105 protein-coding genes, 2 tRNA genes and 1 pseudogene (1 of these 108 only partly in view) are annotated in these 113,142 nt (G+C 70.2%); 36 read left to right on the forward strand and 72 right to left on the reverse strand.

The window, feature by feature from the left end:
• Nucleotides 1–596 precede the first annotated feature (596 nt).
• Nucleotides 597–2,342, forward strand: coding sequence for a biotin carboxylase N-terminal domain-containing protein (locus tag AB0E94_RS18160; protein ID WP_360327416.1), 1,746 nt, complete (start codon nt 597–599; stop codon nt 2,340–2,342).
• An 18-nt stretch (nt 2,343–2,360) separates the two neighbouring features.
• On the opposite strand, the gene AB0E94_RS18165 is transcribed toward AB0E94_RS18160, so the two are convergent.
• The 3 genes from AB0E94_RS18165 to AB0E94_RS18175 are packed head-to-tail and all read right to left on the reverse strand — an operon-like array spanning nt 2,361 to nt 5,731.
• Nucleotides 2,361–3,227, reverse strand: coding sequence for a transglutaminase family protein (locus AB0E94_RS18165; protein WP_360327418.1), 867 nt, complete (start codon nt 3,225–3,227; stop codon nt 2,361–2,363).
• Nucleotides 3,224–4,162 (reverse strand): alpha-E domain-containing protein, encoded by a 939-nt coding sequence (locus AB0E94_RS18170; protein ID WP_360327420.1) that lies wholly within the window; start codon nt 4,160–4,162, stop codon nt 3,224–3,226. The genes AB0E94_RS18165 and AB0E94_RS18170 overlap by 4 nt, the downstream gene beginning before the upstream one ends.
• Before the next feature lie 12 nt (nt 4,163–4,174).
• Nucleotides 4,175–5,731 carry a circularly permuted type 2 ATP-grasp protein gene (locus AB0E94_RS18175; protein WP_360327422.1) on the reverse strand — a complete coding sequence of 519 codons (1,557 nt, stop codon included), beginning with the start codon at nt 5,729–5,731 and terminating at the stop codon, nt 4,175–4,177.
• Between the two features lie 335 nt (nt 5,732–6,066).
• Here AB0E94_RS18175 and AB0E94_RS18180 point away from each other — a divergent pair, with 335 nt between their 5' ends.
• Complete coding sequence (locus AB0E94_RS18180) at nt 6,067–6,750, forward strand: DedA family protein (RefSeq protein WP_360327424.1); 684 nt, start codon at nt 6,067–6,069, stop codon at nt 6,748–6,750.
• Here the strand turns inward: AB0E94_RS18180 and AB0E94_RS18185 are convergent.
• Nucleotides 6,677–8,077, reverse strand: coding sequence for an NAD(P)H-quinone dehydrogenase (locus AB0E94_RS18185; protein WP_360327426.1), 1,401 nt, complete (start codon nt 8,075–8,077; stop codon nt 6,677–6,679). The genes AB0E94_RS18180 and AB0E94_RS18185 overlap by 74 nt on opposite strands.
• A gap of 87 nt (nt 8,078–8,164) precedes the next feature.
• On the opposite strand from AB0E94_RS18185, the gene AB0E94_RS18190 reads away from it, so the two are divergent.
• Nucleotides 8,165–8,626 (forward strand): gamma-glutamylcyclotransferase, encoded by a 462-nt coding sequence (locus tag AB0E94_RS18190; RefSeq protein ID WP_360327428.1) that lies wholly within the window; start codon nt 8,165–8,167, stop codon nt 8,624–8,626.
• On the opposite strand, the gene AB0E94_RS18195 is transcribed toward AB0E94_RS18190, so the two are convergent.
• Nucleotides 8,623–9,594 carry a GNAT family N-acetyltransferase gene (locus tag AB0E94_RS18195; RefSeq protein ID WP_360327430.1) on the reverse strand — a complete coding sequence of 324 codons (972 nt, stop codon included), beginning with the start codon at nt 9,592–9,594 and terminating at the stop codon, nt 8,623–8,625. The two genes, AB0E94_RS18190 and AB0E94_RS18195, sit on opposite strands and share 4 nt — an antisense overlap.
• A 217-nt stretch (nt 9,595–9,811) precedes the next feature.
• Between AB0E94_RS18195 and metG (AB0E94_RS18200) the strand changes: the two genes are divergently transcribed.
• Nucleotides 9,812–11,344, forward strand: coding sequence for a methionine--tRNA ligase (metG, locus tag AB0E94_RS18200; protein WP_360327432.1), 1,533 nt, complete (start codon nt 9,812–9,814; stop codon nt 11,342–11,344).
• Here metG (AB0E94_RS18200) and AB0E94_RS18205 read toward each other — a convergent pair.
• The 3 genes from AB0E94_RS18205 to AB0E94_RS18215 form a co-directional block, all read right to left on the reverse strand.
• The gene (locus AB0E94_RS18205) at nt 11,301–12,038 is read right to left on the reverse strand and encodes a hypothetical protein (RefSeq protein WP_360327434.1); all 738 of its coding nucleotides are present in this window, start codon (nt 12,036–12,038) and stop codon (nt 11,301–11,303) included. The two genes, metG (AB0E94_RS18200) and AB0E94_RS18205, sit on opposite strands and share 44 nt — an antisense overlap.
• 73 nt (nt 12,039–12,111) lie before the next feature.
• A complete protein-coding gene (locus AB0E94_RS18210; RefSeq protein WP_360327436.1) occupies nt 12,112–13,080 on the reverse strand; it encodes a hypothetical protein in 969 nt (322 codons plus the stop codon).
• 1 nt (nt 13,081) lies between these two features.
• Entirely contained in the window at nt 13,082–13,714 is a 633-nt protein-coding gene (locus tag AB0E94_RS18215; RefSeq protein ID WP_360327438.1) for an MBL fold metallo-hydrolase, read from the reverse strand.
• Between the two features lie 185 nt (nt 13,715–13,899).
• On the opposite strand from AB0E94_RS18215, the gene AB0E94_RS18220 reads away from it, so the two are divergent.
• The gene (locus AB0E94_RS18220; protein WP_360327440.1) at nt 13,900–14,763 is read left to right on the forward strand and encodes a DUF4349 domain-containing protein; all 864 of its coding nucleotides are present in this window, start codon (nt 13,900–13,902) and stop codon (nt 14,761–14,763) included.
• A gap of 205 nt (nt 14,764–14,968) precedes the next feature.
• Here the strand turns inward: AB0E94_RS18220 and AB0E94_RS18225 are convergent, their stop codons facing one another.
• Nucleotides 14,969–16,225 carry an amidohydrolase gene (locus AB0E94_RS18225; protein WP_360327442.1) on the reverse strand — a complete coding sequence of 419 codons (1,257 nt, stop codon included), beginning with the start codon at nt 16,223–16,225 and terminating at the stop codon, nt 14,969–14,971.
• Nucleotides 16,226–16,441: 216 nt separating this feature from the next.
• Nucleotides 16,442–16,645 (reverse strand): annotated as a pseudogene (locus AB0E94_RS18230) (methylmalonyl-CoA mutase family protein); the annotation flags it as partial.
• A gap of 242 nt (nt 16,646–16,887) precedes the next feature.
• Here AB0E94_RS18230 and AB0E94_RS18235 point away from each other — a divergent pair.
• Nucleotides 16,888–18,825 (forward strand): protein kinase, encoded by a 1,938-nt coding sequence (locus AB0E94_RS18235; protein ID WP_360327444.1) that lies wholly within the window; start codon nt 16,888–16,890, stop codon nt 18,823–18,825.
• 23 nt (nt 18,826–18,848) lie between these two features.
• Nucleotides 18,849–20,498, forward strand: coding sequence for a phospho-sugar mutase (locus AB0E94_RS18240; protein WP_360327446.1), 1,650 nt, complete (start codon nt 18,849–18,851; stop codon nt 20,496–20,498).
• A 41-nt stretch (nt 20,499–20,539) separates the two neighbouring features.
• On the opposite strand, the gene AB0E94_RS18245 is transcribed toward AB0E94_RS18240, so the two are convergent.
• The 3 genes from AB0E94_RS18245 to AB0E94_RS18255 are packed head-to-tail and all read right to left on the reverse strand — an operon-like array spanning nt 20,540 to nt 26,701.
• A complete protein-coding gene (locus AB0E94_RS18245) occupies nt 20,540–21,226 on the reverse strand; it encodes a GPP34 family phosphoprotein (protein ID WP_360327448.1) in 687 nt (228 codons plus the stop codon).
• Nucleotides 21,227–21,243: 17 nt separating this feature from the next.
• On the reverse strand, nt 21,244–24,579 hold the full coding sequence (locus AB0E94_RS18250; RefSeq protein ID WP_360327450.1) for a CDP-glycerol glycerophosphotransferase family protein: 3,336 nt from the start codon (nt 24,577–24,579) through the stop codon (nt 21,244–21,246).
• Nucleotides 24,572–26,701 (reverse strand): CDP-glycerol glycerophosphotransferase family protein, encoded by a 2,130-nt coding sequence (locus AB0E94_RS18255; protein WP_360327452.1) that lies wholly within the window; start codon nt 26,699–26,701, stop codon nt 24,572–24,574. The genes AB0E94_RS18250 and AB0E94_RS18255 overlap by 8 nt, the downstream gene beginning before the upstream one ends.
• Nucleotides 26,702–26,949: 248 nt before the next feature.
• Between AB0E94_RS18255 and AB0E94_RS18260 the strand changes: the two genes are divergently transcribed.
• A complete protein-coding gene (locus AB0E94_RS18260) occupies nt 26,950–27,438 on the forward strand; it encodes an 8-oxo-dGTP diphosphatase (protein WP_360327454.1) in 489 nt (162 codons plus the stop codon).
• 467 nt (nt 27,439–27,905) lie between these two features.
• Here AB0E94_RS18260 and upp read toward each other — a convergent pair whose 3' ends face one another.
• Nucleotides 27,906–28,538: a uracil phosphoribosyltransferase gene (upp, locus tag AB0E94_RS18265; protein ID WP_360327456.1), complete on the reverse strand. Its 633-nt coding sequence runs from the start codon at nt 28,536–28,538 to the stop codon at nt 27,906–27,908.
• Between the two features lie 60 nt (nt 28,539–28,598).
• Between upp and deoC the strand changes: the two genes are divergently transcribed.
• The 6 genes from deoC to AB0E94_RS18295 all read left to right on the forward strand — a co-directional run bounded on the left by deoC (nt 28,599) and on the right by AB0E94_RS18295 (nt 35,912).
• Nucleotides 28,599–29,528 carry a deoxyribose-phosphate aldolase gene (gene deoC / locus AB0E94_RS18270; RefSeq protein WP_360327458.1) on the forward strand — a complete coding sequence of 310 codons (930 nt, stop codon included), beginning with the start codon at nt 28,599–28,601 and terminating at the stop codon, nt 29,526–29,528.
• 5 nt (nt 29,529–29,533) lie between these two features.
• Nucleotides 29,534–30,958, forward strand: a complete 1,425-nt coding sequence (locus AB0E94_RS18275; protein ID WP_360327460.1) for an aldehyde dehydrogenase family protein — start codon at nt 29,534–29,536, stop codon at nt 30,956–30,958.
• Nucleotides 30,959–30,971: 13 nt separating this feature from the next.
• Nucleotides 30,972–31,787, forward strand: a complete 816-nt coding sequence (locus AB0E94_RS18280) for an aldehyde dehydrogenase family protein (RefSeq protein ID WP_360327462.1) — start codon at nt 30,972–30,974, stop codon at nt 31,785–31,787.
• A gap of 93 nt (nt 31,788–31,880) precedes the next feature.
• Nucleotides 31,881–32,738 carry a DNA primase gene (locus tag AB0E94_RS18285; RefSeq protein WP_360327464.1) on the forward strand — a complete coding sequence of 286 codons (858 nt, stop codon included), beginning with the start codon at nt 31,881–31,883 and terminating at the stop codon, nt 32,736–32,738.
• Between the two features lie 64 nt (nt 32,739–32,802).
• Complete coding sequence (locus tag AB0E94_RS18290) at nt 32,803–35,163, forward strand: transposase (RefSeq protein WP_360327466.1); 2,361 nt, start codon at nt 32,803–32,805, stop codon at nt 35,161–35,163.
• Nucleotides 35,163–35,912 carry an HAD family hydrolase gene (locus AB0E94_RS18295; RefSeq protein ID WP_360327772.1) on the forward strand — a complete coding sequence of 250 codons (750 nt, stop codon included), beginning with the start codon at nt 35,163–35,165 and terminating at the stop codon, nt 35,910–35,912. Before AB0E94_RS18290 ends, AB0E94_RS18295 begins: the two co-directional genes overlap by 1 nt.
• 137 nt (nt 35,913–36,049) lie before the next feature.
• On the opposite strand, the gene AB0E94_RS18300 is transcribed toward AB0E94_RS18295, so the two are convergent.
• The 5 genes from AB0E94_RS18300 to AB0E94_RS18320 form a co-directional block, all read right to left on the reverse strand.
• A complete protein-coding gene (locus AB0E94_RS18300) occupies nt 36,050–36,637 on the reverse strand; it encodes an ATP/GTP-binding protein (RefSeq protein ID WP_043533378.1) in 588 nt (195 codons plus the stop codon).
• 1 nt (nt 36,638) lies between these two features.
• Nucleotides 36,639–37,019 carry a DUF742 domain-containing protein gene (locus AB0E94_RS18305; RefSeq protein WP_317797319.1) on the reverse strand — a complete coding sequence of 127 codons (381 nt, stop codon included), beginning with the start codon at nt 37,017–37,019 and terminating at the stop codon, nt 36,639–36,641.
• Between the two features lie 131 nt (nt 37,020–37,150).
• A complete protein-coding gene (locus tag AB0E94_RS18310) occupies nt 37,151–37,555 on the reverse strand; it encodes a roadblock/LC7 domain-containing protein (protein ID WP_067706828.1) in 405 nt (134 codons plus the stop codon).
• Nucleotides 37,552–40,995: a nitrate- and nitrite sensing domain-containing protein gene (locus tag AB0E94_RS18315; protein WP_360327469.1), complete on the reverse strand. Its 3,444-nt coding sequence runs from the start codon at nt 40,993–40,995 to the stop codon at nt 37,552–37,554. The genes AB0E94_RS18310 and AB0E94_RS18315 overlap by 4 nt, the downstream gene beginning before the upstream one ends.
• 454 nt (nt 40,996–41,449) lie before the next feature.
• Entirely contained in the window at nt 41,450–42,571 is a 1,122-nt protein-coding gene (locus AB0E94_RS18320) for an adenosine deaminase (protein ID WP_360327471.1), read from the reverse strand.
• A 26-nt stretch (nt 42,572–42,597) separates the two neighbouring features.
• On the opposite strand from AB0E94_RS18320, the gene AB0E94_RS18325 reads away from it, so the two are divergent.
• On the forward strand, nt 42,598–43,401 hold the full coding sequence (locus AB0E94_RS18325) for a putative RNA methyltransferase (protein ID WP_360327473.1): 804 nt from the start codon (nt 42,598–42,600) through the stop codon (nt 43,399–43,401).
• On the opposite strand, the gene AB0E94_RS18330 is transcribed toward AB0E94_RS18325, so the two are convergent.
• The 12 genes from AB0E94_RS18330 to trpS all read right to left on the reverse strand — a co-directional run bounded on the left by AB0E94_RS18330 (nt 43,398) and on the right by trpS (nt 54,731).
• Nucleotides 43,398–44,078 (reverse strand): DUF4272 domain-containing protein, encoded by a 681-nt coding sequence (locus AB0E94_RS18330; RefSeq protein ID WP_360327475.1) that lies wholly within the window; start codon nt 44,076–44,078, stop codon nt 43,398–43,400. The genes AB0E94_RS18325 and AB0E94_RS18330 overlap by 4 nt on opposite strands.
• A gap of 6 nt (nt 44,079–44,084) precedes the next feature.
• Entirely contained in the window at nt 44,085–45,362 is a 1,278-nt protein-coding gene (locus tag AB0E94_RS18335) for a thymidine phosphorylase (protein WP_360327477.1), read from the reverse strand.
• Complete coding sequence (locus AB0E94_RS18340) at nt 45,359–46,075, reverse strand: cytidine deaminase (protein ID WP_360327479.1); 717 nt, start codon at nt 46,073–46,075, stop codon at nt 45,359–45,361. The genes AB0E94_RS18335 and AB0E94_RS18340 overlap by 4 nt, the downstream gene beginning before the upstream one ends.
• A gap of 115 nt (nt 46,076–46,190) precedes the next feature.
• A complete protein-coding gene (locus AB0E94_RS18345) occupies nt 46,191–47,459 on the reverse strand; it encodes an ABC transporter permease (RefSeq protein WP_360327481.1) in 1,269 nt (422 codons plus the stop codon).
• Between the two features lie 4 nt (nt 47,460–47,463).
• The gene (locus tag AB0E94_RS18350; RefSeq protein ID WP_360327483.1) at nt 47,464–48,663 is read right to left on the reverse strand and encodes an ABC transporter permease; all 1,200 of its coding nucleotides are present in this window, start codon (nt 48,661–48,663) and stop codon (nt 47,464–47,466) included.
• Nucleotides 48,660–50,141, reverse strand: coding sequence for an ABC transporter ATP-binding protein (locus AB0E94_RS18355; RefSeq protein WP_360327485.1), 1,482 nt, complete (start codon nt 50,139–50,141; stop codon nt 48,660–48,662). Before AB0E94_RS18355 ends, AB0E94_RS18350 begins: the two co-directional genes overlap by 4 nt.
• A 159-nt stretch (nt 50,142–50,300) precedes the next feature.
• Nucleotides 50,301–51,398 (reverse strand): BMP family ABC transporter substrate-binding protein, encoded by a 1,098-nt coding sequence (locus AB0E94_RS18360; RefSeq protein ID WP_360327487.1) that lies wholly within the window; start codon nt 51,396–51,398, stop codon nt 50,301–50,303.
• A 200-nt stretch (nt 51,399–51,598) separates the two neighbouring features.
• Complete coding sequence (locus tag AB0E94_RS18365) at nt 51,599–51,826, reverse strand: hypothetical protein (protein WP_360327489.1); 228 nt, start codon at nt 51,824–51,826, stop codon at nt 51,599–51,601.
• Between the two features lie 21 nt (nt 51,827–51,847).
• On the reverse strand, nt 51,848–52,219 hold the full coding sequence (locus AB0E94_RS18370) for a hypothetical protein (protein WP_360327491.1): 372 nt from the start codon (nt 52,217–52,219) through the stop codon (nt 51,848–51,850).
• Between the two features lie 7 nt (nt 52,220–52,226).
• Nucleotides 52,227–53,147, reverse strand: a complete 921-nt coding sequence (locus AB0E94_RS18375; protein WP_360327493.1) for a YihY/virulence factor BrkB family protein — start codon at nt 53,145–53,147, stop codon at nt 52,227–52,229.
• Nucleotides 53,148–53,168: 21 nt separating this feature from the next.
• Nucleotides 53,169–53,699 carry a 2'-5' RNA ligase family protein gene (locus tag AB0E94_RS18380; RefSeq protein WP_360327495.1) on the reverse strand — a complete coding sequence of 177 codons (531 nt, stop codon included), beginning with the start codon at nt 53,697–53,699 and terminating at the stop codon, nt 53,169–53,171.
• 6 nt (nt 53,700–53,705) lie between these two features.
• Nucleotides 53,706–54,731: a tryptophan--tRNA ligase gene (gene trpS, locus AB0E94_RS18385; protein WP_360327497.1), complete on the reverse strand. Its 1,026-nt coding sequence runs from the start codon at nt 54,729–54,731 to the stop codon at nt 53,706–53,708.
• Between the two features lie 133 nt (nt 54,732–54,864).
• Here trpS and galE point away from each other — a divergent pair, with 133 nt between their 5' ends.
• The 3 genes from galE to AB0E94_RS18400 all read left to right on the forward strand — a co-directional run bounded on the left by galE (nt 54,865) and on the right by AB0E94_RS18400 (nt 57,884).
• A complete protein-coding gene (gene galE, locus AB0E94_RS18390; protein ID WP_360327499.1) occupies nt 54,865–55,839 on the forward strand; it encodes a UDP-glucose 4-epimerase GalE in 975 nt (324 codons plus the stop codon).
• Nucleotides 55,836–56,969: a galactokinase gene (galK, locus tag AB0E94_RS18395; protein ID WP_360327501.1), complete on the forward strand. Its 1,134-nt coding sequence runs from the start codon at nt 55,836–55,838 to the stop codon at nt 56,967–56,969. Before galE ends, galK begins: the two co-directional genes overlap by 4 nt.
• 111 nt (nt 56,970–57,080) lie before the next feature.
• Nucleotides 57,081–57,884: an ATP-binding protein gene (locus AB0E94_RS18400; RefSeq protein WP_360327503.1), complete on the forward strand. Its 804-nt coding sequence runs from the start codon at nt 57,081–57,083 to the stop codon at nt 57,882–57,884.
• Here the strand turns inward: AB0E94_RS18400 and cysN are convergent.
• From cysN to AB0E94_RS18450, 10 genes are all read right to left on the reverse strand, one after another.
• Complete coding sequence (gene cysN, locus AB0E94_RS18405) at nt 57,868–59,166, reverse strand: sulfate adenylyltransferase subunit CysN (RefSeq protein WP_360327505.1); 1,299 nt, start codon at nt 59,164–59,166, stop codon at nt 57,868–57,870. The two genes, AB0E94_RS18400 and cysN, sit on opposite strands and share 17 nt — an antisense overlap.
• Entirely contained in the window at nt 59,166–60,077 is a 912-nt protein-coding gene (gene cysD, locus AB0E94_RS18410) for a sulfate adenylyltransferase subunit CysD (RefSeq protein WP_360327507.1), read from the reverse strand. The genes cysN and cysD overlap by 1 nt, the downstream gene beginning before the upstream one ends.
• 55 nt (nt 60,078–60,132) lie before the next feature.
• Nucleotides 60,133–61,005, reverse strand: coding sequence for a 3'(2'),5'-bisphosphate nucleotidase CysQ (locus AB0E94_RS18415; protein WP_360327509.1), 873 nt, complete (start codon nt 61,003–61,005; stop codon nt 60,133–60,135).
• Nucleotides 61,006–61,033: 28 nt separating this feature from the next.
• The gene (locus tag AB0E94_RS18420) at nt 61,034–62,749 is read right to left on the reverse strand and encodes a sugar transferase (RefSeq protein ID WP_360327511.1); all 1,716 of its coding nucleotides are present in this window, start codon (nt 62,747–62,749) and stop codon (nt 61,034–61,036) included.
• A gap of 99 nt (nt 62,750–62,848) precedes the next feature.
• Nucleotides 62,849–63,436, reverse strand: a complete 588-nt coding sequence (gene pth, locus AB0E94_RS18425; protein ID WP_360327513.1) for an aminoacyl-tRNA hydrolase — start codon at nt 63,434–63,436, stop codon at nt 62,849–62,851.
• An 85-nt stretch (nt 63,437–63,521) separates the two neighbouring features.
• The gene (locus AB0E94_RS18430) at nt 63,522–64,127 is read right to left on the reverse strand and encodes a 50S ribosomal protein L25/general stress protein Ctc (protein ID WP_360327515.1); all 606 of its coding nucleotides are present in this window, start codon (nt 64,125–64,127) and stop codon (nt 63,522–63,524) included.
• A 357-nt stretch (nt 64,128–64,484) separates the two neighbouring features.
• Entirely contained in the window at nt 64,485–65,465 is a 981-nt protein-coding gene (locus tag AB0E94_RS18435; RefSeq protein ID WP_317790071.1) for a ribose-phosphate diphosphokinase, read from the reverse strand.
• Nucleotides 65,466–65,576: 111 nt separating this feature from the next.
• Nucleotides 65,577–67,016 (reverse strand): bifunctional UDP-N-acetylglucosamine diphosphorylase/glucosamine-1-phosphate N-acetyltransferase GlmU, encoded by a 1,440-nt coding sequence (gene glmU, locus AB0E94_RS18440; RefSeq protein WP_360327518.1) that lies wholly within the window; start codon nt 67,014–67,016, stop codon nt 65,577–65,579.
• 84 nt (nt 67,017–67,100) lie between these two features.
• A tRNA-Gln gene (locus AB0E94_RS18445) sits at nt 67,101–67,172 on the reverse strand.
• A gap of 17 nt (nt 67,173–67,189) precedes the next feature.
• Nucleotides 67,190–68,080, reverse strand: a complete 891-nt coding sequence (locus AB0E94_RS18450) for a helix-turn-helix domain-containing protein (RefSeq protein ID WP_360327520.1) — start codon at nt 68,078–68,080, stop codon at nt 67,190–67,192.
• Between the two features lie 128 nt (nt 68,081–68,208).
• Between AB0E94_RS18450 and AB0E94_RS18455 the strand changes: the two genes are divergently transcribed.
• Nucleotides 68,209–68,811 carry a TetR/AcrR family transcriptional regulator gene (locus AB0E94_RS18455; protein ID WP_317797318.1) on the forward strand — a complete coding sequence of 201 codons (603 nt, stop codon included), beginning with the start codon at nt 68,209–68,211 and terminating at the stop codon, nt 68,809–68,811.
• A 35-nt stretch (nt 68,812–68,846) separates the two neighbouring features.
• Here the strand turns inward: AB0E94_RS18455 and AB0E94_RS18460 are convergent, their stop codons facing one another.
• The 5 genes from AB0E94_RS18460 to rsmA form a co-directional block, all read right to left on the reverse strand.
• The gene (locus tag AB0E94_RS18460) at nt 68,847–69,308 is read right to left on the reverse strand and encodes a DUF4383 domain-containing protein (RefSeq protein ID WP_360327522.1); all 462 of its coding nucleotides are present in this window, start codon (nt 69,306–69,308) and stop codon (nt 68,847–68,849) included.
• Between the two features lie 78 nt (nt 69,309–69,386).
• A complete protein-coding gene (locus AB0E94_RS18465) occupies nt 69,387–71,186 on the reverse strand; it encodes an ABC-F family ATP-binding cassette domain-containing protein (RefSeq protein ID WP_360327524.1) in 1,800 nt (599 codons plus the stop codon).
• Nucleotides 71,187–71,193: 7 nt separating this feature from the next.
• Nucleotides 71,194–72,147, reverse strand: coding sequence for a 4-(cytidine 5'-diphospho)-2-C-methyl-D-erythritol kinase (locus tag AB0E94_RS18470; protein ID WP_360327526.1), 954 nt, complete (start codon nt 72,145–72,147; stop codon nt 71,194–71,196).
• Nucleotides 72,144–72,719 carry a Uma2 family endonuclease gene (locus AB0E94_RS18475; protein ID WP_360327528.1) on the reverse strand — a complete coding sequence of 192 codons (576 nt, stop codon included), beginning with the start codon at nt 72,717–72,719 and terminating at the stop codon, nt 72,144–72,146. Before AB0E94_RS18475 ends, AB0E94_RS18470 begins: the two co-directional genes overlap by 4 nt.
• On the reverse strand, nt 72,716–73,603 hold the full coding sequence (rsmA, locus tag AB0E94_RS18480; RefSeq protein WP_360327530.1) for a 16S rRNA (adenine(1518)-N(6)/adenine(1519)-N(6))-dimethyltransferase RsmA: 888 nt from the start codon (nt 73,601–73,603) through the stop codon (nt 72,716–72,718). Before rsmA ends, AB0E94_RS18475 begins: the two co-directional genes overlap by 4 nt.
• A 58-nt stretch (nt 73,604–73,661) precedes the next feature.
• Between rsmA and AB0E94_RS18485 the strand changes: the two genes are divergently transcribed.
• Nucleotides 73,662–74,084 (forward strand): hypothetical protein, encoded by a 423-nt coding sequence (locus AB0E94_RS18485; RefSeq protein WP_360327532.1) that lies wholly within the window; start codon nt 73,662–73,664, stop codon nt 74,082–74,084.
• Between the two features lie 164 nt (nt 74,085–74,248).
• On the opposite strand, the gene AB0E94_RS18490 is transcribed toward AB0E94_RS18485, so the two are convergent.
• Entirely contained in the window at nt 74,249–75,145 is an 897-nt protein-coding gene (locus tag AB0E94_RS18490; protein ID WP_360327534.1) for a TatD family hydrolase, read from the reverse strand.
• A 79-nt stretch (nt 75,146–75,224) separates the two neighbouring features.
• On the opposite strand from AB0E94_RS18490, the gene AB0E94_RS18495 reads away from it, so the two are divergent.
• Nucleotides 75,225–76,259 carry a hypothetical protein gene (locus AB0E94_RS18495; RefSeq protein ID WP_360327536.1) on the forward strand — a complete coding sequence of 345 codons (1,035 nt, stop codon included), beginning with the start codon at nt 75,225–75,227 and terminating at the stop codon, nt 76,257–76,259.
• A 49-nt stretch (nt 76,260–76,308) separates the two neighbouring features.
• Here the strand turns inward: AB0E94_RS18495 and AB0E94_RS18500 are convergent, their stop codons facing one another.
• Nucleotides 76,309–77,577: a PKD domain-containing protein gene (locus AB0E94_RS18500; protein ID WP_360327538.1), complete on the reverse strand. Its 1,269-nt coding sequence runs from the start codon at nt 77,575–77,577 to the stop codon at nt 76,309–76,311.
• A gap of 142 nt (nt 77,578–77,719) precedes the next feature.
• A complete protein-coding gene (gene metG, locus AB0E94_RS18505) occupies nt 77,720–79,525 on the reverse strand; it encodes a methionine--tRNA ligase (RefSeq protein ID WP_360327540.1) in 1,806 nt (601 codons plus the stop codon).
• 120 nt (nt 79,526–79,645) lie between these two features.
• On the opposite strand from metG (AB0E94_RS18505), the gene AB0E94_RS18510 reads away from it, so the two are divergent.
• Nucleotides 79,646–80,476 carry a hypothetical protein gene (locus AB0E94_RS18510; protein WP_360327542.1) on the forward strand — a complete coding sequence of 277 codons (831 nt, stop codon included), beginning with the start codon at nt 79,646–79,648 and terminating at the stop codon, nt 80,474–80,476.
• Here AB0E94_RS18510 and rsmI read toward each other — a convergent pair.
• Nucleotides 80,470–81,324: a 16S rRNA (cytidine(1402)-2'-O)-methyltransferase gene (rsmI, locus tag AB0E94_RS18515; protein WP_360327545.1), complete on the reverse strand. Its 855-nt coding sequence runs from the start codon at nt 81,322–81,324 to the stop codon at nt 80,470–80,472. The genes AB0E94_RS18510 and rsmI overlap by 7 nt on opposite strands.
• Before the next feature lie 75 nt (nt 81,325–81,399).
• Here rsmI and AB0E94_RS18520 point away from each other — a divergent pair, with 75 nt between their 5' ends.
• The 3 genes from AB0E94_RS18520 to AB0E94_RS18530 all read left to right on the forward strand — a co-directional run bounded on the left by AB0E94_RS18520 (nt 81,400) and on the right by AB0E94_RS18530 (nt 86,310).
• Nucleotides 81,400–82,983: a phospholipid carrier-dependent glycosyltransferase gene (locus tag AB0E94_RS18520; protein ID WP_360327547.1), complete on the forward strand. Its 1,584-nt coding sequence runs from the start codon at nt 81,400–81,402 to the stop codon at nt 82,981–82,983.
• Between the two features lie 442 nt (nt 82,984–83,425).
• Nucleotides 83,426–83,998: a hypothetical protein gene (locus AB0E94_RS18525; RefSeq protein ID WP_360327549.1), complete on the forward strand. Its 573-nt coding sequence runs from the start codon at nt 83,426–83,428 to the stop codon at nt 83,996–83,998.
• On the forward strand, nt 83,995–86,310 hold the full coding sequence (locus AB0E94_RS18530) for a bifunctional polysaccharide deacetylase/glycosyltransferase family 2 protein (protein WP_360327551.1): 2,316 nt from the start codon (nt 83,995–83,997) through the stop codon (nt 86,308–86,310). The genes AB0E94_RS18525 and AB0E94_RS18530 overlap by 4 nt, the downstream gene beginning before the upstream one ends.
• Here the strand turns inward: AB0E94_RS18530 and AB0E94_RS18535 are convergent.
• Nucleotides 86,239–87,483: a HAMP domain-containing sensor histidine kinase gene (locus tag AB0E94_RS18535; protein ID WP_360327553.1), complete on the reverse strand. Its 1,245-nt coding sequence runs from the start codon at nt 87,481–87,483 to the stop codon at nt 86,239–86,241. The genes AB0E94_RS18530 and AB0E94_RS18535 overlap by 72 nt on opposite strands.
• 117 nt (nt 87,484–87,600) lie before the next feature.
• Here AB0E94_RS18535 and AB0E94_RS18540 point away from each other — a divergent pair, with 117 nt between their 5' ends.
• Together AB0E94_RS18540 and AB0E94_RS18545 are read left to right on the forward strand one after the other, a co-directional pair.
• Entirely contained in the window at nt 87,601–88,104 is a 504-nt protein-coding gene (locus AB0E94_RS18540) for a DUF2199 domain-containing protein (RefSeq protein ID WP_360327555.1), read from the forward strand.
• 9 nt (nt 88,105–88,113) lie between these two features.
• Nucleotides 88,114–88,569, forward strand: a complete 456-nt coding sequence (locus tag AB0E94_RS18545) for a GNAT family N-acetyltransferase (protein ID WP_360327557.1) — start codon at nt 88,114–88,116, stop codon at nt 88,567–88,569.
• On the opposite strand, the gene AB0E94_RS18550 is transcribed toward AB0E94_RS18545, so the two are convergent.
• The 11 genes from AB0E94_RS18550 to AB0E94_RS18600 form a co-directional block, all read right to left on the reverse strand.
• On the reverse strand, nt 88,566–88,688 hold the full coding sequence (locus tag AB0E94_RS18550) for a hypothetical protein (RefSeq protein ID WP_360327559.1): 123 nt from the start codon (nt 88,686–88,688) through the stop codon (nt 88,566–88,568). The genes AB0E94_RS18545 and AB0E94_RS18550 overlap by 4 nt on opposite strands.
• Nucleotides 88,681–88,944: a helix-turn-helix domain-containing protein gene (locus tag AB0E94_RS18555; protein ID WP_360327561.1), complete on the reverse strand. Its 264-nt coding sequence runs from the start codon at nt 88,942–88,944 to the stop codon at nt 88,681–88,683. The genes AB0E94_RS18550 and AB0E94_RS18555 overlap by 8 nt, the downstream gene beginning before the upstream one ends.
• Before the next feature lie 84 nt (nt 88,945–89,028).
• Nucleotides 89,029–89,472, reverse strand: a complete 444-nt coding sequence (locus AB0E94_RS18560) for a hypothetical protein (RefSeq protein ID WP_360327563.1) — start codon at nt 89,470–89,472, stop codon at nt 89,029–89,031.
• A gap of 97 nt (nt 89,473–89,569) precedes the next feature.
• Nucleotides 89,570–90,406, reverse strand: a complete 837-nt coding sequence (locus tag AB0E94_RS18565; RefSeq protein ID WP_360327565.1) for a hypothetical protein — start codon at nt 90,404–90,406, stop codon at nt 89,570–89,572.
• Nucleotides 90,384–91,427 carry a type IV toxin-antitoxin system AbiEi family antitoxin gene (locus AB0E94_RS18570; RefSeq protein WP_360327567.1) on the reverse strand — a complete coding sequence of 348 codons (1,044 nt, stop codon included), beginning with the start codon at nt 91,425–91,427 and terminating at the stop codon, nt 90,384–90,386. Before AB0E94_RS18570 ends, AB0E94_RS18565 begins: the two co-directional genes overlap by 23 nt.
• A gap of 99 nt (nt 91,428–91,526) precedes the next feature.
• Nucleotides 91,527–91,600 (reverse strand) — tRNA-Ala (locus AB0E94_RS18575).
• 197 nt (nt 91,601–91,797) lie between these two features.
• On the reverse strand, nt 91,798–92,556 hold the full coding sequence (locus AB0E94_RS18580; RefSeq protein ID WP_360327568.1) for a hypothetical protein: 759 nt from the start codon (nt 92,554–92,556) through the stop codon (nt 91,798–91,800).
• A gap of 112 nt (nt 92,557–92,668) precedes the next feature.
• Nucleotides 92,669–93,307: a GNAT family protein gene (locus AB0E94_RS18585; protein ID WP_360327570.1), complete on the reverse strand. Its 639-nt coding sequence runs from the start codon at nt 93,305–93,307 to the stop codon at nt 92,669–92,671.
• Nucleotides 93,308–94,621 carry a gephyrin-like molybdotransferase Glp gene (gene glp, locus AB0E94_RS18590; RefSeq protein ID WP_360327572.1) on the reverse strand — a complete coding sequence of 438 codons (1,314 nt, stop codon included), beginning with the start codon at nt 94,619–94,621 and terminating at the stop codon, nt 93,308–93,310. It abuts the gene before it with no gap.
• Complete coding sequence (locus AB0E94_RS18595) at nt 94,618–95,526, reverse strand: UTP--glucose-1-phosphate uridylyltransferase (protein WP_360327574.1); 909 nt, start codon at nt 95,524–95,526, stop codon at nt 94,618–94,620. Before AB0E94_RS18595 ends, glp begins: the two co-directional genes overlap by 4 nt.
• 41 nt (nt 95,527–95,567) lie before the next feature.
• Nucleotides 95,568–97,568, reverse strand: a complete 2,001-nt coding sequence (locus tag AB0E94_RS18600; RefSeq protein WP_360327576.1) for a diguanylate cyclase — start codon at nt 97,566–97,568, stop codon at nt 95,568–95,570.
• A gap of 81 nt (nt 97,569–97,649) precedes the next feature.
• Between AB0E94_RS18600 and AB0E94_RS18605 the strand changes: the two genes are divergently transcribed.
• From AB0E94_RS18605 to AB0E94_RS18615, 3 genes are all read left to right on the forward strand, one after another.
• The gene (locus tag AB0E94_RS18605; RefSeq protein WP_360327578.1) at nt 97,650–98,549 is read left to right on the forward strand and encodes a 5-formyltetrahydrofolate cyclo-ligase; all 900 of its coding nucleotides are present in this window, start codon (nt 97,650–97,652) and stop codon (nt 98,547–98,549) included.
• A 202-nt stretch (nt 98,550–98,751) separates the two neighbouring features.
• Nucleotides 98,752–99,108: an FmdB family zinc ribbon protein gene (locus AB0E94_RS18610; RefSeq protein WP_360327580.1), complete on the forward strand. Its 357-nt coding sequence runs from the start codon at nt 98,752–98,754 to the stop codon at nt 99,106–99,108.
• A 1,032-nt stretch (nt 99,109–100,140) separates the two neighbouring features.
• The gene (locus tag AB0E94_RS18615; protein ID WP_360327776.1) at nt 100,141–100,647 is read left to right on the forward strand and encodes a hypothetical protein; all 507 of its coding nucleotides are present in this window, start codon (nt 100,141–100,143) and stop codon (nt 100,645–100,647) included.
• A 78-nt stretch (nt 100,648–100,725) separates the two neighbouring features.
• On the opposite strand, the gene AB0E94_RS18620 is transcribed toward AB0E94_RS18615, so the two are convergent.
• Nucleotides 100,726–100,905, reverse strand: coding sequence for a hypothetical protein (locus AB0E94_RS18620; protein WP_317790038.1), 180 nt, complete (start codon nt 100,903–100,905; stop codon nt 100,726–100,728).
• A 64-nt stretch (nt 100,906–100,969) separates the two neighbouring features.
• On the opposite strand from AB0E94_RS18620, the gene AB0E94_RS18625 reads away from it, so the two are divergent.
• Entirely contained in the window at nt 100,970–101,296 is a 327-nt protein-coding gene (locus tag AB0E94_RS18625) for a translation initiation factor 2 (RefSeq protein WP_360327582.1), read from the forward strand.
• Nucleotides 101,297–101,517: 221 nt separating this feature from the next.
• Here the strand turns inward: AB0E94_RS18625 and AB0E94_RS18630 are convergent, their stop codons facing one another.
• Entirely contained in the window at nt 101,518–101,973 is a 456-nt protein-coding gene (locus AB0E94_RS18630) for a DUF2231 domain-containing protein (RefSeq protein ID WP_360327584.1), read from the reverse strand.
• Between the two features lie 209 nt (nt 101,974–102,182).
• Here AB0E94_RS18630 and AB0E94_RS18635 point away from each other — a divergent pair, with 209 nt between their 5' ends.
• The gene (locus tag AB0E94_RS18635) at nt 102,183–102,617 is read left to right on the forward strand and encodes a Fur family transcriptional regulator (protein ID WP_360327586.1); all 435 of its coding nucleotides are present in this window, start codon (nt 102,183–102,185) and stop codon (nt 102,615–102,617) included.
• Nucleotides 102,618–102,775: 158 nt separating this feature from the next.
• Here AB0E94_RS18635 and AB0E94_RS18640 read toward each other — a convergent pair whose 3' ends face one another.
• The 7 genes from AB0E94_RS18640 to AB0E94_RS18670 form a co-directional block, all read right to left on the reverse strand.
• Nucleotides 102,776–103,600 carry a PD-(D/E)XK nuclease family protein gene (locus AB0E94_RS18640; RefSeq protein WP_360327779.1) on the reverse strand — a complete coding sequence of 275 codons (825 nt, stop codon included), beginning with the start codon at nt 103,598–103,600 and terminating at the stop codon, nt 102,776–102,778.
• A gap of 109 nt (nt 103,601–103,709) precedes the next feature.
• Entirely contained in the window at nt 103,710–104,327 is a 618-nt protein-coding gene (locus AB0E94_RS18645; protein WP_360327588.1) for a MarC family protein, read from the reverse strand.
• A gap of 141 nt (nt 104,328–104,468) precedes the next feature.
• Nucleotides 104,469–105,350, reverse strand: a complete 882-nt coding sequence (locus tag AB0E94_RS18650) for a PHP domain-containing protein (protein WP_360327590.1) — start codon at nt 105,348–105,350, stop codon at nt 104,469–104,471.
• Between the two features lie 44 nt (nt 105,351–105,394).
• On the reverse strand, nt 105,395–106,207 hold the full coding sequence (locus AB0E94_RS18655) for a PH domain-containing protein (protein ID WP_360327592.1): 813 nt from the start codon (nt 106,205–106,207) through the stop codon (nt 105,395–105,397).
• A 9-nt stretch (nt 106,208–106,216) separates the two neighbouring features.
• The gene (locus AB0E94_RS18660) at nt 106,217–106,375 is read right to left on the reverse strand and encodes a hypothetical protein (protein ID WP_170167336.1); all 159 of its coding nucleotides are present in this window, start codon (nt 106,373–106,375) and stop codon (nt 106,217–106,219) included.
• A 131-nt stretch (nt 106,376–106,506) separates the two neighbouring features.
• A complete protein-coding gene (locus AB0E94_RS18665) occupies nt 106,507–107,181 on the reverse strand; it encodes a DUF6758 family protein (RefSeq protein ID WP_360327594.1) in 675 nt (224 codons plus the stop codon).
• 66 nt (nt 107,182–107,247) lie between these two features.
• Nucleotides 107,248–107,880, reverse strand: a complete 633-nt coding sequence (locus AB0E94_RS18670; protein WP_360327596.1) for an RNA methyltransferase — start codon at nt 107,878–107,880, stop codon at nt 107,248–107,250.
• A gap of 506 nt (nt 107,881–108,386) precedes the next feature.
• On the opposite strand from AB0E94_RS18670, the gene trxA reads away from it, so the two are divergent.
• The 4 genes from trxA to AB0E94_RS18690 all read left to right on the forward strand — a co-directional run bounded on the left by trxA (nt 108,387) and on the right by AB0E94_RS18690 (nt 112,181).
• Entirely contained in the window at nt 108,387–108,848 is a 462-nt protein-coding gene (gene trxA, locus AB0E94_RS18675; protein WP_360327598.1) for a thioredoxin, read from the forward strand.
• Between the two features lie 126 nt (nt 108,849–108,974).
• Complete coding sequence (locus AB0E94_RS18680) at nt 108,975–110,897, forward strand: intein-containing Rv2578c family radical SAM protein (protein WP_360327600.1); 1,923 nt, start codon at nt 108,975–108,977, stop codon at nt 110,895–110,897.
• 216 nt (nt 110,898–111,113) lie between these two features.
• Nucleotides 111,114–111,551 carry a CoA-binding protein gene (locus AB0E94_RS18685; protein ID WP_360327602.1) on the forward strand — a complete coding sequence of 146 codons (438 nt, stop codon included), beginning with the start codon at nt 111,114–111,116 and terminating at the stop codon, nt 111,549–111,551.
• A 54-nt stretch (nt 111,552–111,605) separates the two neighbouring features.
• Entirely contained in the window at nt 111,606–112,181 is a 576-nt protein-coding gene (locus AB0E94_RS18690; RefSeq protein WP_360327604.1) for a DUF4190 domain-containing protein, read from the forward strand.
• A gap of 45 nt (nt 112,182–112,226) precedes the next feature.
• Here AB0E94_RS18690 and AB0E94_RS18695 read toward each other — a convergent pair whose 3' ends face one another.
• A protein-coding gene (locus AB0E94_RS18695) for an SDR family NAD(P)-dependent oxidoreductase (protein WP_360327606.1) crosses the window boundary here: on the reverse strand, nt 112,227–113,142 show its 3' portion. Its footprint extends 23 nt past the window's final position; only the last 916 of its 939 coding nucleotides appear in the window; the start codon falls outside the window, past its right edge; the stop codon is at nt 112,227–112,229.

Genomic DNA, 113,142 nt, shown 5'->3' on the forward strand with positions numbered 1-113,142 from the left:
CGCCCTCATCGCCCTCGCCAAACTCCACCTCGGCGGCTACAACATCGACCTACCAGGCCGCACCTAACCCACACATCCACCCGGAGAGCCGGAAATACGTGCAAGATCCGCGAGGAAGCAAGGCGGCACAACGGCACAGCGAGCGGCACAGCGGCAGGATGGCATGGCAGGAACCGGGCGGAACAGCGGAGTGTGGACGCAGAACCGCCGGCGCACTACGAACGCGAAGCCGTCAAGGAGATAGCCCCCGCCAGCGACGCAAACACCCGACCATCGACGAAGACACGAACGCGTAGGCGCTGGCGGCTGCGCGAACACGCGACCGCTGGTAGCTGGGCGCGCCCTTGGCCGCGGCGGCGGGACGCCGGGCGCGGCCCCGTGGAGCGATGCCCAGCCTGCGCGGCGGAGCAAGGCCCAGCGCGCGCGGCGAAGCAAGGACGAGCGCGCGGCGGAGTGAGATGATGCACGTCGCTGGGCGGCTGAAATCGGTGAATTGGGATTAACTTACCGGGTGCCGGGGTGTCGCCGGGGAACGAACCGGAATCGGGCGGATTCATCGGTCCGGAACGACCTGAGTAACCGTTAGGCTCATAGCCGTGCGGAAGATACTGATCGCCAACCGTGGCGAGATCGCCCTCCGGGTCATCCGGGCCTGCAAGGACGCCGGCCTCACGAGCGTCGCCGTCTATGCCGACAGTGACCGGGACGCGCCACACGCGCGCCTGGCCGACGAGGCCTACGCGCTGGACGGTGAGACCGCCGCCGACACGTATCTGCGCATCGACAAGCTGCTCGACGTGGCGAAGCGGAGCCAGGCCGACGCCGTGCATCCGGGCTACGGCTTCCTGTCCGAGAACGCCGAGTTCGCGCAGGCCGTACAGGATGAGGGTCTGACCTGGATCGGGCCGACGCCGCAGGCGATCCGCGACCTGGGCGACAAGGTGACCGCCCGGCACATCGCGCAGCGTGCCGGCGCGCCGCTGGTGCCGGGGACGCCGGATCCGGTCGGGGACGCGTCCGAGATCGTGGCGTTCGCCGAGGAGCACGGGCTGCCGGTGGCGATCAAGGCGGCGTTCGGTGGCGGCGGCCGCGGGCTGAAGGTGGCGCGCACGATCGAGGAGATCCCGGCGCTGTTCGAGAGCGCGACCCGGGAGGCGGTGGCCGCGTTCGGGCGGGGCGAGTGTTTCGTGGAACGCTACCTGGACCGGCCCCGGCATGTGGAGGCTCAGGTTCTGGCCGACACGCACGGCACGGTCGTGGTGGTCGGCACCCGGGACTGTTCGTTGCAGCGCCGCCACCAGAAACTGGTCGAGGAGGCCCCGGCGCCGTTCCTGAGCGACGACCAGCGCAAGAGGATCCACGAGAGCGCGAAGGCGATCTGCCGTGAGGCCGGATATCACGGCGCCGGCACGGTCGAGTATCTGGTGGGTCAGGACGGGACGACCTCGTTCCTGGAGGTCAACACGCGTCTCCAGGTCGAGCACCCGGTCAGTGAGGAGACCGCCGGCATCGATCTGGTGCGGGAGCAGTTCCGGATCGCGGCCGGGGAGCGGCTGCGGTTCACCGAGGATCCGGCGCCGCGCGGGCACGCCATCGAGTTCCGGATCAACGGGGAGGACGCCGGGCGTGGCTTCCTGCCGGCGCCGGGCACGGTGAGCCGGCTGGAGTGGCCGTCCGGCCCGGGGGTGCGGGTCGATTCGGGCGTCGCCGAGAAGGATGTGATCGGCGGCAACTTCGACTCGATGCTCGCGAAGATCATCGTGACCGGGTCGACGCGGGCCGAGGCCCTGGAACGGGCCCGGCGGGTGCTGGACGAGACGGTGATCGAGGGCATCGCCACGGTCCTGCCGTTCCACCGGGCGGTGATCCGCGACGAGGCGTTCACCAGCGAGCCCTTCAGCGTGCACACCCGCTGGATCGAGACCGAATGGGTCAACGAGGTGCCGCCGTTCGCCGCGCCGGCGACGCCGGACGGCGAGAAAGAGGAACGCGAGACCGTCGTGGTCGAGGTCGGCGGGCGGCGCATCGAGGTGCGTCTTCCTAAAAACCTGGGCAGCGGTACGGCTACCGGCCCCGTGGCGAGGCGAACGCCGTCTCGGGCCGGAGGCAAGGCGCAGGCCAAGGTGGCGACCGGCGCGCTGACCGCCCCGATGCAGGGCACGATCGTGAAGGTCGCCGTGCAGAACGGTGACGAGGTGGCCGAGGGCGACACGATCGTGGTGATCGAGGCGATGAAGATGGAGCAGCCGTTGCAGGCCGCGAAGGCGGGCACGGTGGCCGGCCTGTCGGTGGAGGCGGGTGCCACGGTGACCGCCGGCACGGTGATCTGCGAGATCAACTAGCCGCGGGGAGGCCGAGGATCAGCGCAGGCGGGTGATCGTCACCTCGACGCCCTGTCCGGTGCTCTGCGGACCCGAATAGATGCCTTTGAGCGGCGGCACGTCGTCGTACTCCCGGCCCCGGCCGACGATGACGTGCCGTTCGCCGACGGGCACCCCGTTGGTCGGGTCGTAGGAGGTCCACCGTCCGGCCCACCACTCGACCCAGGCGTGGCTCTGCCCGACGACGCTCTCCCCGATGGCGGCGCCGGCTTTCGGGTGGAGGTATCCGGACACGTACCGGGCGGGCAGGCCCATCCGCCGGAGCATCCCGACGGTCAGGTGGCTGATGTCCTGGCAGACCCCGGACCGCTGGGCCCAGGCGTGCAGGGCGTCACTCTGCACCCCGGTCGACCCGGGCACGTAGGCCACTTCGGCCCGCACGAACTCGCAGACCGCCATGGCCGCCTCCTGCGGGGTCCCGTGCCGTCCGCGCAGGTCGGCCACGACCGAGTCGAGTTCGTCGTCGAGCCCGGTCCGCGGGGTCGGCAGGACCAGCTCGTACCACCGGTCGGCGTGCCGGGCCACGTCGTCCCAGCCGGCGCTCTCCGCGGCCGGGATCCGGTCGCCGGGCGGCAGGGTCTCCACGGTGGACGAGGCGGTGACGGTCAGCGACTCGTGGGCGGCGTGCACGTCGAAGGCGGTGACCACGGTGCCCCAGTAGTCCTCGTACTTGTAGGTGCGCGCGGGCGGCCACACGTCGACCTTGGCGTCCAGGACGGCCTGCCGCGCCTCGTTCCGGGGCCACATCCGGGCCTCGTTGTACGACGACGAGACGGGTCCCGCGTACTCGAAACCGGTCTTGTGTTTGATCTTGAGTCGCCAGCTGTCGACGGTAGGTGAACTCATGCCAGGGCTCCCGAGGTCCAGAGAACAGCCGACGTCTGCCGGAAGTAGCGGCGCGACACCGCCTCGTTGACCTGGGAGCAGGTGCGTTCCAGGCTGGCCAGCACCGGCCCCAGGTCGTTGATCAGCTCGTCGGCGCCGCGGAATTCGAGCCCGGTCCGGGCCCGTCCGACGATGCGCTGCGCGTCGGTGGCGACTCCGGCCCGGCCGGGGTCGGGTTCGAGGTCGCTCAGGCAGCTCTCGGCCGCCGACAGCGCCGCGAAGACAGACCTCGGGAAGAGCCTGTCGAGCAGCAGGAACTCGGCGGCGTGCCGGTCGTCGAGCGCCCCGCGGTAGGTGCGCAGGAAGGTCTCCCAGGCCCCGCTGGACCGCAGCAGCGTCAGCCAGGACGGGATGCTGCCACCGGCCAGCTCGTGGGTGCGCAGCAGCCGGGCGGTCATGTCGACCCGTTCCACGTTGCGGCCGAGGACCAGGAACATCCAGCCCTCGTCGCGGCTCATGGTGGCGTCGGTGAGCCCGGCCATCACCGCGCATCGATCCCGCACCCAGCGGAAGAACGCGTGGACACCCTGCTGCTCGACGGTCCGGCGGACACTGGGCAGTCCGTGGAAGGTGGCGTTCAGGCACTCCCACATCTCCGAGGAGATGATCTCCCGGCAGCCGCGGGCGTTCTCCCGGGCGGCGGCCAGGGCACCCACCACCGAGCTGGGGTTCCGTTGATCAAGACCAAGAAGATCAACTACCTGACCCGAGGTGTACGGCCCATCGGCGACCGCCATGCCCATGACCCCGAGCAGGGACCGGACGGCGGTCTCCTCGTTGGTCCACGGGTCGGCGAGGATCCGCTGGAGGTGCACGTCGAGGATGCGGGCGGTGTCCTCGGCCCGCTCGACGTACCGCCCGATCCAGTAGAGGGACTCCGCGATCCGGCTCAGCATGCCCGTACCCCCTTATTGCTGTTGTTGTTGCTGTTCGGCCAGGTCGGCGCCGCCGGGGCCGGGATCGGGCCGGCCGGCCGCGGCGAGCGGCGCCGGGTCGGCGGGCAGATGCGGCACCTCGAACGGGATGGTGTCGTCGGGCGAGGCCAGCACCCAGGTGTCCTTGGAGCCGCCGCCCTGACTGGAGTTGACGACGAGCGCGCCCTCGGGCAGCGCCACCCGGGTCAGGCCGCCGGGCAGCACCCAGATCTTCTCGCCGTCGTTGACCGCGAACGGCCGCAGGTCGACGTGCCGCCCGCGGAGCCGGTCACCGACCAGGGTCGGCACCATGGAGAGTTTCACCTCGCGCTGGGCGATCCACCCGCGCGGGTTGGCGAGCATCTTCTCCCGGACCGCGTCGAGCTCGTGGTTCATCGCCTGCGAGCCGATCACGATGCCCGCGCCGCCGGCCCCGTCGACGGGTTTGAGGACGAGCTCGGCGATGTGGTCGAGGACGTGCTCCATGACGCCCGGCTCGTCGAGGCGGTACGTGTCGACGTTCGGGATCAGCGGTTCCTCGTTCAGGTAGTACCGGATCAGGTCGGGCACGTACGTGTAGAGGAGCTTGTCGTCTGCGACGCCGTTGCCCACCGCGTTGGCGATCGTGACCCGGCCGGCGCGGGCCGCGTTGAGCAGCCCGGCCACCCCGATCACCGAGTCGGCCCGGAAGTGCACCGGGTCCAGGAAGTCGTCGTCGATGCGCCGGTAGATGACGTCGACCCGCTGCTCGCCGGCCGTGGTGCGCATCGCCACCCCGTTGCCGACGCAGATCAGGTCACGGCCCTCGACCAGCTCGACGCCCATCTCCCGGGCGATCAGCGAGTGCTCGAAGTAGGCCGAGTTGAAGACGCCGGGGCTGAGCACCACCACGGTGGGGTCGCTGATCCCGGCCGGGGCGGCCGCCCGCAGAGCCCGCAGCAGCATCGCCGGGTACGACTCGACGGGCAGGATCCGGCTGGCCGCGAACACCTCGGGCAGCACCTGGGCCATCGCCCGCCGGTTCTCCATCACGTAGCTGACCCCGGACGGGATCCGCACGTTGTCCTCGAGCACCCGGAAGGTGCCCTGCTCGTCGCGGATCAGGTCGACTCCGGCGACGTGGACCCGGACCCCGTTGGGTGGGTTGATGCCGGCCGCCGCCCGCAGGAAGTGGGCCGAGGTCGCGATGATGCGCCGCGGCACCACACCGTCGGCGAGCACCTGCCCGGCGCCGTAGACGTCGGCCAGGAACGCCTCGAGCGCCCGGATCCGCTGGGCCACGCCGAGCTCGACCGAACGCCACTCCTGCGCCGCGATGATCCGCGGCACGATGTCCAGTGGGAACGGCCGCTCCACGCCCTTCAGCGCGAACGTGATGCCCTGGTCCAGGAAGGCCCGGGCCAGTACCTCGGCGCGTACACCCAGTTCCGCGCTCGACAGTGGCTGCAACGTCGCGTGCAGCGCCTCGTAGCTCTCCCGGGGCACGCCCAGCTCGGCGAACATCTCGTCCCAGCCGGGGCCGAGGCGGTACTCCTCGAAAAGATCCGCCATGGCTGGAATCTAGGGGCGGTTCATTGCGTGGGCGTTTCGGCCGTCACAAGTTCGTCTCCTGCGCCGTCGCCCCCACGATGATCAGGGGCGGGCCGCCGATACGGGACCTACCGACGGCCCGCGGCTGCGCGCCGACGCTGCGACGCGGGCAGCTCAACCGTACGCCCGACACCCGCGACGCAGGTAAAGCGGGAGCGTGCGCAGGCGCCGGGCCGTAGCGTGTCCCGCATCACCGCAGAAAGTGCCGGGCCGGGCGCATGCTGTGAGCACAGCGCTCTCTCAGCAGCTCTCACGGAGAATGCCGGGAGTCCCGAAGCCGCGAGGTGGCCGCACCGATGACCGAACTGCTGACCCTGTTGGCGACGCCGGCGTGGGCTTATCTCGCGCTGTTCGCGTTCCTCGCGGTCGACGCATTGGTCCCGGTGGTGCCGACCCAGGCCATCATGATCACATCCGGGGCGCTGACCGTGTACGGGAATCTGGACCTGGCCCTGGTGATAGCGGTCGGCGCGGTCGGCATGTTCACCGGTGACGGCGTCGCCTTCGTGCTGGGCCGCTCGACGGGTTCCCGGCTGAGCGCGCTGGCGGCCCGGTTCGCCCCGCGCACCGACGAGCCCGGGTCCCGGACCAGGCGGGCGGCCGAGCGGTTCACCCGCGGCCTGCGCCGGCCGGGCCCGCTCGTGGTGCTGCTGTGCCGGTTCGTGCCGGGCGGCCGGATGGCCTCCGGATACAACGCGGGCCGCACCGGCTACCCGATCCGGAGTTTCGTCGGGTATGACGGGGCGGCCGCGCTGACCTGGGCCGCCTACGGCGGACTGGTCGGGCACCTCGGGGGCACCGCGATCACCCAGTCCGCCTGGCGGCTGTTCGCCCTGGCCGCCGTCGCCGCGGTGGTCTTCGGCACGGCCGGCTGGGCGCTGGCCCTCTTCGGGGGCCAGGGGGACGCTATTGGATCTCGTGCAGCATCAGCTGACGGGCCGCCTCCGCGATCGACCCGGAGAGCGACGGGTAGATCGTGATGGTGTGCGCCAGCTGATCGACGGTCAGGTTGTTCTCGATCGCCATGGTGATCGGCAGGATCAGCTCGCTCGCCTTCGGCGCCACCACGACACCGCCGACGATCTGGCCGGTCGCCGGCCGGCAGAACAGTTTCACGAACCCGTCCTGCAGCCCGGACATCTTGGCCCGCGCGTTGCCGGTCAGCGGCAGCATCACCTGGCGCGCCGGGAAACGGCCCGAGTCGACCTCGTTCTGCGACACGCCGACGGTGGCCAGCTCCGGGTCGGTGAAGACGTTCGCCGACACGGTCCGCAGCCGCAGCGGGGCGACCGCCTCGCCCATCGCGTGCCAGATGGCGATCCGGCCCTGCATGGCCGCGACGCTGGCGAGCGGCAGGACACCCGTGCAGTCGCCGGCCGCGTAGATCCCGGGGACGTTGGTACGCGACACCCGGTCCACGGTCACGTAGCCGCCGTCCGAGATGTCCACCCCGTACTCCCGCAGGCCCAGCTCGGACGTGTTGGGGATGGCCCCGACCGCCATCAGCACGTGTGAGCCCTCGACGATGCGGCCGTCGGAGAGCGTGACGCGCACTCCGTCGCCGGTGTTCTCCACCGCGTCGCCCCGGGACTGGCTGAGGATCGTCATCCCCCGCTCGCGGAACACCCGCTCGATCGCCATCGCGGCGTCGGCGTCCTCGTGCGGCATGACCCGCTCGCGGCTGGAGATGAGCGTCACCTTCACGCCCATCGCCAGGTAGGCGCTGGCGAACTCGGCGCCGGTCACCCCGGAGCCGATCACCACCAGGTGGCTGGGCAGCTCCTCGAGGTCCCACACCTGGCGCCAGTCGAGGATCCGCTCCCCGTCCGGCCGGGCCGTCGCCAGCACCCGCGGGGTGGCGCCGGTGGCCAGCAGCACGGTGCTCGCCTCGACCGCGTAGGTCTCCCCGCCCTCCGGGGTGATCAGCACCTGATGGGTGTGCCCGAGCCGGTCCTCGCCGAGCCGGGCCCGGCCGTGGACCACGTCCACCCCGGCCTTGACCAGCTTGGTCTGGATGTCACCGGACTGGGCGAGGGCGAGTTTCTTGACCCGATTGTTGACCGCTTTCGCGTCGACGCTGACCCCGGACAGACCGGAGGACCGGATCCCGAACCGCTCCTCGTGGCGATAACCGGTCATCACCTCGGAACTCGCGATGAAGGTCTTGGACGGCACGCAGTCGGTGAGCACACACGCTCCGCCCGGCCCCTCCGCTTCGACGAGCGTGACGTCCGCCCCGAGCTGCGCGGCGACCAGAGCCGCCTCATATCCGCCCGGTCCGCCACCGATGATCACGATCCGACTCACGACAAACCGACCTCCAAAAACCATTAGGTGTGCCGACACGCACTCCTCATATTCTCACCACCGCTCGCTACGACTATCGTCGTCGCCGTGCGTCACTACGCCGCGTATGGCTCGAACCTGGATCCCGCCCGCATGCGGGCCTACTGTCCGCACTCGCCGATGGTCGGCGTGGGGTGGGTCGAAGGCTGGCGCCTCACCTTCGCCGGTGAGGGCGAAATAGGCTGGGAGGGGGCGGTAACCACGATCGTCGAGTCACCCGGCGACCGGGTCTTCGTCTCGGTCTACGACGTCCACCCGTGGGACGCGTCACAGCTCGACGAGGTCGAGGGGGTGACGGCTGGTGCGTACCAGAAAGTAACCGTGCGTGTATCGACGCTCGACGGTGACGTACCGGCATGGGTCTACGTCTTCACCGGTTACGAGGGCGGCCTGCCGACCGCGTGGTACCTGTCGGAGATCGCGAACGCGGCCGAGAAGGCCGGCGCGCCCGACGACTACGTCGCCGATCTGCGCGGCCGGCCCACCGGAACGGCTTCGCCGGAGCCCTAGGCGGTCCCGGCCGCGGCCTCGACCGTGGTGCGGTAGATGTTGGCCCGGTACAGCGCGTCCATGCCGACCTTGAAATACAGGCTCGCGGCATCGGTCGGGTTGGCCAGGTCGACACCGAGGCCGGCCTTCGGCCGTCCGTTCGCGGCGTAGGTCGCGAAGGCGCGGCGCAGCAGGGCCTCACCGATACCCCGTTTGCGGTACGCCCGGAGCGTCGCCAGGTGCTTCACCCAGCCCTCGTCGGTGTCCTCCCCGCCGTCGCTGGACTGGAGGGCGCCGACGATCCGGCCATCCGCCTCGGCGACGAACCACTCGTCGAACGGCACGCCGGGCTTGGTGACCTGGTCGAGCCAGCCGTCGAACGGGATCGCCAGGTGGTCGGAGTCGACGAAGGCGTCCTCGATGACCGCGTGGAAGGCCCGCATCTCGGCCTCGTCGTCGTGCCGGACCGGGCGCACCGTGACGCCGGCCGGCGGCTCGGGCGCGACCGGGGAGAACCCGGCCAGGGACATCTGCATCCGGGCGAACTGCTTGAGGAACACGAAACCGGTGCCGGTCAGCGCCTCGATCAGCTCGGTCTCGCCGGGGATCGCGCCGGCCCGGACCTCGTAGACCCGGTGCCCGAGCTCGGCGGCCCGCTCGGTCATCCGGACCATCAGCCGGTCGAGCAGCGGTTGCAGAGCGGGCAGGCCGCTGCCGGGCCAGAAGTAGACGTTGGCCATGTCCCGGTCCCGGCCGGTGGAGTTGCCCGGGAACGACCATCCGACGATCTTGCCGGAGTCGTCCAGGGCCAGCAGGCAGTCCCGGGTCATGTCGGTGTTCGGCGTGGTGAGGTCCTCGCGCACCTCGTCGGCGGTGTAGTCGGGCTCCCCGACCGCGGCGATGTCGCTGGCGTGCACCAGTTCGAGGATCGCGGGCACATCGTCGAAGGTGGGCCGGCGGGTGGTCCAGCCCTGCGGGAGTTCCGTCATGTGGGAATCGGACCACGGCCCGTGGCGCGCTGCCAACCGAGTTTCGCGAGCCGCGCCGGGCACCTACCATGGCGGCATGCAGTCGCGCCGTGAGTCGATGATGCGCCCCTTCCCGGGGCTCCTCGCCGTGCGCTGATCCACTTCACACGAGCCGGCCCCGTCCCGTCGGGGCGGCTCGTCGTCTTCCCCGTCCGGGACCGGGCGGAAAGAGACGATCATGAGCAACTTCTACGTGACCACCGCCATTCCGTACGTCAACGCCGCCCCGCACCTCGGGCACGCGCTGGAGCTGGTGCAGGCCGACGTGCTGGCCCGGCACGCCCGGTCGCGCGGGCGCCGGACGCGGTTCCTGACCGGCACCGACGACAACGCCCTGAAGAACGTCACCGCCGCCCGCGCCGCCGGGGTCGAGGTGCGCGCCTTCGTGGACACGAACGCGGCCCGGTTCGCCGCGCTCCGTGAGCCGCTGTCACTCTCCTTCGACGACTTCATCCGGACCAGCGCCGACGTCCGGCACACCACCGGGGTGGCCCGGCTGTGGCGGGAGTGCGCCGCCGCCGGCGACTTCTACCGGCACACCTACCAGGGCCTCTACTGTCCCGGCTGTGAGCAGTTCTGGGCGCCCGCCGAACTGGCCGGCGGGCTCTGCCCGGAGCATCTGACCGCCCCGGAGCCGGTCGCCGAGGAGAACTGGTTCTTCCGGCTGTCCCGGTACCGCGAACCGATCCTGGAACTGCTCGAATCCGGTCGGCTGCGGATCGAGCCGGCCGCCCGCCGCAACGAGGTGCTCGCCTTCGTCCGGGCCGGGCTCACCGACTTCAGCGTCTCCCGGCCGGCGGCGCGCGCCGGTGGCTGGGGCATCCCGGTGCCCGGCGATCCGGACCAGGTCGTCTATGTCTGGTGGGACGCGCTCACCAACTACGTCACGGCGCTCGGGTACGGCAGCGACGACCCCGCCTACCGGAGCTGGTGGGAGGGTCCGGGCGAGCGGGCGCACGTGATCGGCAAGGGCATCGTCCGGTTCCACGCCGTCTACTGGCCGGCCCTGCTGCTCTCCGCCGGGCTGCCGCTGCCCACCTCGATCCTGGTCCACGACTACCTCTCGGCGGACGGCGCGAAGCTGTCCAAGAGCGCCGGCAACACGATCGACCCGTTCGAGCTGGCCGCCCGGTACGGCGCCGACGCCGTGCGCTGGTGGCTGCTGCGCGAACCGGCCCGGGTCGGTGACACCGACTTCACCGTCGACCGGCTGGTCCGCCGTTCCGACGTCGACCTGGCCAACGGGCTCGGCAACCTGGTCAACCGCACCCTCGCGCTGGCCTGGAAGCACCGGGCCGGTCGGGTGCCGGAGGGCGTGCCCACCGGCGCTCTCGGCGCGGCGTGCGACAGACTGCCCGCTCTGGTCGACCGGGCGCTGCACGACTTCGACTTCCGGGCCGCCACCGAGGCGATCTGGGCGGTGGTCGACGAGGGCAACCGTTTCGTCGAGGCCGAACGGCCGTGGGACCCGGCCGCCGCCGACCGCCTCGACGCGGTGCTGGGCGCCCTGATCACGGCCTGCCGGCTGGTAGCCACCGAACTGGCCCCGTTCCTGCCGGACGGCGCCGCCCGCCTGCACGCCCGTCTCCTGACCGGCGACCGGGTCGCCCGCCCGTCACCGGCCTTCCCGAGACTCGGTGCCGACGGCCTGGCCGGTGCCGACCGGCTCAGCGGGCCAGGCGGTGGCCCAGGGACTCCAGCAGGCCGGTGAACTCGATGCGCTCGGACTGGTCGAGGGCCGCGTAGGCCTGCCCGGCCAGGGAGTCGGCCACCGCTTCGGACCACATCAGCCGGCGGATCAGCGGGCCCGCCGGCGGATAGGGCCCCTGCCAGCCGAGCGCCACCGCGCCGGTCTCCCCCTCGGGGCCGGCGATGATCGCCTCCAGCGGGGTGAGGCCACTGGCCCGGACCGCGAGGACGTGCACGCCCAGGCGGTGCTCGTGCAGTTGGTGCAGCAGCATCGCGGCCCGCGCCCCGGGCGTGCCGTCCGGGGCCGGCATGGCCCGCCACGCCGCATACAGCGGCAGGCCCGCGGTGTCCACATGGTCGGTGATCTGGCCGGCCAGGTCGATCAGCCGGGTCAGCCGGGGAAACCCGCCGAGCTGGTCGGCGCCCCACTTGCACAGCTCACCCAGGTGCCACCGGGCGACCTCGCTCGGGGCCGACGCCTTGACCGCCGCCTCCCACCCGTCGGTGACCGCCTCCGGCGCTATGAACGCCAGCACCGCGGCCACCGTCTCGGAGCGGACCTCACCGAGCGCACCGGCCCGCGCCGACACGTGATACGCCCACCCGGACAGCCCCAGCAGCCGAGCACCCTGAAGGGTCCGGGGCGATTCCGAGAAGGCCCGGAGGATCGCGGCGAGTCCCGTGCGAGCGTGGGCGGCGGCCTGTTCGGGGGTCACCTGCCCGATTCTGCTCCCCTTGACCGTCTAAAGAAAATCTCCGTCGATCGTCCGAAGAGAACGCTCCCGCAAGCTATGTCGCGTTCAGCTCGTCGAGGGCCGCCTGCACGTCCCCGACCCGGCGGCGGGCGGCTGCGGACTCACGTTCGGCGGAGCGGCGGGCCAGTTTGCGGCGGGCCACGTCGGCGACCGCCTCGGTACGCCGTCGTTCCAGCTCGGCGAGCTCGGCGTCGAGGTCCTCGACCAGGTGGCCGGCCTCCCGTTCGGCGTCCTCGGCCCGTACCAGCCGCCCGTCGGCCCGTCGTTCGTCGGCCCGCGCGGTGTTGAGCTCGCGTTCGAGTTCCCGTCGCCGCCGCTCACTCTCCCGGCGTCGCTGCTCCTCTTCGCGGCGGCGCTGTTCGGCGGCGGCCCGCTCACGCGCCGACAGCGCGGACGGCTCCGCGGACGCGGACGGCGTCGCCGATTCGTCGGGACCGGCCTCGAAGCCGGCCTCCAGATCGGCCGCCGAGCCGGTCCCGGAGTCGGATTCGGTGTCCGTGACCAGCCGCAACCTCGGCCGCGGCACCTCACCGAAACCCGCGTACGAGACCGCCCGGATCAACCGCCCGGATCGCACCTGCACGGCGATCTCCGGATCGGCCAGCGCCGCCGTGAACGTCGTCTCCACATCACCGAGCGGCAGCTTCCCGGCCGCGGTGCCGGACTCCTCGACGGCCAGCCGCCGGGCCGCCGCGACCAGCGACGAGACGAACACCCGCCGCTGCGTCGACAGCTCCCGCAGCTCGTCGCCACGCAACTCCCGCTGGGCGGCCCGCAGCGCGGTGGACAGCTCGACCAGTTCCTCGATCAGCTCCGGCCGGCGCAGCGCCACCAGGTTGACCATCCAGGCCGCCACCGTCGGTTTCTTCAGCGCGGCGAGCCGCTTGGCGGCGTCCCGGTCGCCGGCCTTCCGGGCGTCCTCGATCGCGGCCGCGCGGGCCGTCACGAACCCGTCCGGCGTCGCCTCGTAGAGCCGCCGGACCACGACGTCGATGGCGAGCACGTCAGTCCAGCTGGGTGCCCGGCGCCACCTGCCGGAACTTCGTCTCGGAGAAGGTTTCCAGGTGCTTGCCGTAGACGGCCGCCCCACGCTCGTTGACCAGCCCGTCATGCAGGGCGAAGGCGCGGCCGGGCCGGACCGTGCGGACGAACTCGAGCGACTCGGCGATCGTCGCCCACGGCGCGTTCAGCGGTACGAACAGGGTCTCCACCTCGATGTCCGGCGCCACGAACGAGTCACCGGGGTGGTAGAGGTTGCCGGCCCCGTCGTCGACGGCGAACCCGAGGTTGGCGAAGACCGGCACGTACGGATGGATGATCGCGTGTTTGCCGCCGAAGGCCCGGACCCGGTAGCCGGCCGCCTCGAACTCCTGCCCGGCGGTGACCGCCGTGGTGGCCGCCGCGACGCCGTCGAGCAGTGGCAGCACCGCCTCGTGCGCGAAGATCCGCAGCTCCGGCCGCCGTTCGACGGCCGCGGTGACCGCCGCGACGTCGAGGTGGTCGAAGTGCTCGTGGGTGATGAGCACCGCATCGGCCCCGTCCAATGCGGACGCTTCGGAGAATTCACCTGGATCGACGACCAGAACTCCGGCGCCTTCGATGCGCAGGCAGGAATGCGTGAACTTCGTGACCCGCACGGGACCCCTCCGCTACTGAGTTGTAACCCCTCACCCCGCAGTCTGCCGGAACCGGGATGTGTGTGCCGCACGTCCCACGGTCAGTGAAGACTCAGATCGGAGCTGCCATGCGGAAACGGGGAATCATCGCGGCGTTGCTGGCGACGGGCGTTCTGCTCGCGGGTTGTAGCGCTGATTCATCTGATATGAGCCAGGAAACCGCGGCCCAGCCGGCCATGGGCGGGGCCGAGGGTGGCGCGCCGATGGCCGACAAGGCCGCCGAGCAGGCCGGCGGCGGCGCCGCGCCGAACCAGGGTAAAGACACCACAGCGCAGGCTCCTGACCTGCGGATTGATCAGCGATCGATCATCTATACCGGGTCGATCACGATCCGGGTGGACAACGTCACCGACAACGCCGCCAAGGTCACCGGGATCGCGGCGGGCGCCGGCGGATTCGTCGGCGGCGACGAGCGGCACAGCGGCGACGGGTCGTCCACAGCGACGATCAAACTGCGTATCCCGGCCGACAAGTTCTCCACGGTGATCGACCAGATCGCCGGCATCGGCAACGAGGAGAACCGCGGCATCAACACCGAGGACGTCACCGAGGCGATCGTCGATCTGGACGCCCGGATCGAGGTGCAGAAGGCCCGGGTGGAGAGCGGCAAGCGGCTCCTCGCCGAGGCCAAGTCCCTGGACGACCTGGTGATGCTGGAACGTGAGGTGGCCACCCGGGAGTCCGACCTGGCCTCGCTGGAGGCGAAGAAACGCCGGCTCAGCGATCTCACGTCGCTCTCCACGATCACGGTGATCCTGCTCGGCCCGAACGCGACCGTGAGCGACGACGGCGACGATCCGGCCGGTTTCCTGGGTGGGCTCGCCAACGGCTGGAACGCGCTGGTGGCGTCACTCGGTGTGCTGCTCACCGTGCTCGGCGCGCTGCTGCCGTGGGTCATCGCCTTCGGCGTCCCGGCGTGGGCGATCCTCCAGCTGGTGCGGCGCTACCGGCGGCGCGACAACCTCCCGGTGGTCACCCCGGCTGCCGAGGCTCCCACTTCGACCCCTTGATGTCGTACGGAAGAAAAAGCTCCAACCGCACCCTGATCGCTCTGCGGTGACCACCGCGAGGTCGTCCCGGCGCAAGGCCGCAACGCGGCCGCCGGGCCGGTCAGGTGCGACCACGGCCCCGTGCCTCCGCGCCGCCGTTTCCGCGAGGGCGTAGGCACGGGGCGGCCCCGCAAAACGCCGCCGGAGCGAAGCGGAGCCAGCGAGCTCAGAAGGCGCCGGTGGAGAGCGCGGCAAGGGCGGTGTGGGTCATCACCCGGACGCCGTAGCCGATGCAGCTCTCGTCCACGTCGAAGTCGCCCTGGTGCAGGTCGTGCCGGACGTCCGAGCCGGGCCGGCCGGTGCCGAGCCGGATCATCGCGCCCGGCACGTGCTCCAGGTAGAACGAGAAGTCCTCGCCGCCCATGCTGAGCTCGGCCTCGACCACCCGGTCCGGGCCGAGCGCCGCGCCGGCCGCGCCCGCGATGACCGCCGACGCCATCCGGTCGTTGATCACCGGCGGCACCCCGCGGATGTAGTCGACGTCGACCTCGGCGCCGGTCGGCGCGACCACCTCGCGGATCAGCCGGGTGATCAGCTCGGGCGCGTCCCGCCAGGCCTCCCGGCTGAGCACCCGGACGGTGCCGCGGACCTCGCCCGCGCCGGGGATCGCGTTGAACGCCTGGCCGGCGTGCACCGCGCCCCAGACCAGGGACAGCCCGGCGCGCGGGTCCATCCGGCGACTGAGCAGCGCCGGGACGTCGACGATGATCCGGCCGAGCGCGTGCACCAGGTCGGCGGTGAGGTGCGGCCGGGCGGTGTGCCCGCCGGGACCGGTGAGCTTGACCTCGACCGCGTCGGCGGCCGCGGTGAACGGGCCGGAGCGGACCCCGACCAGCCCGGCCGGCAGCTGCGGGTAGCAGTGCAGCGCGTAGATCGCGTCGACGTCCTTGAGGCCGCCGGCCGCGATCACCTCGGGCGCGCCGGACGGCATCGCCTCCTCGGCCGGCTGGAAGATCAGCCGGATCCGGCCCGGCAGCAGGCCCTGCTCGTTGAGCTGGGCGAGCGCCATACCGAGGCCGAGCACGATGGTGGTGTGCACGTCGTGGCCGCAGGCGTGCGCCTGCCCGTCGACGGTGCTGCGGTAGGGCACGTCCTTGAGGTCCTGCAACGGCAGCGAGTCGATGTCGGCCCGGAACGCGATGGTGCGCGGCCCCTCGCCGATGTCACAGATGACCCCGTTGCCGCGCGGCATCATCCGCGGGGAGAGACCGGCGACGACCAGCTCACGGGCGATCAAGGCGGCCGTTTCGAACTCGGAGTGTGACGGTTCGGGATGGGCGTGAATGTGCCGGCGAATCGCTACGAGCTCGGCGCCCCTCGATGCGAGCCAGCGGTCCAGCCGGCCGGGGAGCGGGTCGGTGCCGGGCAGTTGCCCGGGCCACGACGTATCGGCGCCTTCCGGCGCCTCCAGAGCAGTAGTCACGTCGGCTTCCGTATCACTCTCGAAAATTCGTCGGTTTACGCAACGCGCGACAGCCTAGTCCGGATTGTGGTAACGCTGTGTAACGGTCGCGTAAAGAGGTGCTCACGCCCCGGCCGAGGTAGGGCGGGCTCCCGGGAGATCGTCCCGGCCCGCCAACCCCTCAACGGGTAGTGGATCGCGGAGGTGACGCGACACACTACGAGTACGTCGACCAGCTCAGAACCGTTCGACGGGGCGGTGCACGCCCCATACCCCGCGGAGGGTGTGACACACCTCCCCCACCGTGGCACGGAGGCGCAAGGCCTCTTTCATCAACGGTAGGACGTTCACACTTCCGGCGGCGGCCTTCGCCAGATCTTTCAATGCGTCCTGGACAGCCGGGTCGTCCCGGTCCTCCCGAAGTCGGGCGAGACGGGCCACACACCGGCTTGACGGGAAACCCTGATCCTGCATTCACAAGTCGAGTCCAAGACTCGTCAAGGCGTCCGATCGTGAGGAATTTGCCACCCTGCGTCCCCCGGTGGTCAACCCTCGGCCACCCGGCCACTACGGAGGGTCGAAGTGTCGTGAACAGTGACGTCGTGACTTTCATTCGAGGGGTGGCGGCAGGCAAGATAGCGGGGTTGGTCGACGGCCCCTATACCCCCTCGGTGGCATCCTCAGTGACTCAATCTCCGACGTGGAGCGGCGGCAACGCGGCTCCCCCCAGCGGACGCGCCGCCCCGGGCACGCTCATCGGCGGGCGGTACACGCTGCGCGCCGCGGTGGGTCACGGCGGCATGGGAACGGTGTGGCGGGCGGCGGACACGCTTCTGCGCCGCGACGTGGCCATCAAGGAGGTCATCCTGCCGCCCGGCCTCGCGCCGAGCGACCGGGACGCGATGTATGAGCGGACCATGCGCGAGGCCCGGGCCGCGGCCGCGCTCCAGCACCCGGCCGTGGTGCAGGTCTACGACGTCGTGCACGAGAACGGCCGGCCGTGGATCGTGATGGAGCTGCTGGACGCGCGCAGCCTCGCCGACATGGTGATCGAGGACGGCCCGGTCTCCCCGCGCGTGGTGGCGAAGATCGGCATCGCGCTGCTCGGCGCCCTGGAGGTGGCTCACGCCCACGGGGTGCTGCACCGCGACGTGAAACCGGCGAACGTGCTGATCTGCGGTGACGGGCGCTGTGTGCTGACCGACTTCGGCGTCGCCCGGATGCCCACCGACGTGCAGCTGACCACGCCCGGCATGGTGCTCGGCTCGCCGCACTTCATCTCGCCGGAGCGGGCCATGGGCCACGACTTCGGTCCGCCGAGCGACCTGTTCTCGCTGGGGGTCACGCTCTACACGGCGATCGAGGGCCGTCCGCCGTTCGACAAGGGCGACCCGATCGAGACCATGCACTCGGTCGTCGAGGACCCGCCCGCCCCGGTGGTCCGGGCCGGTTCGCTGACCCCGGTGCTGATGGGCCTGCTGGAGAAGAACCCGGCCCAGCGGATGGACGTGCAGACCGCCCGCACCATCCTGCGGCAGCAGCTGGCCGGCCCGCTGGCCAGCAAGAACCCGCCGCACATGATGACCGACCCGTACTCGGTGGTCCCGTCGCCGCGGCCGGTCAGCCCGGCGCCGGCCGAGACCCAGCAGATCCCGCCGCAGCCGTCCGGTCAGATCGGCGGCCGCGCGATGCTGGCTCCCAACGAGTCGCTCACCGACCACCTGGCCAAGCTGGAACAACAGAATTCGGGTGGCCGCCGGCGCGCCCCTGAGCCGCCCGTTCCGGCCGGTCCGGGCGCGAGCCTGCCGACCGGCGCCATGCCGGCCCACAAGCTGCCCAACAACAACGGCCGCCCCGGCGGGGACACGACCAGTGTCATCCCGCCGCAGGGCCCGTGGGGTCAGCAGCCCGGTGGCGCCCGCCCGGGAACCGTGGTGATGAGTCCGGCCGCCAAACGCCGCGCCACCATCGACAAGGTGGTCGGCACCGCGAAGGAGACCACCGAGAAGGCCGTCACCACGTTCAAGTCGTGGCCGCGCAACAAGCAGCTGATCTCCGGTGGTGCGGCCGCCGCCGTGGTCCTGGTCCTGGTGCTGGTCTTCGCGATGAGCGGGTCGGGCGATCCCGCGCCGACCACGCCGGTGGCCGGCCCGCAGCCGAGCAACGCAGCCGCCGCCGACTTCGAGACCCAGCCGTACAAGGGCAACGCCGCGGTCAGCGTGGACGTGCCGGCCGGCTGGACCCGCGCGGCCGGTGGCGTCTACGTGGAGTACATCGATCCCGAGGACAAGAGCACCAAGGTCCGGATCCTGGTGGAGCCGGGCAAGGTCACCCCGATCAAGTTCGTCACCTCGACCGCTCCGACCGGGCTGAAGAAGGGCAAGACCTGCCCCGACCCGTTCGAGTCGCTCGCCACACAAGAGGTGACGATCGCCGGTAACGCGGGCGCCGAGTTCGAGTACACGTGTGGTGAGGGCGCCGACATGCGCCACGGCATCTGGCGGATGACCACGGTCGGCGGCAAGATGTACAGCTTCTACCTGACCACGACGGATGCGAAGTTCGCCGAGTACCGGAAGTACTACGACGTCATGGCGGAGACGTTCCAGCTCAACCTGTGACGGCACTGTGCTATCAATCCCTGATGGCACCAGAAGTTGATGTTGACCTGATCGCCCGGGCCGAGGCCTGGCTCGCCGACGATCCCGATCCGGCCGGCCGGGCCGAGTTACGCGCGGTCCTGGACGGTTTACCGGGCACCGCGGTGGAGCTCTCCGACCGGTTCTCCGGCCCGCTCACCTTCGGCACCGCGGGGCTGCGGGGCCGGCTCCGCGCCGGGCCGAACGGGATGAACCTCGCGGTGGTCACCCGCGCGGCGGCCGGTCTGGTCGGCTGGCTGGCCGCACAGAGCGGCGAGGGCCCGCTGGTGATCGGCTACGACGCCCGGCACGGCTCGCGGGAGTTCGCCGAACGGACCGCCCGGGTCGCGACCGGCGCCGGGCGGGCGGCGCTGCTGCTGCCCGGCCCGCTGCCGACACCCGTGCTGGCCTACGCGGTGCGCGCGCTCGACGCGGTGGCCGGCGTGATGGTCACCGCCAGTCACAACCCGCCGCAGGACAACGGCTACAAGGTCTATCTGGGCGCGAGCCTGGGCGGGCCGGCCGGGTCCGGGGCGCAGATCGTGCCGCCGGCCGACGCCGGCATCGAGGCGGCCATCCGGGCGGTCCGCAGCGCCGCGTCGGTCCCGCTTGGCGATCCGGGCACGGTTCTCGGCGAGGAGATCCTCCGGGGGTACGTCCGGAGCGCCGCCGCGGTCCTGTCCGAGGCCGGCCCGCGTGACCTGACCATCGCGTACACCCCGATGCACGGGGTCGGCGCGTCCACCGCGGCCGCCGCGTTCGCCGCCGCCGGTTTCCCGGCCCCCGCGATCGTCGCCGAGCAGGCCGAGCCCGATCCGGCGTTCCCGACCGTGGCGTTCCCCAACCCGGAGGAGCCGGGCGCCATGGACCTGCTGCTGGCGCTGGCCGCCCGGACCGGAGCGGATCTGGCGATCGCCAACGACCCGGACGCCGACCGCTGTGCCGTAGCGATCCCGGCCGGCGCCGGCTGGCGGCCGCTGCGCGGTGACGAGCTGGGCGCGCTGCTGGCCGACCACCTGATCCGCCGCGGCGTCCCCGGCCTGTACGCGACCACGATCGTCTCGTCGTCGCTGGTCGGCCGTCTGTGCGCGGCCCGGGGCGTACCGTATGCGGAGACGCTGACCGGCTTCAAGTGGATCGTGCGGGCCGCCGACGACCTGGCGTTCGGCTACGAGGAGGCGCTCGGCTACTGTGTCGCCCCGGCCCTGGTCCGCGACAAGGACGGCATCACCGCCGCGCTGACCGTGGCTGAGCTGGCCGCCGCGCTGAAGACCGAGGGCCGCACCCTGGCCGACCGGCTGGACGAGCTGGCCGCCGAGTTCGGACTGCACGCCACCGACCAGCTGTCGGTGCGGGTGGACGACCTCGCCGAGATCGGGCGGGCGATGGGCCGGGCCCGGCAGAGCCCGCCGGCCACCCTGCTCGGCGCCGACGTGACCGAGGTGGTGGACCTGCTTCCGGAGAACGACGTGCTGACGTTCCGCACCGCCACGGCCCGGGTGGTGATCCGCCCGTCGGGGACGGAGCCGAAGCTCAAGGCGTACCTGGAAGTGGTCGAACCGGTCGCCGAAGGCGGCCATGCGGCAGCCCGCGACCGTGCGGCGACCGCTCTCGCCGCCCTGCGCACCGAGATCGCGGCAACGCTCGGCGTGTAGTGATGCCGTCCCGGGGCTCGCTGAAGCCCCGGGAGACGGCGTCAGATCGGCTTGGGCGCCCCGAGTGCGGCCTGGATGGCCCGGCCCAGGGTGGCCACCACCAGAGCGACGCTGGGCCGCACGATGGAGTCCTCCAGGGTCACGTCACCGACGAAGCCGGCGTTGCTGGCGATCTCGGCGAGACGCTCGTGCGCCCGGTCGGCCTCGTCGGCCGGCAGTTTCAGCGCCGGTTCCATCCGCGCCGCGACGAGCAGGGTGGCCAGCGCGGCCGTCCGCTCGTCGGGCAGGGTGTTGCCGATCAGCGCGGCGGCCAGCCGGCTGCGGATCTCGGCCTCATACGCCGGATCGGTGGTCGGGTAACGGTGCACGTGGATGACGCCCAGCTGGGTCTCGTCCACGTCCTGCACCACACCCCGGGCGCACAGGTCCTCCAGCACCCGCGTACGCAGCCGGTGCCGGAGCCGCTGGAGCCACTGGGCGGGCGTGTGCGGCTCCTCCGTCGTGATCTTCTCCAGGACTGCGTCAGCCACCGGGTCGCCGAGCGGCGTGGCGTCCACGACCTTCAGGTATCCGTCGGCCGCGTAGGCAACACGATTCGCCAGAGCGAGATCGATCAGGACGGCCGCGGCCATACCGAGATCGAGGCCGATCCGGGATCCGGTCGCTTTACCGCTCTGGTCGTCGTACGCGAGGAGAAGCAGTTCCTCGGCGAGGGGGATGGACGTCATGTCCGAACGATAGTTGCTCAACGCCCGGCCGCCATCATCCAGTCGACGAGCTTTGCCGCCGCGCCGCCCTCTCCGCCCGCACCGTGTGTCGCCGCGAAGGCCTCCGCCCGGTGCCGGTATTCGGCGACGATCGCCGGAATGTCCTGAAGCGCGGCCGCCACCTCGGCGGACTCCCGCAGCAGCGGACCAGGGGCCTCCCGCTCCAGGTCCACGTTGAGGCCCGGGGAGCTCTCGAACTCCTCCAGGTCCGGCACGTAGAGCAGAGCCGGCCGGCCGGTGCTCGCGTAGTCGGCGAGCAGGGCCGAGTAGTCGGTGACCAGCATGTCGGTCGCGAGCAGCAGTTCACTCACCTGGGGGTACGCCGTCACGTCGAGCACACCGTCGACCTGGCCCATCACGTCGTCCGGAACGCCCGGATGGCGGCGCACCAGCAGCCGGTGGTCCGGCGGCAGCGCGGTGGCGACACCCAGCAGGTCGAGCAGCCGGCCCGGATCGCTGGCCCCGCGCCGGCGCAGGTCCGACGGCCGGCGGGTCGGGGCGTACAGGACCAGGCTGGTCTTCTCCGGCAGTCCGAGCAGCTGGAGCACGTGCGCCTTGGCGGCGTCCCGGTCGATCGCGGAGAGCAGGTCGTTGGCCGGGCGGCCGTACTCCAGCACCGTCCCCTCGAAGCCGAACTCCTCGCGCAGCACCGGGGTGGCGGTCAGGCTCGGTGAGGCCACCGCGGTCCACGACGCCGCGTCCGAGCGCAGCTGGTCGATCAGGGTCTGCCCGAGCGGGTGGGCGCTGGCCAGGGCGCCGGAACGGGCCACCGGCCAGCCACCGGCCAGCCGCAGCACCACCTGACCGGCGGCCGGCTTGAACCAGAGCGGCAGGTTGTCGTTGGTGACCACCCAGCGGCTGGTGGCCAGCGCCGAGTACCACTCCTCGGAGCCGAGCGAGACCGCCTCGACACCGTCCGGCAGCGGCTGGCCCCGGTCGACGGTCCAGAGCACCGGGGGTGCGTCCGGCCGGGACCGCAGCTCGGCGAGCAGGGCGGCCGGGTCGTCGAAGAACCGGCGTCCGGGCGCGGCGTCGAGCAGCACCACCTCACGCAGCTCCGTCCGGCCGGAAGCCGGGAAGTACCGCTTGAGCAGCCGGTTGTGCTCCTCCGGACCGGTCTCCGGAACGATCAGGTCGAGCACCGCGCGGTCGTTCGGCCCGCCACGCATGCGGCCCTGAACGCCGTGCTTGTCCGGCCCGTCGAGCGGCAGCGCGGCCAGCACCGCGGCGTCGAAGGGCAGCGGTGTGGTCGTGTCGTGGCGGTTGCCGGGCGCCCGGAACGTCAGGTCCCAGGTGCCGGCGACCAGCGGCAGCCGGCCGGCCAGGGTCGGCACGCCGGCCGGGTCGACGGCCACCTCCCAGCGCCCGTCCACCACCTTCAGCGGCAGGCCCAGGTCCTTGCGGCGGCCACGCAGGCGCAGCAGCAGCCGGCCCTCGGCGGGCACCGGGCTGTCGCCGCTGAGCACCATCACGCCGTCCGGCCGCCAGGTGATGTCGGTGACCACCGGCCCCTGCGGGCGGGTCGCGATCGAGACGGCCCGGTTGCTCTCGGCGACCGTGGTGAAGACCTCGTCGCTGCCGTACGGCGTACGCATCGCCTGGTAGTCGTCCCCGGCCATCAGGCGGACCGTCTCACCGGTGACCAGCTCCAGCAGGAACCGCTGCCCGTAGTGGCCCTCCGCGTGGTTGTCGTCGCGGACGTCGAGCGCGATCCACTCCAGCGGCACCCGCGCGGTGAACTCACGCCCGTCCTCGCCGATCTCGGCCGCCACCGTGTGCGTGACGATGCCCGCGGCCCGGCACAGCCGGATCTGGGCGCTGTCCCGCCGCTGGCGCAGCCGGCCCACCAGGACCAGGTCGTCACCGTCGCGGTGGGTTCCGGTGAGCCAGCCGTCCGCTTTGATCACCGAGACCCGCAGGTCGCCCTTGGCCGCGAACGGCATCACCCAGACGCCCGGCGCCACCGGGATCCGGGGCATCGGCTCGGTCCAGTCGCTGGGCAGCCGGAGCACTGTCTTGCGCAGCTGGAGGCCCTGGTTCACGGCGGCCGCGATGGTCCACTGGCCGGCCTGCCAGGAGCTGCCGGAACGCAGCGACTCGGGCTTGAGCCGGAGCACGAAGCCACCGGTCTGCGAACGCGACCAGATCGGGATCCGGCGGCCCTCGGCCGGGTTGCTGGCCCAGAAGACCTTCAACCGGCCGGTACGGGTGGACTGCGCCATCGGGGAGCCGATCGAGCCGGCCAGCACGAGCTTGCCGTTCTCCCAGGTGACCGAGCGGACGACCGCCTCCACGTGGGACGCCTTGACCGGCTTGGCGTTGAGCCGGTAGCCGTGGTCGATGAGCTCGATCAGGTCGTCGAAGCGGCCCTGGTTGATCAGTTTCCAGTGCGGGCGGATCTCCACCGGCAGCTCGCTGATCACGCTCGGGTCGACCTGCTTCAGGTACGCCCGGGACAGCTCCATGAACGTCGACTGGAATTCCGGCGTCGCCGAGGGCAGGAACTTGAAGTAGTTGCTGAGCTGGTCCTTGATGGAGAGCTTCAGGAACTCCTGGCGCAGCTCCTTCTTACCGGCCCGGTCGAGCGCCTTCGCCGCCAGGTCGATCGAGAAGAAGCGGTCCACCAGGTTGCGCAGGTCCCCACCGGACTGGGTGATCGACCGGACCGCCCCTTCCCGGAGCCGCCAGAAGTAGATCGTCCCGGCGACCACCGCGACCTTCTTCGCCAGCGCGTGCGCGGGCACGGTGACCGGAGCGTCCTCGTAGAGCCGGCCGACCGGGAACTCGAAGCCGTGCTCGTCGTAGAAGCTGCGGCGGAACAGCTTGTTCCAGATCGTGCGGTCGGCCAGCAGCGCCGGCCGGGTGGAGACGTGGGCGTCCAGTTTGGTCTTGGTGATCGCGGTCTTGTGCGGGGCGCCCCGATGGGTGCCGCGCGAGGTGAGCCGCACGACCCCGCCGGTGGCGAAGTCGGCGCCGTCCTCGAGCGCGCCGACCAGCACCTCGTACGCGTGCGCGGCGAGCAGGTCGTCACTGTCCACGAAGGCCAGGAACTCGCCGTTCGCGGCCGGCATGCCGGCGTTGCGGGCCGCGCTGAGGCCGGCGTTGGCCTGCCGGATCAGCTGGAACCGCGGGTCGGCGGCGACGTACTCCTCGGCGATCGCCGGGGAGCCGTCGGTGGACCCGTCGTCGACCAGGATGACCTGGAGGTTCGAGTAGGTCTGGGCGCGCAGCGAGTCCAGGCAGTCACGCAGGAACGGTTCGACGTTGTAGATCGGCACGATCACACTGACCAGGCCGGGCACCAGCTCAGACAAGGGGTTCCCCCAGGAAGACGCGCCGGACGACCCGCTCGGCGGCGTGACCGTCCTCGAGGGAGCAGAACCGCTCCCGGAAACGGCCCCGGGCCTGCCGGGCGGGCTCGTCGTCGATCGCACCGCTGCGGAACGCCTCGACGAGCGCGTCGAAGGTGCGGACGAACGTGCCGGGATGGTCGGCTTCCAGATCGAAGGAGACACCGCGCACTGCTTTGTAGACCTCCCAGTCCGGCGCGAAGATGACCAGCGGCCGGTTCAGCACCGCATAGTCGAACATGACAGACGAGAAGTCGGTGATCAGCGCATCGGACGCGATTGCCAGCGTCTCCACAGACGGGAAGCTGGACACGTCGAGCACCCTGGGGTGCCGCGGCGGGAAGCCGATCGAATCGTAGAAGTAGTGGCCGCGCAGCAGGATCCGCACGTTCGGGCCGAGCGCCTCGGCCAGCTCGTCGACGTCCAGCGGCGGGGTGAAGACGGAGTGCCACTCACGGTGCGTGGGCGCGTAGAGCACGACCTGCTCGTCGGCGCCCAGGCCCAGCTCGGCGCGGGCGGCGGCGACGTCGTCCGGGCCGGCCAGCGCCAGCCGGTCGTTACGCGGGTACCCGGTCTCCAGGGTCTCCCCCTTGATCGGGAACTGGCGGTCCCAGAGCAGCGTGGTGTGCCGGTTCGCGGTGATGCTGAAGTCCCACTTGGCGAGGTTCAGCCGCATCCGGTCGGGGTTGAAACCGCCCAGCGAGGCCGGGAAGCGCGGCTGGTCCAGGCCCATGGTCTTGAGCGGCGTGCCGTGGTGGGTCTGCACCTGGACCTGGCCGGGCCGTTTCACCACGTCCGGCGGGAAGGTGGCGTTGTTGATCATGTACTTGGCGCGGGCGATCGTCCGGTAGTACGCCTTGGTCCCCGGGTGCACCACGGTCACGCCCTCGGGCACCTCGCGGGCGCCGGGCTTGACCACCCAGACACCACGGACCTGCGGGGCGAGCTCTTTGGCCTTCTCGTAGATCGCGGCCGGGTTGCACGCGTAGCCGCGGTACCAGTACGCCCCGTACACCGCCAGATTCTCGTCGATCGGCAGCCGCAGCTGCTGCTTGTAGTAACGCAGCAGGTTCGCCTTGCGCAGCGTCGTCTTGGCCTTGCCCGCGGCGCCGCGGGCCTTGCCGAGCACCCCGCCGGCCGCACCCCGGCCACCGCGCAGCAAGCGGTACGCCGAGTAGGAGTCGGCGGCGAGCAGCTTGAGCCGCAGCCCGCCGAGGCCACCCGGGCGCGGCGAGGTCCGCTTCTCGTGCTTGCGCAGCAGCCCGGAGATCTCGGTGAACATCGCGCGCCGCGACTTCTCCGGCAGGCGCGAGCCGTTCTCCATGATCGCCAGCAGCTCGTTGACGGCACGGTTCAGCACCCGGCGGCGGAGCTTCGGCTCGGCCTGATCCACAGCGGACAGGCTGAGCGCCCGGTCCCACTGGCGAACCGCCTCGATGTGCCGTTTCGACCTGCCGCGCAGCGATCCCTGCCGGTCCAGCCGGCGGATGTAACAGGGCGGTTCGAGGGTGGCCACGTTGTCGGTGGCGGCGAGCACCGCATACCCGAAGGCGAGGTCCTCATACCACTCGGACTCGAACCGGATGCCGGCGTCGATCAGGAACTGCCGGCGCACCACCAGGCCACCCAGCGGCGGCGGGGCCACGGTCAGCGCCTCGGCGCCGGTCCGCGCCTTCTTCGGCGTGACGAAGCGGGACACCTTACGGTTCCAGCGCTCCCGGGCCACGCCGACCAGCAGCACGTCGGGTTTCTCCTCGAGCAGCCGCGCCTCGACGGCGGCCAGGGCGCCCGGGGCGATCCGGTCGTCGCCGTCGACGAACCACACGTACTCACCGGTCGCCCGGTCCAGCCCGGCGTTACGCGCCGCGCCCGGTCCGGCGTTGGTCTCCAGGTGGATCGCGACGATCCGCGGATCAGCCGCGGCACGCTCGTCGATGACCTGACCGGAGTGATCAGGGGAGGCGTCGTCGACCGCCAGGACCTCCACACCCTCGACGGCTTGCTGGCGCAGGATCGAATCCAGACATTCGTTCAGATAACCCTGCACTTGCCACGCAGGCACGACTAAACTGGTCAAGTTCGGCATAGGTGGACGCAGACCATCCGTGTGACGTCGTCGAGGAAGCGCCCACAGTATCATCGACGCTAACTGAGACCGTCATTAAGATGACCATCTAACTTCGACCTCGCAGCGGCGGCGATAGGCTGTGCGGGCTGCGGTTTCCAGACCGTCGGAGCGGCCCCGCCGGCGGCGGCGCCCACGAGTGGACGATCAGTCTCGTTTCCTCCACCTGTCGGCCGATGCGCATCCCCTTGTCAGGCTAGGGTGCTCCGGTGCGAGCAGTCCTGGCAACCCTCGGATACGTCTTCTCCCCCGACCGCAGCCGCATCCTCATGATCCGGCGCGACGCCCGGCCCGACGACATCCACTACGGGTACTACAACGGCCTCGGCGGCAAGCTGGAGCCCGGCGAGGACGTGGTCACCGGCCTGCGCCGGGAGATCCACGAGGAGGCCGGGATCGACTGCACCGGCGTCGAGCTCGCCGGGACGATCTCCTGGCCCGGTTTCGGGCGCGACGGCGAGAACTGGTTCGGCTTCCTCTTCCGGATCACGTCCTGGACCGGCACGCCGCACTCGGCCAACGACGAAGGCAGCCTGCACTGGGTCGCGATCGACGAGGTGCTCTCCGGCTCCCTCCCGATGTGGGAGTCCGACCGCCACTTCCTGCCCCTGGTCTTCGCCGAGAAACCCGAGGTGTTCCACGGCGTGATGCCGTTCGCCGCCGGCAAGGCGCAGAGCTGGAACTTCAACACCATCTAGTCGTACGGCCACCCGCCCCGCCGAATCGGGACAGTCCCGCCGGCGCCACGCGACGCCCACACCGCTCCAGGCCTCCAGCGCGCCCGCCGGGCTGATCCGGTGGTCACCGAGACCGCGAGCCGTCGCTCACGTCGGTAAAGCCGCCGCCAATACCGCGCCCAGCGACGGCTCGCGGTCTCCGGGACCCGCCGGCGACCGTGAGCCGTCGCCTACGCGGGTAATGCCGGGGGCATTACCGCTCTGAGCGACGGCTCGCGGCCTGCGACGCCCGCCGCAATGCGTGAGCCGTCGCTCACGTCGGGAATGCCGGAGGCATTACCCGCGTAGGCGACGGCTCGCGGTTATCGGTGACCACCGCATCAGCCCGGCGGCCGCGCTGGAGGCCGAGAGCGGCACGGGCGTCGCGGGGTAGCCACGGGAAGTGGCTGGTGCGTTTGTCCGAGTGGTGGCCCGTACCAGATGGGGGTCTAGAAGCGGCGCATGCCGCCGAACTGGCGGTCGCCGGCGTCGCCCAGGCCGGGCACGATGTAGGCCTTGTCGTTGAGGCCCTGGTCGATCGACGCGGTGATCAGGCGCAGCGGCAGGCCCGAGTCCTTCAGGCGCTCGATGCCCTCGGGGGCGGCCAGCACGCAGCAGATGATGATGTCGGTGCAGCCCCGGTCGGCCAGCAGGCGGCAGCAGTGCAGCAGCGAGCCGCCGGTGGCCAGCATCGGGTCGAGGACCAGCACCGGCTGGTCGGTCAGGTCGGCCGGCAGCGACTCCATGTAGGCGCGCGGCTCGTGGGTCTCCTCGTCGCGGGCCAGGCCGACGAAGCCCATCGACGACTCGGGCAGCAGCGCGAGCGCGGCGTCGGCCATGCCGAGGCCGGCCCGCAGCACCGGGACGATCAGCGGCGGGTTGGCGAGCCGGGTGCCCTCGGTGGGCGCGACCGGGGTCTCGATGGGGTACTTCTCGACGGCGAAGAGGCGGGCCGCCTCGTAGACCACCATGGTGGTCAGCTCGTGCAGCGAGGCGCGGAAGACACCGGAGTCGGTGTCGGTACGGCGCATCGCGGTGAGCCGGGTCTGGGCCAGGGGATGATCTACGACTAGGACGTCCACGGGCAACAACCTATCGTTCAATCAAGATCAACTGTCACAGGGTTGCGTAGAATCCCTTTCATGACTGTGACAGTGTCCGCCGGTCTGTCTGATCTCCGCTCCTTCCTGCACGGCCTGCCCGGGGTCGACAAGGTGGGCGTCGAGGCGCGGGCGGCGGCACTCGCCACCCGCTCGATCAAGACGGATGCCAAGGCAAAGGCCATCGACCTGGCCATTCGCATGGTCGACCTGACCACGCTGGAGGGCGCCGACACGCCCGGCAAGGTGCGCGCGCTGTGCGCCAAGGCCCGGCGCCCCGACCCGGCCGATCCGTCCTGCCCCTCGGTCGCGGCGATCTGCGTCTACCCGGCGATGGTCAAGGTCGCCGCCGAGGCGCTGGCCGGCTCCGGGGTGCATCTGGCCAGCGTGGCCACCGCCTTCCCGTCCGGGCAGGCGCCGCTGGAGGTCAAGCTGGCCGACACCCGTGACGCGGTGGCCGCCGGCGCCGACGAGATCGACATGGTGATCAGCCGGGGCGCGTTCCTGGCCGGCGACTACACCCACGTCTTCGAGGAGATCGTGGCGGTCAAGGAGGCGTGCGGCGGCGCCCACCTCAAGGTCATCCTGGAGACCGGCGAGCTCGGGACGTACGACAACATCCGGCGGGCGTCCTGGCTGGCCATGCTGGCCGGCGCCGACTTCATCAAGACGTCCACCGGCAAGGTGGCGGTCAACGCGACGCTGCCGATCACCCTGGTCATGCTGGAGGCGGTCCGCGACTTCCGGGAGCGGCACGGCCGGATCATCGGGGTCAAACCGGCCGGCGGCATCAAGACCACCAAGGACGCCATCAAGTACCTGGTGCTGATCAACGAGACCGTCGGCGACGACTGGCTCGACCCGGACCGGTTCCGGTTCGGCGCGTCCTCGCTGCTCAACGATCTACTCATGCAGCGCACCAAGCTCACCACCGGCCACTACGCCGGCCCTGACTACTTCACCCTGGACTGAGGCCGATGTTCGAGTATGCACCAGCTCCGGAATCGCGTTCCGTAGTAGAGATCGCCTCGTCCTACGGGTTGTTCATCGACGGCTCGTTCGACGGCGGCAAGGACGGCAACGTCTTCAAGACCGTCAACCCGGCCACCGAGGAGGTGCTCGCCGAGGTCACGTCGGCCGGCCCGGAGGACGTCGACCGGGCGGTGGCCGCCGCCCGCCGCGCGTTCGGCCCCTGGTCGGCGCTGCCCGGGTCGGAGCGCGCCAAGTACCTGTTCCGGATCGCCCGGATCATCCAGGAGCGGTCCCGTGAGCTGGCCGTGCTGGAGTCACTGGACAACGGCAAGCCGATCAAGGAGTCCCGCGACGTCGACCTGCCCCTGGTCGCGGCGCACTTCTTCTACTACGCGGGCTGGGCCGACAAGCTGGCCTACGCGGGGTTCGGGCCCGACCCGCGGCCGCTCGGCGTGGCCGCCCAGGTCATCCCGTGGAACTTCCCGCTGCTCATGCTCGCGTGGAAGGTCGCCCCGGCGCTCGCCACCGGCAACACCGTGGTGCTCAAGCCGGCCGAGACCACCCCGCTGTCGGCGCTGTTCTTCGCCGACGTGTGCCGTCAGGCCGAGCTGCCGGCGGGCGTGGTCAACATCGTCACCGGGGCCGGCGACACCGGGGCGTACCTGGTGGCCCATCCGGAGGTGGACAAGGTCGCCTTCACCGGCTCGACCGAGGTCGGCCGGGAGATCGCCCGGACCGTGGCCGGCACCGGCAAGCGCCTCACCCTGGAGCTCGGCGGCAAGGCGGCGAACATCGTCTTCGACGACGCCCCGATCGACCAGGCCGTCGAGGGCATCGTCAACGGGATCTTCTTCAACCAGGGGCACGTCTGCTGCGCCGGGTCACGCCTGCTGGTGCAGGAGTCCATCGCTGACGAGCTGCTCTCCTCGCTCAAACGGCGGATGGCCACGCTGCGCGTCGGCGACCCGCTGGACAAGAACACCGACATCGGCGCGATCAACTCGGCCGCGCAGCTCGCCCGTATTAAGGAATTGTCGGAAATAGGGTCCGAGGAGGGCGCCGAGCGCTGGTCGCCGGAGTGTTCGCTGCCGGACCGGGGCTTCTGGTTCGCGCCAACGATCTTCACCGGGGTGACCCAGGCGCACCGGATCGCCCGGGAGGAGATCTTCGGGCCGGTGCTGTCGGTGCTCACCTTCCGTACTCCGGACGAAGCGGTCGTCAAGGCCAACAACACTCCGTACGGGCTGTCCGCCGGCATCTGGACCGAGAAGGGCTCCCGGATCCTCGCCGTGGCCGACCAGCTGCGGGCCGGCGTGGTGTGGGCGAACACGTTCAACAAATTCGACCCGGCGTCGCCGTTCGGCGGCTACAAGGAGTCCGGCTACGGCCGCGAGGGTGGCCGGCACGGACTGGAGGCGTACCTTGCCTAAGGCATCCAAAGTCGTGGAGACGGCGACCCGGCTCACCGTCCGCAAGACCTACAAGCTCTACATCGGTGGCAAGTTCCCGCGCAGCGAGTCAGGACGGACGTTCGTGGCAGACGGCGACAACGTGGCCCTCGCCTCCCGCAAGGACGCGCGGGACGCGGTGCTCGCGGCCCGGGCCGCCCAGCCGAAATGGGCCGGCGCCACGGCGTACAACCGGGGTCAGGTCCTCTACCGGATCGCCGAGATGCTGGAGGCCCGGCGGGGCGAGTTCACCGCGCTCGGCGTGCCGGGCGACGAGGTGGACGCCGCGATCGACCGCTGGGTCTGGTATGCGGGCTGGTCCGACAAGATCGCCCAGGTGGCCGGCGGCGCCAACCCGGTGGCCGGCCCGTTCTTCAACATCTCCGCGCCGGAGCCGACCGGCGTCGTCGCCGTGATCGCCCCGGCTTCACTGCTCGGGCTGGTCAGTGTGATCGCTCCGGCGATCGTGACGGGGAACACGACCGTGGTGCTGGCCGCCGGCCCGCAGGTGGCGATCACCCTGGCCGAGGTGCTGGCAACCTCCGACGTGCCGGGCGGCGTGGTGAACCTGCTCACCGGGCGCTACGCCGAGACCGCGCCGTGGCTCGCCTCACACGACGACGTGAACGCCCTGGACCTGACCGGCGTCGACCACCCGGAGCTGGCCGCCGAACTGGAGCGGTCGGCCGCCGGCACCCTGAAGCGGGTGCTCCGGCCCGGGGCAGCGACGGACTTCACCGCCGATCCGGGCCTGCGCCCGATGACCGCGCTGCTGGAGACGAAGACGGTATGGCATCCGAAGGGCTACTGAGGCCACCGGGGACGCTGTCACACAGCGTTGCCGACTAGGGTGTGTGCCCAGAGTCACCACGTCCCAGCACTCCCACATCACCCGGAGGTCACCGTGACCAGCCAGTCCGACGAGCCCGAGGCGTCCGCGCCGGTGGCGGAGAAGTCCTCGCCCGTGGGGTCTTCCGGGCGGGACCTTTGGGATCAGGTCCGCATCGAGCCGGTGGAGATCGCTCTGCCGGGCGGGGTGGGTCTGACCCTCCGGGCGTACCGGAAGGCGTCCGAGCTCGAGCCGACCGAGGTTCAGGTCGACGAGGACGACCCCTTCGAGGCCCGCAAGCGGCGCCACGAGGAGGACGAGGAAGAGGTCATCGTCGACGAGGAGTACCAGGCGCTCCTCGCCGAGGACGAGGACGGCAAGAGCGAATCCTCCGACGAGCCGGACCCGGCCGACTTCGAGGACGAGCCGGCCGCCCAGGCGGACGACGAAGAAGTGCCCATGTTCCTCAGCCACAAGGGCCGACTGCTCGCCTTCAAGAGCGCCGAATCGCTCGTCTCCTTCCTTCGTTCGGGTGCTCCGCACGATCTCGCACAATTGGACACCTGGGGTGACCTGGCCGAGCGGGTACAGTCGAGCGACATCGACCCGCAGCCGGAGGACCGCTACGAGCTCGACCTCGTGGTGGAAAACCTGCGGGGCGGACACGACACGTGGGATCTGCCGCTGCTCATCAACGCCGGCGAGGTGGCCCGTGACCTGGGTTATGCGCTCCGCATCAAACCGGTGATCCTGGCACTGGCGCCGGGCTCGCCGCTCGACGACCTCGACGAGTCCCTCCGGACCGCGGAGAAGGGCGGGATGGGCGGATTCTTCGGGCGTCGCCGCCTGAAGAAGATCGGAGCTCAGCAGGCCAGTCTGGGTTGGCGCTCGGTGATCGGAAAGATCTCTGCCGCTGTGGACTGGCGTGACTGACCGATTACCAGGGAATATCAATCCTTGGCCACTGAGAAGCACCCCCGGGGAGGAGGACGACGCCGTGGCGCTCGTGCGCGTGTACTGCGGTCTGGCGTCGGCTGATGATTCGGTGCGTTCGGCTTCGGCCGCGCCGCTGACCATCGCCGTGGTGGACGACGCAGGCCGGTTGCTCGGCGTCCATGAGATCAGCGACGACCCGGCCGGATACGCCCTGCTGGGGACGCTGCTCGTGGAACGGACGACGGGCTTCAGCGACGCGGCGGTCGCCGCCGACAGCGACGACCACGTCGTCACCTCGCTGCTCACCGCGGCCGGGCGGCCACTCGTGGTGGTCGACGACGATGACGCCGACGACTTCGCCGAGCGCTTCTCCGACGACGACTCCCCCGAGGAGATCTCCGCGCCGCTGGCGGCCCGCCGGGCCGTCGGCCTGGCCCGGGCTCTCCAGGCCGGCGCGATCGCCGCGGTGACCCTTCCGGCGCCGCGCGAGCTGGTCAGCTACAAGCCGGTCCTCGCGGCGCACGTGGCCATGCTGGTCGGGCGCAACTCCGCGGCCGTCGCCCTGCGCGAGGTGCTCCGCGAGCTGTACCCGGCCGCCCTCCGGGCCTACCCGGATCCCTCGCACCACCTGGCGCTCGCCGTTCTCGACGCGGTCCCCGAGCCCGGCCGGCTGACCGGCCGGGCCGGCGACCCGACGCATCTGCTCCGGGAGATCGCCGCCGAGCTGGCCCGTGCCGGCGCCGGCAGCGAGAGCGAGCTGATCGCCGCCGTCACCGCCCTGCACGTGGCGATCAGCGAGTCGCCGCGCCGTGGCGGGGTCAACAAGTCTCTCGCCCCGGCCGCCGCCGACGCGGTGCGCCAGGCGATCGCGGCCGTCCGCTCCTGCGACGCCGCCTGCTCCGCCCTGGTCGGCACGCTCGCCGCCCGGGCCACCCCGCCCGGCTCCAGCCAGGGTGTCGGCCGCCGCAGCGCACGCCGCGAGCCCGCGCCGCTCCAGCCGGTGCCGAGCGGTGACAACGGCTCCCGGTTCGGCCGGCGTGGCCGTCCCGAGCCGTCCTCGACGGGTAACGGACCGGCTGTCCCGCAGCCGATGACCGCCCCGCCTGTCGCACCCGACCCGATCGGCCCGCCGCCGATGGCCCCGGCCGCGGCGAACGGTCTGCCCGGCCGCGCCGGCAGCCCGCTGAACCGGCCGGTGTCGGTCCCGCCGCCTCCGCCCGGCATGACACCGATCACCCCCGGCTCGCGCCCGGTTCCCGGCTCGCGCAACCCGGCCGTCCCGTCGTCGGTGCAGCCGGCCGGCTCCAGCCCGGCCGACGCCGGCGAGCCGTTCCGCGCCACCCTTTCGAACGCGGAGCTGACCCGGGCCCGTGCCGAGCGCCAGCGCACGGTCATCCCGCCGCGCCCGACCACCCGGCAGCCGGCCGCCAACGGCTCGGCCGCCGGTCCCACCGACTTCAGTCTCCCGATGCCGGCTCAGCGGCCGGGTCAGGAGATCGCGGAGCCGGGTTCCCGGGCCAACTGGCCGCTGCTGAACACGGAGAAGGACGAGGCCGCCCGCCCCGACCTGCCCATGCGCGGCTCTGATCTGCCCTCGCGCGGCTCCGATCTGCCTTCCCGCGGTTCTGATCTGCCCTCGCGCGGTTCTGACCTGCCGTCCCGTGGCACCCTGCCGTCCCGCGGTTCTGACCTGCCATCCCGCGGGGACCTGCCGTCCCGGCCGACCTCGTCGCGTCCCTCGCCGGCCGCGGCCTCGGTCAGTTCGCCGACCGGTGGCCGGGTCCGGCCGCCGTGGCAGGACAGCCTCGAGCCGCCGACCCCGCCCAAGGAGCCGTCGCTGCGCCTGGTCGACCAGGCCCGCAACAGCAGTGGCCGGGCCCGCCTGCCCGGGCTCGACCAGATCGGCGGCACCCCGCCACTGCGGGTCGTCGACGACGAACGCCCCAAGATCACCGCGCTGGACCGCAGCACAGCGCCGCCGGTCCCGTCCGACAGCAGCGACGGTGACCTGCTGATCTTCGCGGCCGCCCGGTCGGCGTGGTTCACCGGCACCACCGACTCGGACGGCGACGTCAACTGGTCCAACCCGAACGACAGTGGCTGGCGCGCCGCACAGAAGGCGGCCACCCCGGCCATCGCCGCGGAGACCTCGGCCGGCCTGCCGAAACGCGTGCCCCAGGCGAACCTGGTGCCCGGCTCGCCGCTGCGTGAGGAGCGCCCGCTCCGGATCGTCCGGGACGCCGCGTCGATCGCCGCGCACACCACCGGCTACTTCCGCGGCTGGCGTCGCGGGCAGGAGATCGGCGGCTTCGCGATGGGTGGACGACCGGGCCGCGAGGCCGCCGGTGGCTGGGACTTCAGCCGCGACGGCCAGCCCGCCGACGAATACCGCAACAACAACGCGGGGTACGGCGGACGCTGATCGCACCGCACACGGACAGAAGGCCGCACCCCTCGGGGTCGCGGCCTTCTGCGGTCGTCTTCGACTTCTTCGGGACCCTGACCGACCCCTCAGCCGAGTTGCTCCGGAAGGAGACGCTCCAGACGACCGCGGTGGCGCTGGGAGCGGACCCGGAGCGGTTCTGGACGGCGATGGCGTCGAGCTTCCCGGAACGGATCATCGGCGCCTACGGCGGGACCCGGGACACCCTCCGGACGATCGCCAGGCGATGCGGGGCGGATCCGGACGAGGAACGACTCGACCGAGCCGTGGCGACTCACCACGCGGGCGCTGAGCGGGTCCGTACGCCCCGTCCAGGCGTCCTCGCGGTACTGGACCACCTCCGGGCCCGCAATTACCGCCTGGGGCTGATCAGCGACTGCTCCAGCGAGCTGTGCGAGGCATGGCCGCAGACCGCCTACGCGTCCCGGATCGACGCACCGGTCTTCTCCTGGCGGGAGGGACACCGCAAGCCCGACCCCCGGTTGTACGCGACAGCCGCCGCCCGTCTCGGGGTGCCGGCCGGCGAATGCTGGTTCGTCGGTGACGGCGGCAGCCGGGAGCACGACGGCGCCCGCCGGGCCGGCATGCGCCCGGTCCTGGTCACCAACGCGGCCTATCCGGGTGTCAGCGGCCTGCGTGCCGATCCCGACAGTTACCTGCCCGAGCACCGTATCGACGACCTCGATGACTTGATCCGTTTGCTGGGATCGAGCCATGACAACGGGTGATCACTCCTATACGATGGCGATCGGCCGGAAAGCGCGCGAAAGCCCCGATCCGGCCTACCGAGTCATCGGCTGGCCAGAGCGGGGCTTTCCACCGCCTTTTGAGCGGAACGCCTGCTGAGGTGGGTGTTACTGCTTGATCAGGCCGGTGCCGTAGCGCGGGTCCGACGCATCGTCAGCACATACTCGACGAGCGAGATGAGGACGTTCTTCGTCGACTCGCGGTTACGGGCGTCGCAGCTCACGACGGGCACGTCAGACGAGACCGCCAGAGCGTCCCGCACGTCCTGCGCGTTGTGGTACTGCATGCCGTCGAAGCAGTTGATCGCCACCAGGTACGGCAGGCGCCTGTGCTCGAAGAAGTCGATGGCGGCGAAGCAGTCGGCGAGCCGACGCGTGTCCACCATGACCACGGCACCGATCGCGCCTCGGACCAGCTCGTCCCACATGAACCAGAACCGCGTCTGGCCAGGCGTTCCGAACAGGTAGAGGATCAGGTCGCGGTCGATGCTGATCCGGCCGAAGTCCATGGCCACGGTGGTGGTCATCTTCCCCGGCACCTGCCGGTTGTCGTCGACACCCACACCGGCCGAGGTCATGATCGCCTCAGTCGTCAGTGGGGTGATCTCCGAGACCGACCCAACCAGCGTCGTCTTACCGACGCCGAAGCCACCGGCGATGACAATCTTCGCCGATGTCACGCGTCCCGCAGCGGGACGGTGCGACATGTCAGAGCCTGCGAAGTCCACTCAGCACCCTTTCCAGCAGTTCCGTGCCTACCGCGTCGGTCTCGTCTTCGAGCGAGGTGGGCTCGTACACAGCGACCAGGCCGTCAGAGGCCATGTCCGCGACGATCACACGTGCCACACCGAGCGGCAGTTGCATGCGTGCGGCGATTTCCGCCAGCGACTGAACTCGGCCGCCGTCGCACATCGCCGCGATGTACTGATGCTCGCTTCCACCCTGCCCGCCGCGACCCATTCCGGAACGCCCGCGCACGGTTGTCTCGACCAGCGCTTCCAGCGCTATCTCAAGCTTCGGCCGGGTCCGACCGCGGGTCATGGCGTACGGCCTGACCAGCGCGCCAGTCGGCTCATCGCGTTCAGGCATCGTCACCGTCAACCCCTCCCTCGGCCCCTCGAAGTGTATTGGTTATCAAAGCTTTTACCAGTAGCCGGCTGAGCTTACTCGGACCGTAAAACCCCAGACAAACCCCTGGATGTCCCCGGCCCACTACCGCTTCAGCCCAGCACCCCGGCCGCCGAGCGCGGCGCGGGCGTCAGAGCCTCGCCGACCCGGTCGACCAGGAGAGCCATCTCATAGCCGACCTGACCGACGTCACAGCTGCGCGCCGCGAGAACCGCGAACGACGAACCGTCAGAGATGGACATCAGGAACAGGAAACCGTTGTCCATCTCGACGACCGTCTGGAGGACGGCGCCACCCTCAAAGCATCGGGCGGCACCCTGCGTCAGGCTTACCAGGCCGGACGCGATGGCCGCCAACTGGTCGGCGCGGTCCCGGGGGAGGTCCCGCGAGGACGCCAGGAGCAGCCCATCGGCGGAGACCGCGATCGCGTGCGCGACCCCGGGAACGCGGTCAGCGAAGTTGGCCAGAAGCCAACCCAGATCCTGCGTAGATGTCATGCCTCATGCTCCTTGCCAGCCTGCGAGGGCTGCTGCCCTCCCGGAGTGTCCTCCAGGTTGGTCGATTGTTCCTTGGTGCGACCGCGCTGCACACCGCGGTGGTACGCGGAGAGTAGCCCGCGAACCCCCTCAGGCGTACGGCGCTGGACGGAGGTACCGCCCCGGTCGACACCACCGGGGACGAGTTGAGCCATCGGCGTGCGCTTCGGAAGGCCCGCCGTGGTGGTGACCTCGACAGGTGTCTCAGCAGCCGCGCGGGCCGCCTGCCACCCGTCGTCGGCCGCTGTCCGCCAGGGATTCGCGGCCGGGGCGCCACCGTTGCTGTAACCCGCCGCCGCCGCGGCCGGCGCACCAACAGTAGCCGGATCGAGGTTGCGGGACTCGGGTGATGCCGCCTGTTGCGGCACACCCGCGGTGCGGACCGGTTCCCCGGTCGGGATGCGCTGCGAGACGACCGACTCCTCGCCGACCCCGGAAACCTTGGGCCGGGCCGGTGGGGCGTCGTTTCCGGGCGTCGTCGTGGTGAACCACGCCGACTCCAGCTCCCGGAAGATCGGCAGCTCCATGGTCTCGTCCGCGAACGGGACAGCGCCCTCGCGGGCCGAAGCCATCTGTGCCGCGGCGGTGGCCTGGGCCTCCGCCGGGTCGGGCGTGGCCGGCAGTGCGGGCGTCGCCGGGACCGGCGCCGTCTGCGGGGCGGCCGGCCGCGACACCTGCGGCTGCACCTCGAAGTTCTCCGGGCGGAACCGCGGGATCTCGGCAGTCATGTCGAGCGCGGCGGCCAGGTTCTCCGGGACGTGCGGGGTGGCGGGCTCGCGCTCCGCGGCGACCGGCGGCCAGGCCGGCGGTGCCGAGGCGAACGAGTTCCGCTGGTCGAACGGTGATCCGGACATCGGCGTGGCCGACACCGGCTCGATCGGGCCCGACGAGTACGGCGAAGCCGAGATCGGCGGGGCGGGCGACACCGGAGGCGCCGAGATCGGCGGAACCGGAGGCGCTGAAACCGGAGGCATGAACGAGTTCGGTCGCTGGCTCTCCGGGTTGGCCGGGAGCTGACGCGGAATGGTCGTACCGAAACCGTTGATGTCGTTGTCCGGGCGGAAGTCTCCGCCGTTGCGGCGCTGGGCCAGCTCGTCCAGACCGGCGAAGCCCTGCGGGCCGGACGGCAGCGGCGGGATGACCTCGTTGCTGCGCGGACCGTGGAACCCGTTGGCCGAGCCGTTGCCGTTGCCGTTGAAGCCGCCGCCGTTGAACCCACCGAAGCCGGCCGGAGCCGCACCGGTGAGGTCGGACCACGCCGGGACCGCGCCGTTGGAGCCGTTGGAGCCCGGGTAGCCGTTCGACCCGTTGGAGCCCGGGTAGCCGCTCTCCAGAGCCAGCGGCTCGCCGAAGCCCGGCAGACCGGAGCCCGGACCGCCGTCGAACGGGCTCCGACCCTGGACCTGGGCGGTAGCCGCCGCGGCCAGAACGGAGACCGGCAGGCCGACCTCGGCCACGGTGCCGCGCTCGCGGTCCGCGGGCCGGAGCTCGACCCGGACCGCGTGCCGGTTCGCCAGCCGGGCGACCACGACCAGGCCCATCATGCGGGAGACGGCCACGTCCACCGTCGGCGGGTTGGCGAGGCGCTCGTTGAGGTCGCGGAGCTGCTCACGGCTGATACCGATGCCGTGGTCCTCGACCGTCAGGATGGCGTTCTCACCGACGCGCCGGGCCTCGACCAGAACGTTGGAGTTCGGCGGGGAGAAGGCGGTCGCGTTGTCGAAGAGCTCGGCGACCAGGTGGACCATGTCGTTCACGGCGTGGGCCGCGACCTCGATGTCCCGGTCGATCATGCCGAACTCGATGCGGGTGTAGTGCTCGACCTCGGACTGCGCGGCGCGGAGCACGTCGATCAGGGCAGCCGGCTCACGCTGGACACGGGTCGAGTCGGCACCGGCGAGAACCAGGAGGTTCTCGTCGTTACGCCGCATTCGGGTGGCCAGGTGGTCGAGCTGGAAGAGCTCGGCCAGACGGTCCGGGTCCTCCTCGCCACGCTCCAGCCGGTCCAGGTGACCGATGAGCCGGTCGACCAGGATCTGCGAACGACGGGCGAGGTTGACGAACATCGTCGCGACGGAGGCACGGAGTGCGGCCTGCTCGGCCGCGGTGCGGACCGCCTCGAGGTGAACCGCGTTGAACGCCTCGGTCACCTGCCCGAACTCGTCCCGGCTACGCACCGGGAGTGGCTCGGCGATCTGGTCGGCGACCTGGGCCGGGGTGAGCGACGCGGAGAGCGCCGGGTCACGCAGCCGGCTCACCGCGTGCGGCAGACCGAACTGGGCGACCGCGAGAGCACCCTGACGCAGCTCACGCAGCGAGCGGGCCATCGACCGGGCGACCAACCACGCGAAGAGGATGGCCAGCAGGAGCATGCCGAGCAGCAGGCTCGTCTCCAGGAAGACGTCCTGGTTGGTCTCGTCACGCAGGTCGGTGGCGTCGGACACGATCTTCTTGTCGAACTCCACCTCGACCTGCCGGAACAGGTCGTTGTAGCCGGCCAGCGCCTCCTCCCATTGGGCGGAGTTGAACGGCAGCGGGGTGGTCCCGTTGGTGGGGCGGAAGTCCAGCGGGTCGGTGTAGTTCTCCGCGGCCTGCCGCTTCGGACCGCTCACCGTGTTCTCGAAGTAGGTGGTCTCCTCGGTGGTGCCGACCGCGTTGAGGGCCTTCACCGCCGAGTCGTAACCGGTCACGGTCACCAGCAGGCTGCGCCGGTGTGCGTTGTCGAACTTCTGGTCGGCGACCATCTCCTGGCCCAGGTAACGCTGCTGGGAGATGTAGTCCTTGGCCCGGGCGACCGCGGCGACGACCCGCAGGTGGTCGCTCAGCTGCTGGTCGTTGGCGAGCTGGGCGGAGATGTCGCGGACCTGCAGAAGGTCCTCGATGAGTCGGGTGTAGGTGTTGCGGATGTTGCCCTCGTCCTCGTCGCCCTTGGCGACCCGGCTGCGGACAGCCGGCAGGTCCTCGATGTTGCGGTCGAGGCGGAGGAGCAACTGTCCCACGTTGTCCGGGACGTCCTCCAGAGCGCCCTTCTGCTGAAGGTACGGCTCTTTGGCGTCGTCGACCTCGGGGGCCTCTTCGTTGTACAGCTTGACGGCGGCCTTGAACGGCTCGCTGTTCTTAGGGCTGTTGGCGATCATCACGCCATAGGTGCGCTCGGCCTGAAGGTGGTCGACAAGACCACCGGCGGCCTCGGAGAGCACCGAGAGGGTGCGCGCGCGCTCCGCGTTGCTGGCTTGGTCGATGTGGTCGACGAGGCCGTTGACACCGACGACGATCGTAGCCACCGTCGGCACCAGCATGATCAGGCCAAGTTTGGACCAGATCGGTAGGTCTCGGAGTCGACCCGCAGGTCGACTGAGACGCGACATGACGCCATTCGCGCTGTTGGGGCGCTTGCTCACGTCACCGTCCTCCTGATTCGGGCCCGGCATTCGGCTCGCCGGGCACCGCACACGGCCGACTCGCCGACGTCGGGCCCCCGAGATTCCATCACGACAAGTGTCAAAGAGAAAGAGCAGGCGGACACGGACCGGTTGTGTGACGCGATGTTGCAACCTCGTAGTTGGACATCGCCGGCCTCAATATCACTGCCTGTGGTGCAGCACATCTCTCAAGGTCACTTACTCGATCGGCGCAGCGTTGGGGGGTGGGTGCAGGCCGATCGGGTCCCGATCGTAGTCGATCGCGATAGAAGTGACGATGACTCGGTTCCCCGCGATCGGCAAGGCAACGCCGCAGAGTGTGCCGACTTTGCAGGCGGCAGTCTAGCCGAACGGCGGGGAGCTCCAAGCGGACGGTCGATTTCTTTTGACGTACGTTCGTCCCGATCCCGATTTGACCTGCTATAGCGGGATCTCAGGCGACGAGCTTGGCGTACGCCGGCTTGATCACCTCGTTGATGAGCGCCAGCCGCTCGTCATACGGGATGAAAGCCGACTTCATGGCGTTGATGGTGAGCCACTGGAACTCCAGCCAGCCCCACCCGAACGCCTCCGACAGCAGGGTCATCTCCTTCGACATCGACGTGCCGCTCATCAGCCGGTTGTCGGTGTTGACCGTGACCCGGAACCGCAGGTCGTGCAGCAGCTTGATCGGGTGATCGGAGATCGACGCGGCGGCGCCGGTCTGCACGTTCGAGGACGGGCACAGCTCGAGCGGGATCCGCTTGTCGCGGACGTAGGCGGCGAGACGGCCCAGCACCGGCGGCGCGGAATGGGTGCCTCCGGTGACCGTCGGGGCGCTCGGCCCGTCCGCGGTGACCGTGATGTCGTCGACCAGGCGTACCCCATGGCCCAATCGGTCGGCGCCGCACCACTGGATGGCCTGCCAGATCGACGGCAGGCCGAAGGCCTCGCCGGCGTGGATGGTGAAGTGGAAGTTCTCCCGCTGGAGGTACTCGAAGGCGTCCAGGTGCCGGGTGGGCGGGAAGCCCGCCTCGGCGCCGGCGATGTCGAAACCGACCACGCCGCTGTCCCGGTAGCGGACCGCCAGCTCGGCGATCTCCTGCGACCGGGCGGCGTGCCGCATCGCGGTGAGCAGGGTGCCGATCCGGATCGGGGTGCCCTTGGCGGCCGCCTCGGCGCAGCCCTCCCGGAACCCCTCGTGCACCACCTCGACCACCCGGTCGAGCGTCAGGCCGCGCTCCAGGTGCTGCTCCGGCGCATACCTGATCTCGGCGTAGACGACGCCGTCGGCGGCCAGGTCCAGGGCGCACTCCTTGGCGACCCGGTGCAGGCCCTCCTCGGTCTGCATCACCGCGACGGTGTGGGCGAAGGTCTCCAGGTACCGTTCCAGCGAGCCGGAGTCGGCGGCGGCGACGAACCACTCGCCGAGTCGTTCCGGATCAGTGGAGGGCAGTTGGTGTCCGACCTTCTCGGCCAGCTCGACGATGGTGGCCGGCCGCAGTCCACCGTCCAGGTGGTCGTGCAGCAGGACTTTCGGGGCCTTGATGATGTCGGAGTGTTCGATGCCAGCCATCAGAAGAGCCTAGAGGGAAGCGCTCGATGATCGACGGAGCAATTCCGTATCTGCGATGCCCGGTGTGCCGGGAACCACTCACCAGGCAGGACCGGGCGCTGCGCTGCCCGCGGCGGCACAGCTTCGACATGGCCCGGCAGGGGTACGCCGACCTGAGCGCCGGACGGCTGCCACATGTCGGCGACAGTGCCGAGATGGTGGCCGACCGGGCCGGTTTCCTGGCCGCCGGGCACTACTCGTTCATCGCCGAGGAGCTGGCCGGGCATGCGGCCGAGGGACTCGTGCTGGACGCCGGCACCGGGACCGGCGACTACCTGGCCCGGTTCCTGGACGCCTCGCCCGAGGCGATCGGCCTGGGCCTGGACGTCTCCAAGCCGGCGCTGCGGCGGGCCGCGAAAGCGCATCCGCGGGCGGGCGCGGTGCTGACCGACCTGTGGCGGCCGCTGCCGGTCGCCGACGCCGCCGTGAGCGTGATCCTCGACGTCTTCGCGCCACGCAACGGCCCCGAGTTCCGCCGGGTGCTCCGGCCCGGCGGGCTGCTGCTGGTGGTCACCCCGGCCGCCGACCACCTGGCCGAGCTGGTCACCGCGCACGGGCTGATCCAGGTCGACCCGGACAAGGCGGCCCGGGTCAGCGGCAGCCTCGGTGAGCACTTCACCCAGGTGTCGAGCATCACTCTGCGGCGTGAGCTGAAACTGACCGCCACCGAGGCCCGGACGCTGATCGGGATGACCCCCAGCGCTCGGCACGTGCCGGCGGACGGCCTGCCCACCCGGGACCTGACGGTGACCGCCGCCGTCGACGTGGCGGCCTACCGGCCGCTGCCCTAGACCGAGAGGTCGACTTCCTCCCATTCCGGGGGCGCGTCATGGTACGGCCCCTGGAACACCACGGCCCACTCAAGAGCCCATCGGCGCTGGCCGATCGCGTTGCTGTCCACCTCGCCCGGCAGTGACCGGCCGTTCTGTTCCGCCTCCTGGTAGGCCCAGTCCAGGCAGTAGTACAGGTCGAGCAGGACGGCGGCCTCGATCGGGTCCCGGACTGCGACCAGTGACCGGGACCGCCAGCTGGTGAACGTCTCCCCGGCCGGCAGGTCCGGCATCTGGGCCATCATCCGGTCGTCGGGCGCCACCGTGGGGTCCAGGTGCCGGCTCAGGCCGAGCACCCAGGCCAGCGCGAAGACGGCGTCGTGGTGCAGCACGAACGAGCGGTGGTCGCCTTTCGCGCCGATCACGAACTGCCACTCCGGCGGGGTGACCTGCTCCACCAGGTGTGAGCCGAGCAGCCAGCTCATCGCGGCCTCGGTGGGCATACCGAAGCAGCGGGCGACGACGACGTGCAGCACCGAGGCGCGAGCTTCCAGCTCCGCGGTCGGGCGCAGCTCGACTGTGTCTCCGGCCTCCCAGACCAGCGGGAACGCCAGTGGGGGCAGGGGCAGGCCGAGACGGGCCAGCTCGTCGAGACTTGCCTCGCGGACCGCGCGGGGGTCGGGGGCGGCCTTCTGCATGGCGGCTCAGGCTATGCGGTCGAGCAGGAGCGGGGAAGAGGTGGGCTGTCCGGCCCCGACGGTGATGGCGCCGAGGGCGTCGGTACGGGCCGCGGGGATCCGCGACTCGTCGTCGGCGCGCAGCTCCAGCAGCACGTCACCGGCCTTGACCCGGTCGCCTGGGCGGACCCGCAGCTGCACGCCGGCGCCGAAGCTGACCGGGTCCTCCTTGCGGGCGCGGCCGGCGCCGAGACGCCAGGCTGCGATGCCCACGCCGTACGCGTCGATCGAGGTCACCACGCCGTCCTCGGTGGCGCGCAGCTCCTCGGTGTGCGCGGCGGTGGGCAGCGGCGCGTCCGGGTCGCCGCCCTGCGCCTGGATCATCGCCCGCCAGGTGTCCATCGCCTGCCCGCCGGCCAGGACCTTCTCCGGGTCGGCGTCCACACCGGCGGCGGCCAGCATCTCCCGGGCCAGGGCCAGAGTGAGTTCCACCACATCGGACGGTCCGCCGCCGGAGAGGACCTCCACCGACTCGGCGACCTCGTTGGCGTTGCCGATGGCCAGGCCCAGTGGGGTGCTCATGTCGGTCAGCAGGGCGACGGTGGTGACGCCGCTGTCCTTGCCGAGCTGGACCATGGTGCGGGCCAGCTCCTGCGCGGTCGCCAGGTCCTTCATGAACGCGCCGGTGCCCACCTTCACGTCCAGGACCAGCGCGCCGGTGCCCTCGGCGATCTTCTTGCTCATGATCGAGCTGGCGATCAGCGGAATCGCTTCGACCGTGCCGGTGACGTCGCGCAACGCGTACAGCTTGCGGTCGGCCGGCGCCAGGCCCTCGCCGGCCGCGCAGATGACCGCGCCGATGTCCTGCAACTGGCTCTTGAACTGATCGTTGCTGATCCGGGCCTGCCAGCCGGCGATCGACTCCAGCTTGTCCAGCGTGCCGCCGGTGTGACCGAGACCACGGCCGGACAGCTGGGGCACGGCGACGCCGCACGCGGCGACCAGCGGGGTGAGCGGCAGGGTGATCTTGTCGCCGACACCGCCGGTGGAGTGCTTGTCGGCGGTCGGCCGGGTGACCGAGGAGAGGTCCAGCCGCTCACCGCTGGCGATCATCGCCGCGGTCCAGCGGGCGATCTCGGCGGGCGTCATGCCGCGCAGCAGGATCGCCATGGCGAGCGCCGACATCTGCTCGTCGGCGACGACACCCTTGGTGTAGGCGTCGACCACCCAGTCGATCTGGGCGTCGGTGAGCACGTGGCCGTCCCGCTTGGCCCGGATCACGTCCACCGCTGCGAATGCACTCACGGTTTTTCCTCTTCCCAACGCTGCGGGATGCCCTCCGGGGCCTCTCCCTCGCCGGCCCAGGACAGGCCGCCCTCGGCATCCACCACCACGACCCGCGGAGTACGGACCAGTCCCCAGGCCACCGCGGCGGCCGTCGTGGGCAGGTTCGGCCCTTCCTCCAGGATGCCCTTCTCCTCGGCCGAGCCCGGCTCACCGGACGACCGCTCCCAGTAACCCGTCCAGATCGTCTCGCCACCGGAGATGTCCGGGTGCACGAAGACCGTCCCCCGGCCGCGCCACTTGGCGAGATCGGCCGGGACGTCGGCGGCGCCGACCGGGCCGGTGACCCGCTCCATGTCCTCGTAGCCGAACGCGTGCGGCAGCAGCTCGGTCATCCGCAGCGGCCGGGGCAGCGCCTCGACCAGCAGCTCCGGGCCGCCGTGCTCCCAGAGCAGCTGGCGGCAGCGGCCGCACGGCATCAGCGGGGCGCCTGTCGCGTCCACGCAGGAGATCGCCACCAGCCGGCCGCCGCCCGTCGCGTGCAGCGAGCTGACCAGGCCGCACTCGGCGCACAGGGTCATGCCGAGCGAGGCGTTCTCCACGTTGCAGCCGACCACCATCCGGCCGTCGTCGACCAGGCCGGCGACGCCGACCGGGAAGTCCGAAACCGGCGCGTACGCTCGCCGCATCGTCTCGATGGCGGCAGCACGCAGGGCCGCCCAGTCGATCTCCATGACGCCGATTCTGCCGTACGGGCGAGAGGGTTTTCACCGCGGCACCGGTACCGGCGGGCGGCAAACGATCATGAAACAGGGCGGAAACCGCGGGCTTCCGCCCTGTCTCGAATTCTTAACCCTTGACGTACGGCAGACCGTCCGCCGCCGGAGCACGGACGCGACCGACCAGCCCCGCCACCGCGATCAATGTCGCCAGGTAGGGCAGCATGTTCAGGAACTGGCTCGGCACCGGGCTGTCGATCGCGCCCAGGTAGGTGGCCAGCTTCTGGGCGAAGCCGAAGAACAGCGCCGCACCGAACGCGCCGAACGGGGTGTACCGGCCGAAGATGAGCGCGGCCAGGGCGATGAAGCCCGCGCCGGCGGTCATGTTCTTGGTGAAGCTGCCGGTGGCCACCAGCGTGAAGTAGGCGCCGCCGATACCCGCGACCACCCCGCCGAGCAGCACGTTCAGGTAGCGCAGGCCGCGTACCCGGATGCCGACGGTGTCAGCGGCGGTCGGGTGTTCGCCGACCGCCCGGGTCCGCAGGCCCCACCGGGTCCGGCTGAGCCCGAAGTGGATCACCACGACCAGCACGAGCGCGATCCAGACCAGCAGGTTCGCCTCGAACAGCACCGGGCCGATGACCGGGATGTCGGCGAGGCCGGGGATCCGCCACTCGGGCATCTGCGGCGGCGTGTTGTAGGTCTGCGAGTCGGGCTGCATCAGCCGCTCGTAGAGGAAGCCGGTGATGCCGAGCGCGAACAGGTTCAGCACCATGCCGACGACGGTCTGGTCGACCAGGTAGCGGATGGAGAGCACGGCCAGGATCGCGGCGATGATCACGCCACCGATCGCGGCGCTGATCAGACCGGCCCAGACGCTCGTCGCCATCGTGCCGACCAGGGCGCCGGCGAAGGCGCCCATCAGGAACTGGCCCTCGATCGCCACGTTCACCACACCGGACCGCTCGCCGAGCACACCGGCCAGCGCACCCAGGATCAGCGGCAGCGCCAGCTGGAGCGTGCCGTCCGTGGTGTCCACCAGTGGCATGAACTCGCCCGCCACCTGCCAGCACAGGAAGGACAGCACGAAGGCCAGGATGCCCACGCTGAGCAGCGCGTTGGACCACCGTTTGAGCAGCCCCGCGAAGAGGGCTGCGCCGGCGGCCAGGGTCAGCAGGCCGAAGAGGACTGCGCCGAACTGGCCGTTGATGGAGAGGGCGGCGCCCTCGGCGTCCTCGCTCAGCGTGAACCGGGCGGTCTCGCTCGGCGCCAGCGCGCCGAACACCGCGGCGGCCAGGCCGCCGATCAGGATGAGGGCCAGGCCGAGGCGGCGCTGCCGGGTCCAGAACGGCTCCGGCGCGGCGACCTCGGTCGGCTCCTGCACAGTCGCGGTCGACATGTCGTCAGCCCTTCGCCAGGGAGGCGCCGAGCCCGGCAGCACGGGCGGCACGCAGTCGGAAGATCGCCTTCACCAGACCGGGGGCGGCGATGAAGATGACGATGAGCGCCTGGAGCACGGTGACCAGCTCCAGCGAGATGCCGGAGAAGGACTGCATCCGGTTGCCGCCGGCCCGCAGGGCGCCGAACAGCAGCGCGGCGAAGAAGGTGCTCCACGGCCGGTTGCGGCCCAGCAGGGCGACCAGCAGGCCGTCGAAGCCGATGTTGCCGGCCACCGACGGGGTCAGCGCGTGGGCGGTGCCGAGCACCTGGGTGGCGCCGCCGAGACCGGCCAGGCCACCGGCGATCGCCATGAGCAGCACATACGTCTTGCTGACGCTGATGCCGGCGGTCTTCGCCGCGTGCGGGTTGGAACCCACCGCGCGCAGCTCGAAGCCGAACGCCGACCGGTTCAGCAGCCACGCGACCGCGGCCGTGACCAGCAGGGCGAGGATGATGCCGAAGTGCACGCGCAGCACACCGCCGGGGGACGGCAGCATCGCCGAGTCGGCGACCGCCTTGCTGATCGCGTCGGTCCGGCCCGGCGCCTGGATGCCCTTCTGGATGACCAGCCAGGACAGGAAGAGACCGGCCGTGTAGTTGAGCATGATCGTGGTGATCACCTCGTGGGCGCCGGTCCGGGCCTTCAGGAAGCCCGGGATGAAGCCCCACAGCGCGCCGCCGAGGATGCCGGCGACGATCGCGACGATCAGGTTCAGCACGATCGGCAGGCCGAACGTGAAACCAGCCACGCCGGCTGCGATGCAGCCGAGCACGGCCTGGCCCTGCGCGCCGATGTTGAACAGGCCGCCACGGAAGGCCAGCGCGACCGACAGGCCGGTGAAGACCAGCGGGGCCGCGTACGTCAGGGTCTCCGACAGCGGTGTGAACGCCTGCTGCCAGGTGGCGGTGCCGGCGAACCAGGCCGAGAACACCTGCGGGTCGCCGAGGGCGCCCTTGAGCAGATCGCCGTACGCCGTGCTGATCAGCACCCAGCTGGCGTCCACCGCGTCACTCGGACGGGCGGTGAAGTAGCCGAACTTAGCCAGCACGTCCGCGTCCGAGACGACGATGAGAACCGCGCCGATGAGCACGGCCAGGACCATCGACAGGGTGGTCAGCAGGACGTTGTTCGCGGACCAGAGTTTCCGCAGGAACCCGGTCACTTCTCTCCCTCCGGCGTGGCGCCGGTGATGCCGGCCATGAGCAGACCGATCTCCTCGCGTGGCGTGTCCGGCGAGACGATGGCCAGGACCCGGCCGCGGTACATCACCGCGATCCGGTCCGCGAGGCCGACCACCTCGTCCAGTTCGCTGGAGACCACCAGCACCGCGGTGCCCTGGTCACGCTCGTGAATGATCCGGTTGTGGATGAACTCGATCGAGCCGACGTCCACACCACGGGTCGGCTGCGAGGCGATGAACAGCCGCAGCGGGCGGGACATCTCCCGGGCCACCACGACCTTCTGCTGGTTGCCGCCGGACAGGGTGCCGACCGGGGTGGCCGGTGACTGGCAGCGGATGTCGAACTGCTCGATCCGCTCCTTGGCGTTGCCGTCGACCTTGCTCAGGTCGAGGCTGAACGCGTTGCCGTACGGGCTGCGGTCGTACATGTCCAGGACGAGGTTCTCGGCGACCGAGAACTCCTTGACGACACCGTCGTGGCTGCGGTCCTCGGGGATGTAGCCGACACCGGCCCGCAGCACCTTCTTGGTGCTCATGCCGACCAGGTCGTCGTCCTCGAGGTGGATCGAGCCGGCCCGCACGTCGCGCAGGCCCATCACGGCCTCGACCAGTTCGGTCTGGCCGTTGCCCTGCACGCCCGCGATGCCGAGCACCTCGCCGGCGCGGACCTCCAGGTCGACGCCGTCGACGGCGCGCACGCCCCGGTCGTCGTCGGCCACCAGACCGGAGATCTTGAGGACGCTGCGGCCGGGTTCGGCCGGGGTCTTCTCCACCTCGAGGCTGACCGCGCGGCCGACCATCAGGGCGGCCAGCTCGTCCTCGCTGGTGTCCGGGGTGGCAGTGCCGACGATCTGCCCGCGGCGGACCACGGTGATCCGGTCGGCGATCGCCTTGACCTCTTTGAGCTTGTGGGTGATGAAGACGATCGACTTGCCCATCGCGGTCAGCGACCGCATGACGGTGAGCAGTTCCTCGGTCTCCTGTGGGGTGAGCACGGCGGTCGGCTCGTCGAGGATCAGCAGGTCGACCTCGCGGGTCAGGGCCTTCACGATCTCGACGCGCTGCTGCGCGCCGACCGGCAGGTCCTCGACCAGGGCGTCCGGGTCGACCGGCAGGCCGTACTTCTTCGAGGTGTCGATGACGTCCCGGCGGGAGCGCCGCCGGTCGAGCCAGCCGAGCGGGCCGCCGCGGGTCTCCTCGGCGCCGAGCGCGATGTTCTCCGCCACGGTGAAGACGGGCACCAGCATGAAGTGCTGGTGCACCATGCCGATGCCGGCGGTGATCGCGTCGCGGGGGCTCTTGAAGACGCGGGGCTCGTCGTTGACGAGGATCTGGCCCTCGTCCGGCTGGAGCAGGCCGTACAGCTGGTTCATCAGCGTCGACTTGCCGGCGCCGTTCTCCCCGAGCAGGGCGTGCACCTCGCCGGGTTCGACGGTGATGTCGATGTGGTCGTTGGCCACCAGGTCGCCGAAGCGCTTGGTGATGCCGCGCAGTTCCAGTTTCAGCGGAATCTCCCGACGTCGGGTGCTAAGCCTGGTGGACGGTGGAATGCGAGCCGCCGCTCGGCTGCGGGTGATGACCCGCGGCCGGGCGGCGGCCAGATGGTACCTACCCGAGGGTCACTTCGGCGCGCTGACCGACTCGACCTTGACCTTGCCGGCGATGATGTCGGCCTTCAGGGTTTCGAGCTCGGTCTTGAGCGCGGCGTCGACCTTGCTGTCGAACTGGTTGAACGGGGCGAGCGAGACGCCGTTGTTCTCCAGGTCACCGACGTAGCCGGGGGCCGCCGCGAGGGCCTCGCCCTTGGCGCCCTTGACCACGGCCTCCTTGACCGCTTCCTCGATGTTCTTGACCACGGTGCTCAGGAACACGTCGCAGTACTGCGAGGCGCTCTTGCAGCCGTCCTGGTCGACCCAGATGACCGAGACCTTGCCGCCGGAGTCCTTGGCGACCTGGGCGGTGCCCAGACCGGTGCCGCCGGCGACCGGCATGATCACGTCAGCGCCCTGGCCGACCAGGGTCTGGGTGATGCTCTTGCCCTTGTTCTGGTCGATGAAGCTCTCGGCGAAGCTGCCGTTCTGAGCCTTCTTGTCCCAGCCGAGGACCTGGACGTTCTTGCCCTTGGCGGTGTTGTAGTGCGCGACGCCGTCGGCGAAGCCGTCCATGAAGATGGTCACGGGGGCGATCTTCAGACCGCCGTAGGTCGCGACCTTGCCCGACTTCGAGTAGCCCGCGGCCAGGTAGCCGGCGAGGAACGCGGCCTGGTGGGTCGCGAACTGCATCGGGTAGACGTTGGAGTTGCCGCTGACGCTGTCGACGATGCCGAACTGGGAGCTCGCGCTCTCCTTGGCGACCTTGGTGGTCACGTCGCCCATCAGGCCGCCGACCGCGAGGATGAAGTTGCAGCCCTGCGAGACGTAGCCACGCAGGCCGGGCTCGTAGTCGGCCTCGGAGGAGGACGCCACGTACTTCGGCTCGACGTTGGGGGCGTCCTTCTGGGCGGCCTGCAGACCGGCCCAGGCCGACGCGTTGAACGACTTGTCGTCGATGCCACCGAGGTCGGTGACCATGCAGGCCTTGTAAGCGGCGGCGGCTGCGCTGCTGGAGCCGGAGCCGGGAGTGGTCTCCGTCGGCGCCTCACCACATGCGGCGGCAGCGAGCGTCAGCCCACCTGCCGCGAGAATCGCCACGATCCGCTTCCCACGTACTGGGCGCAAGACGCCCTCCTTCCGCTGCACACCGAGGTCCTGTTACTCGGGTGAATCTCAGGTCGGGAGCGTATCCCCGGGCCAGGATCGAGACCGGACATCGGTACGGACTGTTGGCGCACCGTTATACCGCCGCAATCACCCTGGTGGTGGCACGTCGCTTTCGGCTGGTTCAGGAGGGAATTGCGCCCGTGACGCGAAACACTGAGTTAACGTTCAGCGCGGCGCCATGCCCGGATCCCGAGCACGCCGACGGTCGTCCCGATGGCCAGTGACGCGGCGATCAGGAGGGCGTGCACCCACAGGAACGAGGTCGGGGCCGAGCCGTCGAAGGAGCGTTCGTCCTTCCAGATCGCCACCCCGAAGCGGGGCCAGATGACCCAGGTCCACACGCCGACACCGATCAGGAACGCCGCCCAGCGCTTGTTGATCACCACCGGGTCAGTATCCCAGTGCGGTCAGGTGGTCAGCCGCCCGGCTATCCGGCGCCAGCCGGCCAGCACCTCGGCCGGTTCCGGCGGCTCACCGGGGTACTCCTGGGCCACCAGCGGCTCGAAGTCGTCCTGGTCGTCGGTCGCGTCCCGGGCCAGGTCGATCTCCCGGCGGATCGCCGCCACCCCGTCCAGCGCCAGCATCGGCTCGACCACGGCCATCAGGTCGTCGTCGATCACCACGGCCCGGGCCAGCGCCAGCGCGTGCTGATGCTCGTACGGCCCGCAGACGATCGGCTCCCAGTCCTCGGTCTCGTCGAGTGATCCGAAGGTGATCACCCACGGCTGCTCGGTGATCGGCGAGCCGGGTGGCAGGTGCAGCGTCACTAGGGTGCCCATCGGCCCATCATCGCGGGCGGTCGTGCCGGATCCAGATGTTTTGCCCCACCGGGGCGGTCTTGTCGTCAGCCGACAGATCGACCACCCGGCCGTGCGGGCTGGTCGCCGCCCAGGCCGCGCCGAACAGCAGCAGCTGGTTGAAGACGTAGAGGTAGACCAGCGCGCCGACGGCCGAGCCGACCAGGCCGTACGCCGGGTTGCGCTCGACCAGCCCGACGAACGACTTGCCGACCGTGTTGAGCAGCATGATCCCGATGCCGACCTGGAGCACCGGCGGTGTCATCCGGCGGGCCGTCATCCGCAGCCGGGGCACGGCCGCCAGCAGGGCCGCCGCCAGCAGCATGTTGACCGCCAGGGTGAGGATCCAGCTCACCACCGACAGGGTGGTCGCGAAGCCGCCGCCGGCCATCCAGTGCAGGAACCGCTCCAGGCCGTAGACGGCCAGCTGGGAGAGCGCCAGCAGGAGCAGCAGCCCGACCAGCACCATCAGGTCGACGGCCTGGCGGATGCCGATGTAGCCGGGCTGCTCGCGCACCCGCCAGATCAGCCGCTGCGACGACCGGATCGCCTCGACCCAGCCGATGCCGGTGAAGGTGAGGCCGATCAGGCCGACGATGCCGACGCTGCCCTTGCTCTCCAGAATGGCCTGGATGTCGAGGAACGGCAGGTTCTGGTGGAGGAAGTCGCGGACCAGGTCGAGCAGCTCCACGTTGGCGGTGAGCAGCCAGCCGAAGACCGAGTATCCGATCAGCAGCAGCGCGAAGACCGCGAAGAAGCCATAGTAGGCGATGGCCGCGGCCAACCGGCCACCCTGGACGCTCTCGTAGCGCAGGATGGCCCGGCAGAAATGGTCGAAGTACGGCGACTGGTAGCGCACCGCCAGAATCCGGGCCGCGGTGGCGTCGAGGGCCCGGTCGATCGGATTCACCGGCCGACCGTATCGGACACGTCAGCTTCCGAGTGGGAAGTCCCGGCGTGGCCGCCAGGGTCCCTCGCCGCCGTGGGAGAAGAGGGTGAACGCGGAGACCTCGAAGATGGCCGAGAAACCGGCCAGATCCTCGAAGACCGCGTCCAGCGCCGGCGCCGGCACGTCCTGCGCCACGGTCACATGCGGGTGGTACGGAAACCGGGTGTCCCGATTGATGTCGTCCGAGCGGGTGATCGCCTCGGCCAGCAGCTCGCACTCGCTGATCCCCTGGGCCAGCGTCACGAACACCACCTCGGTGACCGGCCGGAACGTGCCGGTCCCTCGAAGGTGGACGGTGAACGGCTGCTGGGCCGACGCGATGTCCTCGAGGTGTTTCTCGATCGCCGGCAGCGCGTCGGCGGCCACCTCGGTGGGCCCGAGGAGGGTGACGTGCGCGGGCGTCCAGGCGGCCTGCGGGTCACCCGCCTCGGCGCGCCGGCGGGTCAGCGCCGACCCCCAGGGCTCGGGGATGTCGACGGCGACGCCGATGCGGGTGATACCGGGCTGAGACATGCAGCCTCAGGCTTCGCGAGCGGGGCTGAGGAAACCCACGTTCCGGTACGCCCGGGCGAGGGTCGCGGCGGAGACGGCCCGCGCTTTCTCGGCGCCGACCGCGAGCACCTTGTCGAGCTGGGCCGGGTCGTCCAGGTAGAGCTTCGTCCGCTCCTGGATCGGCTTGACGAACTCGACGAGCACCTCGGCCAGGTCCTTCTTGAGGTCGCCGTAGCCGCGCCCGTCATATGCCTCGAGCAGCTCGTCGATGGCCCGGTTGGTGAGCGCCGCGTAGATGGTCAGCAGGTTGCTGACGCCGGGCTTGTTCTCCTCGTCGTAGAGGATCTCCCGCCCGGTGTCGGTGACCGCCGACTTGATCTTCTTGGCCGAGCGGGCCGGGTCCTCCAGCAGCTCGACGATGCCGTTCGGCGAGGAGGCCGATTTCGACATCTTGATCGACGGGTCCTGGAGGTCGTAGATCTTCGCGGTGTCCTTGACGATGTACGGCGAGGGCATGTTGAACGTCTTGCCGAACCGGGTGTTGAACCGCTGCGCCAGGTCACGGGTCAGCTCGAGGTGCTGCCGCTGGTCCTCGCCGACCGGAACCTGGTCGGCCTGGTAGAGCAGGATGTCGGCGGCCTGCAGGATCGGGTAGCTGAACAGGCCGACGGTGGTGCTGTCCTGCCCGGCCTTGGCCGACTTGTCCTTGAACTGGACCATCCGGCCGGCCTCACCGAAGCCGGTGATACAGCTGAGCACCCAGCCGAGCTGCGCGTGCTCGGGCACGTGAGACTGGATGAACAGGGTGCAGCGCTCCGGGTCGAGCCCGACGGCGAGCAGCTGGGCCGCGGAAATCCGGCTTCGGTTACGCAGGGTCGCCGGATCGTGTCCCATGGTGATGGCGTGCAGGTCGACCACGCAGTAGAACGCGTCGTGCGTGTCCTGCATCGACACCCAGTTGCGCACCGCGCCCAGGTAGTTGCCGAGGTGGAAGGAATCGGCGGTCGGCTGGATGCCGGAGAGCACTCGCGGGCGGCGGGCAACGTCGGACATGGCCGCCATTGTGTCAGCCCCGGCCCGGGATCCGCGAATCCCCTGCCCGGCCGGACCAATGTTCGAACCTGTTGACCTTTGATCGTTTCTGGGGAATTCTAGGATCGTCCGCACCAGAGAAAGGGCCTCAGTCGTGAAATTGCTCGTCACCGGCGGCGCCGGCTACGTCGGCAGCGTGACCAGCAGGCTACTGCTGGACGCGGGCCACGAGGTGGTCGTGCTCGACAGTCTGCGCACCGGGTTCCGTGAGGCGGTCGCCCCGGACGCCACCTTCGTGCAGGCCGACATCGCCGACGCCGGCCAGGTGCTCACCCCGGACGCCGGATTCGACGCGGTGCTGCACTTCGCCGGGCTGATCGCGGCCGGCGAGTCGATGGCCAAACCGGAGCTGTACTGGCATGAGAACGTGGTGAAGTCGCTGGCCCTCCTCGACGCGATCCGTGCCGCGAAGGTACCGCGTGTCATCTTCTCGTCCACCGCCGCGGTCTACGGCAACCCGGTCGAGCTGCCCATCACCGAATCCGCGATCAAAGCCCCGACCAGCACGTACGGGTCGACGAAGCTCACCTTCGACCTGGCGCTGACCTCGGAGGCGTTCGCGCACAACCTGGCCGCGGTGTCGCTGCGCTACTTCAACGTGGCGGGCGCCTACATCGCCGAGGGCCACGAGATCGGCGAGCGGCACGACCCGGAGACGCACCTCATCCCGATCACCCTTCAGGTGGCCGCCGGCAAGCGGGAGAAACTTCAGCTCTTCGGTGACGACTACCCGACCGTGGACGGCACCTGCGTGCGCGACTACATCCACGTGGAGGACCTGGCCCGGGCGCACCTGCTGGCGCTGGGCGCGACGGTTCCCGGCGAGCACCGCATCTACAACCTGGGCAACGGCAACGGTTTCTCCAACCGGCAGGTCGTCGAGGCGGCCCGTGAGGTCACCGGCGCCGAGATCCCGGTCGAGGTGGCGGCCCGGCGCGACGGCGACCCGGCCACCCTGGTCGCCTCGTCCGACCGGGCCCGCGACGAGCTGGGCTGGACCCCGCGCAAGAACACCCTGCAGGACATGATCGGCGACGCCTGGACCTTCTACCAGGCTCATGTCGCATGAGCGCCGCGAGAAAAGCCTTCATCGAGGCGTACGGGACTGAGCCGGCCGGCCTGTGGGCGGCGCCCGGACGGGTCAACCTGATCGGCGAGCACACCGACTACAACGACGGGTTCGTGCTGCCGTTCGCGCTGCCGCAGCGGACCGTGGCGGCGGCCGCCCCCGCGACGGACGGCCGCTGGTCGGTCTGCTCGACGCTGGCGCCGGAACCCGTCGTCTTCGGAGTCACCGATCCGGGTGAAGTGACGGGCTGGGGCGCCTACGTCGCCGGTATCGTCTGGGCCTTGCAGGATGCGGGATTCGAGGTTCCGCCGGCCCGGATCGCGATCGCGTCCGACGTACCGCTGGGCTCGGGTCTGTCGTCGTCGGCCGCGCTGGAGTCGGCGGTGCTCACCGCCTTGATCGATCTCGGCGGTCTGGATGTGCCGCCGGAACGGCGGCCGGCGATCGCGCAGCGGGCCGAGAACGTGTATGTGGGCGCGCCCACCGGGATCCTCGACCAGTCCGCGTCGATCCGCTGCCAGGAAGGGCACGCGTTGTTCCTGGACTGCCGGTCCTACCAGGTCGAGCAGATCCCGTTCGATCTGGCCGGCCAGGGCCTGGCCATCCTGGTGATCAACAGCAACGCGCCGCACCAGCACGTCGACGGCGAGTACGGCGAACGGCGCAAGAGCTGTGAGGCCGCGGCGGCCGCGCTGGGGGTGCCCGCGCTGCGTGACGTCTCCACCGCCGAGCTGCCGCAGGCGCTGGACCGGCTCGACGACGACGTGCTGCGCCGCCGGGCCCGGCACATCATCACCGAGAACCAGCGGGTGCTGGACACCGTGTCGCTGCTGCGTTCCGGCCGGGTCCGGGAGATCGGCCCGCTGCTGACCGCCTCGCACGCGTCCATGCGCGACGACTTCGAGATCACCGTGGACCAGGTCGACGTGGCGGTGCAGTCCTCGCTGGAGGCCGGGGCGTACGGCGCCCGGATGACCGGCGGCGGTTTCGGCGGCTGTGTGCTCGCCCTCGTCGACGCCGACCGGGCCGGCTCGACCGCCGACGCGGTCGCGGCTGCGTACGAACAGCGGGGTTTCACCGCCCCGACTAGCTGGGTGGCGACCGCCGGCCCCGGCGCGGGCCGGATCTGAGACACCGGACGGCCACCCCTATCCGAGGGGTGGCCGTCAGCCGTTCACCTGATCACCCGCAGGAGCGAGACCAGAGGCTCATCGACCGGCGCCCGGCTATCGTGACGAACCATGGGGGTAAGCCCACCGTATCTTCACGGTGACACCGAGCGAGGTGTCAGCGTCAGCGTCGAAGCCGCCGAGGACGCCGCAGTCTCCGTGCTCACGATCCGCGGATCGTGGGACGCCCAGCTGAGCCTCGACACGTCCGTGACGCTGCGGCGGTGCTTCACCGACCACCCGGACGGGCTGATCGTGGACCTGTCCGGCCTGCGTGATCCGCACAGCGAGAGCGTCGCCATCTGGATGACCGCCCGGGCCTTCGCGGCCGGCCTGGATCCGCCCGTGCATCTGGCCCTGTGCGTCCCACCGGATCTGCCGCTCGCCGACCGCATGCAGGGTCTCGGAGCGGGCCGCTTCCTGCCCGTCTACGCCAAGGTGCGCCAGGCCCGGGTGGCCCTGGCCGGCCGGATCCCGGGCGACCATCGGCTGAGCGCCACCCTGCGTTCCGACCCGGAGGCGCCGAGCCTGGCCCGCAACCTGGCCAGCGACGCCTGCCTGGCGTGGGGCCTGGTCCACCTGCTGCACCCGAGCCGGCTGGTCATGTCGGAGCTGGTCACCAACGCGGTCGAGCACGCCGGCACCGACATCCGGGTGGCGGTGAGCCGGCGCGGCGCCGGACTGCAACTGTCCGTGGCCGACGGCGACCCCCGCCTGCCGCGCATCCTGCCGGTCTCCCGCCCGCGCCCGGACCTGCCGCTCGACGAGCGGGGCCGCGGGCTGCGGACGGTGGACGAGACCGCCGCCCAATGGGGCGCCGTCCCGACCGAGACCGGCAAGATCGTCTGGGCGACCGTGGTCAGCGCGCCTCGATGATGATCCCGGCGCCGACCGTCCGGTTGGTGCTCTCGTCGATCAGGATGAACCCGCCGGTGGTCCGGTTACGCCGGTACTCGTCGGCGAGCAGCGGCACCGTGGTGCGCAGCTTGACCCGGCCGATCTCGTTGAGCTTCAACTCGCCGGCGGCCTCGTCCCGGTGCAGCGTGTTCACGTCGAGCCGGTACTGAAGGCCACGCACCACGGTCCGGGCGGTCCGGGTGGTGTGCTTGATCGCGTACTTGCCGCCGACCCGCAGCGGGGCCGTCTCGTCCATCCAGCAGACCATCGCCTCGATGTCCTGCGCGACGGCCGGCTTGTTCTGCGGCCGGCAGATCAGGTCACCGCGCGAGATGTCGATCTCATCGGCCAGCCGCACCGTCACCGACATCGGCGGGAACGCCTCGTCGATCGGGCCGTCCGCGGTCTCGATCGCCGCGATCGTGCTGGTCAGCCCGGACGGCAGGACCATCACGTCGTCACCCGGCTTGAGGATGCCGGAGGCCACCTGACCGGCGTAACCCCGGTAGTCGGTGACCGTGGTGGACTGCGGCCGGATCACGTACTGCACCGGGAACCGCACGTCGACCAGGTTGCGGTCGCTGGCGATGTGCACGTGCTCCAGGTGGTGCAGCAGCGACGGCCCCTCATACCACGGGCTGTTCTCCGACCGGCTGGCGATGTTGTCGCCGTTGAGCGCCGAGATCGGGATTATCGTCAGGTCCGGCGCGTCGAGTTTCGCGGCGAACGAGGTGAACTCGTCGGCGATCCGCTCGAACACCGCCTGGTCCCAGTCGACCAGGTCCATCTTGTTGACGCACAGCACCAGGTGCGGCACCCGCAGCAGGCTGGTCAGGAACGCGTGCCGCCGGGACTGCTCGACCAGGCCCTTACGGGCGTCGACCAGGATCAGCGCCAGGTCCGCGGTGGACGCGCCGGTCACCATGTTCCGGGTGTACTGAATGTGCCCCGGGGTGTCGGCGATGATGAACTTGCGCCGCGGCGTGGCGAAGTAGCGGTACGCCACATCGATGGTGATGCCCTGCTCCCGCTCGGCGCGCAGGCCGTCGGTGAGCAGCGCGAGGTTCGTGTACTCGTCACCGCGGGACGCGCTGGCGCTCTCCACGGCCTCGAGCTGGTCCTCGAAGATCGTCTTCGTGTCGTACAGCAGCCGGCCGATGAGGGTGGACTTGCCGTCGTCGACGCTGCCCGCGGTGGCGAACCGCAGCAGGTCCATGCCGCGCGAAGCGGCGGCGTCAGGCTCGAGAACTGCCTGGCTCATCAGAAGTAACCCTCTCGCTTACGGTCTTCCATCGCGGCTTCGCTGACCCTGTCGTCGCCACGGGTGGCGCCACGCTCGGTGATCCGGGTCGCGGCGACCTCGTCGATCACCTTCTGGACGGTGTCCGCCTCGGAGAGCACGGCCGCGGTCTGCGACGCGTCACCGACCGTCCGGTACCGCACCCGGCGGACCTCGGACGTCTCACCGTCACGCAGCCTGATGAACTCGTTGACCGCGTAGAACATCCCGTTGCGCTCGACGACCTCACGATCGTGGGCGTAGTAGATGCTCGGCAGCGGGATGTCCTCCTTGGCGATGTAGTGCCAGACATCCAGCTCGGTCCAGTTCGACAGCGGGAACACCCGGATCGACTCACCCGGGTGGTGCCGGCCGTTGTACAGCGCCCACAGCTCGGGCCGCTGGTTCTTCGGATCCCACTGGCCGAAGTCGTCGCGGAAGCTGAACATCCGCTCCTTGGCCCGCGCCTTCTCCTCGTCGCGGCGGGCGCCGCCGAACAGCGCGTCGAACCGGTATTTCTCCTGGGCGGCGAGCAGCACCGGCGTCTGGATCCGGTTACGGGTGCCATCCGGCAGCTCACGCACCTGGCCGGCGTCGATCGCCTCCTGCACGCTGGCGACCACCAGGTTCAGGCCGAGAGTGGCGACCCGGCGGTCCCGGTACTCCAGCACCTCGGCGAAGTTGTGGCCGGTGTCGACGTGCATGACCGGGAACGGGATGCGCGCCGGCGCGAACGCCTTCTCCGCGAGGCGCAACATCACGATCGAGTCCTTGCCGCCGGAGAAGAGCAGCGCGGGGCGCTCGAACTCGGCCATCACCTCACGCATGATGAAGATGCTCTCCGCTTCGAGTGCATCCAGATGCGATACGCGATAGGGCTTCGTCTGGCTCATGGGTTCTGTCCCCAGACCTTTCTCCGGTGTCGGCCGGGCAGGGCAGACGTCATTGTTACGGAAGATGCCTCTGCAACGCAGCAAGCAACCGAGGAGCGAGATCTTTGCGACAAACAACCAGGTCAGGCAACTTCGGATCAGCCTGGTTATAGGCCAGCGGGCTGCCGTCGACGCGGGAGGCGTGCAGGCCAGTGGCCAACGCCACAGCCACCGGGGCGGCCGAGTCCCATTCGTACTGGCCACCGGCGTGCACGTACGCGTCCGCCTCGCCGTTGATCACCGCGGCGATCTTCACCCCGGCCGAGCCCATCGGCACCAGCTCGGCGCCCAGATCCTCGGCCAGCGCCGTGACGAACGCCGGCGGACGGGTCCGGCTCGCCGCGATCCGGATCGCCCCGCCGGTCGCCGACTCCAGCGGCATCGGCGGGTACGCCGGCGGCTGATCGGTGGCGAGCGTGCAGTGCCGGGCCGGCATCGCCACCGCGCCCGCGGTCAGCCGCACCGGCGCCGACGAATCGGCCGTCCACAGCGCCACGTGCACCGCCCAGTCGTCGCGGCCCTCCTCGGAGAACTCACGGGTGCCGTCCAGCGGATCCACGATCCAGACCCGGTTCGCGCCGAGCCGGTCCGGGTGGTGGCCCTCGGTCCACGCCACCCGGGAGTGCTCGTCCTCCTCGGAGAGCACCGCGTCAGCCGGGCGCCAGCGGGCCAGCTCGGCCCGCAGCAGATCGTGCGCGGCCTGGTCACCGGCCGCCTTCAGAGCCTTGCCGTCGGCGTGACCGGTCTCCGCCCGGACCTGGAGCAGGATCTGCCCGGCCCGGTCGGCGAGCCAGCGAGCGAAAGCGGAGTCGTTGACCGGCGGCGTGCCGCCCTCACCGGCGTCCCGCGGACCCGCTATGCGTGCCGACGCCTTCGTCTGCTCGCTCATCTCTCGCTCCCTCTCCATTACACGCCTGTCAGTACGCTCCCGACGACCGCGCCACGGCGGTCACCGTCCTGAGCAGGATCACCAGATCCAGGCTCAACGACCAGTTCTCGACATAACGCAGGTCGAGCCGGACCGCCTCCTCCCAGGAGAGGTCCGACCGCCCCGACACCTGCCAGAGCCCGGTCATCCCCGGCTTGACGGCCAGCCGGCGTCGCACATCGTCGGCGTAGGCGGCCACCTCGGTGGGCAGCGGCGGCCGTGGCCCGACCAGCGACATCCGCCCGGACAGGACGTTCAGCAACTGCGGCAGCTCATCCAGAGAGAACCTGCGCAGCCAACGCCCGACCGGGGTGACACGCGGGTCGTCGCGGATTTTGAAGAGCACACCGTCGTGCTCGTTGAGGTGCGTCAGCTCGGCAAGCCGGGCCTCGGCGTCGACATACATGCTGCGGAACTTGAAGATCCGGAACAATCGGCCATCACGTCCCACACGCACTTGGCGAAAGAGTACCGGGCCACGTGATGTAAGGCCCACACAGAGCGCCACCGTCAACAGCACCGGACCGAGAACGATCAGCAACAGCAGCGCACCGAGCCGATCCACCAGCTCCTTCACCAGCCGCGAGCCACCATGCAGCCGGGGATGCTCGACATGCAACATCGGCAGACCGTCGAACGGCCGGATCGTGGTCCGCGCACCCGCCACGTCGACCAGCGCGCTCGCCACCACCAGATCCACCTCGTCGCGCTCCAGCCGCCAAGCCAGCCGGCGCACCGACACACCATCCAGCTCCGGGCAGCTCAACACCACCACCGTGTCGGCCTCGGCCCGCTCCACAGCCGTCGCCACATCGTCGAACGAGCCGTACACCGGAAGATCCACCACCCCGATCCCGTCGGCGCCCGGCGGTAGGCACGCGCCGACCACCTCCAGCCCGTGATAGCGCTCCCGCCGCAACTGCCTGGTGATACCGATGACCGAAAGCTCGTGACCGACCACGATCACCCGCCGGAGATTCTCCCCACGGGCCCGCGCCAGATGCAGCCGCTTACGCAGCAGAAACCGCAACACCACGATCGCCGCCGTCGCCAGCGGAAAAGCCACCAGAACATAAGACCGGGCAAGATCAAGATTCAGCGCGTACGAGACCACGGCCGCCCCGCCGATCAGCCCCGCACCGCCACGCAACACCCGCTGATACTCGTCGGAACCCACGAACAGGTACCGCCGCTCATACGCCCGCGCCGCCACCAGCACCAGCAACAACGCCACCGGCAGCAGCGCCGACCAGATCAGATACATCCGATTCCAGGCGGTGACCTGCTCGCCGAACCGGACCACGAACGTGCCCGCCCCCGCCGCCACACCCGCGGTCAGATCGGCCAGGACCAGCATCCGCACATAACGGCGCTCCCAGTCCTGCCGGCGCGACATCGCCGCATGCCGGCCCCGGGCCCGGACGAACGGCCGGACCGCCGCCGACCTGTTACGGGCCGGCGACACATGCCGATCAGCCGCCTGATTACGAGTGAGATCAGACTCACCCTGCACCGCCTGCGGCGCGGCGTTCTCCACCCCCGCCGCGGGAACCGGAATACGGGCATTACGCCCACTCCGGCGTTCCACCGGCCGCTGCGGGCCCTGATTCGCCGACCTACCCGCACCCCCACCGACCGCCGTCGGCAGCGGCGCCGTGGGTTCGGTCAACGCGCCCGCCCGGTCCTCGGACACGTCCTGCGACATCCTCGAACCCCTCCCGTCACGTCGGCCACGCACCGAATTCGTGCGTCCGAGTGACCAACGGACGGGCCGCGAGTGCGTCACGGCGTCGTCAGATGGAGATCAACTTCCGTGGTACTTGTTCTGCGCCCACTCGACACCCTCGACGACGACCGCCTCCACCACGTCAGCCGCCCGGTCCACCAGGAAATCCAGCTCCTTACGCTCCACCCCGGAGAAGTCGGAGAGCACATAATCGGCCGGCTCCTGACGGCCCGGCGGCCGCCCGATACCCACCCGCACCCGCGCATACTCCTTGCTCGCGAGCGACTTCGACATCGACCGGAGCCCGTTGTGACCGCCCTCGCCACCGCCCCGTTTCGCCCTTACCTGCCCGAACGGCACATCAAGCTCATCATGCACCGCAATCACCTGAGCCACCGGGACTTTGAAGAACTGCGCCAACGCCACCACCGGAGCACCCGACAGGTTCATGTACGTCAGCGGCTTCAACAGAATCACCTTCGGGCCACCGAACCCCAGACGACCCTCAGCCACCTCGGTCTGCGCCCGCTTCGCCCGCCCGAACCTCGCACCGACCCGGGAAGCCAGCAGATCAGCCACCATGAAACCCACGTTGTGCCGGTTACCCGCATACTCCCGGCCCGGGTTGCCCAGACCCACCACCAGCCACGGCGCCTCGTCGCTCACTACCCCTGCCTCCACATGCACATCAGGGAAAGTGCCACCCGGCACTTTCCCTGATATCTGGCTTACCGCTGCTGCGAGACGGAGACTACTCCGCGCTCTCGCCCTCCGCCGGGGTCTCACCCTCGGCCGGAGCCTCCTCGTTCGACTGAGCCGCATTGATGACCGCGAGCACCGTCTCGGCGTCGACAGCCAGCTCCACGCCCTTCGGCAGTTTCACATCACCAGCGGTGATGTGCGAGCCCGCCTCGAGACCCTCGATCGAGGCCTCCAGCTCGGACGGCAGGTGCAGCGCCTCGGCGATCACGGCGACCGTGTTCGACTCGTGCACGATCAGGGTGTTCTTGGCGGCCTCACCGGTCAGAGTGACCTGGACGTCCACCTGGATCTTCTCGCCACGCTTCACGATGAGCAGGTCGACATGCTCGAACGTGTCACGGATCGGGTCACGCTGAATCGCCTTCGGCAGGGCCAGAGTGGCGCCCGAGTTGCCGGCGATGTCGATCGTGAAAATCTGGTTGATGCCGCCGTGGCGGATGGCGGCCGCGAACTCACGAGCCGGAAGGGCGATGTGCTGTGGCTTCTCGCCGTGGCCGTACAGCACGGCAGGCACGAGGCCGGCCCGGCGCGTGCGGCGAGCACCACCCTTGCCGAACTCGGTGCGGGGCTCGGCGCTGATCTTTACCTCGGACACGGGGAAACTCCTGAAACTCTTCGATGCGGGCTGCGTCTAAGTCTGCGGCTGCGGTATCCGGCAGTGCTGCGGTGGCGACCCCAGGCGGAACAAGCCGCCAGAGGTAACGGTGTTTCGGCGCTGCCGGGCAAGGGGGCGCGCTGGGCACAGGCCCGGAGCACCGCGTCGATGACGGCGCCTCGAGCAGGCTGCGAACCTCAACAGCCCACGAAGCACCCTCGCCGTGGCAACCGCACTAGCTTACCTGCCACGATCGTGCATCGGTCAGCGGGTCCGCCCGGCTCGCGACGCCTGCGAAAAAACCACCTCACTGATGCAAGTTGCACCAGTGAGGCGGGACACCACCAAACGTGCGGGTCAGCTCAAACCACCGAACAAAGTGGTCACCGAACCATCGTCGAACACCTCACGAATCGCCCGCGCCAACAACGGCGCGATCGACAACACAGTGATCTTGTCCAGCCGCTTCTCCGGCGACAACGGCAACGTGTTCGTCACCACCAGCTCACTGATCCGGCTGTTCTTCAACCGCTCCGTCGCCGGATCCGACAACAACGCGTGAGTCGAAGCCACGATCACATCAGCCGCACCCTCCTGGAACAGGATGTCCGCCGCCTTCGCGATCGTGCCACCGGTGTCGATCATGTCGTCGACGATCAGGCACACCCGGCCCTCGACCTCACCGACCACCCGATTCGCCACCACCTGATTCGGCTTCAACGGATCACGGGTCTTGTGAATGAACGCCAACGGGCAACCACCCAGCCGGTCAGTCCACCGCTCCGCCACCCGCACCCGGCCCGAATCCGGCGCGACCACCGTCATCGGCCGCCCCGCATACTTCTTCTGCACGTAGTCAGCGAGCGTGTCCATCGCGAACAGGTGATCCACCGGCCCGTCGAAGAACCCCTGAATCTGCGCAGTATGCAGATCGACCGTCAGAATCCGGTTGGCCCCAGCCGTCTTCAACAAGTCAGCCACCAACCGGGCGGAGATCGGCTCCCGGCCACGATGCTTCTTGTCCTGCCGCGAATACGGGTAGAACGGCAACACCACGGTGATCCGCTTGGCCGAACCCCGCTTCAACGCGTCGATCATGATCAGGGTCTCCATGACCCAGCGGTTCACACCCTCGGTCACCGACTGGACGACAAACGCGTCCGACCCGCGAACCGAGTCCTTGAAACGAACGAAGATCTCCCCGTTGGCGAACTCATACGAATCCGCCGGCGTCGGCGCCACACCGAGCACCTGGCCGATCTCCTCCGCCAACTCGGGGAAACCCCGGCCGGAGAAAAGCATCAGACTCTTACGGTTCTCGGCGACGATGCTGCCCATCGACTCGCTGCTCCCGTGGATAGGGGGTGGGGTTCGCAGTGAAGTATCCCTTGCGGCAACGTAACCGCCACGTTTCGAGGCCCTCAGGTGGGATGGCTCACCCCCGCTGGATCACTCCTGGTCAGGAGTGATATCCGCAGCCTCCGCAGCAGCCGCCGACACCGTGCCCGGCCGACGACGCGCCGTCCACCCCTCGATGTTGCGCTGCTGCGCCCGGGTCACACCCAGATTCCCCGCCGGAACATCCTTCGTCACAGCGCTGCCAGCCGCCACATACGCCCCCGGACCGATCTCCACCGGCGCCACCAACACCGAATCCGAACCCACGAACGCCGCCTCACCGACCGTAGTGTGACTCTTACGCACACCGTCATAGTTGGCGAAAATCGTGCCCGCCCCGATGTTCGCCTTCGCACCGATCGTCGCGTCACCCACATACGTCAGATGCGGCACCTTCGCACCCTCACCCAACTCGGCGTTCTTCGCCTCGACGAAACCACCGATCTTCGACTTCGCCGCCAGACGCGTCCCCGGACGCAGAAACGAGAACGGCCCCACCGACGCCGCCGGCCCCACCGACGCACCGATCGAATGCGTCCGCAACACCGTCGCACCCGCCGCCACCGTGCTATCGATCAACGTCGTGTCCGGACCGATCACCGCACCCGTCGCCACCGTGCTCGACCCCAGAATCTGCGAATTCTGATCAACCACCGCATCCGGCTCCAACGTCGCCGTCACATCGATCCACGTCGTCGCCGGATCCAGCAGAAGCACCCCGGACCGCATCCACGCCTCATTGACCCGATCACGCATCAACACCCGCAGCTTCGCCAACTCAGCCCGGTCGTTGCACCCCAACGTCTCGACGGCAAACTCCGCCACCTCGATCGCCACCGGATGCCCCTGCGACGCCAGAATCCCGAAGACGTCAGTCAGATACTCCTCACCCTGCGCATTGTCCGTCGACAACTTGCCGAGCGCCTCACGCAACAACACCGCATCGAACACGTAGATCCCCGAGTTGATCTCCCGGATCCGGCGCTCCTCATCCGAAGCGTCCTTCGCCTCCACGATCCGCTCCAGATTGCCGTCCGCACCCCGCACGATCCGGCCCAGCCCACCCGGCACATCCACCTCGGCGCTCAACACCGTCGCCGCCGCGCCGGCCCGCTCGTGCGTGGCCAGCAGCGCCTCCAGCGTCTCCGGGCGCAACAACGGAACATCACCACTGAGCACCACCACCGTGCCGGCCAGATCAGGCGTCGCATCCAGCGCGATGCGCACCGCGTGCCCGGTCCCGTTCTGCTCGGCCTGCAACACCGGCGTCGCCTCCGGCGCCACCTCGGACAGGAACGCGGTGATCTCGTCAGCCTTGTGCCCGACGACCACCACGGTCCGGTCGGTCTTTATCGCCGCCGAGGTGGCCAGCACATGCCCGAGCAGAGTGCGCCCGAGCAGAGGCTGAAGCATCTTGGGCGTCGCCGACTTCATCCGCTTGCCCTCACCAGCGGCAAGGACGACGACAGTACGACTGGGGGCCTGGCTCACGGTGACTCCATCGGTCGTGGCGGCTTCGTGCGTGCGGCGTCAAGTCAACCGCGCGGCCTACTCAGGGCCTTTACCACAGATTTGCTCGGCTGTCAGGACTCGAACCTGAAATGAGTGAGTCAAAGTCACTAGTGTTGCCAATTACACCACAGCCGAATAGTGCTGAGGACAGACTAGCGCCTCCCTACTCGAGCGTGGAAAGCGGACGAAGCCTCTCGGACGACCGCACGGACAGCGCCCTCCATGCGCCAGTACAGCAACCGCGACTTCGGAGCCTGGATGATCAGGCAACCGTGGTAGTCGTCACCGACGTTCGCCCGCCGGGTCTGCGGCCGGTGTTTCTTCATGGTCGGCTTCTGAAATCGCCCGATCGGGATCGTCAACCGCTCCGCCCACCACTCGGCGGCCGCATCCGCGTCGGCGGTCTCATGGATGCTGAGCCGGAAGTTCAGATCATCGGCCGGGTGACCTCCCAGCTCGAGAAAGCGCAGAAAGAGTGAAAGAAGCCCGGGATCGCTGTTGATGAAGGTAAGACGATCGTTGCGCGCCCACGGCTTTGATTTGGAACCCTCACACCAATAGGCGATGGCACCCATGAGAAGGACATCCCGCTCGGACAGCTCTCCGACATCGCGCGCGGCCTCCTCCCACACATCGGCCTGCCGCTGGTCGCGATCCGCCCGATAGTCGTCCCACCGGCCTGCGATCCGCTTGACGGCGAGCTCTCGCTTCTCCCTCGCCCGATCGGTATCCGGATCCAATGGGACATGGCCCGCCCACCGCGAAACCGTCGATTTGGCCACACCCACCCGAGCGGCGATGTCGTTGATCGACCACCCCGCCTCGCGGAGAGCCACCGCCTCTCGCCGCTTCTCATCCTTGGCGTTGGGGCGGCGGGTCCACTCCGGCGGCTCGATGCCGCGCAGCCAGTCGGTCAACGTGCCGTTGCTGACGCCGAAGATCTTCATCAGCTGGGAGCGGGAGAGCCCTGGATCGACGCGCAGTCGCCGAGCCTCCGCCCGCATCTCAGCCTCGTGCAAAGTTGCCTCATCACTAGTAGTCATGGTTCAAGGCTAGAGCGGTTTCGGACCGAGGTGTAAGCGCTGGAATGTGCCAACCCTGGCAGGATGGCCGGGTGACCGTGCAGGGCGACAGCAGCAACGAGAAGCAATCACCGGTTCCGCGGGTCCGGATGCCGGCCGCCCAGCGCAGGGAGCAGTTGATCACGGTCGGGCGGCAGCTGTTCGCCGAGCGGGGTTTCGATGCGACCACCGTCGAGGAGGTGGCGGCTCGGGCGAAGGTGTCTAAGCCTGTCGTGTACGAGCACTTCGGCGGCAAGGAGGGGCTGTACGCGGTGGTGGTGGACCGTGAGGTGCGTGCTCTGCTGGATCGGATCACCACGGCGCTGACTGCGGGCCATCCGCGGGAGTTGCTGGAGCAGGCGGCGCTGGCGCTGCTGGATTACATCGATGAGGAGCCGCACGGTTTTCAGGTGCTGGTCCGTAATTCGCCGGTGTTGTCGGCGTCGGGGAATTTCTCCAGTGTGATGAACGATGTCGCCCATCAGGTGGAGCACATTCTGGGTGCGGAGTTCAAGAGCCGGGGTTTGGATCCGCGGTTCGCCGAGTTGTATTCGCAGGCGCTGGTGGGGATGGTCGCGCTGGTCGGTCAGTGGTGGCGGGAGGCGCGGAAGCCGAAGAAGGAGATGGTGGCGGCGCATCTGGTGAATCTGGCGTGGAACGGGTTGTCGCATCTGGAGCCGAAGCCTGGATTGCAGACGCGCCGGGTCCGCTGAGTGCGGGCCCGGCGCGGCTGGTGGTGCTGGGTGGTTCAGGCGGTGCGGCCTTCGCGAACCTGGCGGGGGGCGCCGGTTTGGGATTGGGGGGCGGTCTTGCTGTAGAGGCTGACGGTGATCAGCAGCAGGCCGGCCAGGTAGGTGACGATGACGGTGGACATGGTGAATCCGAAGATGTTCACCTCGTCGGTGCGCAGTACGCAGAGTGAGTAGCTGCCGAGGACGAGCAGGGCCCAGCCGAGGTATTGGTCGACGGCGGCGTCGATGTTGCGGCCGACGGCGGTGGCGAGGAGCACGAGCGCGCCGAGGGCGAGCGAGATGATGGACCAGAGGACGTTGCTGCCCTGGCCGAGTGCTCGAACGCCGGGGCCGGTGAAGGCTTCGCTGGACGTCGAGATGAACCCGATGATGCCGAACGCCACCAGGTAGGCGCCGACGACGAAGCCGACGATCCGGTAGATCGGCCGAAGCGGGTGATTGACCGGGGTGTGCGCCATGGTTCCGTCTCCAAGGTCAGGTGTCTTCGAGCAGATTCTCGCGTATCCCCGACAAGCGGCGCAGGCACACCCCCCGGTTCAGCTTTCGGACACCTGCTCGGCTAGTTCGAGCCAGGCTTCTTCGGTTTCGGCTTTCTCCTGCTGGACGGTTTTCAGCTGGGCTTCGAGCTCGACGAGTTTGTCGTAGTTGCTGCCGTGTTCGGCGAGGCTTTCGTTGATCTTGGCTTCGCGGTCGGACAGCTTTTCCATCTGTCGTTCCAGCCGGGCCAGATCTTTTTTCGCCTGGCGGAGCTCACCGGCGGAGAGGCCGCTTGCGGCCGGTGGGGCTTCGGCAAAACCCTTTGTGGGTACGCCCGGAGCGGCCGGCGTGGCCACGCGGGCGAGGTATTCGTCGATCCCGCCGGGCAGGTGCACGAGCCGTCCGTCGCCGAACATGCCGAAGACCGTGTCGGTGACGCGCTCGACGAGGTAGCGGTCGTGGCTGGCGACCACCATGGTGCCGGGCCAGGAGTCGAGCAGGTCTTCGAGTGAGGCGAGGGTGTCGGTGTCGAGGTCGTTGGTCGGTTCGTCGAGGAGCAGCACGTTGGGCTCGGTGGCGAGCAGCCGCAGCATCTGGAGGCGTCGCCGTTCGCCGCCGGACAGGTCGCTGACGGGTGTCCAGATGCGTTTGTCGGTGAATCCGAACACTTCGGCGAGCTGGCCGGCGGAGAGTTCCCGGTCGCCGAGTTTGACGCGTTTGGCGACCTCTTCGACGGCTTCGAGCAGGCGCAGGTGGCCTGGTAGTTCCTTCAGTTCCTGGGACAGGAACGCGGGGCGCACGGTGGTGCCGGTGACCAGGCGGCCGCCGTCGGGTTTGGTGACGCCGGCGAGCAGGCGCAGCAGGGTGGTCTTGCCGGCGCCGTTGGCGCCGAGGATCGCGATGCGGTCGCCGGGGCCGACCTGCCAGGTGAGGTCGCGGAAGATCGGTTTCGGGCCGGCGTTGAGCTCGATCTGCTCCAGGTCGTAGACCTGTTTGCCGAGCCGGGTGGTGGCGAGTCGTTGGAGGCTGACCTGGTCGCGGGCCGGGGGGACGTCGGCGATCAGCGCGTTTGCGGCGTCGATGCGGAATTTCGGTTTCGAGGTGCGGGCCGGGGGGCCGCGGCGCAGCCAGGCGATCTCTTTGCGCAGCAGGTTCTGCCGGCGGGCCTCGATGGAGGCGGCGACCCGCTGACGCTCGGCGCGGGCCAGGATCCAGGCGGCGTAGCCACCCTCGTAGGTGTGCACCTGCTCGTCCACGACCTCCCAGGTCATGGTGCAGACGGCGTCGAGGAACCAGCGGTCGTGGGTGACCACGAGCAGCGCGCCGCGGCGGGTGAGCAGGTGTTTGGCGAGCCAGTCGACGCCGGCGACGTCGAGGTGGTTGGTGGGTTCGTCGAGGATCAGCAGGTCGCTCTCGCGGACCAGGAGGGCGGCCAGGGCGACGCGGCGGCGCTCGCCACCGGACATCGGGCCGACCGGGGTGTCCAGGCCGAGGTAGCCCATGCCGAGGCCGTCGAGGATGGTGCGGACGCCGGCGTCGCCGGCCCACTCGTGCTCGGCGCCCATGCTCTGCGGCAGCCAGGCGGTGCCGAGCACGACGTCTCGGACGGTCGCCTCGCCGGCGAGGATGAGCGATTGCGGCAGGGATGCGACGCGCAGGTCACGCCGGTGGGTGACCCGGCCGGAGTCTGGCTCCTCGGATTTGGCGAGCATGCGGAGAAGGGTCGATTTACCTGCGCCGTTGAGACCCACGATGCCGATGCGGGCGTCGTCGTCGAGCCCCAGTGACACGTCGGTGAGCAGCTGACCGGCAGCTCCATAACCCTTGCTGACCCGGTCCAGGTTGATGATGTTGGCCACGATGCGCCTAGATTACCCGCGCGCCCGGCTGGGGTCCGCGGGCGGTGACCGCGGCCCGGCACACTTTGGCTGCGGTGAGTTCGGCGGCGACTTCTTGTGCGTGTGCGGCGTCGGCGGCGAGGAAGACGCAGGTGGGGCCGGAGCCGGAGACGATCCCGGTGATGGCGCCTGCCTCCTGGCCGGCTTTGAGCACGTCGGCGAGTTGGGGCCGGAGGGAGAGGGCGGCGGCCTGGAGGTCGTTGCCGAGGGCGGCGCCGAGGATCTCGGGGTCACGCTGGCGCATGGCGGCCATCAGCTGGTCGGGGCCGCCGAGTGGGACGGGTGGGGCGGGCCGGTCGGTGGCGCGGAGCCGGTCGAGCTCGCGGTAGACGGCCGGGGTGGAGAGGCCGCCGTCGGCGAAGGCGACGACCCAGTGCCAGGTGGTGGGGCGGGCCAGGATCGGGCTGACCGCTTCGCCGTGGCCGGTGCCGAGGGCGGTGCCGCCGTGCAGCAGGAACGGGATGTCGGAGCCGAGTTGGGCGCCGACTTCGGCGAGCTCGTCGCGGGACATGCCGAGGCCCCAGAGCAGGTCGCAGGCGATCAGGGTGGCGGCGGCGTCGGCGCTGCCACCGGCGAGGCCGCCGGCGAGTGGGATGCTCTTGCGCAGGTGGAGCCGGGCGTAGGCGGGGACGCGGCCGCGGGCGGCGAGCGCCCGGGCGGCGCGGATGATCAGGTTGCTCTCGTCGAGTTCCAGCTCGCCGGTGCCCTCGCCCTCCATGGTGAGGGTGAGGGTGTCGCCGCGGCGGGCGGTGAGCTCGTCGAACAGGCTGATCGCGTGGTAGACGGTGTTGAGCTCGTGGTAGCCGTCGGGGCGGAGCGGGCCGACTCCGAGGTGCAGGTTGATCTTGGCTGGGACGCGAACCTTGACCGGGCCTCGATGCGGACGTGGCTCGTCGTCGTCCGGACCCCACGCCTCCGTCACGGAGTGATGTCCCGGATCGGGAGCCTGATCTCGAACGGCGCGCTCAACACCAGCTCCGTATCCGAGTCACCGGCCAGCTCGTAGCGGCCGTCGACGAGGTCGTAGGCGAAGACGTGGAGGGGGTCCTGCTCGATCCGCCAGAAATGCCGGATGCCGGCGGCCTCGTAGCCCGGTGGTTTCTCCATCCGGTCACGTCGTTTGGTCCCTGGGGAGACGATCTCGACCGCGACCTCGACCTGATCGGGCAGGAAGTAATGGTGTGAGTTGACGATCGGCTGGCGGAGCAGGAGCACATCCGGCTCGAAACTGTCCCGGGCGCTGATCGCCACGCCGACCGCGGTGGCGGCCAGGAACTGCTCAGGAGCATTCTGCCGGAACCACAGCCACAGGAGATTACCGATGGTCTGATGGCCGATCGTCGGGGAGGGAACCAAGATCATGACTCCGTCACGAAGCTCGACGCGGGGGGCGTCATCGGGCAGGTTGAGGACGTCCTCGAGCGTGAAGTTGGCCAGGCGCTGCCTGGTCAGATCTAGTGCCCACTTGGCATGACCGATTGGCTCCGCGGTCATGAGTCCACCTCCTCGGGCTGCGCGTCGGACGGGCTGAGCTTACCGCCGGGCACTGACAGTTTTGCCGCTGCGGCGATCGCGGCGAACTCGCCGACGGTCAGTGCCTCGCCTCTGGCCTGGGGGCTGACCCCGGCCGCACGCAGCACCGACTCGGCCTTGTCAGGGCCGCCGGCCCAGCCGGCCAGCGCGGCCCGGAGGGTCTTGCGGCGCTGGGCGAAGGCGGCGTCCACGACGGTGAACACGTCGGTGCGGGCGGCGCCGGCGGGTGGTTCCCGCCGGGTGAAGGCGACCAGGCCGGAGTCCACGTTGGGCACCGGCCAGAACACTGCGGGCGGTACCTTGCCGGCGGCTTTGGCCTCCGCATACCAGGCGAGTTTGACCGAGGGCACGCCGTAGACCTTCGACCCGGGGCCGGCGACGAGCCGGTCGGCGACCTCCTTCTGCACCATGACCAGGCCGCCGCGCAGGGTGGGCAGCTCGGCGAGCAGGTGCAGGACGACCGGGACGGCCACGTTGTAGGGCAGGTTGGCCACCAGCATGGTGGGCGCCGGGTCGAAGGCGTCGCCGCTGATCCGGAGGGCGTCGGACAGGTGCACGGTGAGGTGGGGCGCGGTGACCGTCTCGGGCAGTGCCTTGGCCAGGGTCGGGTCGATCTCCACGGCGTGCACGTGCCGGACCGCTCCGGCGAGGCCGAGGGTGAGGGAGCCGAGTCCGGGGCCGACCTCCAGGGCCACGTCGTCGGGGCGCAGCGCGGCGGCGGCGACGATCCGGCGGATGGTGTTGGGGTCGTGCAGGAAGTTCTGGCCGAGCTTCTTGGTCGGCGCGACGCCGAGGCGCGCGGCCAGTTCCCGGATCTCCGCCGGGCCGAGAAGTGTTTCCGCCATGGCCAGAGCCTACGGTGGGCGGCCGGGGCCACTGGACACCGCCGGGTAGGAAGGATTCATGACGAAGTTGCTGGAGCTGCGCGGAGTGGTGGAGGCGGCCCCGGATGCGGTCGCCGCCGTGCTTCTGGACGTGGGTTCCGGCGGCCGTTCGCCGCTGGCGGTCACCGGCACGGTGGAGCACGACGACGGTGACGAGTTCGTGGTGATCCATGAGGGCAGCCGGATGACGGTGACCGTGGACCGGGCGGGCCGGTCGGTGTCGTTGCAGGGTGAGTGGTGGTATCGCGGGGTGACGTCGGTGGAGCCGGATCCGCGTGGGTCGCTGGTGGTGCACCGGGTCTTCAATGTGGCGCCGGGGCATCGGTGGGCGGTGCGGATGGTGTCGCGGGGCCCGTTGAATGCGGCGCCGACGGCGTTCGCCACGCAGCTGGAGCAGTTGAGCCGGCTGCTGGGCGCTGCAGCCTGGGTGATCACCGACTAGCGCGGCTGGTCGTCAGCGTCGTCTCGACGACGGTGACAGCCAGCCGGTGACCACGCAGCCGGCCCGGCGGTCGCGTTTCGGCCGGGACCGGCTGCGGTGTCGCGGTGTGGTTGCGGGACTGTGCCGGTTCGGCGGGGCGCGGTGCCCGTACCGGATGAGGGGTTTCACCAGGGGCCGAAGACCTCGTCGCCGGTCGCGGAGATGGTGGCGCAGAGGGTGTCGAGGTCGGTGCCGGAGGCATCGGCGAGGGCTCGCATGGTGATCGGGATCAGATATGAGGCGTTGGGGCGGCCCCGGTACGGCGTCGGGGTGAGGTAGGGCGCGTCGGTCTCGACCATCATCTGCGTGGGTGGGGTGATCGCGGCGGCGGCGCGGAGGTTCGCGGCGCTGGCGAAGGTGACCGTGCCGGCGAAGCTGAGGTAGTAGCCGCGGCGGACGCATTCGGCTGCGAATTCGGCGTCGCCGGAGAAGCAGTGCAGGACGACCCGGTCGGGCGCGCCCTCTTCATCGAGGACCCGCAGCACGTCGGCGTGGGCGTCCCGGTCGTGGATGATCAGGGCTTTGTGGTGGCGTTTCGCGATGGCGATGTGGGCGCGGAAGCTCTCCTCCTGGGCGGCGCGGCCTTCGTCGCCGGTGCGGAAGGTGTCCAGGCCGGTCTCGCCGACGCCGCGGACCCGGGGGCGGGCGGCGAGCGTCTCGATCTGGCGCAACGCTTCGTCCAGATCGGACAGGCGGGGCGCCTCGTTCGGGTGCAGGGCGACCGCGGCAAGCACCGAGTCGTTGCGGTCGGCGAGGTCGGCGCCCCAGCGCGACGAGTCGACGTCCACACCCACCTGCATCAGCCGGTCGATGCCGCTCTTCGCCGCGGCGGCGATCAGGACGTCGATGGGGTCACCCTCTCCGGTGACACCCGCCTCCTGGATCGTGAGGTCGAGATGGGTGTGGCTGTCGAAGACCGGAACCGCGAGCGGCTCCGGCGCCGGCGGGAATTCGCCTGCTCGGCGGGACTCCTTGGCGCGGCGGCGGTCTGAAGGAGACTGACCGGGGGTTGCTGATGGCATGTGAGACATTCTGCACGCCGAGTTTTCCGGTAACCGGGAGTTCATCAGATATCCACCGTGGTCACTTAGGTTGCGGCCCGTGACCGTGACCGGTGAGGACAGCGATCTGGGCGCCGACCCGCTCGACCCACCCCTGATGGCGCCGCTCCGCCGTGACCTGAACTGGCAGCAGGTGCAGGCGATGAGCCAGTCCGTCGGTTACCGGGACGACGCGGAACTGCGCCGGATCCGGGCGACCGCGGCGATCCGCCGGGGCACCCGGATGACGAAGGTGCTCTCGCCCGCGCAGGTGGCCGGGCATCTCGGTGGCTGGCTGCCGTACGGCTTCTGTTACCGCTCGTGCGACATCGCGCATCTGAGCGAGCCCCGCGAGCTGGGGTTGCTGCGTACCGACGGGATGTCCGACGACCATGTGACGTTCGCGCTGCGCTGGCGGGCCGTCGACCCGATCGACTACGAGGTGCCGGCCGGCGCCGCGCAGCCGGGGCTGCCCGGTCTGCCGGGGCATTCGCGGATCGGGGCGATGGTGCTCGGCACCGGGTTCAGCCCGAGCACCGACGATCTGATCCCGGAGTACATCACCGCCGGTTTCGCTGATCTGCCGCTGTCTGCGAACGCTCAGCTGCTGGCCTGTCTGCCGGGCGGCGACGAGGTGGTGCTGTACACGTATCAGCCGGAGCAGCACGGGTGGCTGCGGCTGGCCGGGCCGCGCTGGCGGGGTCTGCTGTCTGACATCCCCGGCGGCAGCCCGGACCGGGAGTACGTGCCGTGCACCGCGGCGGCCTCGTCGCGGCTGGTCGGGCGGATCGACACGAACGAGTACGAGGCGGTCGCCGACCCGCCCGGTGAGTTCCGGGTTCGGGCGCTGACCCGGGCTGCCCGCTATCCGGTGCAGACCCTGTCCCGGCGGGCTGAGCAGGCCCGCTGGCGGGGTGTGCCGTGCTGGGTGCTCCAGCGTGACGAGACCTGGGCCCGGCTGCGGCTGCTGCGCCCGGACGCCGACACGATCAACGCGGTCGGGGCCCGGTGTTACGAGCGGGGCATCTACGAGGCGTGGGCGCCGATCGGTGAGATCACCGACCATCACATCGCGGAGATCGCGTACCAGCTCTGAACACGGCGATGCCCCGCCGAGCCGGGTGGCTCGACGGGGCATCGGTGTCTCAGCTACGGGTGATCGTGGCGTAGCGGTAGGTGCCGCGGAAGTTGTCCGCCCAGTCGTACACCCAAGCGTTGACCTGGAAGTACTGGTTCTTGCCGAGGCCGGCCGGGAGGGTCAGCGACCACTTGCCCTTGACGACCTTCACCTTGACGCCGGAGTAGGTGCAGTACTTCTGGACGTCGGCTTCGGTGTAGTAGCGCTTCCACTTCCGGGCCGGGGTCAGGCAGTAGGCCTTGCCGGTCGAGGTGACCCGGAACGCGGTGACGCCGATGTGGCGGATGCCGGAGCCCTTGTCGGCCACGGTGCCCTTGATCGTCTTCCAGGAGCTCGCCCGGTTCGTCGAGGACGGCTTCTTGATCGTGAGGGTCGGCCGCGAGGTGTCCTTCACGACGTTGATCTTCGCGGCGGTCTGGAAGTAGGCGTAGCCCTTGTCGTTGCCCCAGGAGACCTTGAGCGCCCGGACGCCGGAGATCCGGCCCTTGCCGTTGCGGACCCAGGTCTTCTTGGCGGCGTCCCACTTCCAGTAGTAGTGGATGTAGGCGTTGTTCAGCGTCCGCCGCGACGCGCTGTGCGTGGAGATCGAGCCGTCGGACCAGTCGATCCGGTACGTCTTCGCGCCGGCCGGCACCTTGTTGATCTTCACGTTGAAGAGGGCGCCCTGGTAGACGGCCTTCTTGTTGAGCGTGATCTGGCCGGCCGGGATGGTCACCCCGACGGTCTTGGCCGGGATCGCCGACACGTTGCCGGCCGGGTCGGTGATGGTCACGGTGACCTTGAAGTTGCCGGCCCGGTTGTACTGCTTGGTGGCGGTGAACGTGGTCGGGCTGAGCACGGTGCTCGTGCCGTCACCCCAGCTGACCACTCGCTTGAGGGTCTCCGGGGCGTCGACCGGGTCGCTGAACTCGGTCGCGTTCTGGCCGATGACGACCCGCTGGCCGGTCCAGACTGAGGAGTAGTTGATCCGGAACGAGCCGGTCGGCACCGTGGTGTCCGGGTCGGCCGGAACCGGGTCGGTGGTACCCGGGTCAGTGGTCCCGGGGTCGGTGGTGCCCGGGTCGGTCGTCCCGGGGTCGGTCGTGCCCGGGTCAGTGGTGCCCGGGTCGATGGTGTCCAGAGTGGAGACGGACCGCTCGGTGACGGCCGCCCCGTCCTGACTGGTCGGTGCGCCGTTGGGCGAGCCCGGGATCGCGTAGGCGGGCGAACCCACCAGCGCGCTACCCGTGACGAGAGCGACCGCGACCACAGCGGGCCGCGTGAAGCGAATCTTCACAGAACTCCTTCGAGGGGTGAGAGCCACACGAAGGAGCCGAGCAACCGATACGGACGCGTACCGATGAAACGCCCCCGTTCCCCCGTGGCACCGATGAATTCACCGTCCGGCGCCACGAGGGATCAATGTATTTGCGGGTGGCTCAGGACTCCTCGCCGCCGAGACGGGCCAGTTCCTCGTCCACAACGGACGGATCGAGCTTGCGGAAGACCGGTTTCGGGGCGGCCAGCGGGGTGCCGGCGGCCAGCGGCACCGACTCCCAGCGGGCGCCCGTGGTGTAGTCGCCGGTCAGGATCGGGTATGCGGGGCCGCCGTCGAGGTCGTCGACCTCCTCGATCCGCGGCATCGGCGCGTGCACGCCCGCACCGCCGAGCAGCTCGAACACCTTCTGCGCGGAGTGCGGCAGGAACGGGGTCAACAACGTGTTCGCGTCGCTGACCACCTGGAGCGCCACGTGCAGGATGGTCGCCTGGCGCGGCTTGTCCTCATCGGACTTCAGCTTCCACGGGGCCTGCTCGGACAGGTACTTGTTGGCCTCGGCGACGACCCGCATCGCCTCGCCGATCGCCGCTTTCTGCCGGTGCTTGCCGATCAGCTCACCGACCGTGCCGAACCCGGCCCGGGCGACCGCCAGCACCGCGCGGTCCTCCTCGGTCAGCTCGCCGGCCGCCGGGATCTCCCCGAAGTTCTTCGCGGCCATCGAGACCGACCGGTTGACCAGGTTGCCCCAGCCGGCGACCAGCTCGTCGTTGTTCCGGCGGACGAACTCGGCCCAGGTGAAGTCGGTGTCGTTGGACTCCGGGCCGGCAGCCGCGATGAAGTAGCGCAGCGCGTCGGCGTCGTAGCGCTCCAGGAAGTCGCGCACATAGATGACCACCCGGCGCGACGAGGAGAACTTCTTGCCCTCCATCGTCAGGTACTCACTGGACACCACCTCGGTGGGCAGGTTGAGCCGGCCCAGGTCACCCGGGACACCCGCCTTGTCGCCCTCGCCGGAGTAGCCGAGCAGCAGAGCCGGCCAGATCACCGAGTGGAAGACGATGTTGTCCTTGCCCATGAAGTAGTAGCCGAGCGCGTCCTTGCCCTGCGCGTCGGCCGACCACCACTGCCGCCACGCCTCCGGGTCACCGGTGCGCCGGGCCCACTCGATCGACGCCGACAGGTAGCCGATGACCGCGTCGAACCAGACGTAGATGCGCTTGTCGTTGCGGTCGCGCCAGCCGTCCAGCGGGATCGGGACGCCCCACTCCAGGTCACGGGTGATGGCCCGGGGCTGGAGGTCGTCGAGCAGGTTGCGGGAGAACTTGAGGACGTTGGGCCGCCAGTTCTCCCGGCGGTCCAGCCAGCCGCCGATCGCCTCGGCGAACGCCGGCAGGTCGAGGAAGAAGTGCTCGGTCTCGACGAACTGCGGGGTCTCGCCGTTGATCCGGGACCGCGGGTTGACCAGCTGCTCCGGGTCGAGCTGGTTGCCGCAGTTGTCGCACTGGTCGCCGCGGGCGCCGTCGTAGCCGCAGATCGGGCAGGTGCCCTCGATGTAGCGGTCGGGCAGGGTGCGGCCGGTGGACGGGGAGATCGCGCCCAGCGTGGTCCGGGCGACGATGTAGCCGTTGCGGTGCAGGCCCTCGAACAGCTCCTGGACGATCGCGTAGTGGTTGCGTGTGGTCGTGCGGGTGAACAGGTCGTAGGAGAGGCCCAGACCGTGCAGGTCCTCCACGATCACCCGGTTGTAGCGGTCGGCGAGCTGCCGCGGGGTCACCCCGTCGGCGTCGGCCTGGACCTGGATCGGGGTGCCGTGCTCGTCGGTGCCGGACACCATGAGCACGTCGTGGCCGGCCATCCGCATGTACCGGCTGAAAACGTCGGAGGGCACCCCGAAGCCGGAAACATGACCGATGTGGCGCGGGCCGTTGGCGTAGGGCCAGGCAACCGCGGCGAGAACGTGACTCATGACGTACAAGCGTAGTGACCGCTCACGGCGACGCGCGAACGGATAGCCGCCATGCCGATTTGTCCCGACACGCCCGATCAGTGACGTGCTCGGCGCAGAACCGCGGCGTTAGATGGGCAGGTGACCGGAAACCAGCCACAACCAGCGGAAACACCCCGAGACGAGGGCAATCCCTGGGCGCTGCCCGAGAACGAGTGGTGGCACGACCCGGCAGTCTCACCGACGGCCACCACCGGCGAGCTGATGATCATCGCGCCGGCCGCCCGGCTGCCCTCGTCGCCGCCCCCATCACGACCCTCGTCGCCGCCCTCGGAGACGCCCGCCGCCCGGCCGCCGTCCGAGGTGCGGGCCGCGCCGGAGGTCGAGGAGCGGCTGGCGAACTCGCCGTTCTGGATGAGCGAGGAGGAACGCGACGCCGCCGAACCCGAAGCCGAACCGGCTGCCCGGCGCCGCCCGATGCCCGCCGACCGGCCGGTCGGCGCACTGCTCTGCCTGATCCTGCTGAGCCTGGTCGCGGCGTTCTTCGGCTGGGTCAGCGCGGAGCCGTTCTGGCTGGCGGTCGGGCACGGCGACCAGGGGTACGCGACCACCACCCGATGCCACGGGAACGGGCTGGCCCAGAGATGCGTCGGGCAGTTCGCCGCCGAGAGCTTCTCGGTGGCCACGGTGACCCTGCTCGGCGTCGACGGGGACGGGCGGCAGCCGGGGGCGGTCTCACCGGCCCGGATGGTCGGACCGGGCAGCGATCAGGCGTACACCACATCCGGCGGGCCGCTCACGCACCTGCGGTGGGGGCTCGGGTTCCTGCTCGTGCTGGTGTGCGGGTACGCCATCGCGGAGACCACCGGGGCACGGCGGCTGCCGTCGCGGCCGGCCCGGCGCGGGGCGACCATCGCCAGCTTCCTCGGGCCGATCCTGATGCTGGGCGGGTTCCTGGTGGCCGCCTACTGAGCGTGGACCAACGCGTACACCTCGCGTTTCCGCAGACCGTGAGCGTCGGCGACCTGCTGGATCGCGTCGCGGCGCGAAGCGCCCGCCGCCTCCCGTTCGGCGACCTCGGCCCGCAGCTCGTCGTCGTCCGGCGCAGCCGCCGGCCCGGCCGGCGCGCCCGCCACCACCAGGGTGATCTCGCCGCGCGGATGGTCCGCGGCGGCGCCGGCGGCCAGCGCGCCGAGTGTGTCCCGGCGGATCTCCTCGTAGGTCTTGGTCAGCTCGCGGCAGATCGCGGCCGGCCGGTCCGCGCCGAAGATCGCCGCCAGGTCCTCGCACGCGCCGACGATCCGGTGCGGCGCCTCGAAGAAGACCAGGGTGCGCGGCTCGGCGGCCAGCTCCCGCAGCCGGGCGCGGCGCCCGGAGCCGGACCGCGGCAGGAAACCCTCGAAGACGAACCTGTCACTGGGCAGGCCGGACAGGGCCAGCGCGGTGGTCACCGCGCTCGGGCCGGGCGCCGCGGTGACCGGGAAACCGGCGTCGAGCGCCGCGCGGACCAGCCGGTAGCCGGGGTCGGAGACGCTCGGCATGCCGCCGTCGGTCACCACGGCGACGACGGCGCCGGACCGCAGGGCTTCGACAAGCTCGGGGGTACGCCGTTCCTCGTTGCCCTCGAAGTAGGAGACGACCCGGCCGCCGACCGTCACGCCGAGGTCCCGGGCGAGCCGGGCGAGCCGCCTGGTGTCCTCCGCCGCGACGACATCCGCCGAGGTCAGGACCTCGCGCAGGCGGGCCGAGGCGTCGCCGGTGTTGCCCAGCGGGGCGCCCGCGAGCACGACCCGTCCGCCGGCTTCTTCTCCATGAGGCATCCGAAAAGTCCATCACATGACAGGACGCGCCGACGGCGGGCCTACGTTCTCAGCGCGGGGGCCTACGATCGCGGGGTGACGACGGCGGCCACAGCTGAGACAGAACTCACCACCGCGGACTCCCCCGCCGAGACGGAGTCGTCCCCGGGCGTGCGAGCCATCCCAGAGATCGTCCAGCGGCGCCTGTCGACGCTGGACCGGCGGTTCGAACCGTACTCGTGGCTGGTCACCGTGATCATCACGGTGATCGCCGGGATCCTGCGGTTCGCCGGGGTGGACAAACCCAAGGGGTACATCTTCGACGAGGTGTACTACCCGACCGACGCGTGGGACATGCTCCAGCACGGCTTCGAGTGGGACGAGAAGGTCAACGGCGCGGCGTACGTGGTGCATCCACCGCTGGGCAAGTGGCTGATCGCGCTGGGCGAGATCCCGTTCGGCAACACCGAGCTGGGCTGGCGGTTCTCCACCGCGGTGGCCGGCACGCTGATGGTGCTGATCTTCATCCGGGTCGCCTACCGGCTGTTCCACTCGATCGTGCTGGCCGGGATCGCCGGTCTGCTGATGGCGCTCGACGGTTTCCAACTGGTGCTGTCGCGCACCTCGCTGCTGGACATCTTCATCGGCCTGTTCATCCTGATGACGTTCGCCGCCCTGGTGCTCGACCGTGACCACTACCGGCGCAGCTGGCAGCGGGCCCTGGAGGACGGCTACGACCCGACGGCTACCCCGCACATCCCGCGGTTCGTCCCGTGGTGGCTGCTGGTCTCCGGGATCACCTTCGGCATGGCCTGCGGCGTCAAGTGGAGCGCGCTGTTCTTCGCCCCGTTCTTCGCCGGTCTGGTGTTCGTCTGGCGGGCCCAGGCGCGGCGCTCAGCCGGGGTACGCGGGCCGATCATCGCCGGGATCCTCGGTGACATCGGCTGGCTGGCGCTCACCTTCGGTCTGACCATCGTGGTGTACCTGGCCAGCTGGACCGGCTGGTTCGTCACCGACGACGGCTACTTCCGGCACTACCGGGCCGACAACGGGTGGAGCGAGCCGCCGGTCATCGGCGCGCTGCAGAACCTGTGGCATTACCACTCCGAGGCGTTCAAGTTCCACACCGGACTGACGCAGAAGCACACCTACCAGTCGTGGCCGTGGCAGTGGCTGCTGCTGGGCCGCCCGGTGGCGTTCTACTGGAGCTCGGCGGGCGGCTGTGGCGCGGCCAGCTGCGCCGCCGAGATCCTGCTGGTCGGCACGCCGATCCTGTGGTGGTCGTTCCTGCCGGCGCTGGGCGTGATGGCCTGGTTCGGGGTGGCCCGGCGCGACTGGCGGGCCTACGCGATCATGACCGGCGTGGTGGCCGGGCTGGTCCCGTGGTTCTACTTCGCGGTCAAGGACGGCCGCACGATGTTCTCGTTCTACGCCATGCCGGCGCTGCCGTTCCTGATCCTGGCGGTGGTCTACGTCCTCGGGGCGATCATGACGCCGACGAGCGGGATGACCTCGGGGGCGGCGCGGACCGACCGGCAGCTGGTCGGCACGGTCGTGGTGAGCACCTACGTCATCCTGGTGGCGCTCTGTTTCGCCTACTTCCACCCGATCTTCGTGGGCACGATCATGCCCTACGACGACTGGTCGGTGCGGATGTGGCTGGGCGGCCGCTGGATCTAGCGGAGAGCCGCCGGAACAGACCTGCTGAAAGCAAGGGCGCGCCCCGATCGCCTGCCACGGGGGAAGCGGGCGATTGGGGCGCGCAAGAGAAGCTTAACGAGCCGAGATGCCCCGCACAACGGGTGGTCACGCGAGATTGTCGGGTCGGTCCCATCATCCCACCGCTTCGGGCATAGTGCCCATACCGCGCTATTGCCTCTTTTCGTTTTGCGAGAAATGCTCGAAAAATGAGTCAGGAATGCGACAGTAAATTGCCGGGTACGGCGGCGTAACCTCTTTTGCCCGCGCCCGGCGTCACTGCTCAGCGGAATGGCGCGATCCATCGGCACACGCGGCCCCACCGGGCCAAAGACCATTCGTCCTATTTCACATAATCGGTCGGCTGTCCCCCTTGTGAGTGATTCGTGCCAAGATCGCGATAAATGTTCTTAAGCTTCGCCGGGTGACATCGCAGGAGCCCCAGAACACGCACGACACCGACATCGCCGCGGCCGAGACGGAAGTGATCACCGTCCCGGAGCCCGCGCCGGTGTTCGTGGACTCCACCGGCCGGCGCAGCCGCCTCCTCCGGCGGGTCGCGCTGGCCTTCGGTGTCCTCCTCGTCGCCTACGGCGGACTGGTCAGCATCAGCCTGGCCGGCGGACCGGTGAGCTCGAGCGCCGTACTGCCGCTGCCCGGACTCGACGACGACGAGGACGAGGACGACGAGCCGCAGGCCCGGCCGACACCGGCGCCCGCTCCGATCCCGTCGGTCTCCCCGGCTCGCCGGGTCGTCGAATCGGGCGTCCGGGACGGCGGCGAACAACGCCGGCCCGTCGCCTCCGCCTCGGTCAAGGCCTCCGCCAGCGCCTCCAGATCAGCCAAGGCCACACCGACCCCGTCGGCCAGCTCAGGCAGCCCGACCCCGAAACCGCTCGAATCCACGACGGTGACCCAGCAGCCCACCCCCGACCCGAACCCGACCACGAGCGGGCCGGCCACGCCCGGCGTGCCGCCCAACAAGCCGGTGCCGTGAGCGCCCGCCCGTCCCGCGGCCGCATCCTCCCGCCGCCCCGGGTACTGCTCGGCGCGGTGCTCGCCGGGTTCTTCGTGGCGGTGCTGGTCGTGCAGGCCTACATCAACGCCGAGTTCACCGGCGACCACATCCAGGACGAGGTGGGTGACCAGGCCGGGGTCCCGTCCACGATCCTGCGCGGCGGCCCGATCATCAACACCACGGGCGGCCAGGAGAGCACCACCCGGCTGCCGGACCGGACCATCGCGCTCACCTTCGACGACGGACCCGATCCGGAGTGGACCCCGAAGATCCTCGACGTGCTGCGCCGGCACGACGCGCACGCCACCTTCTTCGTGGTCGGCTCCCAGGTGGCCCGCAACCCCGAGCTCGCCAGACAGGTCGTCGACGACGGCAACGAGCTCGGCCTGCACACCTTCACGCACCCCAACATGCAGCGGCTCGCACCGTGGCGGCGCGAGCTCGAACTGTCCCAGACCCAGATGGCCATCGCCCGGGCCACCGGGGTGCGCACCAACCTGGCCCGGTTCCCCTACTCGTCGAAGAACGCGGCGATCGACGAGGCGAACTGGAAACTGATCAAGGAGGCCGGCGCCCTCGGCTACCTGGTCGTGGTCAACGACACCGACAGCAACGACTGGCAACGGCCCGGACCGGACCGGATCGTCGCCGACGCCACCCCACCGGCCGACCAGTCCGCGGTCATCCTGTTCCACGACGCCGGCGGCGACCGCTCCCAGACCGTCGCGGCCCTCGACCGGTTCATCCCGCAGATGAAGGCCCGCGGCTACCGGTTCACCACCGTCACCGAGGGCCTCAACCTCGGCATCTCCGCACAGACCGGCTCATCGGCGCTCACCCCGCTGCCACTCAACCCGCAGGCGCCGTCCGGCGACGCGTGGCGGGGCCTGGCCGTGCTGTGGACCGTGGGCCTCGCCGACGGCATGGTCGCCGTGATCGCCACCCTCTTCGTGGTCGTCGGGGTGCTCACCATCGGCCGTACCCTGCTGCTCCTGCTGCTCGCCACCAGGCACGCCCGGCAGCGCCGCAGACCCGGCTGGCAGTGGGGTCCCCCGGTCACCGACCCCGTGTCGGTGATCGTCCCGGCCTACAACGAGAAGGAGGGCATCGAGGCCGCGGTCCGGTCGCTGGCCTGCGGCGACCACCCCGGCATCGAGGTGGTCGTGGTCGACGACGGCTCCACCGACGGCACCGCCGACCTGGTCGACCGGATGAACCTGCCGAACGTGCGGGTGGTCCGGGTGCCCAACGGCGGCAAACCGAACGCCCTCAACACCGGCGTGGCGATGGCCCGGCACGACCTGATCGTCATGGTCGACGGCGACACCGTCTTCGAACCCGAGTCGCTGCGGCTACTGGTCCAGCCGTTCGCCGACCCGACGGTGGGCGCGGTCGCCGGCAACGTCAAGGTCGGCAACCGGGAGACCACCGTCGCCCTCTGGCAGCACATCGAGTACGTGATCGGCTTCAACCTGGACCGTCGCCTCTACGAGGTGATGAACTGCATGCCGACCGTGCCCGGCGCGATCGGCGCGTTCCGGCGCGAGGCGCTCGCCGAAGTCGGCGGGGTCAGCGACGAGACCCTGGCCGAGGACACCGACGTCACCATGGCCATGTGCCGGGCCGGCTGGCGGGTCGTCTACGAGGAGAACGCCCGCGCCTGGACCGAGGCGCCGACCACCATGGAACAGCTGTACCGGCAGCGGTACCGGTGGAGCTACGGGACCATGCAGGCGATGTGGAAACACCGCCGGGCGCTGTCCGACTCCGGGCCGTCCGGCCGGTTCGGACGGGTCGGGCTGCCGTTCCTCGCCCTCTTCGGGCTGGCCCTGCCGATGCTCGCCCCGGTCGTCGACATCATGCTCGTGTACGGCCTGGTCTTCTGGGAGCTCAAGGAGACCGCGATCGCCTGGCTCGGCATGCTGGCGCTGCAGCTGTTCACCGCAGCGGTCGCGTTCCGGATGGACCGGGAGTCGTTCAAGCCGCTGCTCAAACTTCCGTTGCAGCAGTTCGCGTACCGGCAGCTGATGTATCTCGTGCTGCTCCAATCGGCGACCACCGCGCTGACCGGCGGGCGGCTGCGCTGGCACAAACTCAACCGGGCCGGGCTGGCGCAACCGTCGGCCATGGTGCCGGCCCAGAAGAGACACGCAAGCCCGTCCCCGGTCGAACTGCAGCCGATCGGGGACGGGCGGGCGTCGCCGTCAAGGGCGTTCGACTCAGGCGACCGCCAGGTCCCGGATCAGCTCGGCCGGGTCCATCGACGCGTACGGGAACACGACGTGCAGTGACGTGCCGTCACCGGGCCGGTCGGACAGGGCGACGGTGGCGTGGTGGGCGTCCAGGATCCGCTTCGCCACGGCCAGCCCACGGTCCGGCCCAGGCACGTCCGCCGGGTTCGCGATCGCGCCGTAGTACAGGTGCGGGAACAGGTCGGGGCGCATCCCGTCCGGCAGGTCCATGTCGTCCAGCCGTACCGTCGGGCCGGACTCCATCTCCGTGCCCACCCGGACCCGGCCACCCTCCGGTGTGTATTTCACCGCCGCGAACAGCAGGTGCGTCAGCACCTGTTCGAGGCGCACCGGGTCGGCGATGATCGGCAGCGACGGGCCGCCCGCCTGGTTGAGGATCCAGATGTGTTTGCTGGCCGCGATCGGCCGGACCGCCTCGACCGCCCGCTGGGTGACCCGGGTCAGGTCGCACTGCCGCATGTGCAGGCTCTCCCCGCCGAGCCCGGCATCGGCCATCGTGGTCAGGTGGTCGATCAGCTCCCGGAAACCGCGACAGTGCGCCGCCGTGGCCCGGCCGACCAGATCGGCCATCTCGGCGTCGTGGTAACCGGTGTCACCGAGCCGTTCCAGGTACGCCGACATCAGCCGCAGCGACGACCGCAGTTCCCCGCCGACCAGCCCGGCCAGGTCGTCCTTGCGGCGTTCCAGCTCCTGGAGCCGGGCCGTGGTGTTGGCCAGCGCGAACGCGTACCGCCGCAGCTCCAGCTGGGCGGTTACCTGACGGGCGAGGGCGCGCAGAGCCTGCTGCTGCTCCATGTCCAGCCGGCGCGGCTGGGTGTCCATCACACACAGCGTGCCGAGCGCGAACCCGTCGGTGGTGAGCAGCGGCGCGCCGGCGTAGAACCGGATCCCGTTCTCGGCGGTCACCAGCGGATTGTCGGCGAACCTGTCGTCCTCGCGGGCGTCCGGCACCAGCATCAGGTCACGCCCGAGGATGGCGTGGGCACAGAACGAGACGTCCCGCGAGGTCTCCGCGACCTCGGTGCCGGTGTGTGCCTTGGCCCACTGCCGGTCGGCGTCCACCAGGCTGACCGCTGACATCGGCGCCTCACAGACGCCGGCGGCCAGCGCGACGATGTCGTCGAAGTCCTTCTCCGGGGGGCTGTCGAGTATGTCGAGCGAATAGAGGGCGGCCAGCCGCTCGATCTCGTTGTCGGGCAGTGGTGCTTTCATGTGCGGTCACCTCCGAGACTTACTCCAAGAGGTACCACCCAAAAGTAGCAAGTCTCGCAAATCTCCCGGAACTGGCGGTGCCCGCAGGCTCCTGAAGAGCGGATATGCTTCGCGGCCATGAGCACCGAGCAGTTCGCCTGCGGCACGTGCGGGGCCTCACACGACGGGCCGCCGCTCAGTTTCGCCGCCCCGGCGCCGGACTACTGGCAGCCGGAGATGGCCGGAAAGGAGGGCTGCCTGCTGGACGCCGACATCTGCGTCATCTCCGGCGAGCAGTTCTTCGTCCGCGGCCTGATCGAACTGCCCGTGTGGGACACCGGCGACATCTTCACGTACAGCATGTGGGTGTCCCTGAGCCGGCCCAGCTTCACCCGAGCCGTCGACGTGTGGGAACAGCCCGGCCGCGAAACCGAGCCGCCCTACTTCGGCTGGCTTTCCAACATCATCGCGGGGTACGAGCCATCGACGCTCAACCTGCGGACGAACGTGCACACCCGAGCCGTGGGACAGCTGCCGTACATCGAGCTCGAACCCTCCGGCCACCCACTCGCCGTCGAACAGCTCGCCGGCATCACCCGGGCCCGGGTGGAGGAGATCGCCTCCTTCCACCTGCACCGCTAACCTGCTCGGATGGAACTGCGGACGATCGACCCCCGCAACTACGAGGCGGCCCTGGCGATAGCGGTCCGCCCCGACCAGGCCGACCTCGTCGCGCCCGTCGTCAAATCACTGGCCGAAGCGTACGTCTACGGCGAGCAGGCCTGGCCACGCCTCATCTACGACGGCGACCAGCCGGTCGGCTTCGTGATGGCCTTCCTCGACATCCCGTGGACCGACCCGGACGACACCGACCGGCGCTCCGGCCTGTGGCGTCTCAACATCGCCGCCGGCCACCAGGGCAGCGGCTACGGCTCCTTCGCCGTCGAGGCCGTCTGCGCCGAGATCCGCGCCCGCGGCGGCACCCAGGCGTATGTCACCTACCACGAACGCGAGGGCGGCCCGGCGCCGTTCTACGCCCGCCTCGGCTTCCGCCCCACAGGCGAGATAGCCGACGGCGAAACAGTGGCGGTCCGAGACCTCGGCTAGTCCCGCGCCAGGGCGGTGTCGTACGAAAGCGTCAGCTTCCCGCTATCGCCCTGCTCGATGACGCCGACCCGCTCGCCGGCCATGAGAACCACCAGGCGTTTCCCTGGCGCCTCAGCCACGGTCATCCCCCAGCAAAGCGTCAAGATCGACACCGTCGGCAGCCGGCTCGACCGGGAAGGCATCCAAGCCCAAGCCGACCGCGTCCAGCGCGCGCAGGATCAGCCCGAACTCGGCCGTCGCCTTTCCGGCCTCCAGACCGGAGAGCCAGCGGAGGCTGACCCGGGCCGCGGCGGCGACCTCCACCTGGGTCCAACCCTGATCCTGTCTGGCCTGACGGATGGCCAGACCGAGATCGCGCGCGCTGGCGATTATCATCGCTCCCCCATCATGTGCACGTTCATGCACACGCTAGCTGATGTGCACGTTCGTGCACACGCCTTGGGGAAATTCGAGCTCGCGTCACTTCTTGCGGCGGACGGCGTAAGCGACGGCGCCGTTCGCGTCGTCGACAGCGGTCACCTCGACCGAATGCCCCTCGGTGTCCGCGGGCACCTCGAGGTCCAGCGCGCCGAACCCGGTGGTCGGCGCGCAGGCTTGCAGATCCTGCTCCACCAGCGCCGTGCCGATCCGGAACCCCACCCGCAGAACGCCGTTGCCGGAGCAGGACACGATGAGCCGGTACCCGCCGGCCTCCCACTCGGACTTCGGGTCCTCGCGGCGCAGCGGATTCTCCGGATCGAGCACCTGCGCGTCGGCGACGATGTTCTGCACGGCCGCGGTGGCTGCGGTCTCCTCCGGAGACAACACGACAGGCGTTCCGGTGGGCACGCCCATCTGCTCCCCGGACGGCCCGCAGCCGGTCAAACCCAAAACCATCACGAGGGGTACGGCACTCAAGCGCACGATCGCCAGCGTATGACCCGCCGCAGCGCCACCGGCAGTTGTTCAGTTTTCCGCGCCGTTCAGAAAAACTGAACAGACCCAAGAACCGAACAACCGGTCAGCCGATGCCCAGCCCGCGTGCCATCGCCTGTAGCAGCGCAGCCCGCCGACGTGGGTCGTCCGGCCACCCGGAAGCGTTCGTGACGTTCATGTGCCGGACCAGGATCTCGCCAGGCATCCCCGGCCACCGACCGGCTATCTCGGACACACGCTTGGCGCCGACGATGCCCGCGGTCTCCTCACCGAGCACCCGAACCGCCGCGGCCGTGTTGTCCAGGCCCTCCTCGACGAGCAGATCCTGGCCGTGCTCGGCCTCGTAGAGGTGAGTCTCGACAGCGGGTGACGTCGAATACCAGTACATGACGGTGGCGATGTCGGAAGCGTCCTTGTATTCGCCGTAGGCACTACGATCCAGCCACGCGACGAGTTTCAACGCGGCATACCCGGCAGCGCTGGGAATCCGGATGGTCCCGGCGGACGGCAACTCCAACGGGAGAGCAACCTTGAAGACCTCGCTGAAGCCCCACACGCTGATCGGTTCGCGGCGGGTCGCGGGCACGACCGTGCCGGGCGGGTTTTCCACCGGCCCGAACGGCATCAGGTCGGCCACCGTCTGCGCGACCTGAAAGCGGATCCCGGTGTCTCCGGCCGGCCGGAGACTCCCGACCAGCTCGTCGTACGCGGCCCAGTTCGCCATCGCAAGCCCGAGGTCGATATCGGACGTGGCCCGCAGCGGGAACTCGTGCCCGAATGCGCTCTGCAGGATGTCCCGGCAGTGTGCCCCGACGAGCAGGACCTCACTGGAGCGCAGCCGCGCGGACTTCGCCAGAAGTTCGGTCATCACCCCGTCGACCAGGTGAAGCAGCGACGGATCAGCTCGGCCCGGATCCAGCACGATCGCCCCTCCACGTTCTCGCCACCTCGACCAGGCGGGCGTCTCCGGTGGCCATCAGATCGGCGTAGACCAGGGGCCACGGCGCATTCCCCGGTTTCGCCGCAGGCTCCTCGGCCGGACGTGGCGAGGTCCAGAACTTGCGGCGCACGAAGATGTTGTCGACACGATCCGGGTTCACGGCCCAACGGTTGGCTACGGCCAGTTTCGGGTCCCACGAATCCACATAGACGGTCAGTGTCGCCGGGCGCACGATGTCCACACCGGCGGCCGACTCGCCGCTGAGGTAGGCGGCCTGCTCACCCGTGAAGGGCCGGCCGGGGTCGCCGGAGAACCGTGCGACCTGCAGATGCGGGCCGAGGCCGGTCGGATAGGCCGCGGTCCAGAGGTCGAGCAGCTCACCGAATCGGGCTGGGCTCAGAGCGGTCCCCGCCAGGTACCCGGCTTCCCCGAGCCGGGTGAACACGTCATGAGCCTGCCCCAAGGACGTTCCCGCCGCCGCCGCGATGTCCCGCTGCCGCAGGCCGGCCAACTCCGGCCAGGCGAGCAGCGCCAGGATGACCTGAGCCCTGACTCTGCTGAACAGATTCGACGGACGCGAGACGGCCGGATCCGATCGTCTCGGGCTCTGCTCATCCGCAGACGTGGCACGACCCTGAACGTCGATGAGCACACCGTCGAACGAGATGTACGCGTTGCCCAGAGCGTCCAGAAACTGGACGTTCGCCTCGCGGAACGCCTCTGCGCTGCGACGGCTGATGCGGTCACCGACAACCAGTAGCGGCCGCTCGCCGACCAGCATCCCCTGAGCCAACGAGGTCAGCGTCATCGAGGGGGCGATCCAAACCGCATACGTACTGGTGACGCCACCCCGCGACAGCTCGATCAAGGCGTCTGCACGGCTGTCCGGGTCGACACCGGACGACTCCACTACGATCGTGATGCCGAACTCGCGCAGACGCTCCCGGGCGGGCTCCAAGAGCCGCTCCACCTCGACGGACGTCATGGGTGTTCGGTTTTTCACGCTGTTCAGTTTATTTGAACGCCACCGAAAACTGAACAACCTCCAGTTCCGCCCAAACACAAAACGCCCGGACCGAAGTCCAGGCGTTCAATGTGTGGGTGGAGCTGTGGGGATTTGAACCCCAGACCCCCTCGATGCGAACGAGGTGCGCTACCAGACTGCGCCACAGCCCCCCGGTCTTCCGGTGACTGCGTCACCTTGGAACCGTTGAAAGGCTAACAGGTCATCTCGCCCCTTCGCGAACCACCCCTCCCAAGAACGTCCGGGAGGGCAACAGCCCGGATGGCGGCCCTGGGGCCGGGACTGTCGCCTGCGTCGCTGAGGGAGCCACGGGACCGGCCGAAATGGCGGGGCGGGCTGGCCGTACAAGCTAAGAAGCGTTGTGCCGACGCCCACCGGCCTCGTACGGACGACCTCGCAGACCGCCTCGCCGCCGGTATGAGACCGAGCCGCCGTTGGCGGCGACCGGAAGTTCGGAGGGTTCCCGGTCGAGGCCCATCGCCGCACGCCGGACCGCTTCGCGCTGGGCGGCCAGGCGGCGCTGGGCCTCGCGGCGGGCGGCGGCTCGGCGGGCCTGTTCGCGGCGGACCTCGGCCTGGCGGGCGGCGAGCCAGGCCGCTTCGCGGGCCTGGATGCGACGGCGGCGGCGATCGGCGATGGCCCGGTTGCGCAGGTGTACGAGGTACAGCCCGAGCAGACTGCCGGTGACCGCGAAGCTGATCCAGAAGCCGGGGCCGACCGCTACGACGCCGACCAGCTCGATGGTGTTGAGCAGGACGAGCGCGGCGAAGACGCGACGGCGCCGGACGACGGCGGGGGCACCGCGGCGCTGGGGGGCGCGGCGGGCCGGGCGCCTGCCGGTGACGAGCCGGAGGCGCCTCTCCGGCGGGCCGGCCGGATCACCCGTTGGGGCGGGGACCGTAACCGTGACCTGGCGGGCGGGGTTGATCGGTCGGCGTCCGGGCACGGTTCGGAGACGGCGGTGGCGCTGTAGCACCCGCGCCGTCGAGGACGCCCGTTCCGCGGCGAGCCGCTCGGTGGCGTCGTACCGGCGTACCAGCGCCGGGGCGAGAGCGAGCAGGCCCGCCGCGGCGAGGACGGCGAGGAGCACCGAGGTCGGCACCGTCACCGCTCCGATCCGCCACGACGAATGACACGTGGAATGACACGACGAATGCGAGGTTACGGGCGGTAGCCGTGATATTTCGCGCGCCGCGCCGGTAGCGTTGCGACGTTACCGATCATGAACTGGTGCGGACCCGGCGCCAGCGCGCCAGCAGGCCTCCTTCGCCGGCGACCTCCTCGCTGGTCATCGCGTAGCCGAGGTGATCGCGCCAACCGCCGTCGATGTGCATGTAGCGCTGGTGGTACGCCTCCTCGCGGAAGCCCAGCTTCTCGACGACGCGGCGGCTCGGCCCGTTCTCCGGCCGGATGTTGACCTCTATCCGGTGCAGGCCGCCCGGCCCGAACGCGTGGTCGACGGCGAGCGCCAGCGCCGTCGGGATCACACCGCGGCCGGCGACCCGGTGGTCGACCCAGTATCCGGCGTACGCCGACGCGAACGCCCGCCGCACGATGTTGCCCAGGTTGACGTGGCCGACGAGGCGTTCCCGGCCGTTCTCGACGAGGCAGACGGCGAACGGCATGCTGTCGCCGTTGCGGGCGGCCCGTTTCATGTCGCGGTAGACGTAGCCGAAGGTGCGTGGCGAGTTCATCTCGGCCCACGGGCCGGGCGGCGCCGACTCCCACGGGGCCAGCCAGGCCTGGTTGGCGATCCGCACCTCGGACCAGGCCCGCGCGTCGCCACGCTTGTACGGCCGGAGCAGCACAGCCCCGTCCGACAGCACAGCGGGCCATCCGGGTGTGGTGGCCCCCAGCATCTATCGCCTCCGGTCGAGCAGCAGAACGTCGACGGTCGAGCCGGCGGCCGCTGTGGTGACCCGTTCGCCGAGCACCAGCAGGCCGTTCGCCTCGGCCAAACCGGACAGAGTGTACGGCCCACCGGCGAGCGGCTGCACCGTGTAACCACCACCGCGCCGTTCCGCCACGTAGGCGGGCCGGAACTCGCGCAGGCCACCCGGCGACGACACCGTCTCCAGCAGGTGCGCCTTGATTCCGGGGCGGAAGACGGGTTCGGCTCCGGCGAGCATCTGGATCACCGGGCGGGCCAGCACCTCGAACCCGATGAGCGCGGCGCCGGGCTCGCCGGGCAGGCACACCACCGGCACCTCCTCGCCGCCGACGGTGCCGAACCCGAGCGAGGTGCCGGGGCAGAGGGCCACGTCGGTGAACTCGACGGTGCCGCGGCCGGGGCCGGGCCGGGACAGCACGCGGCGCAGCATGTCGCCGGGTCCGGTGCCGGTACCGCCGGTCGTGATGATCAGGTCGGCGCGCAGCGTCTGGTCCTCCAGCAGGCCGCGCAGCCCTTCCGGGTCGTCGTCACAGATGCCGATCCGGTACGCCAGCGCGCCCGCCTCCACCGCGGCTGCCGTGAGGGCGTGCGAGTTGGCGTCGACGACCTGGCCGGGCTGGCTGGGCCGGCCCACGTCGACGAGCTCGTCGCCGGTGGCCACGACCACCACCCGGGGGCTGGGCCGGACCATCACGTGCCCGATCCCGGCGGCGGCGAACAGGGCCACGGTCGGCGGGGTGACGTAGGAGCCGGCGGCGGCCAGGAGCTGCCCGACGGCGACCTCCTCACCTGCTCGCCGGACCCCGGAGCCACGTTTCGGGGCGTGCAGGATCTCCACCGCGGCCATGCCCTGATCGGTCCAGTGGACCGGGACGACGACGTCGGCGCCGATCGGCAGCGGCGCCCCGGCCGCCACCGAGAAGCAGGTGCCCGGGGTGAGCCGGACCGGCCGCCAGTGTGCCGCCCCCATGTCGCCGACCACGTTCAGCCGGACCGTGCGGGCGGTGTTCTCGAACTGCCCGAACGACGGGTGCGACCCGATGCGCCCGGCGCCGGCCAGGTCTTCCCATCGGGCCGCGTACCCGTCGATCGCGGCCTGGTCGAACGCCGGGTACGCGTGCGGGGCGACCACGTCGGCCGCCAGCACGTTCCCGTGCGCCTGGGTGAGGTCGAGGTCGAGCGGAGGCAGCGCCCGGAGCCTGCGCAGCACGCTGCCCAGGTACTCGGCGAGAGGCATCAGCTCGTTGGAAGCGGCCGCCTCGCGATCGGCCGTGGCGGTCATCCCTTCCGGCCGCCGCTGAACTTCGGATCGCCGACGAACTCGGTGAGCCAGGCCCGGAACTCCTCGCCCAGGTCCTCCCGCTGCGCCGCGAGCTGGACGACGGCCTGGAGGTAGCCCAGCGGCATGCCGGTGTCGTAGCGGTGGCCGCGGTAGACGATGCCGTGCACCGGCACACCGTCGGCGAGCATCGTCGCCATCGCGTCGGTGAGCTGGATCTCGCCGCCGTTGCCGGGCTTGGTGTCGGCGATGACGTCGAAGATCGTGCCGGGCAGGACATAGCGGCCGAGCACCGCCAGGTTGCTCGGCGCCTCCTCCGGAGCTGGTTTCTCGACCAGGCCGGTCACCTCGACGACATCCGGGTCGTCGGTGGTCTTCACCGAGGCGATGCCGTAGCGGGACGTCTCGTGCGGCGCGACCTCCATGAACGCGAGGACGATGCCGCCGGTCTTCTCCTGGAGGTCCAGCATCGCCGGGAGCAGCGGCTTGTCCTCTTCGACGAACTCGTCACCGAGCAGGACCGCGAACGGGTTGTCGCCGACGTGCGAGGCGGCGGTGCCGACGGCGTGGCCCAGGCCGAGCGCCTCGCCCTGACGAACCGTGTAGATGTCGGCGAGTTCGCTCGAACGGCGTACCGCGGCGAGCCTCTGCTGGTCGCCCTTCTCCTCCAGCCGGGCCTCCACGTCGGGACGCCTGTCGAAGTGGTCGACCATGGCGGTCTTGCCCCGCCCGGTCACCAGCAGGACGTCGGTGATGCCGGCGGCCGCCGCCTCCTCGACGATGTACTGCAGGACCGGCCGGTCCACCACCGGCAGCAGCTCCTTGGGCACGGCCTTGGTGGCCGGCAGGAAGCGGGTCGCGAGACCCGCGGCCGGGATCACCGCCTTGACGGCGCGCTTCGTCGTCATACAGTCACTTCACCTTCGCTGGTTCCGGACATGCCGCGAGACTATCGGCCACGGCCATGTCGCGGCGGCTGCGGCCCACCAGTGATGGCGGTCGCGGCATCCAGATGCCCCTCCGGGAGGGCTGGGGAAACCCGTTCGGCGAGCCGGTACGTGTCCCGGCCGGCGTTCTTCGCCGCGTACAGCGCCTCGTCGGCGGCGTCCAGCACCTCCTGCGCGGTCGCGCCGTGTTCCGGGAAGACCGCGATGCCGATCGAGACGCTGATCGGGATCCGGTCGGCGAGGCCGGGACGGCGCGGATCGACGGGCACCGGCCAGTCCCGCACCGCGGCGCCCAGCCGCTCGGCGACTATCACCCCGCCGTACGCGTCGGTCTCCGGCAGCAGCACCACGAACTCCTCCCCGCCCTGGCGGAACGCCACGTCGACCTCACGGAGCCCGATCCGGATCCGCCGCGCGAACTCGCCCAGCACCTGATCGCCCGCCGTGTGCCCGTACGTGTCGTTCACCTCCTTGAAGTGATCCAGGTCGAGGACCAGGACGGTGAGCATCCGGCCGAACCGGGTCGCCCGCTCCACCTCGCGGCGCAGCACCTCGCGCAGATAACGGTAGTTCCAGAGTCCGGTCAGCGGATCAGTCAAAGAGAGCCGTTGTGCCTCCTCGTGGACCCGGACGTTGTGCACCGCGACCCCGGCCTGACCGGCGAAGGTGCGCAGCGTACGCAGATCGGCGTCCTCGAAGGCCGGCGCACCGAGCCGGTCGTAGAGCGCCAGCACACCGAGCACCGTGGGCTCCGGCCCGCTGTCCTCGTCCGGCGGCGCGCAGATCGGCACGGCGAGATACGAGTCACAGGCGGGCTCGTCGGGGGCACGGCCGGTCGTACCCCGAAGTGGCGTCCCGGTCGTCGCGACCCGGCCGAGAACGCCCCGGCCGGGTGACAGGCGCCGCTGGGTCAGCTCGTCCGGTGTCAGGTCCCACGCGCCGGTCAGCCCGGCGCCGCAGCGGGCCGTCAGCCGCCCGTCGGCCGGGTCGGTGAGCAGGATCAGCCCGGCCCGCGCGCCGGTCGCGGTCATCGCGGTCCGCATGATCACCGGCAGGATCCGGTCCAGGTCGTGGGTGCTGGACAGGGTGTCGCCGAGGATCGCCAGATGCCGGCGCAGCTGGTCCCGGCTCGCGGTCAGCGCCTGCACGTAGGACTGGAGCTCCCGGGTCATCCGGTTGAACGTCCCGGCCAGCCGGCCCAGCTCGTCCGGCCGCGGGATCGGCACGCGGGTGTCCAGGTCGCCGTTCGCCACCCGGTCGGCGGCCCAGGCCAGATCGCCGAGCGGCCGGGTGGTGGAGCGAGCCAGCCAGCGGGCCGCGATCACCGCGGCGACCGCGGTGGCCAGCACGATCAGCAGCAGGATCAGGTACCGGACGGTGGGCCCGGCAGCCGGGACGGTCAGGGTCAGCGGCAGTGGGCGGCCCGGTTCGGCGGTCAGGGCCCGGTCTGCGGTCCCGGCGGCGACGGGCAGGCCCGCGCCGATCCGCACGGCTACGCCGGCGGCCGTTCCGAGCCGGTCCAGCAATGCGGCGTCGACCCGCTCGGCGGCGGTCACGGTGACCTCTTGGTTGTACGCGGACGCGGTCAGCGCCGTGACATGGCTCTCCGTCCGGGCCGGCTCGTTCCCCGCCCCGGCACCGGGACCGGCGCAGTCCTGACGGCCGCTCGCCGCCGGGTCGCCGGTCATCGCGGAACGGGCCAGGCTCGACTGTTCGGTTTCGGTCAGCTGGATCTCGGTGGCCAGCCCACGGGCGACCAGCTGGTCGGCGACCGCCTGACGGTCCCCAGCCGGAACCACGGCGACCGCGTCCGCCGAAGCCTGCAACTGGCGGCAGATGGCGCCGATCGCCACACTGACTGTCGTCGCAGCGTGGTCGAGGCGTTCGGTGGTCCGCTCCCGGCTCACCGCGCCGGCGGTCAACGCGACGAAGATGGACCCGAGCAGGACCGGACCGAGCACGACCACCAGGAATGCGCTGGTCAGCCGGCCACGTAGTGTCACACATCCTCCCGGGAGTGGCCCTCTTTGGAGCGATGCTGACATAGTGTGCACCGTTTGCCGGTTTTCAACAGGGGGTGTTGCATGACGGATTTAACCCCTGATGCGGAAAAATCACACCAAATCAAGATCGCGCTCCGCTCACGACTGCTCACAGCGCGTCGATCACTTCCGGTCACGGCCCTCAACGACGCCGCCGCCAAACTTCAAGATCAAACCCTTGCTCTGGTACGCCGTACCGGCGCCCGTTCCATCGCCGCCTACGTGCCGATCGGCTCCGAGCCGGGCGGCCCCGACCTGCCGGGGCGCCTGCTGTCCGCTCTTCCACCGGGCGGCCGCCTGCTCCTCCCGGTCCTGCTCCCGGACAACGACCTGACCTGGGCCGAACTGACTCCCCCCACCCCAACCCCGACCGCCGCCACCCAGCCGCCACCCAGCACCGCCGCCGACTCCCCGACCGGCCCCGACTCAGCCACCGGCTCGGCAGTCGCCGCCCCAGCCACCGGCGCCTCAATCACCGCCCTCGGCCCCGCCACCGGCTCCTCAGCTGCCCCCGACTCGGCCACCGGCTCGTCGGCCGTCGCCCCCGCCTCGGCCACCGGCTCGTCGGCCGTCGCTCCCGGCCAGGCCACCTCGGCCACCGGCTCGTCGTCGGGCCCCACTGCCGTGGCCGCCGGCTCGTCTCGCCTTGTGGCGGGCCCGCGTGGGCTGCTCGAACCCGACGGCCCCCGGCTCGGCGTGGCAGCGGTCTGCTCGGTGGACCTGCTCCTGGTGCCGGCGCTCGCGGTCGGCCCCGACGGAACCCGGATGGGACGTGGCGGCGGCTCCTACGACCGGGTGCTGGCCCGCCTCCCGGAGCCCGGGCCGCTGACCGTGGCGCTCCTGCACGACGGCGAAGACGTCCCCTTCGTCCCGGCCGAACCTCACGACCGCCGGGTACACGCCGTGATCACTCCCACCGGCGGCTTCGCTCGTCGACCGTGAGCCGTCGCTCTCGCGTCCTTCGAGGGGCCCATTCGGTGGCTGAGCGACGGCTCGTGCGTTCTCCGCGCAGGCCGCGCTGTGATATCACCCACCGCCCGGTTCTCCCTCAGGCCGAGCGCCGAGTGGACGAATTGACCTCCGATGCCGCAACATTGGCACTCGGAGTTGGCGAGTGCCAGCAGCCGATTGATCCGGAGGAGCCGTGCCTACCTACCAGTACGCCTGCACCGAGTGCGGTGAGCAGCTTGAAGCAGTGCAGTCCTTCTCCGACCCGGCGCTCACCGAATGCCCCAACTGCCAGGGCAAGCTCCGCAAGGTGTTCAACTCGGTCGGCATCGTCTTCAAGGGTTCGGGCTTCTACCGCAACGACTCCCGCTCGGGCAACGTGAGCGCCGAGAAGTCGGCGACCGGCTCCGGCGACTCGACCACCAAGAAGGCCGACACGGCGGGTTCTTCGTCGACCCCTGCGACGAGCACGCCGTCGACCTCGTCCACGAGCAGCAGCAGCACGACTTCGTCGTCGGGCGGCAGCGGCACGAAGGCCGCCGCCACCCCCTGAGCCGCGCCACCAGGCGTCACCACGCGCCGAGCCCTTCCCCGGGGCTCGGCGCGTTTTCGTTCCACCCCCACCACCGCACCCGGCACGCACTAGACGGCCACCGCGCCCGGCACGCATCGGACGACCACCCGACCCGGCACGCATCGGACAGCCACCCCGCCCGGCACGCATCGGACGGCTTTCGCGGCCGGGGTCTGTCAGCTCGGCACGGCCGTGATCGGAAGCCGTCGCCCAGCACCGGGCGGCTTTCATCGCGCGACGCGGCGGAGGCCGCCAGCCGTCGCTGAACACTGGAATACGGGCAGCATTACCTTGCTGGGCGACGGCCGGTGCGGGGTCCGCGGCCCGTTCCGCGGGGCCGTGCCTCCACCCGGCCGCGGGCAGAGTCGGTCGATGAATGAGGAACGCCGGCCTGCGTTTCCGCTGGTCGGCGTTATCTTTGCTCTTGGCGGCCAGGGGCAGCGACCGGCAACGTCGACCAGCGCACACATTGACCGATCGTGTGCACCGATCCTTGCCCCAGCAGTGACCGGAGCACACGCAAGGCCGATCGTGAGCGTTCATCCACGCCGGGACGACTACCCGAGCACACACAACGCCAACGTGTGCGCCCATCACCGCTGCGGAGCCTGTTGCTCTTGATCGCAATCTGCGACCTCGGCCCACCGAAAATAGGATCACCGAGGCTGGACCGGCCTCCAAGCGCGAGCGCAGCCGTGCCTTCTGGTTTGCATCGCCGACCCGCTCTTCCAGGCCCGACCCGGTTGGCGGCCCGGCCTAGCAAGATCCGCTGGGTGTCGGCCCGCTATCCACAGGGCCGGGTTGTCCACAGCGGTCTCCCCGCCGTACCCGCCCGTCTCCTAACGTCGGTCGCAGCCGTCGGCGGACGTCTCTGACACGCCGTTCTGCAACGAAGCCGACCGGCCGTCTCTCCCGACGGCACGAGGTATCCGCCGACGGCCCCAGCGCCGTCGTTGCGACGGCTGCCGGCAGGGCTTTTCCGAAGCTGGTCAGGTGACGACTGGAGGTTTGATGCCCCGCGAGCGAACGGCGCCGGCCGATGAACGTCTCGATCCTGTGCGATGGCATCGGCCGAGCCGGGGCACCCTGCTGCGCCTGCTCTCGGTCGCCGTGTTGTTGATCACAGCCGCCGCGGTGCTCTGGCTCAAGCCGACCGGCTGCGTCCCGGTCGAGGCCGAGCCGCAGGCTTCCGGGCCAGCCGGCCGGGCTTCCGCCTCACCGGGCCAAACGCAGACCGTCGGCAGACCGATCCCATCGGGGAGCGTCGGCGTGCCGGTGCGCCTGGCCGACCCGACGGCGCTGACCGTGGTCCGCCCCGGCAACCGGGTGGACCTGCTCAGGATCGAGAGCGACCGTGATCGCACCACCGGGGTCGCGAGCGCAGCCCTGGTCCTGGAGGTGACAGGCGCCGACGACCCGGTCACCGGCGGACTCCTCCTGGCCCTTGACCCGGCCGAAGCCAGGCAGGCGATAGCCACCCCGGGACGCGGCTTCGCGATTGTGATCCGCCCAAACTGACCCAGGCCTCATGAGCAGCGAAGAAACTCCGACCAAGGCGGTGATCGAAGGCAGCGGGCGCGTGCCGGTGAACGGCGGTCAGTCCCAGTGCGGCGGACGGTCCTCCAGCAGGCGGTCGTCGTTGGAGTAGGACCGCTCACCCCAGCCCCGCTCGGTGTCGTCACGGGTCTGCTCGGGCAGCACCGGCGCCTCTTCGGACTCGAAATCGACCTCGCGCTCGGCGTCGTTGTCACGCTCAGGGTCGTCCAGGATGTCCACGACTAAGAGGGTATGCCGACAGCGACGCGGCCGTCGTCCCCCTCCGGTTGTACCGTCGGTGAACGTGAGCTCCCCCACCAGCGTCCCGGACGATGACGCGTACTGGCAGCGCCCCGATCCGGCCGCCGAGTCGCTCGGGCGGCCCGAGCCCGCTCCACCGGCCCGGCCCGTCGAATACCAGGGACCGCCGCGCGCCGATCCGCCCCCGGCCGACTGGCGGCCGCCAACGATCGCCCATCCTCCGTCGCCGAGGCAGATGCCGCCGCAGAACTTCGAGGCCATCGACGACGCGGAGGGCTCGGCGCGCACCGTCACGTACGGAATCGGGCTGGTCGCCGGTGCCGTCTCCCTCATCATCGTCTGCCTGCTCTGCGCTCGCATCGTCTTCTGAAAGCGGCGCGGACCGCTCTCAGCGGGCGGCTGCCAGCAACGGGCGGCTGCCAGTAAGCGAACCGCTCTCAGCAAGCCGTCGGTTCGCAGTAAGCGCGCGGCACTTAACAAGCCCGCCGGCTCAGCGAGCGGGCGGCACTCAGCAAGCGGGCGGCGCTCAGACAGAGACCGCGCGACCTGGCGGGCAGGTCAGCGCGGTCCCGGTCCGGCAGCTGGCGACGTTCAGTAGGTGCCCCACACGGCGGTCGCGCCCGAGTCGCCCGTCTGGTAGAGGTACCAGGCGCTCAGGCCGCCGAGAACCAGCAGGACCACGGCGAAGGCCAGGTCGGCGATCTTCGGCAGGGCCGATGGTTTGCGGCTGGTGAGGACCACCAGGATCAGGCTGAGCACACCGAGGGCGAGGGTCAACCAGAACGTCGTGGTGCCGTTCGACATGTGCCCGTCGAGGATCTCCTTGCCCGCCGGGGAGACACGCTCCTCGCTGAGCAGGCGGTTGTAGAACTCGGTTCCGGAGAGCTTGGTGATCAGGGCGGCGACCGGCGCGACGACCGCCAGCAGCGCCACCGCCCAGCCGATCCGGGGGCGCAGGGCTGCGACGAACCCATAGACGATCGCGCCGAGAGCCAGCAGGGGCACGAAGATGACGGCGGCGTGGAGCACGAGAACGTGTACCGGCAAACCGTTGACCTGGTCTAACACCATTCCTCCTAGTTCCCGGCGGTGCTCCGGGGGGTGATCCGGGGTGAAGGCCAGCTTAGGAGTTGTCTGACTGCGCAAACATCCCCTTACCGCCAAGTCGTGATCGAACCGCATCCCGACGATGGCCGAATGCCGGGCGGTAAGGAGTCCAGGTTGGTGATTCGGTTCCGCCGTGTTGTCATGGACGAATGTCGACCGGTGAAGAACTCCTGCGTGAGCACGGATTGCGGGTCACCCGTCCCCGTCTCGCGGTGCTCGAGGTTCTGACCGGTGGCGGGCACCTGGAGGTGGACGAGATCGCCCGGCGGGTGCGGGGCCGTCTCGACTCGGTGTCGACCCAGGCCGTCTATGACGTGCTCGGAGCGCTGTCCCGGGCCGGGCTGGCCCGGCGCATCGAGCCGGCCGGCAGTCCCGCCCGTTACGAGGCGCGGGCCGGCGACAACCACCATCACATCGTCTGCCGTAGCTGCGGGGCGATCGCCGACGTCGACTGCGCGTTGGGCGAGCGTCCCTGTCTGATGCCGGCCGACGTTCACGGCTTCGAGCTGGACGAGGCCGAGATCACCTTCTGGGGCCTGTGCTCGTCCTGCCGGGCCCGCCGCGACGCTGACCTCGCCTCCTGACCAGCAGTCCGCGCTCCGATCCAGCCGGCGACCCCGCTCCTTACCAGCCAGCACGCCAGCTGAACACCAGCACCGCGGAAAGGCCGGCACCGTAGAGAGGCCGACACCGCGGAAGGCTGGCACCGCGGAAAGGGTGCGGTCGTGGAACGTGAGCCGGCTCAGGCGCTCAGGTGCTCGACCGCCGTCCACGGCTCCTTCGCCGCCACCGAAGCGCCGGCCGGGCAGACCTTACGGAAGTCGCACCACCCGCAGAGCGACCCCGGATTGACCGGAAACTCCGCATCCGGGTCGGCCCCGGCGGCCACCGCTTTCTCCGCCGCCATGATGTCCTGCGCCGTCTCCTCGGCCCGCCGCACCTGCCGGGCCAGCGACTCCTCGGTGTGCTCGTGGGCCACCACCGTCCCGGTCGGCAGGTGGTGCAGCTCGACCCGGCGGCATGGTCGCCGGAACATCCGCTCGGTGGCGAACGCATACAGCGCCAGCGCCTGTGACCCGCGCGCGTCGTCGGGTGAGAGCCCGGACCGGCCGGTCTTGTAGTCGACGATGACCGCCTCCGGACCGGCCGGGCCCATCCGGTTGTCGATCCGGTCGGCGCGCCCGTTGAGCGCGAGGATGCCGGTCTTGGCGGCGACCACCCGCTCGACGCCGAGCGGCTCGCCCTCCGGGTCGAGGGTGGCGACGTAGCTCTCCAGCCAGTCGAGCGCCCGCTTGTAGGTGACCCGCTCCTGCTCGACGTCGCGGTAGCCCTCACGCACCCAGGTGGCCTTGAGCAGGCTGGGCAGTGACTCGGGGACCCGCCGCTCGGGTGACGCCATGTACCAGTTCTTCAGCGCGGTGTGCACGCTGGCGCCGAGCGAGTTGTGCGCCCACGGTGGGCCCTTGGGTGGGCTGGGCCGGTCGATGTACGAATACCGGTATCGCCGGGGGCAGTCGGTGTAGGCCCCGAGCTTGCTCGGCGTGCAGACGAAGAGTCGCTCGGGCATGCCGGCGAAGCCGAGCTGCTCGGGGATCGCGGGCTTGGTGGCACGTCGGGTGGGGGGCACGATCCCATCCTGCCAGCACCCCCCGACACTTTCCGTCAGGGCGGATCGGTCACGGCACGGCGGCGTACGCCTTCACGAAGGCGTTGATCGCGTCGGCGATGAGCTGCACCGCGATGGCCGCCAGGAGCAGGCCGGCGATGCGGGTGAGCACCTCGATGCCGGCCGGGCGCAGCAGCCTGACGATCACTCCGGAGAAGCGCAGCACGAGCCAGACACAGGCCATCACGGCGAGGATCGCGGCCGCCAGGATCAGGTACTCGTCGGCGCTCTCGGCGCGCTGCACGTACAGCATGGTGGCGACGATGGCGCCGGGCCCGGCCAGCAACGGGGTGCCGATCGGGACGAGGGCGACGTTGCTGGTGCCGCCCTGTTCGGCGGGTTCGTCGGTCTTGCCGGTGAGCAGCTGTAACGCCACCAGGACGAGCAGCAGGCCGCCGGCCGCCTGGAGCGCGGGCAACTGGACGTGCAGGTAGTCGAGGAGGGTCTGCCCGGCGACGGCGAACCCGACGATCACGCCGAGGGCGAGCAGCACGGCCTGGGTGGCGGCCTTGTTCCGTGCCTTCGCCGGCATCGATCCGGTGAGGCCGAGGAAGACCGGGACCATGCCGGGCGGGTCGACGATCACCAGGAGCGTCACGAAGAACTCGCCGAACAGCTTGACATTCACCCGTGCAGGCTATGGTCCGTCACTCGTCGGCGCAGTCGGGTGCGGCGAGCGTCACCCGCGCCCGACGACGCAAGGCCGCCGAAAAGACGCGAGCGTCACCCGCGCCGACCGCGCAAAGGACATCGGAAAGGGGCGCGAGCGTCACCCCAGGACCGGCACTCCGGTCGCGGCGGAGACGATCTTCTCGTACATCTCGGGATCGGTTTTGAAGGCGCCGAGCTGCACGGTCTTGTGCGTGCCGTGGAAGTCGGACGAACCGGTGACGACCAGGCCGAGCCGTTGCGCCAACGCCCGGATCTGCGCCCGCTCGGCGGGCGAATGGTCCTCGTGGTCGGCCTCCAGGCCGAAGAGGCCGGCCTCGGCCAAGGCGGTGATCAGCTCGTCGGGCACGACCCGGCCGCGTTTGGTCGCCCGCGGATGGGCGAAGACCACGACGCCGCCGGCTTCCCGGACGGTCCGGACCGCATCGAAAACATCAAGATCAGACTTTGGTACGAAGTACCTGGCGCCCAGCCAAGCGGATTCGAAGGCCTCGTTCGTGGTCTTCACCAGGCCGGCTCTGATCAGCGCCTGTGCGATGTGCGGCCGTCCGACGGAGCCGCCGGCGGCGTAGCCGTACACCTCTTCCCAGGTGATCGGCACACCGTCGGCCCGCAGCTTGGCGACGATCCGCTCGCCGCGCTGCTCCCGGTCCTCGCGGAGCCCGGCCAGTTTCGCCGCGAGCACCGGCTCGGCCGGGTCGAACAGGTAGGCCAGCAGGTGCAGCGGGATGGCCGGCTCGGCGCCGTGCCAGCGGCAGGACAGTTCCGCGCCACGGACCAGCCGCATCCCCTCGGGGCGGGCCGCAGCCGCCTCAGCCCAGCCGCCCGTGGTGTCGTGGTCGGTGATCGCCATGACGTCGAGGCCGGCGGCCGCCCCGGCTCGGACCAGTTCGGCCGGGGTGAGCGTGCCGTCGCTGGCGGTGGAGTGACAGTGCAGGTCGATGTCAGGCAGGTCGATGTCGGGCAGGTCGATACTGGTCATCACCGTCACGCTACCGCTGGGCGCCGCAGTGGGCGGCGCCCAGGTCAGGCGTCGTCTCCCTCGTCGTCCTTGCCGAGCCTGGCCTCGACGGCCTGCGGCTCGTACATCTCCTCGACCACGCGCAGGTACAGCTCGTTGGGGTTGGGCAGGTGCTTGACCTCGCGCAACGCCTGATCCTGGCCGGCTGATTCGAGGACGAACGTGCCGTAGCTGAGCATGCGGCCGAGGGCGGACTGCTCATACTTCATGTCGGTCACCCGGAGGAGGGGCATCATCGCCACCTTGCGGGTGACGATGCCGTTGACCACCATCACCCGCTTGTTGGTGAGGATGAACCTGTCGAAATACCAGTCGAAGACCTCCCAGGCCACCCAGCTGATCACTCCGAGCCAGACCAGCACGGCGACGGTGACCAGGCCGTTGATGTTCTGCTTGGTCAGGAAGCCGGCTAGGTAGCCGAGGAGGAGCGTGGCTGCGGCGCCGATGCCCACCGGCTTGGCCAGGTGGATCCAGTGCCGTTTCCACTCGCCGCGGTAGCGCTCGGTGGGGAACAGGTAGCGGGCGACCAGTGTGGTCGGCTCGTCCTCCAGGGGGAGGAACCGGCGCGGGCCACCGCCGCGGTCGAGCCCCTCGAGCTCTTCCGCGGTGAAGCTGGGCGCCTCGTACTCGTCGGTCTCGTCGAAGGTGTCGTCGGCTCGACGCCGCCGCCCGTACGCCGCTTCGTCCCCATAGGGCTCGCCGTCCGGGTAATCAGGATCGTCGTCCAGCGAGGGGTCACGCCACCCGTAGCTGTCGTCGTCGTCCTGAGGGCGGCGTGCGCCCTCACCTCGCGGGTCGCGCGGCTCACCAGGATCCATGTAGAGATGCTATGCGACGAGGTCGGTGAAGAACGTGCCGAAGCCCTCGGCGATGTCGGCGATCGTGCCTCCGAGTGACTCGAACACCGACGCCGCGGCAGTCGGGTTGAAGGCGATGAAGAAGATCAAGAATGCAATACCAAGCCAGGTGAGGACCTTCTTGACCATGGGGGCCTTCTCCTCCGGTGCGGGTTAAACGCTCAGCGCCGCGGCAATACCGACGGTATCAGCTTCGTCGCTTCGTGTGAACAAAGTGGCCAGAAAGTCGATTGTCATCGGGGCCGGTCACGCCTAAGTGATCAGACACGACCGTGCAGGTAGGGCGACGGCGCCCCGAACACAAGCTCGGGCGGCACACCCTCGGAGAGATCGTGCAGGACGACGTGCTCCGCGAGAAGATAGCCCGCGCTCGCGGGCCACGCTACCGCATAGAGCCACATTCCTTTTGCCTCACTCACGTAGGCGCTGCGATCCTCCGGCGACTTGACACACCACAGTGGAGTGGGGTGCCCCGCCGCCTTGATCTTCGCATGTGGACCGGCATGGGAACCACGGTCGGCGAGCGCCTCGGAGAGCAGGTGCCCGGGGTCCAGCCCGGGTATGCCGGCGAACCGCGTGCCCAGCCCGACGCCCGGTTGCTCGGCGATCAGGATCAGGTCCGCGGGCCCGCCGCCGAGCGGCTCCGGACCACTACAGGCGAGGACCGTGGCGCGTACCCCGAACCGGTCGTCCCCCGACCAGCCGGCCCCGGTGACCATCCACCCGGACGGCAGCGGCCAGGGACACCAGAGCGGCATCCGCTCCGCGCTCGACGCCGACTCCCGCAGCACCGTTCCGACTATCTCCGCGCTGATGTGCTCGGCCACGTGGAACGGCGGAACGTCGCCACAGTTGTCGCATCGCCAGCTGCTGTGCATCAGATCCGGCTTCCGGACCTGAGCAGCGCACCTAGGGCAACTCACCGTGACACCCACACTCCATACCGTGCTGGTCGGGCGGCGCGGCGTCAAGCGAATCGGCCGAAGACGGGCCGATCCAGGTCACTCCGGCGGCGGCCCGGCGTGCGCCCGGATCCAGGCGTGCATGGCGATCCCGCTGGCCACCCCGGCGTTGATCGAGCGGGTGGAGCCGTACTGGGCGATCGAGAAGAGCTGGTCGCACGCCTGCCGGGCCGGCTCGGACAGACCCGGGCCCTCCTGGCCGAAGAGCAGCACGCACCGACGCGGCAGCGTCGTCGTCTCCATCGGGCGCGAGCCCGGGAGGTTGTCGATCCCGATGATCGGCAGATCCTCGGCGGCCGCCCAGGTCACGAAGTCCTCGATCGCCGGGTGGTGCCGCACGTGCTGGTACCGGTCGGTGACCATGGCGCCCCGGCGGTTCCACCGGCGCTGGCCGACGATGTGCACCTCGGCGGCGAGGAAGGCGTTGGCGTTGCGCACCACGGTGCCGATGTTGAAGTCGTGCTGCCAGTTCTCGATCGCGACATGGAACCCGTGCCGGCGGGTGTCGAGATCGGCGACCACGGCCTCACGCGTCCAGTAGCGGTATCGGTCCACCACGTTGCGCCGGTCGCCCAGCTCCAGCAACTCGGGATCCCAGTGGTCGCCGGCCGGCCGCTCACCCGACCACGGGCCCACGCCGACCTCGGTGGATTGGTCCTCGCTCGTGGTCATGGGGCGTTAGGCTACCGATTCGGCCGAAGGCCACCGGCAGGTGATCACGGCGGCAGCGAAATCCGCATGGACGAGCGGGAATGTCGGAGAGATCCGACAGGAGACGCAATGAGCGGCGGGGCCCTCCCCGGCACCCGCCGCCCACGCTCTGTTGGGAAAGAGTTTGCCTCACCGTCCGTATCCATGTGAAGGACTTTCGTTTGTGAGGCAGCTCACATTTAGGTTAGTTAACTATTTCGGCGCACACGCGGGATCGCTCCCATTGGCGCCACGTAGCCTGGGCATATCGCCTAGATCATACGATCAATGATCGAAGCGCCGACTCGATCGTGTCAGCAACCAGACACCAAGCGCCTACTATCCGTTACGATGAGGCGCCCGTGTCGTTTGCGGGTGTGAAACCCGGAACGTGCCGCACGCCACGTGTCGCGGCGCTCAGCACGGGAATGACTGATGGGTACCCGGAGTTTCACCCGACGAAAGCGATTCCCGCAGACGGAGGCATCATGGCGACGGTTACGCTGACCACAGCGAACTTCGACGAGGTCACCGACAAGGACGGCATCGTCCTGGTCGACTTCTGGGCCAGCTGGTGCGGGCCCTGCGTCCGCTTCGCACCGACCTACGAGCGCTCCTCGGAGAAGCACCCGGAGATCACCTTCGGCAAGGTCGACACCGAGGCCGAGCAGTTGCTCGCCGCCAAGTTCGACATCCGCTCGATCCCGACGATCATGGCGATCCGCGACGGCGTGGTGGTCTTCGCCCAGCCCGGCGCACTCCCCGAGTCCTCGCTCGAGAGCCTGATCGAGAAGGTTCAGGAGCTCGACATGGACGAGGTGCGCGAGCAGATGGCCGCACACCGCAAGGCCGCGCACGGCGAGACCGCCGAGGCCGCCGAGCCGGAGAAGGCCCCCGCGGCCGCTGAGGAGCCGGCCAAGGAAGAGGCGGCGGCAGCCGGCCGTAGCTGACCCGATACACAACGCAAAGGCCCGTGGATCATTCGATCCGCGGGCCTTTCGGCGTACGCTCCGGTGTGTACACCTGTTCGAGGAAGGTCATGGACACGACCTAGAACATGTGTTCGAATACTCGCCATGCGATGGTCCAATCTGTCGGCTCGGCCCGGTGACGCCACGCTCCTGGACAGGGCGGCGCCGGCGGCCCCACCCCTGCCGCTGGCGTTGCCCGGCGCGACAGTCCGCACCTTCGACACACCCGGGTTCGCGGGCATGACCTTCTACGAGGTGCGCGCGAAATCCCTGATCAACCGGGTGCCAGGGCAGTCGCGGGTGCCGTTCGAGTGGACCGTCAACCCCTATCGCGGCTGTTCCCACGCCTGCACCTACTGCCTGGCCGGGGACACGCCGGTCCTGCTCGCCGACGGCTCCACGCGGCCACTGGCGCAGATCCGCCCCGGCGACGCGGTGATGGGCACCATGGGCGCCGGGGCCCACCGCCGTTGCGTGCCGACCACCGTGCTCGACCACTGGGAGACCAGCAAGCCCGCCTTCCGGGTCACGCTGGCCGACGGCACCCGGCTGGTCGGCAGCGGCGACCACAGGTTCCTGACCGACCGGGGCTGGCGGCACGTCAGCCCGGCCGAGCCGCACCTGCCGGCCCTGGCGATCGGTGACCTGATGTTCGGGGTGGGCCGGTTCGCCGACCCGCCCAAGGAGTCGCCCGACTATCAGTCCGGGTTCGTCTGCGGCCTGGTCCGGGGGGACGCCGCCGACGGCGGGACGGCGGTGGAGAGCGACGCCTGGGTCCGGGCCGACGGTTACCTCGACGACGTCTCGCTGACCGAGGCGGTGCGCTGGCCCGAGGTGCCCACCGGCGACTGGTTCCGGGGCTTTCTGGCCGGCGCGTTCGGCGCGGTGGGCCGGGCCGACCGGCTCGCCGTCACCTTCGCCTGCGGCGACGCGGCCTACCTGCGGCGGATCGCGGAGGCGCTGACCCATCTCGGGCTGGCCGCCCGGGGCCCGGGTCCGCTGCGGCCGGGCATGGTCGGCCGGGTGGAGACCGAGCGGCACCTGGAGGCCGCGCTGCGCTTCCGGCACCTGACCGGGGCCTCGATGAGCGCGCTGGACGCCTCCGGGGTCGGGGTGCGCCGGGAGCGGCGGCTCGCCGTGGTCGACATCGAGGATCTCGGCCTGACCCTGCCGCTGTTCGACATCTCGACCGGCACCGGCGACTTCATCGCCGACGGGGTGGTCAGCCACAACTGCTTCGCCCGCAACACGCACACCTACCTCGACATGGATTCCGGGCACGACTTCGACACCCGCGTGGTGGTGAAGGTGAACGCGGGCGAACTCATCCGCCGCGAGCTGGGCAATCCCCGCTGGTCCGGCGCGCCGATCGCCATGGGTACGAATGTGGACGTCTACCAGCGTGCCGAAGGCCGGTACCGGTTGATGCCGGAGATCCTGGCGGCGCTGCGCGACCACGCCAACCCGTTCTCGATCCTCACCAAGGGCACCCTGATCCTGCGTGACCTCGACCTGCTCCGGCAGGCCGCCGAGGTGACCCGGGTCGGGCTGGCCTTCTCGGTCGGCTTCGTCGACGAGTCGATCTGGCGCTCGGTCGAGCCAGGCACGCCCAGCCCACGCCGCCGTCTGGAGGCGGTCCGCCGGCTCACCGACGCCGGTTTGCAGGTCGGTGTGCTGCTCGCCCCGATCCTGCCCGGCCTCACCGACACCGAGGAGTCGATCGACGGGACGGTGGCGGAGATCGCGGCGGCCGGCGCCACCGGGGTCACGCCGATCCCGCTGCACCTGCGGCCGGGCGCCCGCGAGTGGTATGCGTCGTGGATCGGCCGGGAGCACCCGGAGTTGCGGCCGCGTTATCGGGAGCTGTTCGGCAACGGCTCCTACCTGCCCCGGGCCTACCAGGAGGAGATCGGCGCCCGGGTGCGGATGGCGGCCCGCCGGCACGGCCTGCACAACCCGTCTCCGGCCACCGCCCGGCAGATGCCCACCCCGGCGCCGGCCCCCGCCGACCAGTTGACCCTGCTCTGAGGGGGGAGCAGGGCCGAGGGGGCCGACGCCGGGGTGGGGCCGGGCGCAAACAAAGCCGGGCCCGAGTCAGGCCGGGCGCGAGTCAGGCCGGGCCCGAGTCAGGCCGGGCGCGAGTCAGGCCGGGCGCGAACAGGGCCGCGCCCGAGTCAGGCCGGGCGCGAACGGGGCCGGGTCGGCGGCGAGAGTCGCCGATCAGGCGCGGCATAGAGTCGATGTATGCGGAGTGCTCAACAGATCCTGGCCGAGGCGAAGGTCATCGCGGTGGTCGGAGCGTCCCGTGACCCGTTCAAACCCGCGCACACCGTGCCGTTGCAGATCCTGCGGCACGGGTGGCGGATCCGGCCGGTCAACCCGTTCGTCGACGAGATCTTCGGCATTCCCGCCGTGCCCACGCTGGCCGACCTGGACGAGCCCGTCGACCTGGTGAACGTCTTCCGGCCGGCCCGTGACGCGGTGGATGTGGTGCGGCAGGCCGTCGCGATCAAGGCGCCCGCGGTGTGGTTGCAGAGCGGCATCGTGTCGGCCGAAGCACGCCGGATCGCCGTGGCGGCCGGGCTCGACTACGTCGAGGATCGATGCCTCGCGGTGGAGCGTGCGGTGGGCCGGCTCACCCGGTTGTCCGGAGACGAAATCCCAGGTGACATGCGCTCGTAGGCTGTCTGAGTCCTTCACCCGCTGTACGGTGCGAGGACTCGAGGAGGACGTTCGATGACCTATCCACCGGATCCGTATCAGCCGTCTCCGGACCCCTACCGGCCGGCGGATCCGTATCAGCCGCCGCCCGATCCGACGACGCCGTATCCGGGGCCGCCCAGTGGATTCGGGTACCCGCCGCCGTCCAGCGGATCCGGCTACCCGCCGCCGTCCAGCGGATCCGGCTACCCGCCGCCGTCCAGCGGATCCGGGTTCCCGCCGCCGCCCCCGCCGTACGGTGGCCCGGCCTACGGACCGCCGCCGGACAAGTCGCCGTTCGGGCCGCCCGGCTACGGGGCGCCGTACTCGCCGTACGGGCCGGTGCAGAACACCAACGCGCTGGCCATCGCATCCCTCGTGTGCTCGATCGCCGGTGTCCTGACCTGCATCAGCGCCCCGGTCGGCATCGTTCTGGGGCACATCGCGAAGAAGCAGATCAGGCAGACCCACGAGGCCGGTGAGGGGCTGGCCACGGCCGGGCTGTGGGTCGGCTACATCCTGACGATCATCGCCCTGGTCGTGGGCATCTTCTACGCCGTGGTGATCATCTGGGCGATCGCCCAGGGCGCCGACGGCTCCGCCACGTTCTGAGGCGCCAGGGGGCCGGCCTGCACCGGTCCCCTGGCGATCCGCCGATCAGCGGAACTGGGCCTCACGAACGCTGTTGCCACCGTCGACGACGAGCATCTGCCCGGTGATGTACGACGAGGCCGGCGAGCAGAGGAACGCCACCGCGGCGGCCACCTCGTCGGGTGTCCCGGGCCGGCCGATGGGTGTGCCGAGACCCTGCTTGATCTCGGTGACCGTGGACGCGGCCGTGTAGATCGTGCCGGGCGCCACACAATTGACGTTGATGCCGTCGGCGACCAGCTCCATCGCCAGCGCCCGGGTGAGACCGACCACACCCGCCTTGGCCGCCGCGTAGGCCGCCTCGGTGGGCAGCGCGTTCACCGGGCCGGCGGTGGCGGCGAGGTTCACGATCCGGCCCCAGCCACGCTCCGACATGCCGCCGCAGAACGCGCGGCTGCACAGGAACGCGGTGCTCAGGTTGCGGTCGATCTCCGATTTCCACTCGTCGTAGGTGAGCTGGGCGACCGGCCGGAGCACCTCGGGGCTGGCCCGGCTGGCGAGGCCGGCGTTGTTGACCAGCACCTCGACGTCGCCGAGCTGGTCGGAGATGGCGTCGGCGAGGGCGCCGACCTCGGACTCGTCGGTGAGATCGGCCACGAAGCCGGTCACGCCGAGCTCGGAGGCGCGGTCGTGGATGCGGCGGGTGGTGGAGACGATCGCCACCCGGGCGCCGAGATCACGCAGGCGGCGGGCCGTCGCATAGCCGATCCCGTCGGGGCTGCCGGCGCCGGTGACCAGGGCGACCTTGCCGTCCAGGCGGAGCGTGACGGGTGCGTCGCCGGAGACCTCGACCAGTTCGGCCTCGACCAGGTCCTGCATGTCGGAGCCGGACGGGCGATCCGCGTCGTTGCCGGGCGATCCGGAGTTGGGTGGTCGGCCGTCGGCGGGACGTGTGGTGTCACGCCGGGACGGGCTGCCCCCG

This window comes from Actinoplanes sp. NPDC026670 (assembly GCF_040638175.1).
In the GTDB taxonomy this organism is placed as follows: Bacteria; Actinomycetota; Actinomycetes; order Mycobacteriales; family Micromonosporaceae; genus Actinoplanes.

Excerpts from the sequence above, each read along its gene's own strand:
- AB0E94_RS18165 (WP_360327418.1), bottom strand. The coding sequence starts at position 3,227 with ATGAGTTCACCTACCGTCGACAGCTGGCGACTCAAGATCAAACACAAG.
- AB0E94_RS18170 (WP_360327420.1), bottom strand. The coding sequence starts at position 4,162 with ATGCTGAGCCGGATCGCGGAGTCCCTCTACTGGATCGGGCGGTACGTC.
- AB0E94_RS18175 (WP_360327422.1), bottom strand. The coding sequence starts at position 5,731 with ATGGCGGATCTTTTCGAGGAGTACCGCCTCGGCCCCGGCTGGGACGAG.
- AB0E94_RS18180 (WP_360327424.1), top strand. The coding sequence starts at position 6,067 with ATGACCGAACTGCTGACCCTGTTGGCGACGCCGGCGTGGGCTTATCTC.
- AB0E94_RS18195 (WP_360327430.1), bottom strand. The coding sequence starts at position 9,594 with ATGACGGAACTCCCGCAGGGCTGGACCACCCGCCGGCCCACCTTCGAC.
- metG (WP_360327432.1), top strand. The coding sequence starts at position 9,812 with ATGAGCAACTTCTACGTGACCACCGCCATTCCGTACGTCAACGCCGCC.
- AB0E94_RS18220 (WP_360327440.1), top strand. The coding sequence starts at position 13,900 with ATGAGCCAGGAAACCGCGGCCCAGCCGGCCATGGGCGGGGCCGAGGGT.
- AB0E94_RS18240 (WP_360327446.1), top strand. The coding sequence starts at position 18,849 with ATGGCACCAGAAGTTGATGTTGACCTGATCGCCCGGGCCGAGGCCTGG.
- AB0E94_RS18245 (WP_360327448.1), bottom strand. The coding sequence starts at position 21,226 with ATGACGTCCATCCCCCTCGCCGAGGAACTGCTTCTCCTCGCGTACGAC.
- AB0E94_RS18255 (WP_360327452.1), bottom strand. The coding sequence starts at position 26,701 with ATGCCGAACTTGACCAGTTTAGTCGTGCCTGCGTGGCAAGTGCAGGGT.
- deoC (WP_360327458.1), top strand. The coding sequence starts at position 28,599 with ATGACTGTGACAGTGTCCGCCGGTCTGTCTGATCTCCGCTCCTTCCTG.
- AB0E94_RS18275 (WP_360327460.1), top strand. The coding sequence starts at position 29,534 with ATGTTCGAGTATGCACCAGCTCCGGAATCGCGTTCCGTAGTAGAGATC.
- AB0E94_RS18300 (WP_043533378.1), bottom strand. The coding sequence starts at position 36,637 with ATGTCGCACCGTCCCGCTGCGGGACGCGTGACATCGGCGAAGATTGTC.
- AB0E94_RS18305 (WP_317797319.1), bottom strand. The coding sequence starts at position 37,019 with ATGCCTGAACGCGATGAGCCGACTGGCGCGCTGGTCAGGCCGTACGCC.
- AB0E94_RS18310 (WP_067706828.1), bottom strand. The coding sequence starts at position 37,555 with ATGACATCTACGCAGGATCTGGGTTGGCTTCTGGCCAACTTCGCTGAC.
- AB0E94_RS18320 (WP_360327471.1), bottom strand. The coding sequence starts at position 42,571 with ATGGCTGGCATCGAACACTCCGACATCATCAAGGCCCCGAAAGTCCTG.
- AB0E94_RS18325 (WP_360327473.1), top strand. The coding sequence starts at position 42,598 with ATGATCGACGGAGCAATTCCGTATCTGCGATGCCCGGTGTGCCGGGAA.
- AB0E94_RS18330 (WP_360327475.1), bottom strand. The coding sequence starts at position 44,078 with ATGCAGAAGGCCGCCCCCGACCCCCGCGCGGTCCGCGAGGCAAGTCTC.
- AB0E94_RS18340 (WP_360327479.1), bottom strand. The coding sequence starts at position 46,075 with ATGGAGATCGACTGGGCGGCCCTGCGTGCTGCCGCCATCGAGACGATG.
- AB0E94_RS18345 (WP_360327481.1), bottom strand. The coding sequence starts at position 47,459 with ATGTCGACCGCGACTGTGCAGGAGCCGACCGAGGTCGCCGCGCCGGAG.
- AB0E94_RS18370 (WP_360327491.1), bottom strand. The coding sequence starts at position 52,219 with ATGGGCACCCTAGTGACGCTGCACCTGCCACCCGGCTCGCCGATCACC.
- AB0E94_RS18380 (WP_360327495.1), bottom strand. The coding sequence starts at position 53,699 with ATGTCTCAGCCCGGTATCACCCGCATCGGCGTCGCCGTCGACATCCCC.
- trpS (WP_360327497.1), bottom strand. The coding sequence starts at position 54,731 with ATGTCCGACGTTGCCCGCCGCCCGCGAGTGCTCTCCGGCATCCAGCCG.
- galK (WP_360327501.1), top strand. The coding sequence starts at position 55,836 with ATGAGCGCCGCGAGAAAAGCCTTCATCGAGGCGTACGGGACTGAGCCG.
- AB0E94_RS18400 (WP_360327503.1), top strand. The coding sequence starts at position 57,081 with ATGGGGGTAAGCCCACCGTATCTTCACGGTGACACCGAGCGAGGTGTC.
- cysN (WP_360327505.1), bottom strand. The coding sequence starts at position 59,166 with ATGAGCCAGGCAGTTCTCGAGCCTGACGCCGCCGCTTCGCGCGGCATG.
- cysD (WP_360327507.1), bottom strand. The coding sequence starts at position 60,077 with ATGAGCCAGACGAAGCCCTATCGCGTATCGCATCTGGATGCACTCGAA.
- AB0E94_RS18415 (WP_360327509.1), bottom strand. The coding sequence starts at position 61,005 with ATGAGCGAGCAGACGAAGGCGTCGGCACGCATAGCGGGTCCGCGGGAC.
- AB0E94_RS18420 (WP_360327511.1), bottom strand. The coding sequence starts at position 62,749 with ATGTCGCAGGACGTGTCCGAGGACCGGGCGGGCGCGTTGACCGAACCC.
- AB0E94_RS18435 (WP_317790071.1), bottom strand. The coding sequence starts at position 65,465 with ATGGGCAGCATCGTCGCCGAGAACCGTAAGAGTCTGATGCTTTTCTCC.
- AB0E94_RS18450 (WP_360327520.1), bottom strand. The coding sequence starts at position 68,080 with ATGACTACTAGTGATGAGGCAACTTTGCACGAGGCTGAGATGCGGGCG.
- AB0E94_RS18455 (WP_317797318.1), top strand. The coding sequence starts at position 68,209 with ATGCCGGCCGCCCAGCGCAGGGAGCAGTTGATCACGGTCGGGCGGCAG.
- AB0E94_RS18460 (WP_360327522.1), bottom strand. The coding sequence starts at position 69,308 with ATGGCGCACACCCCGGTCAATCACCCGCTTCGGCCGATCTACCGGATC.
- AB0E94_RS18475 (WP_360327528.1), bottom strand. The coding sequence starts at position 72,719 with ATGACCGCGGAGCCAATCGGTCATGCCAAGTGGGCACTAGATCTGACC.
- rsmA (WP_360327530.1), bottom strand. The coding sequence starts at position 73,603 with ATGGCGGAAACACTTCTCGGCCCGGCGGAGATCCGGGAACTGGCCGCG.
- AB0E94_RS18485 (WP_360327532.1), top strand. The coding sequence starts at position 73,662 with ATGACGAAGTTGCTGGAGCTGCGCGGAGTGGTGGAGGCGGCCCCGGAT.
- AB0E94_RS18490 (WP_360327534.1), bottom strand. The coding sequence starts at position 75,145 with ATGCCATCAGCAACCCCCGGTCAGTCTCCTTCAGACCGCCGCCGCGCC.
- metG (WP_360327540.1), bottom strand. The coding sequence starts at position 79,525 with ATGAGTCACGTTCTCGCCGCGGTTGCCTGGCCCTACGCCAACGGCCCG.
- rsmI (WP_360327545.1), bottom strand. The coding sequence starts at position 81,324 with ATGCCTCATGGAGAAGAAGCCGGCGGACGGGTCGTGCTCGCGGGCGCC.
- AB0E94_RS18535 (WP_360327553.1), bottom strand. The coding sequence starts at position 87,483 with ATGAAAGCACCACTGCCCGACAACGAGATCGAGCGGCTGGCCGCCCTC.
- AB0E94_RS18540 (WP_360327555.1), top strand. The coding sequence starts at position 87,601 with ATGAGCACCGAGCAGTTCGCCTGCGGCACGTGCGGGGCCTCACACGAC.
- AB0E94_RS18545 (WP_360327557.1), top strand. The coding sequence starts at position 88,114 with ATGGAACTGCGGACGATCGACCCCCGCAACTACGAGGCGGCCCTGGCG.
- AB0E94_RS18555 (WP_360327561.1), bottom strand. The coding sequence starts at position 88,944 with ATGATAATCGCCAGCGCGCGCGATCTCGGTCTGGCCATCCGTCAGGCC.
- AB0E94_RS18585 (WP_360327570.1), bottom strand. The coding sequence starts at position 93,307 with ATGCTGGGGGCCACCACACCCGGATGGCCCGCTGTGCTGTCGGACGGG.
- glp (WP_360327572.1), bottom strand. The coding sequence starts at position 94,621 with ATGACCGCCACGGCCGATCGCGAGGCGGCCGCTTCCAACGAGCTGATG.
- AB0E94_RS18595 (WP_360327574.1), bottom strand. The coding sequence starts at position 95,526 with ATGACGACGAAGCGCGCCGTCAAGGCGGTGATCCCGGCCGCGGGTCTC.
- AB0E94_RS18605 (WP_360327578.1), top strand. The coding sequence starts at position 97,650 with ATGACGGATTTAACCCCTGATGCGGAAAAATCACACCAAATCAAGATC.
- AB0E94_RS18615 (WP_360327776.1), top strand. The coding sequence starts at position 100,141 with ATGCCCCGCGAGCGAACGGCGCCGGCCGATGAACGTCTCGATCCTGTG.
- AB0E94_RS18635 (WP_360327586.1), top strand. The coding sequence starts at position 102,183 with ATGTCGACCGGTGAAGAACTCCTGCGTGAGCACGGATTGCGGGTCACC.
- AB0E94_RS18640 (WP_360327779.1), bottom strand. The coding sequence starts at position 103,600 with ATGCCCGAGCGACTCTTCGTCTGCACGCCGAGCAAGCTCGGGGCCTAC.
- AB0E94_RS18650 (WP_360327590.1), bottom strand. The coding sequence starts at position 105,350 with ATGACCAGTATCGACCTGCCCGACATCGACCTGCCTGACATCGACCTG.
- AB0E94_RS18655 (WP_360327592.1), bottom strand. The coding sequence starts at position 106,207 with ATGGATCCTGGTGAGCCGCGCGACCCGCGAGGTGAGGGCGCACGCCGC.
- AB0E94_RS18660 (WP_170167336.1), bottom strand. The coding sequence starts at position 106,375 with ATGGTCAAGAAGGTCCTCACCTGGCTTGGTATTGCATTCTTGATCTTC.
- AB0E94_RS18670 (WP_360327596.1), bottom strand. The coding sequence starts at position 107,880 with ATGACCACGAGCGAGGACCAATCCACCGAGGTCGGCGTGGGCCCGTGG.
- trxA (WP_360327598.1), top strand. The coding sequence starts at position 108,387 with ATGGCGACGGTTACGCTGACCACAGCGAACTTCGACGAGGTCACCGAC.
- AB0E94_RS18680 (WP_360327600.1), top strand. The coding sequence starts at position 108,975 with ATGCGATGGTCCAATCTGTCGGCTCGGCCCGGTGACGCCACGCTCCTG.
- AB0E94_RS18685 (WP_360327602.1), top strand. The coding sequence starts at position 111,114 with ATGCGGAGTGCTCAACAGATCCTGGCCGAGGCGAAGGTCATCGCGGTG.
- AB0E94_RS18690 (WP_360327604.1), top strand. The coding sequence starts at position 111,606 with ATGACCTATCCACCGGATCCGTATCAGCCGTCTCCGGACCCCTACCGG.